The organism is Prosthecobacter sp. (assembly GCF_044222565.1).
Lineage (GTDB): Bacteria > Verrucomicrobiota > Verrucomicrobiia > Verrucomicrobiales > Verrucomicrobiaceae > Prosthecobacter.
Genome location: NZ_JBGANA010000019.1, coordinates 1 through 115,343, shown reverse-complemented (window position 1 = coordinate 115,343; position 115,343 = coordinate 1). Strand labels below are relative to the sequence as shown.

76 protein-coding genes and 1 pseudogene (1 of these 77 running past the window's edge) are annotated in these 115,343 nt (G+C 60.6%); 46 read left to right on the top strand and 31 right to left on the bottom strand.

Going from position 1 to position 115,343, the window contains the following annotated elements:
- Both ACILSR_RS23905 and ACILSR_RS23900 read right to left on the bottom strand, forming a co-directional pair.
- A protein-coding gene (locus ACILSR_RS23905; protein ID WP_395752325.1) for a response regulator crosses the window boundary here: on the bottom strand, positions 1-533 show its 5' portion. Its footprint begins 130 nt before the window's first position; only the first 533 of its 663 coding nucleotides appear in the window; it begins with the start codon at positions 531-533; the stop codon falls past the left edge of the window.
- Positions 534-2,588, bottom strand: a complete 2,055-nt coding sequence (locus ACILSR_RS23900; RefSeq protein WP_395752324.1) for a sensor histidine kinase — start codon at positions 2,586-2,588, stop codon at positions 534-536.
- 140 nt (positions 2,589-2,728) lie between these two features.
- Here ACILSR_RS23900 and ACILSR_RS23895 point away from each other — a divergent pair, with 140 nt between their 5' ends.
- From ACILSR_RS23895 to ACILSR_RS23855, 9 genes are all read left to right on the top strand, one after another.
- Positions 2,729-3,598, top strand: a complete 870-nt coding sequence (locus tag ACILSR_RS23895) for a BPL-N domain-containing protein (RefSeq protein WP_395752323.1) — start codon at positions 2,729-2,731, stop codon at positions 3,596-3,598.
- Positions 3,595-4,428 carry an NlpC/P60 family protein gene (locus ACILSR_RS23890; protein WP_395752322.1) on the top strand — a complete coding sequence of 278 codons (834 nt, stop codon included), beginning with the start codon at positions 3,595-3,597 and terminating at the stop codon, positions 4,426-4,428. The genes ACILSR_RS23895 and ACILSR_RS23890 overlap by 4 nt, the downstream gene beginning before the upstream one ends.
- A 17-nt stretch (positions 4,429-4,445) precedes the next feature.
- On the top strand, positions 4,446-5,354 hold the full coding sequence (locus ACILSR_RS23885) for a hypothetical protein (protein WP_395752321.1): 909 nt from the start codon (positions 4,446-4,448) through the stop codon (positions 5,352-5,354).
- Positions 5,355-5,856: 502 nt separating this feature from the next.
- Positions 5,857-11,343, top strand: coding sequence for a beta strand repeat-containing protein (locus ACILSR_RS23880; protein WP_395752320.1), 5,487 nt, complete (start codon positions 5,857-5,859; stop codon positions 11,341-11,343).
- A 125-nt stretch (positions 11,344-11,468) separates the two neighbouring features.
- Positions 11,469-13,295: a phosphoenolpyruvate carboxykinase (GTP) gene (locus ACILSR_RS23875; protein ID WP_395752319.1), complete on the top strand. Its 1,827-nt coding sequence runs from the start codon at positions 11,469-11,471 to the stop codon at positions 13,293-13,295.
- Positions 13,296-13,669: 374 nt separating this feature from the next.
- Positions 13,670-14,470 (top strand): HpcH/HpaI aldolase/citrate lyase family protein, encoded by an 801-nt coding sequence (locus ACILSR_RS23870; RefSeq protein WP_395752318.1) that lies wholly within the window; start codon positions 13,670-13,672, stop codon positions 14,468-14,470.
- A gap of 200 nt (positions 14,471-14,670) precedes the next feature.
- A complete protein-coding gene (locus ACILSR_RS23865) occupies positions 14,671-16,470 on the top strand; it encodes a DUF4838 domain-containing protein (protein ID WP_395752317.1) in 1,800 nt (599 codons plus the stop codon).
- Between the two features lie 353 nt (positions 16,471-16,823).
- Positions 16,824-17,960 (top strand): AAA family ATPase, encoded by a 1,137-nt coding sequence (locus ACILSR_RS23860; RefSeq protein ID WP_395752316.1) that lies wholly within the window; start codon positions 16,824-16,826, stop codon positions 17,958-17,960.
- Between the two features lie 834 nt (positions 17,961-18,794).
- The gene (locus tag ACILSR_RS23855) at positions 18,795-20,051 is read left to right on the top strand and encodes a hypothetical protein (protein WP_395752315.1); all 1,257 of its coding nucleotides are present in this window, start codon (positions 18,795-18,797) and stop codon (positions 20,049-20,051) included.
- A gap of 642 nt (positions 20,052-20,693) precedes the next feature.
- Here the strand turns inward: ACILSR_RS23855 and ACILSR_RS23850 are convergent.
- The 3 genes from ACILSR_RS23850 to ACILSR_RS23840 all read right to left on the bottom strand — a co-directional run bounded on the left by ACILSR_RS23850 (position 20,694) and on the right by ACILSR_RS23840 (position 25,426).
- Positions 20,694-22,067, bottom strand: coding sequence for a hypothetical protein (locus tag ACILSR_RS23850; protein ID WP_395752314.1), 1,374 nt, complete (start codon positions 22,065-22,067; stop codon positions 20,694-20,696).
- Positions 22,068-22,076: 9 nt separating this feature from the next.
- Positions 22,077-23,249, bottom strand: coding sequence for a GDSL-type esterase/lipase family protein (locus tag ACILSR_RS23845; RefSeq protein WP_395752313.1), 1,173 nt, complete (start codon positions 23,247-23,249; stop codon positions 22,077-22,079).
- 338 nt (positions 23,250-23,587) lie between these two features.
- On the bottom strand, positions 23,588-25,426 hold the full coding sequence (locus ACILSR_RS23840) for a hypothetical protein (RefSeq protein ID WP_395752312.1): 1,839 nt from the start codon (positions 25,424-25,426) through the stop codon (positions 23,588-23,590).
- A gap of 277 nt (positions 25,427-25,703) precedes the next feature.
- On the opposite strand from ACILSR_RS23840, the gene ACILSR_RS23835 reads away from it, so the two are divergent.
- Together ACILSR_RS23835 and ACILSR_RS23830 are read left to right on the top strand one after the other, a co-directional pair.
- Entirely contained in the window at positions 25,704-28,058 is a 2,355-nt protein-coding gene (locus ACILSR_RS23835) for a neutral/alkaline non-lysosomal ceramidase N-terminal domain-containing protein (protein ID WP_395752311.1), read from the top strand.
- A gap of 582 nt (positions 28,059-28,640) precedes the next feature.
- The gene (locus ACILSR_RS23830; protein ID WP_395752310.1) at positions 28,641-29,060 is read left to right on the top strand and encodes a hypothetical protein; all 420 of its coding nucleotides are present in this window, start codon (positions 28,641-28,643) and stop codon (positions 29,058-29,060) included.
- Positions 29,061-29,064: 4 nt separating this feature from the next.
- Here ACILSR_RS23830 and ACILSR_RS23825 read toward each other — a convergent pair whose 3' ends face one another.
- Complete coding sequence (locus tag ACILSR_RS23825; protein ID WP_395752309.1) at positions 29,065-30,327, bottom strand: NPCBM/NEW2 domain-containing protein; 1,263 nt, start codon at positions 30,325-30,327, stop codon at positions 29,065-29,067.
- A gap of 56 nt (positions 30,328-30,383) precedes the next feature.
- On the opposite strand from ACILSR_RS23825, the gene ACILSR_RS23820 reads away from it, so the two are divergent.
- The 8 genes from ACILSR_RS23820 (at position 30,384) to ACILSR_RS23785 (ending at position 44,855) form a co-directional block, all read left to right on the top strand.
- Entirely contained in the window at positions 30,384-32,597 is a 2,214-nt protein-coding gene (locus tag ACILSR_RS23820) for a DUF1553 domain-containing protein (RefSeq protein WP_395752308.1), read from the top strand.
- A gap of 3 nt (positions 32,598-32,600) precedes the next feature.
- The gene (locus ACILSR_RS23815; protein WP_395752307.1) at positions 32,601-34,811 is read left to right on the top strand and encodes a serine protease; all 2,211 of its coding nucleotides are present in this window, start codon (positions 32,601-32,603) and stop codon (positions 34,809-34,811) included.
- On the top strand, positions 34,811-37,096 hold the full coding sequence (locus ACILSR_RS23810) for a c-type cytochrome domain-containing protein (protein WP_395752306.1): 2,286 nt from the start codon (positions 34,811-34,813) through the stop codon (positions 37,094-37,096). Before ACILSR_RS23815 ends, ACILSR_RS23810 begins: the two co-directional genes overlap by 1 nt.
- 49 nt (positions 37,097-37,145) lie before the next feature.
- Entirely contained in the window at positions 37,146-38,570 is a 1,425-nt protein-coding gene (locus ACILSR_RS23805; protein ID WP_395752305.1) for a DUF1501 domain-containing protein, read from the top strand.
- Between the two features lie 57 nt (positions 38,571-38,627).
- Positions 38,628-40,052, top strand: coding sequence for a DUF1501 domain-containing protein (locus tag ACILSR_RS23800; RefSeq protein ID WP_395752304.1), 1,425 nt, complete (start codon positions 38,628-38,630; stop codon positions 40,050-40,052).
- A gap of 34 nt (positions 40,053-40,086) precedes the next feature.
- Positions 40,087-41,460 carry a hypothetical protein gene (locus tag ACILSR_RS23795; protein ID WP_395752303.1) on the top strand — a complete coding sequence of 458 codons (1,374 nt, stop codon included), beginning with the start codon at positions 40,087-40,089 and terminating at the stop codon, positions 41,458-41,460.
- A 79-nt stretch (positions 41,461-41,539) separates the two neighbouring features.
- Positions 41,540-42,385, top strand: coding sequence for a M15 family metallopeptidase (locus ACILSR_RS23790; protein WP_395752302.1), 846 nt, complete (start codon positions 41,540-41,542; stop codon positions 42,383-42,385).
- A 4-nt stretch (positions 42,386-42,389) separates the two neighbouring features.
- Positions 42,390-44,855, top strand: a complete 2,466-nt coding sequence (locus tag ACILSR_RS23785) for a PVC-type heme-binding CxxCH protein (protein ID WP_395752301.1) — start codon at positions 42,390-42,392, stop codon at positions 44,853-44,855.
- A gap of 6 nt (positions 44,856-44,861) precedes the next feature.
- Here the strand turns inward: ACILSR_RS23785 and ACILSR_RS23780 are convergent, their stop codons facing one another.
- A complete protein-coding gene (locus tag ACILSR_RS23780) occupies positions 44,862-45,251 on the bottom strand; it encodes a hypothetical protein (protein ID WP_395752300.1) in 390 nt (129 codons plus the stop codon).
- Between the two features lie 121 nt (positions 45,252-45,372).
- Here ACILSR_RS23780 and ACILSR_RS23775 point away from each other — a divergent pair, with 121 nt between their 5' ends.
- The 4 genes from ACILSR_RS23775 to ACILSR_RS23760 are packed head-to-tail and all read left to right on the top strand — an operon-like array spanning position 45,373 to position 50,735.
- A complete protein-coding gene (locus ACILSR_RS23775) occupies positions 45,373-46,560 on the top strand; it encodes an FG-GAP repeat domain-containing protein (RefSeq protein WP_395752299.1) in 1,188 nt (395 codons plus the stop codon).
- 43 nt (positions 46,561-46,603) lie between these two features.
- Positions 46,604-47,326, top strand: coding sequence for a HEAT repeat domain-containing protein (locus ACILSR_RS23770; protein WP_395752298.1), 723 nt, complete (start codon positions 46,604-46,606; stop codon positions 47,324-47,326).
- A gap of 41 nt (positions 47,327-47,367) precedes the next feature.
- Positions 47,368-49,308 (top strand): CehA/McbA family metallohydrolase, encoded by a 1,941-nt coding sequence (locus tag ACILSR_RS23765; RefSeq protein ID WP_395752297.1) that lies wholly within the window; start codon positions 47,368-47,370, stop codon positions 49,306-49,308.
- An 11-nt stretch (positions 49,309-49,319) separates the two neighbouring features.
- Positions 49,320-50,735: a neutral/alkaline non-lysosomal ceramidase N-terminal domain-containing protein gene (locus ACILSR_RS23760; RefSeq protein ID WP_395752296.1), complete on the top strand. Its 1,416-nt coding sequence runs from the start codon at positions 49,320-49,322 to the stop codon at positions 50,733-50,735.
- A 6-nt stretch (positions 50,736-50,741) separates the two neighbouring features.
- Here ACILSR_RS23760 and ACILSR_RS23755 read toward each other — a convergent pair whose 3' ends face one another.
- Both ACILSR_RS23755 and ACILSR_RS23750 read right to left on the bottom strand, forming a co-directional pair.
- Positions 50,742-52,181: a sensor histidine kinase gene (locus tag ACILSR_RS23755; RefSeq protein WP_395752295.1), complete on the bottom strand. Its 1,440-nt coding sequence runs from the start codon at positions 52,179-52,181 to the stop codon at positions 50,742-50,744.
- 6 nt (positions 52,182-52,187) lie between these two features.
- Positions 52,188-52,898, bottom strand: coding sequence for a response regulator transcription factor (locus tag ACILSR_RS23750; protein ID WP_395752294.1), 711 nt, complete (start codon positions 52,896-52,898; stop codon positions 52,188-52,190).
- 8 nt (positions 52,899-52,906) lie between these two features.
- On the opposite strand from ACILSR_RS23750, the pseudogene ACILSR_RS23745 reads away from it, so the two are divergent.
- The 8 genes and pseudogenes from ACILSR_RS23745 to ACILSR_RS23710 all read left to right on the top strand — a co-directional run.
- Positions 52,907-54,925 (top strand): annotated as a pseudogene (locus ACILSR_RS23745) (YHYH protein); the annotation flags it as partial.
- A 546-nt stretch (positions 54,926-55,471) separates the two neighbouring features.
- The gene (locus ACILSR_RS23740) at positions 55,472-56,155 is read left to right on the top strand and encodes a hypothetical protein (protein ID WP_395752359.1); all 684 of its coding nucleotides are present in this window, start codon (positions 55,472-55,474) and stop codon (positions 56,153-56,155) included.
- Positions 56,152-57,519, top strand: a complete 1,368-nt coding sequence (locus ACILSR_RS23735) for a sulfatase-like hydrolase/transferase (protein ID WP_395752293.1) — start codon at positions 56,152-56,154, stop codon at positions 57,517-57,519. The genes ACILSR_RS23740 and ACILSR_RS23735 overlap by 4 nt, the downstream gene beginning before the upstream one ends.
- 27 nt (positions 57,520-57,546) lie before the next feature.
- The gene (locus ACILSR_RS23730; protein WP_395752292.1) at positions 57,547-58,779 is read left to right on the top strand and encodes a glycoside hydrolase family 2 TIM barrel-domain containing protein; all 1,233 of its coding nucleotides are present in this window, start codon (positions 57,547-57,549) and stop codon (positions 58,777-58,779) included.
- Positions 58,780-58,923: 144 nt separating this feature from the next.
- Positions 58,924-60,084: an alpha-hydroxy-acid oxidizing protein gene (locus ACILSR_RS23725; protein WP_395752291.1), complete on the top strand. Its 1,161-nt coding sequence runs from the start codon at positions 58,924-58,926 to the stop codon at positions 60,082-60,084.
- Between the two features lie 5 nt (positions 60,085-60,089).
- Positions 60,090-61,148, top strand: a complete 1,059-nt coding sequence (gene truD, locus ACILSR_RS23720) for a tRNA pseudouridine(13) synthase TruD (RefSeq protein WP_395752358.1) — start codon at positions 60,090-60,092, stop codon at positions 61,146-61,148.
- A gap of 57 nt (positions 61,149-61,205) precedes the next feature.
- Entirely contained in the window at positions 61,206-62,657 is a 1,452-nt protein-coding gene (locus ACILSR_RS23715) for a metallophosphoesterase family protein (protein WP_395752290.1), read from the top strand.
- A gap of 57 nt (positions 62,658-62,714) precedes the next feature.
- Positions 62,715-63,575 (top strand): hypothetical protein, encoded by an 861-nt coding sequence (locus ACILSR_RS23710; RefSeq protein ID WP_395752289.1) that lies wholly within the window; start codon positions 62,715-62,717, stop codon positions 63,573-63,575.
- Between the two features lie 176 nt (positions 63,576-63,751).
- Here ACILSR_RS23710 and ACILSR_RS23705 read toward each other — a convergent pair whose 3' ends face one another.
- The 3 genes from ACILSR_RS23705 to ACILSR_RS23695 are packed head-to-tail and all read right to left on the bottom strand — an operon-like array spanning position 63,752 to position 72,422.
- The gene (locus tag ACILSR_RS23705) at positions 63,752-65,482 is read right to left on the bottom strand and encodes a hypothetical protein (RefSeq protein ID WP_395752288.1); all 1,731 of its coding nucleotides are present in this window, start codon (positions 65,480-65,482) and stop codon (positions 63,752-63,754) included.
- Positions 65,479-66,465, bottom strand: a complete 987-nt coding sequence (locus ACILSR_RS23700) for a HEAT repeat domain-containing protein (RefSeq protein ID WP_395752287.1) — start codon at positions 66,463-66,465, stop codon at positions 65,479-65,481. Before ACILSR_RS23700 ends, ACILSR_RS23705 begins: the two co-directional genes overlap by 4 nt.
- Positions 66,466-66,485: 20 nt before the next feature.
- Entirely contained in the window at positions 66,486-72,422 is a 5,937-nt protein-coding gene (locus ACILSR_RS23695) for a choice-of-anchor D domain-containing protein (RefSeq protein WP_395752286.1), read from the bottom strand.
- Between the two features lie 333 nt (positions 72,423-72,755).
- On the opposite strand from ACILSR_RS23695, the gene ACILSR_RS23690 reads away from it, so the two are divergent.
- Positions 72,756-74,357 carry an efflux RND transporter periplasmic adaptor subunit gene (locus ACILSR_RS23690; RefSeq protein WP_395752285.1) on the top strand — a complete coding sequence of 534 codons (1,602 nt, stop codon included), beginning with the start codon at positions 72,756-72,758 and terminating at the stop codon, positions 74,355-74,357.
- Complete coding sequence (locus ACILSR_RS23685) at positions 74,354-77,461, top strand: efflux RND transporter permease subunit (protein ID WP_395752284.1); 3,108 nt, start codon at positions 74,354-74,356, stop codon at positions 77,459-77,461. The genes ACILSR_RS23690 and ACILSR_RS23685 overlap by 4 nt, the downstream gene beginning before the upstream one ends.
- Here the strand turns inward: ACILSR_RS23685 and ACILSR_RS23680 are convergent.
- Together ACILSR_RS23680 and ACILSR_RS23675 are read right to left on the bottom strand one after the other, a co-directional pair.
- A complete protein-coding gene (locus ACILSR_RS23680; protein WP_395752283.1) occupies positions 77,416-78,030 on the bottom strand; it encodes a carbohydrate-binding family 9-like protein in 615 nt (204 codons plus the stop codon). The genes ACILSR_RS23685 and ACILSR_RS23680 overlap by 46 nt on opposite strands.
- Positions 78,027-78,872: a hypothetical protein gene (locus ACILSR_RS23675; RefSeq protein ID WP_395752282.1), complete on the bottom strand. Its 846-nt coding sequence runs from the start codon at positions 78,870-78,872 to the stop codon at positions 78,027-78,029. The genes ACILSR_RS23680 and ACILSR_RS23675 overlap by 4 nt, the downstream gene beginning before the upstream one ends.
- Positions 78,873-78,972: 100 nt before the next feature.
- Between ACILSR_RS23675 and ACILSR_RS23670 the strand changes: the two genes are divergently transcribed.
- Positions 78,973-80,394 (top strand): FAD-dependent oxidoreductase, encoded by a 1,422-nt coding sequence (locus ACILSR_RS23670; RefSeq protein ID WP_395752281.1) that lies wholly within the window; start codon positions 78,973-78,975, stop codon positions 80,392-80,394.
- On the opposite strand, the gene ACILSR_RS23665 is transcribed toward ACILSR_RS23670, so the two are convergent.
- The 4 genes from ACILSR_RS23665 to ACILSR_RS23650 all read right to left on the bottom strand — a co-directional run bounded on the left by ACILSR_RS23665 (position 80,395) and on the right by ACILSR_RS23650 (position 85,119).
- Positions 80,395-80,703 (bottom strand): ribonuclease III domain-containing protein, encoded by a 309-nt coding sequence (locus tag ACILSR_RS23665; protein ID WP_395752280.1) that lies wholly within the window; start codon positions 80,701-80,703, stop codon positions 80,395-80,397. It abuts the gene before it with no gap.
- A gap of 45 nt (positions 80,704-80,748) precedes the next feature.
- Positions 80,749-83,616: a M56 family metallopeptidase gene (locus ACILSR_RS23660; RefSeq protein ID WP_395752279.1), complete on the bottom strand. Its 2,868-nt coding sequence runs from the start codon at positions 83,614-83,616 to the stop codon at positions 80,749-80,751.
- 5 nt (positions 83,617-83,621) lie between these two features.
- Complete coding sequence (locus tag ACILSR_RS23655) at positions 83,622-84,002, bottom strand: BlaI/MecI/CopY family transcriptional regulator (protein ID WP_395752278.1); 381 nt, start codon at positions 84,000-84,002, stop codon at positions 83,622-83,624.
- A gap of 94 nt (positions 84,003-84,096) precedes the next feature.
- On the bottom strand, positions 84,097-85,119 hold the full coding sequence (locus ACILSR_RS23650; protein WP_395752277.1) for a hypothetical protein: 1,023 nt from the start codon (positions 85,117-85,119) through the stop codon (positions 84,097-84,099).
- Positions 85,120-85,254: 135 nt separating this feature from the next.
- Here ACILSR_RS23650 and gap point away from each other — a divergent pair, with 135 nt between their 5' ends.
- From gap to rarD, 3 genes are all read left to right on the top strand, one after another.
- Positions 85,255-86,304, top strand: coding sequence for a type I glyceraldehyde-3-phosphate dehydrogenase (gene gap / locus ACILSR_RS23645; protein WP_395752276.1), 1,050 nt, complete (start codon positions 85,255-85,257; stop codon positions 86,302-86,304).
- Between the two features lie 118 nt (positions 86,305-86,422).
- Complete coding sequence (locus ACILSR_RS23640) at positions 86,423-87,604, top strand: MDR family MFS transporter (RefSeq protein WP_395752275.1); 1,182 nt, start codon at positions 86,423-86,425, stop codon at positions 87,602-87,604.
- A complete protein-coding gene (gene rarD, locus ACILSR_RS23635; RefSeq protein WP_395752274.1) occupies positions 87,594-88,484 on the top strand; it encodes an EamA family transporter RarD in 891 nt (296 codons plus the stop codon). The genes ACILSR_RS23640 and rarD overlap by 11 nt, the downstream gene beginning before the upstream one ends.
- A gap of 5 nt (positions 88,485-88,489) precedes the next feature.
- On the opposite strand, the gene ACILSR_RS23630 is transcribed toward rarD, so the two are convergent.
- Positions 88,490-89,413, bottom strand: a complete 924-nt coding sequence (locus ACILSR_RS23630) for a D-alanine--D-alanine ligase (protein ID WP_395752273.1) — start codon at positions 89,411-89,413, stop codon at positions 88,490-88,492.
- Between the two features lie 87 nt (positions 89,414-89,500).
- Between ACILSR_RS23630 and ACILSR_RS23625 the strand changes: the two genes are divergently transcribed.
- On the top strand, positions 89,501-91,060 hold the full coding sequence (locus ACILSR_RS23625) for an amidohydrolase family protein (protein WP_395752272.1): 1,560 nt from the start codon (positions 89,501-89,503) through the stop codon (positions 91,058-91,060).
- A gap of 1 nt (position 91,061) precedes the next feature.
- Here ACILSR_RS23625 and ACILSR_RS23620 read toward each other — a convergent pair whose 3' ends face one another.
- The gene (locus tag ACILSR_RS23620; protein ID WP_395752271.1) at positions 91,062-93,047 is read right to left on the bottom strand and encodes an LTA synthase family protein; all 1,986 of its coding nucleotides are present in this window, start codon (positions 93,045-93,047) and stop codon (positions 91,062-91,064) included.
- Between the two features lie 158 nt (positions 93,048-93,205).
- On the opposite strand from ACILSR_RS23620, the gene ACILSR_RS23615 reads away from it, so the two are divergent.
- From ACILSR_RS23615 to ACILSR_RS23590, 6 genes are all read left to right on the top strand, one after another.
- On the top strand, positions 93,206-93,880 hold the full coding sequence (locus tag ACILSR_RS23615) for a response regulator transcription factor (RefSeq protein ID WP_395752270.1): 675 nt from the start codon (positions 93,206-93,208) through the stop codon (positions 93,878-93,880).
- The gene (locus tag ACILSR_RS23610) at positions 93,877-94,947 is read left to right on the top strand and encodes a sensor histidine kinase (RefSeq protein WP_395752269.1); all 1,071 of its coding nucleotides are present in this window, start codon (positions 93,877-93,879) and stop codon (positions 94,945-94,947) included. Before ACILSR_RS23615 ends, ACILSR_RS23610 begins: the two co-directional genes overlap by 4 nt.
- Before the next feature lie 66 nt (positions 94,948-95,013).
- Positions 95,014-96,336, top strand: coding sequence for a TolC family protein (locus ACILSR_RS23605; protein ID WP_395752268.1), 1,323 nt, complete (start codon positions 95,014-95,016; stop codon positions 96,334-96,336).
- 19 nt (positions 96,337-96,355) lie between these two features.
- The gene (locus ACILSR_RS23600) at positions 96,356-97,336 is read left to right on the top strand and encodes a hypothetical protein (RefSeq protein ID WP_395752267.1); all 981 of its coding nucleotides are present in this window, start codon (positions 96,356-96,358) and stop codon (positions 97,334-97,336) included.
- A gap of 4 nt (positions 97,337-97,340) precedes the next feature.
- The gene (locus ACILSR_RS23595) at positions 97,341-100,418 is read left to right on the top strand and encodes an efflux RND transporter permease subunit (protein ID WP_395752266.1); all 3,078 of its coding nucleotides are present in this window, start codon (positions 97,341-97,343) and stop codon (positions 100,416-100,418) included.
- Between the two features lie 33 nt (positions 100,419-100,451).
- Positions 100,452-100,715 (top strand): hypothetical protein, encoded by a 264-nt coding sequence (locus ACILSR_RS23590; RefSeq protein ID WP_395752265.1) that lies wholly within the window; start codon positions 100,452-100,454, stop codon positions 100,713-100,715.
- On the opposite strand, the gene ACILSR_RS23585 is transcribed toward ACILSR_RS23590, so the two are convergent.
- From ACILSR_RS23585 to ACILSR_RS23565, 5 genes are all read right to left on the bottom strand, one after another.
- Entirely contained in the window at positions 100,716-101,735 is a 1,020-nt protein-coding gene (locus ACILSR_RS23585; RefSeq protein ID WP_395752264.1) for a glycosyltransferase family 9 protein, read from the bottom strand.
- A complete protein-coding gene (locus tag ACILSR_RS23580) occupies positions 101,732-102,454 on the bottom strand; it encodes a metallophosphoesterase family protein (RefSeq protein WP_395752263.1) in 723 nt (240 codons plus the stop codon). The genes ACILSR_RS23585 and ACILSR_RS23580 overlap by 4 nt, the downstream gene beginning before the upstream one ends.
- A gap of 65 nt (positions 102,455-102,519) precedes the next feature.
- The gene (locus ACILSR_RS23575) at positions 102,520-103,233 is read right to left on the bottom strand and encodes a metallophosphoesterase family protein (protein WP_395752262.1); all 714 of its coding nucleotides are present in this window, start codon (positions 103,231-103,233) and stop codon (positions 102,520-102,522) included.
- A gap of 245 nt (positions 103,234-103,478) precedes the next feature.
- Positions 103,479-103,940: a dihydrofolate reductase gene (locus tag ACILSR_RS23570; protein WP_395752261.1), complete on the bottom strand. Its 462-nt coding sequence runs from the start codon at positions 103,938-103,940 to the stop codon at positions 103,479-103,481.
- Positions 103,941-103,949: 9 nt separating this feature from the next.
- Positions 103,950-105,308: an MBL fold metallo-hydrolase gene (locus ACILSR_RS23565; protein WP_395752260.1), complete on the bottom strand. Its 1,359-nt coding sequence runs from the start codon at positions 105,306-105,308 to the stop codon at positions 103,950-103,952.
- A gap of 140 nt (positions 105,309-105,448) precedes the next feature.
- On the opposite strand from ACILSR_RS23565, the gene ACILSR_RS23560 reads away from it, so the two are divergent.
- Positions 105,449-106,345 (top strand): SHD1 domain-containing protein, encoded by an 897-nt coding sequence (locus ACILSR_RS23560; protein ID WP_395752259.1) that lies wholly within the window; start codon positions 105,449-105,451, stop codon positions 106,343-106,345.
- Positions 106,346-106,349: 4 nt separating this feature from the next.
- On the opposite strand, the gene ACILSR_RS23555 is transcribed toward ACILSR_RS23560, so the two are convergent.
- The 6 genes from ACILSR_RS23555 to ACILSR_RS23530 form a co-directional block, all read right to left on the bottom strand.
- Positions 106,350-107,558, bottom strand: coding sequence for a CHASE2 domain-containing protein (locus ACILSR_RS23555; protein WP_395752258.1), 1,209 nt, complete (start codon positions 107,556-107,558; stop codon positions 106,350-106,352).
- A gap of 30 nt (positions 107,559-107,588) precedes the next feature.
- On the bottom strand, positions 107,589-110,114 hold the full coding sequence (locus ACILSR_RS23550; protein WP_395752357.1) for an ATP-dependent Clp protease ATP-binding subunit: 2,526 nt from the start codon (positions 110,112-110,114) through the stop codon (positions 107,589-107,591).
- Entirely contained in the window at positions 110,107-111,231 is a 1,125-nt protein-coding gene (locus ACILSR_RS23545) for a protein arginine kinase (RefSeq protein ID WP_395752257.1), read from the bottom strand. Before ACILSR_RS23545 ends, ACILSR_RS23550 begins: the two co-directional genes overlap by 8 nt.
- Positions 111,232-111,307: 76 nt before the next feature.
- A complete protein-coding gene (locus ACILSR_RS23540) occupies positions 111,308-111,877 on the bottom strand; it encodes a UvrB/UvrC motif-containing protein (RefSeq protein WP_395752256.1) in 570 nt (189 codons plus the stop codon).
- 82 nt (positions 111,878-111,959) lie between these two features.
- Positions 111,960-112,574: an HAD-IA family hydrolase gene (locus ACILSR_RS23535; RefSeq protein WP_395752255.1), complete on the bottom strand. Its 615-nt coding sequence runs from the start codon at positions 112,572-112,574 to the stop codon at positions 111,960-111,962.
- 36 nt (positions 112,575-112,610) lie between these two features.
- On the bottom strand, positions 112,611-113,474 hold the full coding sequence (locus ACILSR_RS23530) for a platelet-activating factor acetylhydrolase IB subunit (protein ID WP_395752254.1): 864 nt from the start codon (positions 113,472-113,474) through the stop codon (positions 112,611-112,613).
- Between the two features lie 214 nt (positions 113,475-113,688).
- Here ACILSR_RS23530 and fdhA point away from each other — a divergent pair, with 214 nt between their 5' ends.
- On the top strand, positions 113,689-114,885 hold the full coding sequence (fdhA, locus tag ACILSR_RS23525; RefSeq protein WP_395752253.1) for a formaldehyde dehydrogenase, glutathione-independent: 1,197 nt from the start codon (positions 113,689-113,691) through the stop codon (positions 114,883-114,885).
- The last annotated feature ends 458 nt before the right edge of the window (positions 114,886-115,343 follow it).

The following is a 115,343-nucleotide window of genomic DNA, read 5'->3' as shown; positions in this document are numbered from 1 at the left end:
TTCGCCGTCAGTCCTTCCACCAGCAGCTTCAGCAGATCATGCTCCCTTGGTGACAGAGACACCGGCTGCGCCGCCGGTTTCGTCAGCTTCGCCAGCATCTTCACCACGCTCGCCGCCACTTTGGGAGACATTGGCGAGCCTCCCTGCGACGCTTCCAGAATCGCCTCCACCACCGTCTCCGCGCGCGATGTCTTCACCAGATATCCGCTCGCTCCCGCGCTGATCGCACGGCTGATCTTCTCCTCGTCTTCAAACACCGTCAGAATCACAATACGGCATTCTGGCGCCAGCTTGTGCACATCCGCGATGATCTCCAGTCCGCTGCGTCCCGGCAGCCCCACGTCCATCAGCAGCACATCCGGCTTTTGTCCTTCACTGGCGCTCTTCAGCGCTGCCAGCATCGTTTCAGCATTCGCAAAGGCCGGCGCCACCGCCAGCCCGCGCTCGGGCGTGCATAGCCGCTGCAGTGAGCGGCGGAAGGTGTCATGGTCTTCCACGATCCAGGTCTGAATCAGCGTTTCAGGTTTCATCATTCAAGCGGCAGGTTTGCGCCAGCGGTGCCCTCGTGGCAGGTCGAGCGTGATGGACGTGCCACTACCATGTACGGATTGGATTTGCAATCGCGCCTGCATCATCGCCGCCCGCTCCCGTAGGTTGCTCAGGCCGTGCCCGCTTCCAGACTGCGCCGTATCAAAGCCCTTCCCATTGTCTGTCACCTCGATCCGCAGCCCCTGCGCCGTCGGCGTCAGGTGAAACCTCACCCTCGTCGCCTGCGCATGTTTGGAAATGTTGTGCAGCACCTCCTTGCAAAAGAGGTACAGCTCACGCCGCGTCTCGATGTCCGGCTCCAGCGTCAACGGCGCGGCAGGCAGAGCGCAGTCCAGCGTGTGATTTCGCAGCAGCCGCTCCGTCAGCCGGTGCAGCACATCCATCCAGTCATTCTCCGTCCCGGAGCGCTTCGTGCTGATCAGGTCCACCATGTCCCGCATCGAGTCCGCCGTCTCCGCCGCCACCCGTTCGATCTCGCTGATGTCCGCCCGCATGTCCTCCGGGCTGGCGCCAGGTTGTCCCGCAAAGGAGCAGATCAGCGTGATGCTCCCCAGGTTCGATCCGATCTCATCGTGCAAATCCCGCGCCAGCTTGTCATGCAGTCGCTGCGCATCACGCTTCCGCTGCCTCCTCTGCCGCCACAGCAGCAGCCCGCTCAGCAGCGAGATCCCGCCCACGCTCCCCACGCTGCCGTTCACCAGCAGGTGCTGCGTGTGCTCCACCACCGCTTCGCGCCGGGCCTTCAGCTCGCTCCGTTCCCTTTCATAATGCTGCCTCGTTTCCAGCTGCGCAAACCACTCCGGCAGCGTCAGCAGGCGTCCGCCTTCAGTCAGTCCATCATTGAGTGCCGCGGTGTTCCACGCAGCTCCTTCCTCTCCTGTCAGCACATCACTTGCCGTGAAGGTGCCGCTCGGCGCGATGTTTCTGCCTTCTTGAAACACCTGCACCTCCGCCAGCGCAAACACATAGTCGCTCTTGCGATACCACAGCTGCGTGGCCGTGATTCGCAGAAACTTCACCCGTGCCCGATGCGCCGGAATGCACACCAGGTTCATCCCCGGAGGTGGCAGCAGCTTGTCCGTGATCTCCTGGATCATCACCGCATCGCTGAAGTCCTCCTTCGTTGCTCCTTCCACTTTGTACCTCACCGGAAATCCATAGTCAAACCACAGCGGCACATCCTTCCGCCGCACCGGCACCAGCCGCACCTCATCGATCGGCGTTATCTCCGGCAGCGTTAGCGTCACCGTCTTCTCTTCATCCGCCGTCGCAGCCACCGCGCTGTGATAGCCGTTCGTGCCACCCGCCTGCGGCGCCACCGGCAGCCCCAGCGGCGTCACCATGTCGATCAAATTCGCCCGCGTCCATGCGCGCGGTGCATTGCGTGAGCTCGAGCTCGTCACCGTCGCCTCCAGCGCCAGGTTGCGCGTGCCCGCCAGCACCAGCATCTCCGCCATCGCCAGGATCTCCGGCCCGTCCACGGACCACGGCTCAGTCGCTGTAAAACGCACCCGCTTCACCCGTTGCGCTTCAAAGCGCGCCACCACCGGAAAGCACCCAGGATTCGGAAAATCCTCCGCCGTTTTGTCCATCACCACCTTGGCCCGGTTTTGTTCGTCGAAGATCTCCAGCTTGAAGCGCACCGGAAAGCCATATCCCGCCACCACCGCATTCGCCCCTTTCGCCAGCGGTGGCACCAGCACCACGCTGTCCGCCGCGGCCGCCTCCTTCAGCGTCAGTTCCATCCAGCGCACATCCTCATCCGTCGTGTATCCTGTTTTCAATCCAACGCGCAGACTGCTGTTGATCAGCATCAGCTCCGGCAGCGTTCCCAGCTTCTGCCCGTCCGCCGCGATTTTTTCATCCAGCGCCTTCAGCTCGCCCCAAGACCAAAACGCCAGCCGCTCCACCCATTTCGAATCCGCCCCTTTCGCAGGCAGCGCCGCACAGAGCCATGCCAAAACCAAAAGCACCCGCGTGCCCATGCGGCAATGCCGCACGCATCTGTCTTCATCGTGGCTTCCGGTCTTCTCGTGCATCCAGCCTCCAACCTTCCTCCTCATTGCTCTTTCGTCATTCGTCATTTTCTCACCTCACCTATTTTGGCGAGATTTGGCCGCATGACGCCACCGTCCTTTGGCTCACCGTCTCCTGCATCCATCTCCACCTGCCCTTTCTCATGAAATCGCTCCACCCTCTGCTGCTTCCGTTCATGCTGGTCGCCCTCGTCTCCCCGGTGTTCGCTCAGGACAAGGAGAAGACGGAAAAGACGCCAAAGACCACGGCGCCCAAATTTGTCATCCCGGCGGACGCCAACGGCATGAAAAGCATCATCGCTGCTCCGGAGAAGATCCGCCCCATCAAGGTCGGCATCTACCGCGGCCCGGGCGCTCCTCAGGGCGGCGGAGACAATGTTGCCAATGTGCTCAAGCCTTTCCCTCAGGCACAGGTCGTGATCCTCAGTGAGAAGGACGTCGCCACCCTCAATCTCAGTGCTTATGACGTCCTCGTGTTTCCCGGCGGCTCCGGCGGCGGCCAGTCCAAAGGCATCGGCGAGGCCGGCCTGAAAAACGTGCGCGACTTCGTCAGAAACGGTGGCGGCTACGTCGGTATTTGCGGTGGCGCTTATCTCGCCTGTTCGAACTTCAGCTGGGGCCTCGGCATCCTCAATGCAGGCACCGTCTCCAGCAAATGGATGCGCGGTCAGGCCATGCTTGATCTCGAAGTCGCTCCTGCCGGCACCGAACTCCTCGGCGATGTGAAGGCTCCCTTCAAAGTCCGCTACCACAATGGCCCCATCCTCAAGCCCGGCGATCGCACAGACATTCCTCCTTACACCGTCGTTTCCACCTTCAAAACGGAAGTCGCAAACAACGGCACCCCCGCAGGTGTGCAGGTCGATTCACCTGCGCACACCATCAGCACCTACGGCAAAGGCCGCGTCTTCATCTCCAGCCCTCATCCGGAAAACACCCCCGGCCTCGAAAACCTCATCCCTCGCGGCATCTTCTGGGCAGCCGGTGAAAAATCTTCAAACCCAATTCCATGATCTCCCGCCTGCTGATTTGTCTGCTGCTTCTCGGCGGTGCCGCGTTCGCGCAAAACAACGCCTACAAGTCCCCTTACACGGTCAATTTTTCCTTCAAGGAGCAGGACCTCATTCCAGATCTCCTCAAAGGCCCTCGCTCCAACCCCAAAGACTACGCCAGCGTACCTTTTGGCGATTGGTACAATCCCTCCAACGAAAAGCGCTGGTCCCACTACGGCCCCGCCGCCAAGCACTTCAGCGCGCCCACCGGCCTCTCGTCAAAAAGCCCCCAGTGGTCGCGCGAGCGCGTCATCGCCGCAGGCATGCGCTTCATCGGTTACTCCTATCAGCACCATCACGTTCCGGACTGGGACCCGCCCGCCGAATGGCCCCGCAGCAAGGAGCAGACCACACCCGTCGGCAAAGGCCTCGATTGCAGCAACTTCACCGCCTTCTGCTACAATCTCGCTCTCGGCATCAAGCCCGGCGGCGAGGTCAAAGGCCAGTCCGAAATGACAGAGGCCGATGGCCCCGGCCCCAATCGCACCATTCCCGTGAAGCGCATCGAGCTGCCAAAGACCTATGAAGACTTTGCGCGCACTCTGCAGACCGGCGATCTCCTCTACATCAAGAACACCAAGGGCACACTCTCCCACGTGGTCCTCTGGGTCGGCAAAATCGGCAAATCGCCCGATGGCACCCCGCTCATCCTCGACAGCACCGGTTCTGGCGCACACGATTCAAACGGCACGGAAATCCCGAACGGCATCCACCTCCGTCCCTTCAAGCGCAACACCTGGTACTTCACCCAGGCCAGCCACGTCCTGCGCATCATCCCCGCGGATTCATAAGATCGCATGAGACGAAGATGAGGCTCCTCCTTGCCATCCTCACCGCCCTTGCCTTCGGCAGCGTTCACGCGGCCGAGTCCACTCCGGATTCCAGCATCTTCGGCAGGCACAATTTCATCGAGTACGTTCCCGGCGATCTTCCCCTCATCATTTCTGTTCCACACGGCGGGCGCTTGAAGCCCGCCGAAATCCCCGATCGCACCAGCGGCGTCGTGGACATCGACGCCAACACCCACGAACTCGCGCGCGCCATCGCCTCCGTCATTCACGCCGAGACCGGCCGCCACACCCATCTCATCATCTGCCGCCTCCACCGCAGCAAGCTCGATGCCAATCGCGAGCTCGCCGAAGCCGCTCAGGACAGCCCCCTCGCTCAGCAGGCCTGGACCGAGCACCACGACTTCATCGCTCAGGCCTGCGATGCCGCGGTAAAGCAGTTCGGCGTCGCCTTCCTCATCGATCTCCATGGCCACGGCCATGCCGATGCCCGCGTCGAGCTCGGCTATCGCCACGACTCGCTCGATCTCGCCGACTGCGACGAGGCGCTCAATCAGCCCACGTACATCAATGCCGGCAGCCTCCGCTGGATCGCTCAGCGCAGCTCCCTGAGCTATTCCGAGCTCCTGCGCGGTCCTCAAAGCTTCGGCGCCTTGCTTGAAACCGCCGGCTTCCCCGCCACTCCCAGCCCTCGCATGCCCGTTCCCACCCAACCCTTCTTCCGCGGTGGCTACACCATTCAGCGCCACTGCAGTGCGGAGCGCAATGTCACCGGTCTTCAGATCGAGGCCAATCGCCCCCGCCTCCGAGATACTGAGGAGAATCGCCTCCTCTTCTCCCGCGCCTTGGTGCAGGTCCTGCGCACCTACTTCCCCATGCATCTCGGCATTCGGCTGGATGAGCCAAAACCCGTGCTCGAAGCGCAGTGATAACCGGTTCGCGAACCTCATGTCTGCGTCGCGCAGAGCACCTGAATCAGGACGGTCTGACTGCCTGAAAACGAATCGCTTCTCAGGTCTTTTCCAGCCTCGCTTAGTGGGTGGAGACGAGCATTTTCGTGGCATCCGCCGCAGCTTTCCTAATGCTTGTGCGCATTACGTTTTCTCTCGTGGCTCACCTATTCTGGCGAGGCCGCTCTGGCATGGCCGATGCTAATTAATTCGGCCGAATGGCATCGCTAATTGAAGAGCCTCAACGCTCCTCAGCATACCGCTGCCACAAAAAATCCCCCACGCCCAAATCCCCCCCCGCACGCATTCAGCTTCGTCGATCCCCGGCGATGAAGCCGATGCCGATTGAGTCATGAATAAATTCTCTTTGCCGCGCACGAATTCGGATTCGCCCGTCCACGTTCACCTGCTTGACCGCTCAGCCTGCCTCGGTTCACATGCAGTTTCCGCGCTCAGGCGCTTTCTTCCTCAGGTCCTTGTTATGTTGGCCCTCCACGGTGGCCAGTCCTTTGCCACCTCCACCTGGGTGGGAAACACCAGCGCGGACTGGGGCACGGCGGCGAACTGGGGCGGGACCCTCCCCACGCTTGCCGGAGACAGCTTTGTCTTCGGTGCTGCGGGAACAGGCGGTACCACCTTGAACAATTCTCTCACCGGCCAGGTGATCGGCAATGGCACCTCCACCCCGAACCTCACCTTCAATGCAGGCGCGTCTGCGTTCACGTTGAACGGTAATGCGGTCACGGTCGGCTCGACCTTGAATGTGGCGTTTGTAAACAACAGCTCCAATCTTCAGACCATCAATCTTGCGCTCAATTTGGCTCAGGATTTTGTGATTGCCGGCGGCGCCAGCATCACGCTCGGTGGAAACATCGGCCAGGGCGGGACAGCAGGCGCGCGTACCATCAGCAACAATCTCACCGCCGGAACTCTCACCATCGGCGGCTCCATCAACATGACGTCCTCCAGCACGGCTCGCACCTGGACTCTGAGCGGCAGCAGCAGCTCCAGCACCATCATCACCGGTGCCATCCAGAACGGCAGCACGGGCATCGGCTCGCTGGTCCTCTACACCACCAACAGCTCCGGCGGTGCCACCCTCTCTGGTGCCAATACCTACACCGGCAGCACCACCGTCAGTTTCGGCACCTTGGGTCTCGATTTCAGCGCCGCTGCCATCTCCGACAACATCATCAACAACACTGCCAATTCTTCAGCACTCGTCATGGGCGGCGGCACTGTAAGCATCACCGGAAAATCCGGAGCCACCAATACTCAGCGCTTCAATGGCACCTCCTTTAGCGGTGGTCGCGTCAGCGGCCTGCGCGTCACTCAAAATGGCGCATCCAGCGTCAGTGTCACACTCGGTGCCATCACCCGCTCCACCGGCAGCAGTGTTGACTTCACCCTTCCCACCACGGGCTCCATCACCACCACCACCACCGCGGCAGCCATCGGTTCAAACAATATCCTCGCGCTCGGTTCCGTCGCCTTCGGCACTGTGGGCGGCACCACCTGGGCCACCAACACTTCCGGCTCCATCGGCGCGCTCGCCGCAGGCTCTTATCAGACCGCCTTCACCTCCGCCACCGGAGACACGGACGTTACCGCCAGCATGAGTCCTGCCGCCTTCACCACCAATACCCTCCGTTTCAATGCCGCAACCACCACGCTCACCCTCAGCAGTTCGGCCAATAGTGTCGTGACCTCAGGTGGCATCCTCGTCACCGCTGCCGGTGCCGGTTCCTCCATCGCAGGCGGCGGTGCTTCCGTCGGCCTCACCGTCGGAAGTGGCAAAGAACTCGTCATCTTCAATAACACCACCGGCACCTCGGGCTTCACCATCAGTGCTCCCATCATCGACAACGCCACCAGTGCTCTCACCGTTTCCGGCCCTGGCATCACCAAGCTCACAGGTGCCAACACCTATGCCGGCACCACCAGCATCACGGGCGGTGTTCTGGATGTCGGCACCATCTCCGGAACATCGGGAGTTTCCCTTGGCAGCGGCGGCATCATTTTGGGGGACGGCGGCGTCCTTCAGGGCAACGGCACATTCACCCGTGGTTTCAGCAACGCCCCCACCGTCTCAGGCAATGACTTCACCGGCCTCGAAGGCGGGTTTGCCGCGCGGGGTGGTACTCTGACGCTCAACTTCGGCGGCGGTGCAGCCGCTTTTACCCTCGGCATCTCCAGCACCAACTACCGCTTTGGCAACAACTTCATCTTTGGTTCCGCTACCGCGGACTCCCCCGTCATCTTGGTCAATCCCCTCAGCCTGAACGGCGCCACCAATGGCCTCGGCCGCACCTTCACCGTCAATTCCGGCGTCGGCGGAGATTACGCCGAGCTGCAGGGCGTGCTCAGCAGCTCTGCCGGAGCTCTCATCAAGGCCGGCTCCGGCCTTCTCGTTTTGTCCGCTGCAAATACCTACAGCGGTTCCACCACCATCAATGCCGGCACCTTGCAGCTTGGCATTATCGGTACCAATGGCGGCACCACAGGCTCTCTCGACTCCACCAGCGCCATCATCAACAATGGCACCCTCGCATTCAACCGCACCGACTCAGGGCTCACCATCAGCGCCGTGATCTCCGGCACCGGCGCCGTCAATCAAATCGGCACTGGCACCACCATCCTCTCCAATTCCAACAGCTACACCGGAGTCACCACCATAAGCGCCGGCACCTTGCAGCTCGGCACCGGTGCCGGCGGCAGTACAGCAGGCTCCATCGCCAGCAGCAGCAGCATCGTTAACAATGGCACCCTCGCCTTCAACCGCAGCAACTCCTCAACTCTCGGCGTCGTCATTTCCGGCACCGGCGCGGTCAACGTCATCGGCTCGGGCACGATCATCCTGAGCAATGCCAGCAGCTATACCGGCGTCACCACCATCAGCGCCGGCACACTTCAGCTCGGCTCTGGCACAGGGGGGGGCACCTCCGGCTCCATCAACAATTCCAGCAGCGTCGTCAACAACAGCATCCTCACCTTCAACCGCAGCAACTCCACCTCCCCCGGTTATGTCATCAGCGGCACGGGCGCGGTCAACATCATCGGCACCGGCACCATCACCTTCGTCGGGACAAACACCTACACCGGCCTGACCACCATCAGCGCAGGCGTCCTGCAGCTCGGCAGCGCCGGCTCCACCGGCTCCATCGATGGAACCAGCGGCATCACCAACAATGCCACCCTCGCCTTCAACCGCAGCAACACCTTCACCATGGCCGCCGCCATCACCGGCACCGGCGTCGTGAATCAAATCGGAGGAGGAATCACCAATCTCAGCGGTGCCAACACTTACAGTGGGGGTACCAACGTGAACACCGGCACGCTCACCTTCCTTAACACAAGCGCGAAGCCAGCCACCGGCACCACCACCGTCGCAGCCGGCGCCACCCTCGGCCTCGGCGTCGCCACCTCCGGCAGCTTCTTCACCTCGGCGGATTTGGACAGCCTCTTTGCGGGCACCATGACCAATGTCTCCATCAGCTCCACCTCCAATGTCGGCATCGACACCACCGCCGGAAACTTCACCTACGCCACCAGTGTTTCCGGCACTCGTGGCCTCACCAAGCTCGGTGCCAATACCCTCACTCTCACCGGTTCGAACACCTACACCGGTGTCACCACAATCAGCGGCGGTGTCCTCGATGTCGGCACCATCAGCAGCGGCGCTCTGTCTGCCAGCGGTCTTGTCTTTGCCAATGACGGCATCCTGCAGGGAAATGGCAGCTTCACCCGCAACTTCAGCGGCTCTGCCACTGCGGCTGCCGGTCAGATCGCTGGCCCTAGCGGCGGCTTCGCTGCCAGAGGCGGCACTCTCACAGTCAATTTTGGCGGGGCAGGGGCCACCATCACCATCAGCAACGGCAGCGTCCGCTTCGGTGCCAATTTTGACTTCGGCTCCCCCACTGCCGACAGCAAAGTCATCGTCGTCAATCCCCTCGATCTTAATACCCTCAGCCGCACCTTCACCGTCACCTCCGGCCTCGGCGGCGACTCCGCCGAACTCCAGGGCGTCATCAGCAGTTCTAGCGCCACCGACGGCATCATTAAAGCTGGCACCGGCTTGCTCATCCTCTCCGCCACCAATTCCTACACCGGAGCCACCGTCATCAGTGCCGGCACTCTCCAGCTCGGCAGCGGCACCGGCGGCGGCGCAGCGGGGGCCATCAATTCCACCAGCGGCGTCACCAACAACGGCGCGCTCACCTACAATCGCAGCGGCTCCACTTCGCCCGCTTACGCCATCACCGGCACAGGTGTTGTCAATCAGATCGGCAATGGCACCACCACCCTCAGCGGTGCCAATAATTACAGCGGCGGCACCAATGTGAATGCCGGCGGCCTAACCTTCCTCAACACGAACGCCAAACCCACCACCGGCAGTGTCACGGTGGCTGCAGGCGCCACCCTCGGCCTCGGTGTCGCCACCTCGGGTTCTTTCTTCAGCTCTGCGGATGTGGACAGCCTGTTTGCCGGCACCATGGTCAACGTCACCAACAGCGCCACCTCCAATGTCGGCATCGACACCAGCGCGGGAAATTTCATCTACGCCTCCAGCATCTCCGGCACGCGCGGCCTCACCAAGCTCGGTGCCAACATCCTCACCCTCACAGGCACAAACACCTACACCGGTACCACCACCATCAGTGGCGGCGTTCTCGATGTCGGCACCATCAGCAGCGGCGCTCTCGCCGCCAGCGGCATCGTCTTCACCAATGACGGCATCCTCCAGGGAAATGGCACCCTCACTCGCAACTTCGCCGGCAACTCCTCCAATACCGCCGCCGCGGGCCAGATCTCCGGCACCAGTGGTGGCTTCGCCGCGCGCGGCGGCACGCTCACCATCAATTTCGGCGGCTCCGGCGCCTCCGTCTTGCTGAGCAACAGCAACTTCCGTTTCGGCACCAACTTCGACTTCGGCTCCGCCACCGCGGACAGCAAGGTCATCGTCGTCAATCCCCTCGACCTCAATACCGTCAACCGCACCTTCACCGTCACCGCTGGCGTCGGTGGAGACTCCGCCGAGCTCCAGGGAGCCATCACCGGCGGCGCATTCGGCATCACCAAGGCAGGCAATGGACTCCTCATCCTCTCCGGCGCCAGCACCTATACCGCTGCCACCACCATTTCTGGCGGCACATTGCAGCTCGGCAATGGCGGTGCCACCGGCAGCCTCTCCAGCAGTACTTCCGTGGTAAACAACGCCACCCTCGCCTTCAACCGCAGCAACGCCATGTCCTTCTCAAACATCATCAGCGGCACCGGCAGTGTCGCTCAGATCGGCTCCGGCTCCACCACGCTCAGCGCTGCAAACACCTACAGTGGCGGCACCTCCGTGACCTCCGGCTCGCTCATCGTTGCCAATGCCTCCGGCTCCGCCACCGGCACCGGCTCCGTCACCATCGCCACCGGTGCCACTCTCAGCGGCTCCGGCTCCATCTCTCCTGCAGGCTCCAGCAGTGTGATCGTCGGCGGAACAGTCTCTCCCGGCGCTCCAGGCACTGCAGGCACGCTCACCTTCACTCCGGTGGATGGGGATGTGACCATGCAGGCCGGCAGCTCCATCACCTTTGAGCTCACCGCCAATCACACCAACGACAAAGTTGTTTTCGCCGCATCAGGCGCCGGTGCGCTCGATCTCTCCGCCATGTCCGCAAACAGCATCAGCGTCACCTTCGCAGGCGGCTACACCCCCTCTCTGAATGATTCTTTCGATCTGCTCGACTGGTCCGCTCTGTCCGGCTCCGGCATCGTCGGCCTCACCGCCAGCCTCTTGAACCTCAGCACCGCCGGCTTTGACTCATCCTGGACCTGGGACACCACCCAGTTCACCACCACCGGCGTCGTCACCGTCGTCACCGCCGTTCCCGAGCCATCCCGCCTCCTCTTTCTCGCCTGCGGTTTCATCGGCATCGTTGGCCGCCGTCGGCGCGCTGCTCCGGTTCTTCATGGATAATTCGGGCTTTGGCCCGTCCCGATAAGATCTCCCACGCTCTGTTTTCACCAAAATAAGCGAAGCTTATACAGTGGACTTTTGGCACGAATTCCGCCTCAGTCAGGTGTCCATAAATCTGTTCTCTTATGACACCTATCCCATCATCAAAACCTCTCAGCAAAAACATTCACCTTCAGCGCTGGGTCGGAAAGATGGCAGCCCTTTGCAAGCCCGACCGCATCCACTGGGTTGACGGTTCCAAGGCCGAATACGACCGCCTCTGCAATGAAATGGTCGAAGCTGGCACTTTCATCCGCTTGAATCAAAAAACCTGGCCCGGCTGCTTCTACGCCAAGTCAGACCCCAGCGACGTCGCCCGCGTCGAGGAGCGCACCTTCATCTGCAGCAATTCCAAGGACGGCGCCGGCCCCACCAACAACTGGGTCAACCCCTTCGAAATGAAGGAGAAACTCCGCAAGCTTTTCAATGGCTGCATGCGCGGTCGCACGATGTACGTCCTCGCCTACAGCATGGGCCCCATCGACTCGCCCATGTCCCAGATCGGTGTCCAGCTCACCGACTCCCCTTACGTCGTGGTCAACATGCGCATCATGGCGCGCATCGGCAAAAAGGTCTTCGAGAAAATCGACACCTCAAAGAAGCGCGTCGTCCCCTGCATGCACACCGTCGGCGCGCCTCTCAAAAAAGGCCAGAAGGATGTCCCCTGGCCCTGCAACAAGGAGAAATACATCGTCCACTTCCCCGAATCGCGCGAGATCTGGAGCTACGGCTCCGGCTACGGCGGCAATGCCCTCCTCGGCAAAAAATGCTTCGCCCTCCGCATCGCCTCCGCCATGGCTCGCGATGAAGGCTGGATGGCCGAGCACATGCTCATCCTCGGCGTCGAAGATCCCAAAGGCAAAAAGACCTACGTCGCCGCCGCCTTCCCCAGCGCCTGCGGAAAAACAAACTTCGCCATGCTCATTCCGCCGAAGCATTTCGCGGACAAAGGCTGGAAAGTCTGGACCGTTGGCGATGACATCGCCTGGATCAAACCCGGGGCCGATGGCCGTCTCCACGCCATCAATCCCGAGGCCGGCTTCTTCGGTGTCGCTCCCGGCACCAGCGACAAGACCAATCCCAACGCGATGGCCTCGCTGCGGAAAAACACCATCTTCACCAATGTCGCTCTCACTCCAGACGGCGGCGTCTGGTGGGAAGGCATGACCGATACACCTCCTGCGCAATGCACCGACTGGCAGGGCAACATGTGGACGCCTGAAATCGCCAAAGAAAAAGGCACCAAGGCCGCCCACGCAAACTCACGCTTCACCGCCCCCGCCTCCCAGTGCCCCACCATTGATCCCGACTGGGAAAAGCCCGAAGGCGTGCCCATCAGCGCCATCATCTTCGGCGGCCGTCGCGCCACCACCATGCCCCTCGTTTATCAGGCCTTCAATTGGAGCGGCGGTGTTTACACCGGCGCCACCATGGGCAGCGAGATGACCGCCGCCGCCGCAGGCACCATCGGCAAAGTACGCCGCGATCCCATGGCCATGCTCCCCTTCTGCGGCTACAACATGGGCGACTACTTCCGCCACTGGATCTCCATGCAACGCACTCTCAGCGAGACCCCGCGCATCTTTCACGTGAACTGGTTCCGCAAAGACGCCAACGGCAAATTCCTCTGGCCCGGCTTCAGCGAAAACATGCGCGTCCTCAAATGGATCGTCGATCGTGCCAACGGCCACGGCAAATCCAAGGAAACCCCCGTCGGCTGGGTCCCCAGCTACGCCGACATCGACTGGAAAGGCCTCGACTTCCCCAAAGAAAAATTCGAAGAACTCCAGCACTTCGACCGCGCCGCCTGGCGCGCCGAGATCCTCTCCCACGAAGAACTCTTCCTCGACCTCAAGAGCCACCTCCCCAAAGAGCTCATCTACGAACGCGAGCTCCTCATCTGCCGCATGTAGGGCACAGTACCCATCTCGCTCCGCGAGATGCATGCAGCGTCTCTACAAGGTCAAAAACGTCATCTCGCTTTCCGAAGTGATGCGGGCACTCCTGCCCGCACCGACCGCCTCCCCACGCATCTCACACGCTCACAGTGTGCGCGAGCCCAGCGCCGCGCCACCGCTTTCGCGTCGTAAGCAACACCCGCGTGCCTCAGCGTGAAGTGGTCCGCACATTCCATGTGCGGCGCCTTGGCGTGCTCGCGCTCCAGCACCGCCCCCTCCGGCCAATTTGCAATTCTCAGTTTTCAGTTCCCAGTTTACAATCCCCACCCGCGGACCACCCGCGCCCTGCCCCCTTGCGTGAGCCGCATCACTTCATACCAGCATCCACCATGCCCACCGCTCCCTACTCCCCCACCGCATCCAAGCCCGCCCACCTCCTCAAGGAAAAAATGATGAAGGGCCACACCGTCTTCGGCATGCTCGTCCAGCACGCCGTCGTCCCTGCCATCGTTGACTTCATCCCCGATGACACCCTCGACTTTGTCATCGTCACCGCCGAGCACAACGCTCTCGACATCGCCGACTTCATGCCCCTCCGCTACGCCCTCGCCGCCAAAGGCATCGCCTGCCTCGCCCGCACCCACAGCCGAGATCCCGACGACGTCGCCAAAGTCTGCGACTCCTTCGACGGCGTCGTCATCCCCTACGCCGAAGACATCGATCTCATCAAACGCCTCGCCGCCGCCGCCGTCTATCGCCCCCTCAAAGGCGTCGCCCTCGAAAAAGCCATCAAGGAAAACAAATGGCCCAGCGATAAAACCCGCGACTACATCGAGCAAAAATGCGCGGACACCCTCTTCGTTCCCATGATCGAATCCGTCCTCGCATTGCAAAACTTGGACGCCATCTGCGCCATCCCCGGCGTCAGCGCCCTCTTCATCGGCCCCAACGACATGACCACCAACATGGGCATCCCAAACGAGTACGACCACCCCGACTTCATCGCCGCTGTCCAAAAAGTCATCGATGCCGCCGACAAGCGCCACATCCCCGCCGGCTCCTGGTTCGGCAAAACCGAGCAGCAGCTCCGCGCCATCAAACAAGGCGCCCGCTTCATCTGCCACTCCAACGACAGCTCCCTCCTCAAAGACGCCCTCACCCAAGTCTTCGGCGCGCTGCGCAAAGGCTGAATCCGGCCAAGCCAAGGCTGACGCATGAACAGAGGTAGAACATCTGGCTGTTATGAGTCCGGTGTCCTTTTTGTCCTTTTTGTCCTCCGGATGGGTGCCTCGCCTTCGTATGCCGCTTCATGCGCAACCCCTGTGCAAAGACCTGAACACGGTCCGGTACGCCAAAATTCGCCTCGGCATCACCGTATCCTCATCTTCCCATGCGTCTTCTCGGTTTCCTTCTCTGCCTCTTCGCTGTTACCGCGCCCGCGGCTGAAGTCATCCTCGGCGCGCGCCACGTCATTCATCATGCCGCCGATGCTCCTGAGACCGCCAAACAAGCCGCGCTCGAGCTTCAGCAGGTCATTCAGCAGGCCACCGGCAAGACCTTGGTCATCACCACAGATCCCGCTCTCGCTCCTGCACTGCGCATCGTTTCAGACAGCACCCTCCCGCATGATGGTTTCGAGATTCGGCTGGAAGGCGACGACATCATCATCGCAGGAAACGACGACCTCGCCCCCGCCAAGCCGGACGCGTGGTTTGTTCCCAGCCATGGCACCTACTTCGGTGCCATGGAATTCCTCGAGCGCTTCGCCGGTGCCCGCTGGCTGCTCCCCGGAGATCTCGGCCTCGATGTCCCTCATGTCCAAAGCATCCGCGTCACCCTCGCACAGCCCTTGAAAGGAGCGCCAGCCTTTGCCACCCGTGCCCTCGCCGCTGTCGGCGAGACCGACCCTCGAAATCCGCGCCTCCCGCCCACAGCTCCCTCGCTCTGGCTCCGCCATCACCGCCTCACCAACGGCTTTCATCCCTTCACCACCGCCTATGGCCACTCCTGGGACGACTACCTGCGCCCCGATGACTTCGCCGCGCATCCCGAGTGGAAACCATCCAGCGGCAGCTTCGAGCGCAAAGGCAAGGTCACTTTCTTTTGCACCACCGCGCCCGGCCTCGTGGACCTCTTCGCCAAACGCGTGATCGAATCCATCGACCGCAATCCAAAGCGCGAGATGACCAGCATCTCGCCCACGGACGGCGGCGGATTTTGCACCTGCGAGCGCTGCGCAAAGCTCGTTTCCAAAGACCCGCACGGAAAGCCCGGTCACGCGCTCGCCATCCTCACTTTTTACAACGAAGTCGCCCGCATCATCGGGCGCGAGCGCCCCGGCCATCGCCTCGGCGGCTTCGTCTATTACAACTACCAGTATCCTCCCGATGAGACTCTCAAGATGCCCGACAACATGAGCCTCTGCTGGGCTCCTCTGAACTACTACGGCTACGGCCTCCTCAAGCCAGCTTACCGCGCCGAGTTCCCAGACATCATGAAACGCTGGAGCAGCTCCACCGGCCATCTCTGCTATCACAACTACTCCACCTGGATGCGCAGCTACCATGGCGCACCACTGCCGCCTTCCCTCAGCATCTTGGAGCTGGAGCTCCCCACGGCGGCCAAATACAAGGCCTGGGGAGCGCGTATGGTCGGTGCCAATGCGTGGGGCGTTCATGCTCCCATCAATTACCTTCTCGCCCGGCAGATGTGGGACGCCAAAGTCAACTTCAGCGCTGCCCTCGACGAGTGGCTGCAGCGCGCCTACGGCCCCGGCTGGCGTCACATGCGCCTCATGTATCAGGAACTTGACGCCAAAATGCTCGCACACAAACAAGCTCAACCGCTCGCCTACAAAGGCAGCCAGTATGAGGTAAACGAAGACGTCATGCAGTCCGTTTACGCACCGCTGTTTCCTCAGATCGAGCAGCATTACCTCGCCGCACAGGCTGAATGCGCCACCGACCACCAGCGCGCCCGTCTCGCCATGTTTGGCGACAATCTCACGCAGCTTCACTTCGCGCTGCGCAAGGCCTCACTCATCAGCGGAGAATTGAAGTCCGTCTTCCACCGCGATGACGCAGCCTTCGCCGACTTCATGCGCGCCATGGAATCCTCCTCCAGCCTCTATCGAGATCCCGCCGGCCTCGATCACGGCCCCATCTGGAAAGGCGAATACCGCGCCCCTTGAAGGTCTGCCGTTCCTTCGCACCGCCTCGTAAACTGCAGAATCACCTTGGCGATAGCATTTAAATGATAGTGTGGTCGCCCCAAGGGGGAAAACATCCACGGAGTTCACGAAAGAGACGTCAGCAAAGTGGTCCGCTCAGTCCTCTGAGCGGATATCGCCGTCACAAAACGCTTGTATTACCACACTGGAGGCTGTGCGGCCCAAGAGATGCACCAGCCCCGATGGGGCCTTAACCCGAGTCCCATTCACCACCCGCACAGAACCTTCCAAAGCGGGTCTCCAATCCCACTTTCCACACGCGGCCAAAGCACAGCGCCACTGGACATCCCGCCCACCCCGTTCCCATTCCCCCCATGCTCCACTCCCTCCGCCTCTCCGGCTACCGCTCCCTGCGCGATCTCCGTCTCCGCCTCGGCCGCGTCACAGTCATTCGCGGAGCCAATGGCGTCGGTAAAACAAACATCTACCGCTCCCTCCGCCTCCTCTCCGCACTCGCCCGTGGCGACTTCACCGAAGCCGTTGCTACAGAAGGCGGCATGCGCAGCCTCCTCTGGGCCGGAAACAAAGAGCACGCCCGCCTCACCACCTTCTCCGCCGAAGTCATTTCCGCCGCCTTCACCTACGAGTTTGAGTGCGGCCTCCGCCCCGCCGCCCCTGGCGATCTCACCGCCTTCAAGCTCGACCCCGACATCAAGCTCGAAGCCCTCCGCAACGGCAAAAAACTCCTCGCCAAACGCACCCGCTGTCAGGTTCGCCTCGCCGACTCCAAAGGCACCATGCACACCCTCGCCGAGCCCATCGGCTCCCCAGAGTCCATGCTCGCCCTCATCCGCGACCTCGAAAGCTACCCCTCGCTCCTCCACGCACGCCTCACCCTTGAGCGCTGGCGCTTCTACCACGCCATGCGCACCGACCCCGACGCCCCAGCGCGTCGGCCAGTTCGCGGCTGCTGGTCCCCCGTCCTCGCCGAGGACGCCTCCAATCTCCCCTCCGTCATCCAGACCATCAACGAATCAAACCAAGGCATGGTATTTCATGCTGCCTTGCAGCAGGCCTTCCCCGGCTCCCGCCTCCACATCGAGTGCGGCGACTGGTTCCACCTCGCCTGGCAGGCCCACGATCTTCCCCGCACCCTCGCCGGTCACGAGCTCTCAGACGGCACCCTCCAGTTCATCACCCTCGCCGCCGTTCTCTGCAGCCCCCGCCCACCCCCGCTCCTCGTCCTCAACGAGCCCGAAACCAGCCTCAACGATTCCGTCTTCCCCGCCCTCGCCGATCTCGTCCTCGCCGCCTCAGAGCACTCCCAGATCCTCATCATCTCCCACTCCCAGCCCCTCTGCACTGCCCTCGCCACCCTCTGCAAAGTCCGCGTCCAAGAACTCACCATGCGCCACGGAGACACCCGCCTCCTCGGCCAGGAATACTCCCGCGCCTGCTACATCTTCGACGACGATGACGATGAAAGTGAGCAGCCACACGCTGCACCATAAACCCAACGCCCCTGATACCGTCCAAATGCTCGCGAGGGCAACTCAATGAGCGCCTAAAGGCACCGCGTGAGCACCCCAAGGAGCGCCGAAATGCACGCGTGAGCAACCCAAGGAGCGGCACTTGCCAAGTGCCGTCACCCAGCGCGCCGCGTCCTCCCTCTTAAGGCACCTCGCCCCTCCGGCCACCGCCACACCGTCAGTGCTTGAAAACATCGCGCAAGGCATTCAGGAGACACCGCATTTCGCGCCAGCGTTTTGGAGTGCGCCGGCCCTCCGGCGCTTTCGAATGTCTCGTGGCCCGCGCAAAGGTCCAAGTCTCTTGAGCACACCCAATCGCTGATGCCCCCATTCTGACGCCGCCTCCAGGCACAGCATTCAAGTCCTAAAACACCCACCGCCCCCGAACGGCGCACCCGTGGAGTGGTCCGCACTCTCCGAGTGCGGCATCTGGGCCTCCGCCCTCACAAAAAAACCCTGTGAATCCCTCCACCTCTCTTCCCAGCGCCAGCCCATCGTTCCGCAAAACATCAACACCGCCACCACATCACCCCTCCCAATCCGGAAAATGTTTCTACCCCGAATCTTTCTACCTCCACTCGCCATCAGCCACCCAGCACCCTCACCACCTCAAGCCCCCCTCACAGTCAAGCAACCGCCAGACCCCATAGTATCACGAAATACCACGATATTTTAGTCCATTCCATCCTCCGTTAAATCAGCAAAACGCGATCCTCGCCCCCTTCCGTACTGGGAGCGCCGGCTTCCAGCCGGCCTCGCCGCTGCTCCACAACTCGCAAGCACCCCCATTCCCCCCACGTACTCTCCCGCACACACATGAAACGCCACCTTCTCGCCCTTTTCCTCCTCCTTTTCCCCGCGCTCCTCCCTCTCCACGCTCGCGCCGAACCCACCCCCGCCATCACCGGCGAGACCGAGCACTTCCTCTACCGCATGCCTTCCAGCGATGCCCCCTACATCGACACCCAGCGGGACAACAAAGCCTTCGCCTTCAAAGGCACCCGTATCCTCCTCTCCGAGGACAACGGCGCCACCTGGCCCCACACCGCCGAATTCCCCGATGCCGAAAACATCACCTTCAGCGTCATCCTCAAAAACGGCAGCATCCTCTTCGCCACCCGCCAGCACCTCTTCCTCTCCACCGACAACCTGAAAACCCATCGCGAGATCACCGTCAAAAAATCTGACGGCACCGACTACCTCCCCCACACCCCCGTCAGGCCCGATCAACCCGGCTGGTACTTCCACTCCCTCGATGGCGAGCACTGCTTCGAAGTAGGAGGCAAAGAAATGCTCGTCTGGGGAAATTACTGCAACGTCATCGGCGGCCCCGTCCCCGTAAACATCTACTACTCCACAGACGCCGGCCAGACCGTCAAACTCGCCTACTCCTTCGGCCAGAATCCCAAGTTCCAGCAAAAAGACGCCCCACCCACCGCCCCCCTCCTTGGCGATTCGAATAACACCCTCATCGCCCGCCACGTCCACAACGTCACCTACAATCCCGCCGAGAACGCCTTCTACGCCGTCACCGGAGACATCGACCGCGGCCACGGCAACGAATGCCACTGGCTCCGCGGCACCTACAATGGCACTGCCGACAGCTGGGACTGGAAACTCCTCATCTCCGTCAATTCCAACTCCCGCTTCAAATGCGGCGGCCTCAATTTCCTCGGCGACAAACTCTACTGGATCGCCGACGCCAACGGCCCCGCCCTCGCCAACCGCCACGACCGCGGCATCTTCGTCACTTCCCCCCAGGACATCACAGACGTCTCCAAGCACACACTCCTCTTCAATCCCATGTTTGAATCCGCCAACATGATCCTGCAGGACGGCGTCTTCGTCGCCACCCACTGCGCCCCCGCATCCACTTACAAATGCGGCATCATCTGGTCCCCCGACATGGGCAAAACCTGGGCCCAGTACGACCTCAGTGAATTCGGCCCCCGCAGCGGCTGCCGCATCAACAAAAAGAACACCGACGGCTGGTTCCGCATGGACCTCCGCAAAGGCTGGATCGACCGCGCCGAAGTCCTCTTCCTCAAACCCAAGCCCCCCGCAAATAACTAAGGCCTGGAGCGCGGGCCTCCGAGCCCGCAGCACTCCGCTCATGCACAGCGCTCCCGCGTCACCCAGCGCCGTATTGTAGTACCGGCTTCAACCGGAATCCGACCACCGGCTTAGCCGAAATCCGGCCAGCGCCCTCAGACCGACTTATTGAGACTTGCATCATAGGGTGACAACATTCTTCCAAGATCAGGTCATTCCATCCACACGCGGTCTTGCTCTAATCTCCCGGAGGGAGCAGAGAAAATAGCCGGTGGTGAAGCGAGGCTCGCCGAGCGAAAACCACCGGACCCGCGGATGATGATCACAGTGCTCAAGTTCGCATGCCGGAGGTATGCGAGAAGCTTTCAGCCACCCAGCGTTCACGAGCAGCAAGCCCATCATCCTCTAGGCCTTTGCTCAAGCGAAGTAAAATCGGTTAAGAATTGGCATCCTGCATTCCAACGCTCAAGACCCGCCAATCAACGCGCCAGCGCCTTGTACTGCGGTGGCAGAGATGCACGGCGCTAGCCTGCATCGCCGACACCGCTTTCGCGGGGTGAATCGCACACTTCGTCCTCACATTGCCGCCAGCGCTGGTGGTATCGCGCCTGCCTCGCAAGACTGGCAAAATCACCACGCCGCATTCTCGATGTCGAAACACCATCACTTCCCGATCTTCAGCAACTGCCCCTCTTCAAGAGTCACCGTTCCATCCACACCATCCAACGTGTAATCGACCTTCAATTGCTTCTCGATGCCGTTGGCAGGATCGCCAAAATTCTCAGCAGTGGCTGCAACGCTCAGCGAATCTTCGATCCAGTCCGCCACCTTTTGCGTCACGTTGACCACGGCGTTGCTGGCCAGATCACCATACACCGCGTTCCGGATCACCAAACGCGGTGACTTGGCATTCGCTTCGCGTTTCACAGGCTTGAGCTCCAGGAAAGGGTTCCCAATCAGCAGAATGCCTGAGACAATGTCGCCGGGCACATGATCTCCCGGCGCATGTTCGATTTCATGGGCCTGCTTGCACGGAAGGTACGCTTTGCCCAGGTACTCTCCGGCACGCAGCCGCTCATAGATAAGGTCATCAAAACCCACGCCGCCGCTGCGCACTTGGGCGACTGCCGCCTGCCCCAGATGATTGCCGAAAACCCAGCTCAGCCCGCAGTTGGGGCCGTTGTTGTCATGCGCAGTCTTGTTCCAGTTGGCGGCGAAGCACCCATGGCTGATGGTGATGAGAGATCCCGTTTTCATCTCGGCAATCTCATGCGCAAAGAGATCCTCGTCGTCCAGCGCGTGGCCTGTTTCATCCGAGTGCAGCGCCACGCAGGTGAGCGAGTAGCTGTGCTTTTGGAAAGCCTCCAGCGCAGCCTTGTGCGTGCATTCTTTCCCCTCCAGCAGCGTCACATTCTCTGGCGCTGAAAACCGCGCGCCACCGCGCCGCTTAAACCATTCGCCTGTCCCCGGCCATTCCTCAGAGGGAACCTCCGTGCTGAAAAGCAGCGTGCGCAGTTCCGGCACCACTCTGCCGGTGTAGTAGTCGTGCGTCTTTGCAAAGAACCGCCGCAGCGCGGGTATGTCATCATCCTGCGCTTTCTCACTTGCGCGGATGTTGGCGACCCAGATCTTCAACTGCGGTGTGCCCTTGTAGGCGTCGTCCACGCCGTCCTTGTTGTTGTCCACGAACTCAAGATCGAAGTCCTCATAGTAGAGCGGATTGGGATTCGGATGCTCATGCATGAAGAACGCGTGCATCGGCATCGCCCCAATGAGGACCACCCCAGAGACGCCACTCTCCTTGTGCAAGCTCTTGATGGCCGCACGCACTTCCTGCGGAGTCTGCCAGTCGCGCACGATGAGCCTCACCTTCACCGGAAAGCGCGCCTCCACATCCGCCATGTAAGTGCTAAGCGGCTCGGCGAGCGCCTTATGCGTTGGTTCCCGCAGCAGGATCGCGATGCGTTCCGGTTCCGCTGCAAGCAAGCTCGACGCTACGAGCATCAGGTTGATGACGATAACGATGAATTTTTTCATAGGTCTTGTTCACTCCGAGGCTCCTGCCGCACCGACCGCCCAGACGCGGACCTTGGCGTTCGATCCTTGGGGAACCTTGCTGCCAGCGAAATCAATGCGCACACGGTGCTGTCCTGGTGACAAATCCTCCGCCAGCGGCAATCGGTTGGGGCTCTTTTTCAAAGGCTGCGGGTTGCCTCCATCGATGGAGAAAGTGGCAAAACGTTCCGCGTCCTCAACAATGTCGTATCCCACAAAGAGCAGCCTGCCCGCGAAACTAAACTCGATCCCGCCATCAGTCGCAGCCGGGCTTTCCCACTTGGTGCCGTCCGGGGTCTGGGTCCAGCCGCTGTTTTGAGTGGGCTTCAAGTCGGCGCCTTGGGCATAGCGACAGTTGGCAAAAAGGTCCGTGATCATCGGCGGAGGAAGATTCTCACGGCTCACTGACGCGCTGGTGGCTGCTGGCGGATTGCGATTCACGTCATTGAGCAGAGCGATCAAAAGCTCCGAAGCGAGAATGTGTCCCGTATCATTCGGATGCACCACATCGGCATACATCACCTCCCATTTGGTGCGTCCGCTGTAAATCTCCGGCCACCACGCATCGCGAAAGCTGACCATCGGCAGATCATAATGCCGGCCAAGCATGTGCTGACTCTCCTGCGCGTTTTCTCCCTTCCTCTGCATGAAGAACATCTGGACGACGGCCGGCTGCTGCGGCTCGCGCAGGATCTGCCGCAGCACGCCCTCATAGCTGCCCCAGAACATCGGCACCGGATGGTTGTCGTTCACCGCATACTCCACAATGACAAGGTCAGGCTTCTTGCTCAGCACATCCCTTTGCACCCGCATGGCACCGTAGAGCGAGTTCGTGCCGCCAATGCCTGCATTGACAAAGCGCACTTTCGCCTTGGGAAAGGTTTGCGTGAACCAATCCGCCACCCTCGCGATGTAGCGATTTTTCGGGTCCTTCGTCTGCAAGCCCCCTGCGGTGATCGATCCACCAATCGCCGCCACACAAATCTCCTCCCCTCGCCGAGCCTTCGCCATGACCGCCGCCAACCGGCTCATGTCCCCATGAGAAACCATGCCACGCTCCCTGATCGAAGGAGTGGTCACAGGTGCCTCCGCATGGACATCGGCATCAGGTTGGAACGAGATAGACGCAAGAATGGCGAGCCAGAGGCACGGAAAGCTTTTCATCGGAGAGAAGGGGAGTGCTAAAACCAAGTCCCCACATGCGCCACCCAGCCTCCAAATCAAGAGACCAGCATCCAATATTTCCGCATTTAATTAGTGCCTTATGAGTGTCCGATCGGTGGTTAAAACACTGCGCTTCAGCCTGCCTCCTGCCATTATCGGCGGAATAATCGCCTGGATTCAGCCCATTCCATTGCTCTCCATTCCCTTGCCAAAAACAAGGCCTCCGCAACTCCAGACCGTTGCCCTCCGCGGTGCATATATTCGCTTCGTTACGCCAACGATGATTCGATTCAACCAGGCAAATGGAATCCACCTTTGAATGCCATCTTGGAGCCAGGCTACGGTGCCAGCGCCGGCAGCTTCATCTCCAGCAGCCTCGCCCTCACTTTCCCCCGCAGCTTTGACCACTGCCCGGCATCCCAATACTCATCCGGCTCTTCCCCCATCTCCAAAACAGACGCCACCTGCATCGCCGCAAAATTCCTCACCTGAATTTTAAGAAAGCGAAACGCCGCACACGGCCCATCGTACTTTTTGCCATTCGTGGTTCGATTCCTGACTTCGTCGTCATCCAGAAAAGCAGCCAAAAACGCCAGCCGCAGGTCTCGACATAGCTCCTCATTATCATTACAGCCATAGCTCATCGAGTTCATCATCTCCATCCTCAGTCCTACCGTCGATCGTTTGGCGGCTTTGAGGCAGTCACTCCAAGCGCGCACATCCGAAACTTCTTTGACCACATACGTAAATGCCGCCTCAGGACAGGTCCAGTAGCGGCCATTTGCCTCCCTCGGCAGCTTGCGCAAAATCGGCAGCAGCAGTTCCAGTGTCGCAGCCTCGTCCAGCGTGGCGAGACCTTGCAGCGCGCAGTGCTTTTGTGTCAGTGAGCCATGTTTGGCAAACTCCCCCAGCGTGCTCACTCGCACATCCTTGGGAAGCGCCGCCTCCGCGATCACTCCCACAAGATGATTGGGATGAAGATCCTCAGGCGCGTGCTGCGTGAATTCGGTGCACAGAGGCGCCAGACGCTCAGGATATTTCGCCGCCAGAATCCGCAGGGGAGTCTCATTCACAGATTGGATGCGTTTGTCCTTGTATTCAAAGACGGCCGAGGCCAGCCCGTCTGCTTCGTTCACACCCTCAACACTTTTGAGCGATCCACGCAATCCCTTGAGAAGATCCTCTGCCAGCTGGCCCAGCCGCATCGGGCATTCGATGGGCCTGGCTCGTGCTCCCATGCTAAAAATCGTGCGCGCGGTGAATCGCCGGTCATTCGTCAGAAGTTCCAGCTCTGGAATGGCCGCATAGCCTCGCATCACAATCTGCCGCGCCGGTTCATGTTTCGACTCCACCTCCCCGCACGGGTTTTCCCAGATGCTGTAAAAAGCGCTTGAGCCTGGAGTCCTCGACCATCTCACCAGCAGATCCTCGACCGAGCCAGCCTTGGCAGACTTTGCTTCCACGGCCAGATCAAGCCTCTCATAGATCTCCTTCGGCGAGCCCACATACCCGTCCCTGCCCAAGACCGGGAAATCCATCAAACACGACTTCAGACGGTCACGCGCCAACTTCCACTCCATCCTGCCTTCACGGGCAGCATTCAGGAAATGAATGAAGATGGCCTCACCCAGTTGCTCCTTTTGATAATCCACATCAAAGGCCATCTCCGGTGCCCAGCGCGCCAGTCCGCCACAATAGCTCTTCCAGAGCGACTGGGCTGTTTCATTTTCACCTCTGGCACCCAGTTGAATCGCCGTAATGAAACTGTCGGAGCCCTTAAATGAAGCAAGATACCCTCCCAGCCTGGGTTTGGGTTCCTCGAGCGAAAACGTGCGGATCAAAGGCTCCGTTTTCTTGGCCACCTCGACCTCCGTCGTTTCCCATCCCCGCATCACCACCACCTGTCCTCCGGCCTTCTTCTCCAGCAAAAACGCGGGGGCGTAAAAAGCTGGGTCACGGCTGTTGGAGCCCTTGCCTGCCGTGGTCCAGCTATGCGTATGCACCAAAACAAGCGACGCATCCCCTGGCGGCTCCGGCAGTTGGTATTTCCGCATCAACGGCACCAGCCTTTCAAGATCCAAGGCCTGCCTCTCCTCCTTCTCCGCAGCCCATGCCCCCGCACCACTGAAGATCAGCAGACACAACACATCGGCCAGGCCGAATCCTTTGAAACGCATGCTCACAAAAAACATCCTCTCCGCCAGCCCCCAAAATGTCAATGCATTGATAGTGGCCCATCCCCTTTTCAAAAACAATGCCCCCTCATCTCGTCCAGCATCCCCACACCACCTCAGACCCCAAATCCGGCCTCTGAAATTTTTCTGCCCATAATTTTTCTGCCCTCACCCCATCGCAAACCAAGAACAGAGAACAGAGAACAGAGAACAGAGAACAGAGAACCAATCCCCCCTCCAGCAAGTCCCCGCCTCGCCCTCACGTAGTCTCCGCACACACATGAACCGGCACCTCCTCCTCTTCCTCCTGCTGCTGCTCCTCTCCCTCCCATCCCTCGCCGCAGACACAAAGATCACCCACCCCGCCGGTGCCGCCTCCATAGACATCACCCCCGACTACCCGGTCCGCCTCAGCGGCTACGGCAACCGCCGCGCGCCCAACACCGGCGTCTCCCAGCACATCTTCGCCAAAGCCCTCGCCCTCGGCAGTGACACCGACGACGAAGGCCCCGCCATCCTCGTCACCGTGGACAACGTCGGCGTCCCCGCCTCCATGCGCGCCGAAGTCCTGCGTCGTCTCCAAGCAGACACCAAAGCCACCGACGCCCGCTTTGCCATCTGCTCCAGCCACACCCATTGCGCACCCATGCTCATCGGCGTGCTCCCCAATCTCTTCGGCATGGACATCCCAGCGGAGCACCTTCCCGCCATCGAGCGCTACACCCGCGAACTCACCGACCACATCGAAAAAGCCGCCCGCGCCGCCCTCGCAAATAGAAAGCCCTCCACCCTCGCCTGGGGCATCGGCAAAGTCGGCTTCGCCGCCAACCGCCGCCTCTTCCAGCTCAAGCCCATCGACCACGACCTCCCCGTCCTCCGCGTCACCGGCACCGACGGCAAAGTCCGCGCCATCTTCACCAGCTACGCCTGCCATTGCACCACCATCGGCATCGATGAAATCCACGGCGACTGGGCCGGCGTCGCTCAGGAAGCCCTCCAGCGCGAATTCCCCGGAGCCATCGCCCTTACCGCCCTCGGCTGCGGTGCCGATCAAAACCCCAATCCCCGCCGCACCATGGAACTCGTCAAACAATACGGCGAAGACCTCGGAGCCGAAGCCAAGCGCATCGCCACCAGCGACCTCAAACCCCTATCCGCACCTCTGTCCTGCGAAGCCAAACAAATCGACCTCGCCTTCGACACCCTCCCCACCCGCGAAGAATGGCAGACCCTCGCCGCTTCCAAAACCCCTGCCATTTCATACCACGCCAAAAAGAATCTCGCCCGCCTCGATCGCGGCGAAAAAATCCCCACCCATCTACCCTACCTCGTCCAACGCTGGAGCTTCGGCGACGACATGGCCATGGTCTTCCTCCCCGGCGAAATCACCGTGGACTACTCCCTCCGCATCAAACGCGAATACGACCGCACCCGCATGTGGGTCAACGGCTACTCCAACGACGTTCCCTGCTACGTCCCCTCCCGCCGCGTCCTCGAAGAAGGCGGCTACGAAGGTGCCGGTGCCATGGTCTACTACGACCGCCCTACCAAGTTCGCCCCCGATGTCGAAGACCGCATCATGACCGCCGTGCAAACCGTGATGCCCAAAGAATTCCTCTCCTCAAAACCCCAGCCTCTCGAATCACCCGCCGCAATCGCTTACCCAGATCACTCCGATCTCCTCACCGTCCGCGGCCGCCCCGTCCAAACCGCCGCCGACTGGGCCGAGCGCGTCACCGACATCAAAAACAACATGCAGCAAGTCATGGGCCCCCTCCACGACACCTCCCGCTGGACCCCGCTCAACATCCAAATCATCTCCGAAGAGAAAACAGAAAAGTACCTCCGCCGCAAAATCCACTTCACCCCCGAACTCGGCGATCACGTCCCCGCATGGCTCCTCATCCCCCATGACGCATCCAAAGCACCCGCCATGCTCTGCCTCCATCAAACCACGAACATCGGCAAAGACGAACCCGCTGGCCTCGGCGGCAAGCCCTCCCTCCACTACGCCCACGAACTCGCCGAACGCGGCTACATCTGCCTCGTCCCCGACTACCCCTCCTTCGGCGAATACCCCTACGACTTCAAAACCCAGGGCGCACACCGCGCCAGCGGCTCCATGAAAGCCATCTGGAACAACCTGCGTGCCGTCGATCTCCTCCAATCATTGCCCCGGGTAAACAAAGACCGCATCGGCGTCATCGGCCACTCCCTCGGCGGCCACAACTCCCTCTTCACCGCCGTCTTCGACGACCGCATCAAAGCCGTCGTCACCAGCTGCGGCTTCACCCCCTTCCACGACTACTACGGCGGCAAAGTCGCCGGCTGGACCAGCGACCGCTACATGCCCCGCATCCGCGACGTCTACGAAAACAACGCCGACAAAATCCCCTTCGACTTCTACGAAATCCTCGCCGCCATCGCCCCCCGCGCCGTCCTCTCCAACTCACCCCTCCACGACTCCAACTTCGACATCACCGGCGTCCGCAAAGCCTTCACCAAAGCAGGAGAAATCTACACCCTCCTCAAAGCCGAAAACAACCTCACCCTCCTCACCCCCGACGCCCCCCACGACTTCCCCGAAGCCGAACGCCAAGCCGCCTACCAGTGGCTCGATCAAAAGCTAAAATAATGTCAGGCAGGAACGGCACTCAATTTAGCAACTACCTGCGCTGATGGCCGGAATGGGGTGATGCCGCATTAGACAAGTAGAACGGGCAATCCTGCCCGTGTCGAGCGCGCCGCTTCCAGAAGCAAGCGCCTTCGCCCCATGTCCCAAAGGTAGGGCTGGCTGTCCCCAGCCAGCCGCCGTCGGAGCCCATCACTTCCGAGCGAGAGGCAGCGTGTTAAGTGAAATGAGCTCCGCGGGATGCCATCGACGAACTTCGACTTATCGTTCCTCTCGACTCTGCATCTCCGTGACCAGCCACCGCACTCTTCCCCCAATACTCTCCGCAACACACCAGCCCCAAGGGGCTGCGTAATACAGCCCAGGGATGCCGAGCCTTGGCGAGTGCTTCCCTGGGCGATCGCATCAGGACCAGGAAGCAAACCCATCACTCCGTCGCACCCAGCGCTTACCAGCAGCGTCTTCAGCCAGCTCCGCTGCATCCACGCGCCGCAATCACATATCACTCCAATCCGCCGCCCCCTCTTTCTCCATCGACTCCCATTTTCAACTCTGATACCCTCCGTCCCTCACTCCTCCCACATCATGAACATAAAGCGCCTCCTCATCAGCATCATCGTTGTCTTCGTGGCCCTCTCCATCACCGACATCCTCATCCACGGCCTCTGGCTCTCACCCCTCTACGGTGCCACAAAAGAGCTCTGGCGTCCTGAAGCCGAGATGAGCAGCGGCAAATACATGGGCTGGCTCCACGCCGGCCACCTCCTCGCTGCCATCACCTTCACCACTCTCTGGGCTGTCGGCTTCGCCCAAAACGCCAAAGCCACTTGCGCCATCAAATACGGCCTCTTCATGGCCCTCTACGGCCAGACCCACACACTCATCAGCTACGCCGTCCAGCCCTTCACCCTCGAGATCGTTTGGAAATGGATCATCAGCGCCTGCGCCCAAGGCATTCTCCTCGCCCTGATCCTCTTCAAGGTGTACAAACCGAGAGCCGCATAACGCATCACTTCTTGATGAGCGTCGGCTCCGCCCAGATCGCATAATTGCTCTTCCCATCCAGCCCCCGCGAAGTCAGCCCCAGCTGCAACTCCGTCACCCCGCTCACATCACACTCCATCAGCTTCGCATTGTCCGTCCCATTCAGAGTCACACTCGTCAGCACCTTCCCATCCCCGCTCACCGTAAACTCCACCCGCCCCTTTTCGCCGAGTTCCGGATGCAGCCCCGCCAGCACCCTGAACCGCCCATAAACATCCTTCGGCAGCAAAAAAGTCAGCGGCTTCCCCATCCCCGCACTGACCCCATTTTGGAACTCCTTTTTGCTGAATCCGACACACAACTCCAGCGGAACCGCCTTGTTTCCGCCCGCCAAAATCACCCCGCTTCGCGCATGCCCCCAGTTCGGCGCGCTGAAAAACTGCGCCTGCGGATAGTACAAACTCGCTGCCTCTAAAGGAAAGAAAGCACCTATCGGCACCTCTTTGAGCATCTCCTGCTCTTCAGCGGCAAAACGCTGCATCCCGAGGCACAGAATGGTATAAACCGCATCCGCCACCACCTTGGCGTCCATCTCCGCGGCCCGCAGCTGATGCCTCACCACCGCCTCCTGGTCCCCAGCATACAGCGCCTGCATGATCGGCACCGTCGTGGTCCGCGCATTGATGATCTCCTCATGCACCCGGTGCATGAGCCTCCATGCAGCTTCATTCACCGTCGTGCCAAGCAGTGCAGGTTTATACCCTTCAATGCTCACCGTGAAATCCCCGTTCTCAATCGGCCCATGCATCAGCTGATCCTTCATCACCTCACTCGGCGGCAGAAACTGCTGCAATAGGGTGAACATGTTGTCTCCCGGCACCGTGTGCGAAGGACTGCCGTAATCTTCGATCTGATGACACACCGTCCCCATGTAGCGCGCTGCGTCTCCCTGCCTCCCCTCGCGCCACGCTGCCACCGCCTTCTCCATGAAGTAACGCATCGCCTCAAGATATTCAGGCTGCTGCGTCGGCAGGTGCAGGATCTTCAGGTAGACCTCATTCGGCACTGACTCCATCTTGGCATACTTTGCGTTTTCCTTGTCCGTAAAAACGTTGTCCGGAATCATGCAGTAGTTGTCTCCAAGCTGCTTCAATTCACCACCCAGTGCCTCCTTTTGCCACATCGGCAGCACCTCCAGCGCCCCACGTGTAATGGCATGATGCGGCTGTCCCCATCCAAAAAGGAGCGATGGAACCGCAAAGACGAAAAATGTAACAAAATGCTTCATGATGATACTAAAGTCACCCCGTGCGAAAAAGGCTAGGCGCAAACCGTAGGTTTGATGTGATCCAAAAGAAAGCCCTTCTCAAAGCATGCCTGTTTTTGCAGCTCGCTGCCACGACCTTCGCGGCAGAGCCTTCCCGTGCACTCAGCTTTGTGAATGACATCCAGCCCATCCTCACCAAGTCCGGCTGCAACGCTGGCGTGTGTCACGCCAAGGCCATTACCGGTCAGCGCGGCTTCCGCCTCAGTGTTCTCGGTTTCGAGCCAGAAGAAGACTACGAGGCCATTGTCAAACAGGGTAAGGGCCGTCGCGTTTTCCCACCCGCCCCGGAGGAAAGCCTTCTCATCACCAAAGGTGCCGCCATCGTGCCCCACACCGGCGGCAAGCACCTCGAGCCAGGCTCAGAAGATTACAAGACCCTCGTGCGCTGGATCGCCGAAGGCATGAACTACACCCACAAGGACGAGGCAAAGCTCAGCGGCATTTCCGTGGAACCAGCGCGCACCACGATGAAAATCAAAACCACGCAGCAGCTCAAGGTCACCGCACGCTACTCCGACGGCACCAGCCGCGATGTCACCCGCCAGGCTCTGTTCGAGGCCAACGACCGCGCCATGGCCGAGGCCGGCGAGCAGGGCCTTGTAAAAACCTTCGACCTTCCCGGGAATGTGGCCGTCATGGTCCGCTATGGTGGCCTCGTTTCCGTTTGCAGCGTCTCCGTTCCACTTGGTGCACCTGTTGACTCCCTCCCGCCGGTGAAGAACTTCATCGACCAGCACGTCTTCGCCAACCTGAAGCAGATCGGCGTTCCTCCTTCGCCGATCTGCGATGACTCCACCTTCCTCCGCCGCGTCTCCCTCGACATCGGCGGCCGCCTTCCCACTGAAGCAGAGACCAAAGCCTTCCTCGCCAGCCACGAACCCGACAAGCGTGACCGCGCCATTGAAGCCCTGCTCAACAGCCCGGACTACGCCGACTACTTTGCCAACAAGTGGACCGCCCTTCTCAAAAACACCCGCTCAGAAGCCGCCGACATCACCTCAAATTTCGCCTTTCATGCCTGGATGCGCGACAGCCTGCTCGCGAATACCAAATACGACCAGATCGTGCGTCAGATCCTCGCCTCCACCGGCACCATTGTCTCCAATCCGCCGGTGGCTTGGTATAAGCGCGTTAAAGAACCCACGACGCAGCTTGAGGATGTTGCGCAGCTTTTCCTCGGCGTGCGCATGCAGTGCGCGCAATGTCACCATCATCCCTTTGAGCGCTGGACCCAGGCCGAGTATTACCACCTCGCCGCCTTTTTCAGCCAGATTGGCCGCAAACCTACCGCCATTGCTGGAGAAGACCTCATTTTCCACAAGCGCGGCATCGCCCAGACCGAGCATCGTAAAACCCGAGTCATGCTCAAGCCGGCCGGTCTCGGCGAACCCGAGCTCGACATCGCCCCCGACGACGATCCCCGCCTCGCGCTGGTCGACTGGATGAGCAAGAAGGACAACCCCTTCTTCGCCAAGTCTCTCGTGAACCGCTACTGGAAGCACTTCTTCAAACGCGGCCTTGTGGAACCCGAGGACGATCTGCGCGACACCAACCCGCCCACCAACCCGGAACTCTTTGACGCCCTGGCCAAAAGTTTCACGGACAGCGGTTACGACCTCAAGGCACTCGTGCGCACCATGGTGCAGAGCCACGCCTATCAGCTTAGCTCCATTCCAAACCAGCACAACGGCATCGACCTTCAGGCCTACTCCCATTATTACCCGAAACGCATGACCGCCGAAGTCATGCTCGACAGCATCGACATGGTCACCGGCGCCAAGTCCGACTTTGCCGACCTGCCCGCCGGCACACGCGCCATTTCACTGCCGGACAACAGCTACAACCGTGCTTCGCCATTCCTGAAGGTCTTCGGCCGTCCCGAAGGTGCCAGTGTTTGTGAATGCGAGCGCGTGCAGTCCGCCAGCCTCGCGCAGAGCCTGCACCTCATGAATGCCTCCGATGTGAAGGCCAAGCTCACCGCCAGCGGTGGTCGCGCTGAAACCTTGAGCAAGGCCGAGATGCCCGAGCCCAAGCGCATCCGCGAGCTGTACCTCGCCGCGTTCTCCCGCGAACCCACCGCCGATGAAGTGCATATCAGTGAATCTTACGTCCTCAAGCCGCGCAACGATGCAACAGGCAAACCGCTCGATTCCCAGCGCGCCAGACGCAACGGCTACGAAGACCTCCTCTGGGCGCTGCTGAACACCAAAGAGTTCCTCTACAATCACTGATTTATGTTTGCGAAATACACCCTCATCCTGACTGCCGGTGCCTTGATGGCTTCCTCAGCCCTTGCTCAGCAGGTTACGCTGCCGCTTCCGCGTCTGCTCACGGTCATGCCCATGGGCGGCCAGGCAGGCACGACGGTCGAGGTCACCATCACCGGGGAGAATACGGAGGATATCAGTGCGCTGATGTTCTCCAATCCCAAGATTACCGCGCAGCCGGTCGCTGGCACGGAAAACAAGTTCAAGGTCAGCATCGCAGCAGATACGCCGGTGGGCGTTTATGACGCCCGTGTGATGTCCCGGCTTGGAGTCTCCTCGACACGCGCTTTCTCCGTGAACAAGCTGCCGGAGGTGGTGCGCAGCAAGCCAAACAACTCGGTGGAGACAGCCATGGCCCTGCCGGTGGGAACCATCTGCAATGCGACGATGACGAAACGGGCGGTGGATTTCTATGCATTCCAAGGCACGAAAGGGAAACGAGTGGCAGTGGACTGCGCTGCGACGGGGATCGACTCCCGGCTGACTCCGGTGGTCATTCTGGCAGACGCCAAGGGCGGCGATCTCAAAGTGAACCGCACGGGAGGCGTGATCGACTTCATTCCGCCTGCCGATGGCACCTACTTGATCAAGGTCAGCGACCTGACCTATCAGGGTGGCGACCGTTTGTTCTACCGACTTGCCCTCCAGGAAGTTCCTGGCAACGGCCCTGCGCCGCGCCAGCCGCAAACACAGACCGTCAGCGCGATGTCCTGGCCACCATCCGGCCTGGCCGAGAGCGCGAGGACGAATGAAGCGGAGCCGAACAACAAACCTGCCGAAGCGCAGAAAATCTCCCTTCCTTGCGACATTGCAGGCGCGTTCTTCCCAGCGGCAGACGTGGATACCTTCCAGTTCACGGCCAAAAAAGGCGAGACTTGGTGGGTTGAGGTGGGCTCAGAGCGGCTTGGTTTGAACACGGATCCGTTTGTCCTGGTGCAGCAGGTGAAGGAAACGAATGGCAAAGAGACGCTGGTCGATGTGGCTGAGCTTTATGACATCGCTCCTCCGATGAAGGTGACGAGCAACGGCTATTCGTATGATGGCCCGCCTTATGATGCCGGATCGCCGGATGTGAACGGCAAGTTTGAGGTCAAGGAAGACGGCACCTACCGCCTGCAGGTGCGCGACCTCTTTGGCGGCACCCGAAGCGACGCGAACAACATCTACCGCCTCATCGTGCGTCAGGCTGCGCCAGATTTCTCCCTCGCCGCCTGGGCCGTTCACATGACGCTGCGCAATGGCGACCGCGCAGCACTCTCAAAACCGATGGCTCTGCGTGCTGGCGAGACGCGTGCCTTTGAAGTTGTGGTGCAGCGCCGCGATGGCTTTGATGGAGAGATTGAGATCGGCATGGAAAATTTGCCGCCGGGCGTGAGCGCCGCGGGATTGAAGATCGCCAAGGGCAAGCCCTACGGCCACCTCATTCTCACAGCATCCAGCGATGCCAAGCGCGGCTTCTCCCTTGGCAAAGTTTTTGGAAAATCCACGATCAATGGCGCTGTCGTGACGCACCCGGTGCATCTGGCCAGCATGGAGTGGCCTGTCAAAGATGCGAAGGGCGAGATCCCAGCGCCACGTCTCATGGCTGACGTTCCGGTTTCTGTGAGCGAGTCCGAACAGGCACCGCTGACCATCGCACCTGCCGAGAGCAAGGTTTTCGAAGCCAAGGCGGGCGAGACGCTCAAAATCCCGCTCAAGCTGACCTGGCGCAATGATTTCAACGGCACGTCGATCAAGGTGAAGGCCTATGGCGATGGCTTCAGCGCCATCAAGGAGTTCGACATTCCACTCAAGGCAGCCACGTTCGACGCCGTGCTGGATCTTGCGGCATTGAAGATCGCGCCGGGAGACTACACCTTCGCCTTCCAGAGCCTGGGCATCTGCAAATATCGCTACAATCCCGCTGCCGTGCCACTGGCCGAAGCTGAGCAGAAGAAGGCAGAGCAGACTGCCATCGCAGCGGCCGCGGAGGCCAAAAAAATCGCGGCCACGGATGCCGAGGCTGCGAAGAAGGCCGCTGAAAAACAAAAGCAGGCGGATGCCGCGATGGCCGCCGCCACCAACCGCATGAAGGCCGTGACCACCGCGGCGTCCCCCACCGACACGGTGGAGATTCTGATTTCGGAACCCATTCGTGTTTCTGTAAAACCCGCAGCAGCCACCACCGCCAGCAAGTGATGAAGCCCTTTCCGCTCATTGCCCTTCTTTGCGCGTCGCTTCCAGCAGTGGCTGCCGATCTCGATTACTTTCGGGATGTTTATCCTTTTCTGAAGGCGAACTGCATCTCCTGCCATAACAAGACGACGACGAAGGCGGACCTTAACATGGAGACGCCGGAACTCATGATCAAGGGCGGCGAAAGCGGCCCCGCGATCATCCCCGGAAAGGGTGCCGAAAGTCTGATCGTGACGGCGTCACTTCATCAGAAGGACATGGAGATGCCGCCGCCGAACAACAAGTCAGGCGCGGTGAACCTGATCCCGGAACAGATTGCCACCTTGAAGCTGTGGATTGATCAGGGTGCAAAAGGCTCTGTCATGGAAGAGCGTGCCGTGGTGCTTCAGGCGTTTTCCGCCAGCATCGATCCCATCTACTGCGTGGCGATGACGAAGGACGGCCGCTATGTGGCCTGCGGTCGGTCCAACCATATCGACGTCTATGACCTGGCCACACGCCAGTTCGTCACTTACATCAGTGATCCTGCAGAGAAGAATGGCGCATCACATCGCGCCTTGGTGCAGTCTCTTGCGTTCAGCCCAGACGGCACACGTCTGGCCAGCGGCAGCTTCCGGGAGGTGAAAATTTGGAAACTGGCGGAAACCAAGCCGGCGGCAAGCACCGCAAAGTCTGCCTCGTCTCCTGCGGGTGCGGATCTTCTCAAAAAGATCGCCACCACAGGCAAGGTGACCGTGCTGAGCAGTGCGCTGTCTGCCGATGGCAAGCAGGCCGTCACCGGCTGTGATGACGGTTCCGTGCGCGTGTGGGATGTGGCTGCCGTGAAGCCGGTCATCGAACTGCGCGGCAGTGTGGCGGCTGCCAGGAAAATGGCGGAGCTGGAGTGGACCATCGCCTCGCAGACTCTGGAGCAGGCTTTCCAAAAGAGCGAAGTCGCGCGCATCGAAGCGCAGGACAAGGCGCTCGACGTTTTGCTGGGCAAGGCCAAGGAGGCAATCGTGGCCATGAGCAAGGTGCTGCCGGAAAAGCACAAAGCCGTGCCACCGACCACTGAGGCCAAGGCCGCGGCGCAAAAGGCCGTCGATGAAGTGGCCGCAAAGATCAAAGCCGTTCCTGCAGGCAAGCCCGACGCCGCTTTGGAAAAGCAGCTCAAAGATGCGCAGGAAAAGTTCATCACCGCAAACATGACGGAAGTCTCCGCGCTTGCGGCCGTCAACGCCGCGCAGAGCAACGTGAAGGATGCCGAGGACGATGTGAAACGCATCTCCGATTCCAAAGCCGTCAATGCCAAGGCCATCGCCGCGGCAAACGCGGCGAGTGCTGCCGCGAAGACCTTGCAGGACAAGGCGACGGCTGATCTTGCCGCGGCGAAACTCGAACAGACCAAGGGCGGCGCAAAACCCATTGCGGTTTCTTTCTCCGCCGATTCACTGCGGGTGGCCTCACTGTTTGACGATGGCACGCTGCGCGTGTGGGCCGCGGCCACGGGCATGCCAGTCGAGGAGAGTTCTGGGAAGACCGCCGCCATCACGACGATCACCTCCACGTCAGACGGCACGTTCACCGCCACCAAGGCCATCACCCAGACGGTGGGCAGCCCGCCACGCTGGGCATTGGAGCGAAAAATTGATCAAAAGGGTCTTTTTGCCGACCGTGTGAACGCCGTGCGCTTCAGCCCGGACGGCAAAGTACTCGCCACCGGTGGCGGCGAACTCTCGCGCAGCGGGGACATCATCTTCTTCGACGCAGCCACCGGCAAGGTAACGCAATCCTGGAAGGAAAAGCACACGGACACCGTGCTGTGCCTTGATTACTCCCCGGATGGAAAACGCCTCGCATCAGGTGGTGCGGACAAGATCGCCCGCGTGACGGACGTCGCCACCGGCAAGCAGGTGAATCTTTTTGAAGGGCACACACATCACGTCATGGGGGTGGCATTCCGCAGCGACGGCCGGGTGCTGGCCACCGCTGGCGCGGAAGGCACCGTGGTGACCTGGGACATGATCATCGGTGAACGGAAGCGAAAGATCGAAGGCTGGACCAAGGAGGTGACCTCCCTGCAGTTCATCGGTGCCACCAATCAAATTGTCACCTCCGCGGGTGACAACCGCATACGCATCGTGACCGATGATGGCACGGAAGTGCGCGCCATGGCCAATCTGCCCGATTACATGCAGGCCGCAGTCTGTGCGCCCAATGGCAGCGCCATTATAGGCGGTGGTGAAGACAGCATGCTGCGCATCTGGGACGGCGCTGGAAAGGAACTGGCGGTGTTTGGAGGGAAGTAGCCGTTCGGGGAGGAATTTCGACTCATCATTGACCGCGTGACCTCCTCCTATGTCCTCCCTCATTCAGCCTCCATCCCGCATCCGGTGCGCCGGTCCTCTGTCAAGGCGTGGCTTCATGCAGTTTGGCCTGTCCGGAATGGTGGCATTGAGCTGGCCTGACCTGCTCAGGCTCCGGGCGGAGAATGCGGCGAAGTCCAAAGCAGAGCGCAAGGCCATCATCATGGTCTGGCTGCCTGGCGGGCAGTCCCACCTGGACACGTATGATCCGAAGCCTGACTCCAGCAGCGAATACCGCGGGCCGTTCAAGACGATTCCGACGAAGGTGCCTGGAATGCACTTTACGGAGCTGATGCCCTTGCAGGCAAAGATCGCGGACAAATTCACCGTGCTGCGCTCGATGAACCAGACTGCGGGCGGCCATCCTGCTGGAACACTGCAGATGCTCTCGGGAGACCCCGACACCCGCGACAAACCGGCACCGCGCCTGCCAGACTGGATGTCGGTGGCGCATTACCTGAGGTCCAAGGAAGCTCCCCGAGCTGCGGCCCTGCCCAATTACGTCAGCGTGAATCCGATCAACTCAACCTACTGTGGCCCGGCGTATCTGGGCGAAGCTTATGCGGCGTTTGCGGTGAGTGAAGATCCGAATCGTCCCCGCTTTGAGGTGCCAAACATCGGTCTGGCAGATGAGGCGGAATCCCGGCGGCTGAGCGACCGAATCGCACTCCGCCGCAGCCTCGACAAGATGGAGCGTGCGTTTGACCGGCAGGGGGAGCTCCACGCACTGGATCAGTTTGAGTCCCAGGCGATGTCCCTGCTCACGAATTCACAAACCCGCGATGCCTTTGACCTGAGCAAAGAAGATGCGCGGACGCGGGATCGTTATGGACGCAACCGCTGGGGGCAGCAGCTGCTGCTCGCGCGCCGTCTGGTGGAGGCGGGTGTGGAAATCATCACCAGCAGCCTGCATGGCCCGCTCTGCGGACGCACGCAGGTCTGGGACGACCACGCGGTGGACCATCACATCTTTGAGGCGCTGCGGTTCCGGATGGGAAATTATGACCAGGCGGTATCCTCGCTGATCGAAGATATTTATGCGCGTGGTCTGGACAAACGGGTGCTCGTGGTCGTCACGGGGGAGTTTGGCCGCACGCCGAAAATCACCTTTGACCGCAGCACGGGCGCGGGGGACGCCAGCGGACCTGCGGGGACGCTGCAGCCGGGACGCGACCACTGGCCGAGGGCTTTTTCCAATATCTGGGCCGGCGGTGGAATCCAGACCGGGACGGCCATCGGCGCCACGGACAAACGAGGCGAAGACGTGATCGAACGGCCCTGCAGTGCCGGGGATTTTCTTGCCACGATTTACCACCATCTGGGCATCGATGCCTCCAAAGTGACGATCGAGGATTTCAACGGCCGGCCCAGGCCCATTGTCGATCACGGACGTCCGATCTCAGAACTGATCGCGTGAGTTTTGTCCAAGCATTACCAGATAAACACAAGCAACGCCGAGCGTATTTTTAAGAGCATGTCATCCATCATTCAGTCTCCATCCCTTGTTCGTTGTGCCGGTCCGCTGTCGCGCCGTGGATTCATGCAGTTTGGCCTGTCGGGAATGGCGACTCTGAGCTGGCCGGGGCTGCTCAAGCTGCGCGCGGAGAATGCGGCGAAGCCGAAGGGTGAGCGCAAATCAATCATCATGGTCTGGCTGCCGGGCGGGCAGTCGCACATTGACACTTACGATCCGAAGCCGGAGGCCAGCAGCGAGTACCGCGGTCCGTTCAAGACGATCAGCACCAAGGTGCCCGGTACGATATTCACGGAGATGCTGCCGATGAACGCTAAGATTGCAGACAAGTTTACGATTGTGCGATCCATGCATCAATCCGCAGGCGGGCACCCGGCGGGGACCATGCAGATGTTTTCCGGTGACAGCGACACGCGCGACAAGCCGAAGCCGAGACTGCCGGACTGGATGTCCGTGGCGCATTACCTGCGTGCCAAGGACGGTGGACGTTCCAATCCGCTGCCCAATTACATCGGCGTGCCTGCAGCCTCGCCCGAGTATTCCAGCCCGGCGTATCTTGGGGACGCGTATGCACCCTTTGCGGTGAGCGATGATCCGAACCGCCCGAGCTTCCAGGTGCCGAACATCGGCCTCTCCGATGATTCGGAAACCCGCCGTCTCAGCGACCGCATCGCGCTGAGGAAAAGCTTGGACAAGATGGAGCGGGCGTTTGACCGCGAGGGCGAGCTTGGAGCGCTGGATGAATTTGAAGCGCAGGCGGCCACGCTGCTGACAAACCCGCATACCCGCGATGCTTTTGACCTGAGCAAGGAAGATCCCGCCATTCGGGACCGCTACGGGCGCAACCGCTGGGGGCAGCAGCTTCTGCTGGCACGCCGCCTGGTTGAATCTGGCGTGGAAATCGTGACCAGCAGCCTGAGCGGCCCGCTGTGCGGACGGGTGAACAACTGGGATGACCATGCGGTAAACCAGCACCAGTTTGAAGCGCTGCGTTTCCGCATGCCTACCTATGATCGTGCGGTGTCCGCGCTCATCGAGGACATCTATGCGCGCGGGCTGGACAAGCGTGTGCTGGTGGTCGTGACCGGAGAATTTGGCCGTACGCCGAAGATCAGCTTTGACCGCAGCACCGGCGCTGGTGATGCCAGCGGACCCACCGGAACGCTGCAGCCAGGCCGTGACCACTGGCCGCGGGCCTTCACCAATGTGTGGGCGGGTGGTGGCATCCAGACAGGCGGCGTCATTGGCGCCAGCGACAAACGCGGTGAAGACGTGGTGGAGCGGCCTTGCAACGCCAGCGACTTCCTTGCCACGATTTATCATCACCTTGGCATCGACTATTCCAAGGTGACCATTGATGACCTGAATGGCCGCCCTGTGCACATTGTGGAAAATGGCAGACCCATTGCGGAGCTGATCGCGTGATGATTTGTGCTGTTTAAGAGCGTAGAAGAGTGCCATGCAACTTCGGCCAGCCCTTCTTCTTGGTTTGTACCTGGTCCTTTCCAGCGCGCCCGCGCAGGAGATCAAGGACGGACAGTTTTCCGTGGTATCGAATCTCAAGGCGGGGGTGGCGAAGGTGGACATCACGCCGCCTGATGCTTCGGCGATCAAGATTGTCGGGCATGTGCGGCAGGTCACTGGTGTGCGGGATCCGCTGCGTGCCGGGGTTTTGATTCTGGATGACGGCGAGACCAAGGCTGCGATCGTGACGATGGACACCATCGGAGCATGGGACGACATGGTGAGGGATGCGCGCGCGCGGATCGAGGCCGAGGCGGGCGTGCCGGCCGCGAACATTCTCATCGCCGCTTCACACAACCATTCGGCCCCGGGCTACCTCGAGAACATGAGATGGGCGGCGGTTTTGATCAACAAGCTCGGAGCGGCCGCCAAGGAGGCTGCCGCAGGCATGAAGACGGCAAGCCTAGGTTATGGGGAAGATCGCATCAGTTTCGGCATCAACCGCCGCAAGACCTACGATGGCCGTGCGGTGGTGAGCCTGAACCCCGAGGGACCGAACGACCCGCGAGTGAAGGTGCTGCGCTTCGATGATGGCGCCACGCTCACGCCTATGGCTGTGATCATGCATGCGGTCTGCCATCCTTGTTTTTTCACGTGGGGTGACAAAGGCACGCAGCCTTATCCGAAGGGGTATCCAAAACTGAGCGCGGACTTTCCGGGCGAGGCGCAGACATTTGTGGAGATGTGCTACGCGCAAAAAACGAGCGCCCTCTTCATGCAAGGCTGCGCTGGAGACATCCGACCGAACCTGCCGGGTTACCCCTACCGCTGTGCTGATGAGGCGGACATTCAGTGGGCGGGGCGGGATCTCGGCGGTGCTGTGGCGCGTGCGGCGTCTTTCAGTGTGACGCGGGAGCAGTTGCGCAAACGCGAGACTTTTTATCCGATTCGTGTGGCCAGCGAGGTGGTGGAGCTTCCTGGCAAAGAGCAGCCGGTGCGTGCGGAACTGATGGCGATGAAGATCGGCCCGTTTCTGCTGCTGACCATGCCAGGGGAACCGATGGTGGAGTATGGGTTCAAGCTGGAGAAAGCCATCGCGAACCGGGCCACGCCCATCATCGTCGGCTACGCCAACGGAAACATCGGATACATTGCCACCGAGGAATCCCACAAGGTGGGTGGGTATGAGCCGAATTTGTCGAAGCTGAAGCCTGAGGCTGAGCCGATCATTTTGCAGAAGCTTGGCGAACTGGCGGACCGGGTCGTTGGAGATGTGTTTGCGAGTTTTTCGAAGCACCCCAAAGATCTGCTGAAAAGGGAAGCCGAGGAGAAGGCCCGGCTGCAGCCAGCGGCCTCCACCCGACCCTGAACCCTCGCATTTCAATGGATCATTTGCCCTTCAGGTCCTGTGTGGAGAGATGGAGGCGAGAAAAACCTGCCAAACAATCATGAGCAACGACGAAGCAGCACGACGCGCCTACTGGACCGAACAAATGGAGCAAGGCTATGCTATCGTGCAGAAGCTTATCGAGTTTCCAGTGAATGAGTGTGGTGAGCGTTTTGCCTCGATCCCCGATGCTGCGGCTGCCGCGGGTGTGGAGATGCTGTTCTCCACCAGCAAGATTGCTGGCGATCTCGAGCGGGTGTACTTTCTGCGCGAAAGTCTGGTGCGTGATGTTGTCACCATCGGGCGCGAGATGAATGAACGCGGCTGGGTGCTGAAGATCGAGGACGGCTTTCGATCGCTGGACATGCAGCGGCAACTGGTGCGCAAGCCCTCGGTGTTCGACACGGTTTTGAAGAAATGCATCTGGGAGCTCGGCGGGGAGATCCCAAGCACGGAGATGATGTTCCGGCGCGCCATCGTGCTGACGGCGAACATGCCCAAGATTGGGGCGCACATGTCGGGATCGGCCATCGACATTTCGGTCTTCCGGCGTGACGATGGGAGCGAGGTGTGGCGTGGTTATCCGTATCTCGAAATGAGTGAGTGCACGCCCATGCGGTCGCCATTTGTGGCACCTGAGATTGTGGCGACTCGACTGGAGATTGCCGCGATGATGGAGAAGCATGGATTCATTCATTTCCCGTTCGAGTTCTGGCACTTTGATAAGGATGACGCCGGGATGCACATTCTCACCGGAAACCCAGCGCCCTGCCGCTTTGGTCCGGTGAACTGGGATCCGCGGACCAATGAGGTGACGCCTGTGCCTGATCCGCTCGCTTTGCTCAATCCGCTGCCGGTCATCGAAAAAGAAATCGCCGCGGCTCTGGAACGTGCCCGAAACACCTGATCTCATGAAACCACTCCCTCTCCTTTTTTTGCTGCCAGCCATGGCAGCGCTGGGCGCAACGCCGACCAAAGCGCCTGTGGTGCCAGACCAACTGCCGCCGCAGATCGAAACATTGCAGCCTGGCGTCAAACTCACCCTGCTGGCCGAGCATCCTGACCTGGTCACGCCGACGGGCATCGCGGTGGACAAGAACGGGAACATCTATTCCATCTCCTGCCACACGCACTTTCGTCCGGATGATTATGACGGGCCGGTGCATGATGAGGTGGTGGTCTTCGATGCGAACGGCAAAAACCGCCGGGTGTTTTACAACAAGACAGACGCGACGATGCATGTGGAGATCGGCCCGGACGGGTGGGTCTATCTCGCAGAGCGGGACCGTGTGCTCCGCGTGAAGGACAGCAATGGTGATGGTGTGGGCGATGTGGAGGAGAATCTGGCCACGCTTGATTCGGTGGCGGATTATCCGCACAACGGTCTCAGCGGCATGGCCTGGCATCCGGACGGAGGGCTGGTGTTTTCGCTCGGGGAGAACTTTGGCAAGGACTGGACGCTGACGGCCAAGGATGGCAGCAAGGTGAGCGGGCGGGGCGAGGGCGGTGTGTTTCGCTGCACGGCGGATGGCTCGCAGATGCGCCGGATTGCCCGGGGGTTCTGGAATCCGTTTGGGCTGCTGGTGCGCAAAGGTGGAGAGATCTTCGCGGCGGAGAATGATCCCGGAAGCCGTCCGCCGTGCCGGCTTTTGTATGTCGTGGAAGGAGCGGACTATGGCTTCCAGTGGGTGTATGGCAGCGCGCCGGTGCACCCGTTTGTGGGCATGAATGGCGAGCTGCGCGGCACGCTGGGCATGGTGCATCCCTGTGGAGAAGGACCTTGCGCGATCGTGGATCTGGGGGGCGGAGTACTGATTCCGAGCTGGAGCGATCACAGTGTCGATTACTACCCGCTGACGCGGAAAGGGGCGGGTTATAACTCAGAGCGCATTCCGCTGGTCAAGGGCAGCGACTTCTTTCGACCGACGTGCATGGCCGTGGGACCTGATGGCGCGTTTTATCTCAATGACTGGGTGTTCAGCTCGTATCCCATCCACAAGCGTGGGCGGCTTTGGAAGCTGGAGATCGATGCAGCGAAAGCGCCGTGGGTGAAGGAGAAGTCCGATCCGCCGAATGATGACGCACGACTGGCTGAGGAGCTGCGAAGCGGCAAAGCCAAGTCTGAAACCAACAAGCTGCTTCAGTTTGCACGAGGCACGGACGCGTACCTCGCGGATGCGGCTCTGACCGCCCTGGCGCGTGAGGAATGGACGGCTGAGAAGGTGAAGCAGTTGAAGCCGCAGGACAGGCTGCAGGTCTTCGTGGCACTGCGGCGGCGTGATTTAAACGACGACCAGTGGGTAAGGGCGTTTTTTGGGGACAGCGATCCCGAAATGCGCTTCGAATGCCTGCGCTGGATTGCGGATGGGGTGCTGACGAAGTTCACACCGCAGGTGGAAGCTCTGCTTGCCGATCCGACACTGGACTACCGCTTGTTTGAGGCTGTGCTGGCCACCTGGAACACGCTGCGCGGTGATCCGGGCGCGGGAGTGACGAATGCTGAGGTGCTGGTGGAACGAATCATTAATCCAAAGACGCCAGCCCGGCTCAGGGGCTACGCGCTGAGACTGGCGCCGGCAACGCACAAGCAGATCACGGTGCCGCTGCTGCGTGAACTTTTTGCCATGGGAGATGAGGTCCTGTCCCAGGAAGCGGTGCGCACTCTGGCGGCGCGTAATGCCGATGACGCACGCGCAGTGCTGGCGGAGATCGCCGCGGATGAGTCGCAGAAGTCCGGGGTACGGGCTGACGCCATTGAGGGGCTTGCCAGTTCTACCAAGGCCGAGGAACAGGCGCTGCTGGTGAAGCTAGCGGCGGGCAAGGAGGGCAGTTTGCGCGATGAGGCGCGAAGGGCGCTGCGCTACACCGACAAGGACAGCTGGTTTAAGATGAGCACGGCGCGCCCTGTTTTTGAAGACACGGATGCCTGGCTGAAGATTTTGGATGCGCTGCCTGGAAAGGCGGATGTGGAAGCGGGACGGCGGATCTTTTTCCATTCCAAGGTTGGTTTGTGCGCCACCTGCCACCGACACAGTGGCCGGGGCAATGTGGTGGGGCCGGATCTTAGCCTCGTCTCGAAGCAGGGGGATCGCGCCGCGATATTGCGTTCGATCCTTGAGCCGAGCCGCGAAGTCGCGCCGCAGTATTACCCTTCACAGGTCAAGCTGAAGGATGGGAGCGAGTTCACCGGCATCATGCTGCGCTCCTCTAACACCGAAGTGTTTCGTGACCTGACTGGAAAGGAGCGTTCGTTTCCTCAGACGGACATCGTCAAGAGGACGGAGCTGAAAACATCGCTTATGCCGCAGGGGCTTCCTGTTTCCCTGACAGATGTGGAGCTGCGCGATTTGCTGGCGTTTTTGACGGGTGCTCCGTGATGCAGTTTATTGAGCCCGATTGATCTGAGCCATTTTTCGCACGCGCTTGAGGGCTTCCTGAAGGGCCGCCTCCGCTTTGTCCAGATGCTCGGACTCGGCTCCGGCCTTTGCGGCTTCCAGTTCGGTCTTGGCAGTGGCAACATATTCGAGCGCCGCATTGACGTTGGTGCCTTTGTTCTTCTTCACTTCATTGAGGCGAGCCTCCGTGTTGGAGAGGACGCTGAGAATGTTTGGAATGGAAGTCTTGCGCTTTTTGCCCGCGCCCTCCTCCTTTTTATTGAGCAAGCCTATGGCGTGCTCCAGATGATTGCGGGCCTCCTGGACGGGAGTGTCGGCCAAAAGCGGTGCGGAGAAACAAAGAAGCACCGTCAGAGGGATGAAGAGCTGTGTTTTCATAGGCAGCGAGAACCAAGGGGCATTTTAGTGTGATCCCAGCGGCCTCTACAAGCTATTTGAACGCATCCACGCCAGCGCAAAAAGGTGCGATTTGCCCTGCGTTTGTACGTTCAGAACCGGCATGCGTCCGATATTCACCCTCTGTCTTTTTTGTTATGCAGCCTCACTGAAAGCTGATGAGGCTGTCATTCTCGCGCCTGGTGCACCGTGGAAGCGGCACACGATCGACAAGTCATCGCGTGGTGCGGACGGGGTGAAACTGGGGGACTGGAACAAGGACGGGCTGCAAGACATCGTCACCGGCTGGGAGGAGGGTGGTGTGGTGAAAATCTACGTCAATCCTGGGGCCGCCAAAGCGCGGGAGCCATGGGAGCAGATCACCGTGGGAGAGGTGAAGAATGTGGAGGAGGCGTTCTTTGCGGATCTGGATGGAGATGGAGAACTTGAGGTGGTGAGCGGTACGGAGGGCAAGACTTGCACGCTCTACTGGCACAGGCAGGTGAATGGGAAATGGACCACGCAGGCCTTTCCAGAGGCGACGGGAAACCAGATGTGGATGCAGGCGGCGGCGGTGGATCTCGACGGGCAGTTTGGGCCTGATCTGCTGGTGGCCTCGAAAAACAAGGGGGCGGCCGTGAGCTGGATGCAGGCGCCACAGAAGGCGGATGATCTGCAGGCGTGGACATTGCACAAGCTGCGTGACTCAGGCTGGGTGATGTCAGTCACGCCGCAGGACATGGACGGCGATGGAGATGCGGATGCGGTGATCAGTGACCGCAAAGGGGAGCGCACGGGAGTCTTCTGGCTGGAAAATCCCGGCGCGTCTGCAAACCGGGAACATGCGGCGTGGAGGGAGCATGCTGTCGGCGGCTTGGGCAAGCAGGTGATGTTTGCCGACCTTGGGGATGTGAATGGAGATGGTCTGCTGGATGTGGCGGTGGCGGCGAAGCCGGTGGAGATCGTGCTCTGCCTGCGCAAAGCTGACGGTGGCTGGCAGGAGCGTGTGGTGAAACTGGATGGCACCAACCTCGGTGACGCCAAGGCGGTGAAAATCGCGGATGTGAATGGCGACAAGCTGCCGGACCTGCTGTTCACCTGTGAAAACGCCAAAGGCCAGCTTGAGGGCATTGTGTGGCTGGAGCAGCAGCGTGAGGGGGCATGGAAGCAGCACACACTGGGCGGGCCCGAGGGCCTTAAGTACGACCTCATGCAGACGCTGGATCTGGATGGCGATGGAGATCTGGACGTGATCACCTGCGAGGAGCGCGATCAGCTGGGTGTGTTCTGGTATGAGAACCCGCGGCTGTAAAAGTCAGGTTGTTCTCTAATGAAAGTGCCGACTCGCGCGTTTCATGGGTGTGAATCGCAACCATCTCATCGCTGCATTGCTGTTTATCTTCGTGCCATGCCTGGTGCTCAAATGGAACTGGAGCCCAAGTCCTGCATTTGCGAGCATTCTTGCCAAGGTGCGGCATGAGTGCGATCCGGACAATCCGGATGCGGACTACTACCTCAGGCAGGGAAGCATGCCGACGGAGCGGAACCGGGAGGCCATCATCGAGGAGTGTCGCAGGAAGGGAGGTGAGCTGCTGCCGGAGGTGCAAAGGCAGATCGCACAGGAGAAGGACTATGAGGTGCGGGGCATGCTGACTGTCATTGCCGCGGCTTTGGGAGACAATGAAGCAGTCGAGAAGGCGGCGCGGGAAATGGCGTGGTCAGATTATCCGGCGGTACGGATCAGTGCTGCGAAAACTCTGAGGCGCCTGAAGGACCGACGCACGATCGAGTGGTTTGTGACCGCGATGCAGGACGATCACTTTGTGGTGAACGGCGCGTGCGGCACCCTGCGGGAGCAGTTTTACCCTGTGCGGAGCATTGCCCAGGTGGCATTGAGAGACATGATGGGCAGTCGTTATCCAGGAGATGACCAGGTGCAAAAAATGAGCCGAGCGCAGAACGGTGGTTCGATGATTGAAACCGCCGAGGAGCGTGAGATCTACCTCAAGGAGGTGCAGCGCAAATATGAAGAGGAAGCCGGCGTGCGCTCGAATGGCATGGAGAAAAAGCAGCGCTAAGAGGCGCGAGAGAACGGGCTTCCAGTTCGTAGTAAGCGCCCATGTTTTCACACCGCCTTCTGCTGATGCTGTGCATCGCCCACGCTTCCTTCGCGTTTGCGCAGGAGACAGTCCTGGAGAGCAGGCGTCTGCACCTTGGGAGGCAGGGGGACTACGAATGGGATGAGTACCAGAACCGTCCGGTGGATGCAGAGCGGCTGGAGCTGCGATTTCAGGCCAAGGTGAACGTGGCGGAGCAAACGCTGCGCATCTGGCAGCGGGATGTGAAGCTGACAAGGCCGGTGCTGCTGAACGGACGCAAGCTGGGAATGCTCACCACGGCGGAAACCGCGCAAGAGTGTGTTCTGGCAGTGCCGGCGGGGACTTTAAGGGACGGGGAGAATGTTCTGCTGATCGAGGCACCCGCCAGCCTGGATGACATCGAGGCCGGGCCGGTGGTGTTGATCGCAAAACCTGTGGTGGAGGCGGTGAGTGGAGCGCGTATTGAGGTCACGGTGCTGGCTGCTCCTGATGGAATTCCCACGCCGTGCCGGATCACTCTGACAAAAAGGGACGGAACGCTGCAGCCGCTGCGTGCGGAGCCCGCTGGAGCCGTGGCGGCTCGAACTGGCGTGGTGTATGCGAAAGATGGTCACGCACTGATCTCCGTGCCACCAGGAGATTACGTGCTGCATGCGGGACGAGGATTTGAGTGGAGCGTTGAAAAAGAGGCGGTTTCATTGAAAGCGGGGGATTCAAGGGAAGTGCGGATGAGTCTGAAACGAGAGGTGGACACGCACGGGTGGATCGCGGCGGACAGCCATATCCATACCCTGACCTACAGCGGGCATGGAGACGCGAAGATCGAGGAGCGCATGCTCACCATCGCTGGCGAAGGGATCGAACTGGCGATCTCGACGGATCACAATCATCACACCGATTATGCGCCCGCCGCGGAGAGTGCGGGTGTGGCGGAGCACTTCACTCCGGTGACTGGCAATGAGGTGACCACGAAGCATGGGCACTTCAATGCGTTTCCGATTCAGGCGGAAGCCAAGGTGGTGGATGCCAGTGAAGAGGACTGGGCGAAGCTCATGCCGGCCATTCGCGCCACACCAGGTGTGAAAGTGATCACGCTGAATCATCCACGGGATCTGCACAGCGGATTTGTGCCATTCGGCGCAGTGCAGTTCAATGCCAAAACGGGAAAGCACCGCCATGCGGAGGCGCTGGACATCGATGCCATTGAGGTGGTGACATCAGCGGCGATGCAGTCTGACATTCATCTGCTTTACCGCGACTGGTTCGCTCTGCTCAACCGCGGGCACCGCATTGCAGCGGTGGCATCGAGCGACAGTCATGACGTGAACCGTTTCATCCTGGGCCAGGGAAGAACTTATGTGGCTGCCAATGACGCCAATCCTGCCAAGCTGGATCTGAATGAAGTCTGGCGCAGCTATCAGCGAGGAAAGCTGCTCGTGAGCCTGGGGCTGATGTGCACGATGAAAGTGGATGAGCGGTTCAGCATCGGCGACCTCGCCACAGGCCTGGGCGAAAGCATCAAGGTCGAGATCGTGGTCAGTGGTCCTTCATGGGTGAAAGCGGACCGCGTGGAGCTTTTTTCCAATGGGGTTCTCATCCGCAAAGAGGCGTTAAAAGACGATCATCGAGCGGGAGAAAAGGCAAAGATCACCTGGGAAATGCCTCGGCCGGCACACGATGTGCATTTGGTGGCCATCGCCACAGGTCCTGGAGTATCGGAAGCTTTCTGGGAGATTCCACGACCGTATCAGGCTGCGAGCAAGACATTCAAGCCACGGGTCATCGGCTCGACCAATCCTATCTGGATCGATGCCGACGGAGACGGCCATTTTCAGTCTGCCTACGCCATCGCTCAGTCGCTCTACCAGCGCTTCGGCGCAGACCCGGAGAAGCTGAAGGAGGCGCTCAAGCAATACGACGAGAGTGTCGCCATCCAAGTTGAATCCCTGCAACCCCATTGAAATCCATTGTCATGAAACATCTGCTGCTTGCCCTTTGCCTTGCCCCTTTCGCTGCCTTTGCAGCGCCGACAGCCAGCCTCCGAGCCGGAGCGGCCGCGGTGGACATCACGCCCACGGAGTTTCCCATGAACATGCCGGGTGGCTTCAGCGCCAATCCCGCGGGCAAGGCGCATGATGCGTTTCATGCACGTGCGCTGGTGCTGGATGATGGCAAGACGACGGTGGCGATGGTGGTGGTGGATGTGCTGGGTGCGGGACCGGACGTGCTGAATGAGGCTAAGGCCATCGCGGCAGAAAAGACGGGCATGAAGCCGGACAAGATGCTCATCAGCTCCACTCATACGCACAGCGGGCCTTCGGTGAATACGCGCAGCGAGATCGGTGCGCGATACTACAAACGGTTTGTCGAGGGAATCGCCGAGTCGATCATCAAGGCGCATGAAGCACTGCAGCCTGCTTTGATCGGTGTGGCGTCCCATCCCCTGCCGGACGAGGTCTTTAACCGCCGCTGGTATCTGAAACCCGGCAAGATGCCGCTCAATCCGTTTGGGCGCATGGACACGGTGAAGATGAATCCAGGAACTGACCCGAACACGATTGATCATCCTGCCGGACCTACGGATCCTGACATTACCATTCTTTCCGTGCAGGACGCGAAACGGAAGCCTGTCGCGGTATATGCGAACTATTCGCTCCACTACGTGGGTGGCGCTCCGGAAGGGGAGATGTCGGCGGATTATTTTGGGGAGTTTGCGCGTGTGATGCCTTCGAGGGTGCGTGGGGGAGAGAACTTTGTGGCGATGATGTCGAACGGCACTTCAGGCGACATCAACAACATTCCCTTTGGTGTGACGCGGCCGCCCCGCGAGCCGTTTGAACAGATCCGGATCGTGGCGCAGAAAGCGGCGGATACGGCGTGGTTTGCCCACCGGAAGATCGAGAAGCATCGTGGCGATGTGACGCTGGGCATGCTGCAGCGTGAGGTGACACTGAAATATCGGAGGCCCACGGAGCAGGATGTGGCGGAAGCGAAGGCGGTGCTGGCGGTGAAGGACAAGGACGCCATCGAAAAGCTGCCGCGCCTGGCGAAGAACTATGCAGGCAGCGTGGTGGCCGCGGCAGAGCGGAAAGAGGATACAATCACGGTGCCTCTGCAGGCCATTCGGATCGGCGACTTTGTGGTGTGCGGCATTCCGTTTGAGACTTTTGTCGAAATTGGGCTGGACCTGAAGAAGCGCAGCCTGTTTGCCCAGACAATGGTTGTGGGCCTGGCAAACGGCCGCCACGGCTATCTGCCCACTCTGGAGCAGCACAAGCTGGGCGGCTACGAGACATGGCTGGGAACAAACCAGGTGCAGGAGGACACGAGCGTCATTCTCACCAACCATCTGCTGGAGATGATGGCGGAGCTGAAGAAGGCGGAGTGAGTGCGGCTAGGCCGATGGAATGGAGATCTCGATCTCCATTCCGGCAGGTTCACGCAATCTTGCCGTGACGGTGCCACGACAGGCTTCAACACAGCGCTTGGTGATTGCCAGTCCGAGGCCGCTGCCGCCGGTGGTGCGCCGGCGTGCGGACTCCGGGCGGTAGAACGGCTCAAACAGTCGTGGAAGGGATTCCGGAGGCACGCCCGGCCCCTGATCGGCAATGCGGATGCGGGTGTTTCCATCCTGCTGCTCCGCGTGGATGTGAATGGGACCGTATTCGCCCGCATAGCGAACGGCATTGCGCAGCACGTTGCCGATGGCGCGGTCCAGCGCGCCATGCAGTGAATGCAACTGCATCTCCGCAGGGACGTGGAGCTGGACATTTGCATCAGACGCTTCGCGGGCGATGACGGCGAGGATCAGTTCATGCAAACGGATGTCCTCCGCGGTTTCACGGTCTGGCAATGTCTCGGCCTTGGAGAAGGCGAGCACTTCTTCGACCAGACGCGCCATGTGCTGGAGTTCCGCATCGAGTTTTGAAAGGTAGCCAGCCTGCTCTGGCGTGCTGCGCTGCTCCACCACGCCAAGGGCCATCTGCATGCGGGCGATCGGCGAGCAGAGTTCGTGTGCGACATCCGCCGTGATGCGGCGCTGCTCCGCGACATATTCGCCAAGCTGGGCGGCCATGGCGTTGACGGAGGATGAGAGCTCCCCCAGTTCATCATTGCGGCCGCGTGTGACACGCTCTCCAAAATTCCCCTGGGCGATGCGGCCAGCGGCATGATTGAGGCGTCCGATGAATCCGGTGATGCCGCGGACGAAGGGCATCCAGACCAGGGCGGAGAGCAGCAGTGCTGCTCCAGCGAGGCCATACCAAGGCCAGGCATCAAAGAAGAGGCCGCCACCGGTGATTGTGTTGGAAACCATGAGCAGAGTCAGCGGGCGGTTGTCACTCTCCTGGGTGAGATCGAGATGAATGCCCGCCCAATAGTGAGCGGGATCTCCCGCCCGAAGGAGGAAGCGCGGTTTTGGAGGCGCATCTGAGGGACGTCTTCTGCCTGTGCCGGGGAGAGGACGCCGCGGTGGCGGGTGGTCCCCAGGGCCGCGTTTGTCGATTAGTTTTGGCACGACTCCCGGGGGAACCTGAACGGCTGTGCCCATGACCTGCGCGCCACTGCTGCTGAAAAGAGCGAAGGTGACGTCGTGCTGCACTTCATATCTTTTCAAGGCTTCCGGCCATTCCTTCTCTGGCAGGCTGGAAAGTTCAAAGGTGACGTTGTCGCCAATCGCAGCGATCCGTTCGCCCGCCTCGCCTGAGAGCATCCAGTCCAGGCTCATGCGGAACTGCATGCTGAGAAAGCCGAAGAGGAGCAGCGCCAGCGCCAGAAGATTGACACCGAACCAGAGCAGAATCTTCAGATAAAGAGGGAGGCGTGGACGGGACATGGGCGGTCAGCGGCTGGGGGTGACGAGCTGGTAGCCGAAGCCGCGCACCGTCTTGATGAACTGCGGATTTTTGGGGTCGTCCCCGAGCTTGCGCCGGAGCATGGAGATATGCATGTCAATGGCGCGGTCAAACACGTCCCACTCTCGGTCGGCCACGTCTTCGATGAGCTGCTCACGTGTGCGCACACGGCCGTGAGCCCTGGCGAGGGAAAGCAGCAGACCGAACTCCGCCGGAGTAAGATCGAGGGGAACGTCTCCCAGCACCACTGCGTGTGAATCCACATTGATGCGCAGGGGGCCGACGACGATTTCCTTCATGGGACTCTGTGGCGTGTTTTCCGCCACCCATCCGGAGCGGCGCAGCACGGCGCGCAGGCGGGCGAGAAGCTCGCGGGATGAAAAGGTTTTGGGCAGGTAGTCGTCAGCGCCGAGCTCGAGGCCGACGATGCGGTCCACCTCCTCGCCCCGGCCGGTGAGCATCATGACGGGGACCTTGGACTTGGTGCGAATGCGCCGGAGGACCTCGAAGCCATCGCAGCCCGGCATCATGACATCGAGGATGATCGCATTCCAAGGTTCGCTGGTGGCGCGCTCGGCGCCGCTGTTTCCTTCGTGCTCGCATTCGACCTCAAAACCCATCGGCTTCAGGTAGTCCGCCACGAGCTGTGAAAGCTCGGTGTCGTCGTCGATTACGAGGATGCGCGTGGTGGCTGGCATGAGGAAGTATGAACTTTCGCGAGCGAATTCGCGAGTTTCTTTACGGATTGCTGACAATTCGATGCGTGTTTGCTGATGATCGGCTGACACCGTCGTTGCAATCTAGGACCATGAAAACACCCACGTCTCTCTGTTTGTTCATCGGGCTGCTCACGAGCACGGCTGCTTTCGGGCATGTCTGGAAGTCCGGAGATGCAGCCGAAAAGGAAGGGCTGCGGCAGCACATTCTAGAAGATTGGATGCAGCAGCAAAAGAGCGCCACAGACCCAGTTCCAGCGCAAAACCGGACCGCGAATGTGCGCGTGGCCGCCAGTGGCTCCTCGCTCCAGCTTGCCGCTGCCGCTGTGGCCAATGCGGCGAACGCACCGGGAGCGGCCAAAGCATTCATGAGCTTTCCGAAGCTGGAACTGAAATGGGACCAGGACTTTCTCCATGTGGGTTCCAACGGCTGGCCGGAGCACAACATGATGGTGGGGATCACGGCGTGGCAGCAGCAGGTGCCGCTGCCGCAGGCTTACTTTGGCGACAATGCCTGGCGCATTCCGCTCAAGCCTGTGCCGGCAAAAACACCCGCCATTGTGGAAGGGCATTTTTTGCGTGGAGCTATTGCGCTGGCGGTAAACGGCATCCCGATTTTCAATCCGCAGAACAATCGCGGGGAGGTTTCGTATGAAATCGGTGAGCTGGACCAATGGGGCGGCCATTGCGGACGAGCGGACGACTACCATTACCACATTGCGCCGCTGCATCTGCAGACGGTGGTGGGGAAGGGAATGCCGATCGCATACGCGCTGGACGGATATCCGATCTATGGACTCACCGAACCGGATGGATCGCCCGTGGGCAAGCTGGACGAGTGCCATGGCCACGAGGATGCGAAAGTGGGCTACCACTACCATGCCTCCACCAAGCGTCCGTATCTGCAGAGCGCCTTTCATGGAGAAGTCGTGGAAGCCGAAGGGCAGGTAGATCCACAGCCACGTGCGCAGCCGGTGCGGCCAGACACGCCGCCGCTGCGCGGGGCGGAGATCACCGGCTTTGAGAGCACCGGGTCCAACAGCTATAAGCTGAGCTATCAGGTGGGCAGTGAGAAGCGCTGGATTTCCTACAGCATCAACAGCGACGGCACCTATCCCTTTGAGTTTAACAACGGGCGTGAGGGCACGGTGAAGGAGGTTTACACCAGCCGTGGCGGTGGAGGCAGAGGTGCTGGCGGCGGCGGAAAAGGCAAGGGCAAGGGAATGCCGCGTGAAGCAGGTGGCCCGGGCAAGGGCATGAAACCCGATGACAATCCGCCACCGGCGCCGGGAGATTCTCCACGCCTACAGCCTGCCCGTGCCACTGGCAGCCTGATGGATGTGAATGGCGACGGAGTGGTGACAGCGCAGGAGTTTGCCGACAATGTGAAGCGTGACTTTGCCGCGAGCCGAAGCGGCGGCACCCTGGCAGCCGCGATGACAAAAGCCCGCGGCGAATTTACCGAACTGGACCGAAACGGCGATGGCAAGCTGGATGCGAGCGAACTGCCGACAGCATCAGCAGCACCTGCTTTACAGCAGCCGGAGAGGCGTGGTGGCGCACCGCAGACGATCAAGGCAAACGGCTTTGTTTTGACCAGCCCCGAGGTGGAAGATGGTGGCAATCTGCCCATGGATTACACCGGAGACGGCAGTGGAGCCACACTGCCGCTGGAATGGCGCGGTGCTCCAGCCGGAACGAAGAGCTATGCGCTGATCATGGACCACCTGGCACCGGGCAATGAGATGAAAAGCTACTGGGTGATGTGGGACATCCCCGCCAGCACGACGAGCCTGCCCAAGAATGCCAAAGGTGTGGGCAAGCTCGGAGTGGGCTTCAAAGGCCAGCCTGGATATGAGCCGCCCCATTCGCAAGGGCCGGGGGCCAAGACCTATGTGCTGCATGTGTACTCGCTCTCCGCTGAGCCCAAAGTGGCGACATCCTCGGGCGTGACACGCGAGGCCCTGCTGGCGGCCATGGAGGGGAAGATTCTCGCTCAGGCAGATCTTAGCGTGGTGTACACGCGAGGCGGTGTGGCTCAAAACCCGGGGCCGGGTGCTCCGCCCAGCGGAGCGCAGCCTCCTGCCCAGCCGATGGCACCACCCAGTGGTGGCGGGACACAAGGCGGCCAGCGCAAGCCGTGGATGCAGATGCATGGCACCGAGTTGGACACCAACAGTGATGGCGTGGTGACGCTGGAAGAAACGCTGGCCGACATGAAGACCGCAGCTTCGAAATACGACGCCGACAAGAGCGGCGTCATCACGCCCGCAGAGATCGATGCCGCAGGAGATGTGCGGCAGGGCGCCGCCTTTGCGGGCTTTATCTACAGGCATGCCTTTGAGCTGGATGCCAATCAGGACAGCCAGCTCACCACTGCGGAACTGGAGAAAGCAGCGAAGTATATTTTTGACACAGCGGATGCTGACCGAGATGGCCGACTGAGCACTGCGGAGGTGCAGTCCTCCCCGAATGCACCGCTGAACAATCCGCAGCAGCGTGGCACCGACCAACCGCCACCCGCACCCACAGCAGCGACGCCACCAGCAGCTGAGATGAAGGCAGCCGGAAGTGCCGAGCCCAAAAAGGGCCCGGGTGCAGGAGGTGGCAAAAAGAAGAAAGGCGGCGGCCCGCCGGGGCTCATCAAGCCGAGCATCGCCGACACGATGAAACTGAACGTGTACGCGGACAATTGGTTCATGCTCTACGTGAACGGGCGCCTTGTGGCGGTGGATCCCATTCAGTTCACACCGCACAATGTGGTCAGCGTAGATTTTCTGCCGGAGTATCCGATGACGATAGCGGTGCTGGCCAAGGACAACGCGGATCCCAAAACCGGACTCGAATACGGCAGCAGCGTCGGAGACGGTGGCTTCATTCTGAAATTTGCAGACGGCACGGTGACGAACGCCACATGGAAGGCCAAGAGCTTCTTTCACGGGCCGGTCAATGGTGACACTGCCAACCCGCAAGTCCGCCAGGAGCCGCTGCCTGCCAACTGGTGGGCCGTGGACTTCGACGACAGTTCATGGAAGCACGCGAAGGAATACACCGTCGAAGAGGTGGACCCCAAGCAGCCCTATTTTGAGAACGATTTCGAAGGGGCCAAATTCATATGGTCCGACGACCTCGCGCTGGATAACACAATCATCTTCCGCACCAAGGTGGAAAAGCCCGGCTGGCAGCCGCGCTGGAACACGAAGCCTGACCTGGATGTGACTGGAGCACCTCTGAAATGAAAACACTACTTACTCTAAGCCTTGCGCTGCTGGCTGGCAGCGCCTCGGCCAAAGCGCCCAACATCCTTTTCATCCTGGCGGATGACCAGTCGTGGAGCGGTACCTCGGTGCGGATGATGCCCGATGAGCCGGGCAGTGCGGGGCGGGAGTTTCACACTCCCAATTTGGAAAAGCTCGCCGCGCAGGGCATGGTGTTCTCGCAGGCTTATGCAGCGCACTGCAAATGTGAGTGCTCGCGTGCCTCCATCCAGATGGGGCGCACGACGAGCTCGCTGAATGCCACAGACAAAAGCTCACGCAACTGGAACGCACCCGTCTCCGACTCGCTGGTCAACACGCTGAAGAAGGCTGACGGCAGCTATCGTGCAGCCCACTTCGGCAAATGGCAGTGGTTTCATACTCCGGAGTCCATGGGGTATGATGCCAGCGACGGCATCACCATGAACGAAGATGGAGACTCGACAGATCCGGAAGATCCGAAGCAGTCTTTTGGCATCACGCGGCGAGCGCGCACATTCATGGAGAAGCAGGTGAAAGAGGGGCATCCCTTTTTCCTGCAGCTTTCCTATTATGCCGTGCACCAAACGCCGCAGGCGCTGGCCGCAACGCTGAAGAAATACGAAGGGATACCAAATCCAGCCAAAGGCGGGAAAGGCGACCGAGCTATGATGGCCGCGATGACGGAGGACCTCGACACGTGCGTGGGCGCGGTTTTGAAAAAGCTCGATGACCTGGGCATCGCGGAAAACACCCTCGTCATTTATACCTCGGACAACGGAGGGCGCACTGGTCTGCTCAACGGCGGAAAAGGAGATTTGGGAGAAGGGGGAATCCGCGAGCCGATGATCATTCGCTGCCCAGGGGCGAAGGGTGGTATGAACTGCGCTACGCCGATCATCAGCTACGATCTGATGGCGACCGTGCTGGATTTTGCTGCGCCCGGTTTTCCTCTGCCGAAGGGGGTGGAGGGCGGAAGCTGGAAGCCGCTGCTGCTGAGCGGGGGAAAGGAGCCGGTAAGGCGGCCGATCGACCGTTTTGTCTGGCACCAGGTGGTGGAGGTGGAGCACCCGATGTCCGCGATCCGAAAAGGCGACTACAAGCTGCTCTATTTCTGGGACAGCAAGGAAGGGCTCCTTTTTGACCTGGTGAATGATCTGGGCGAGACGCGAGATTTGGCAAAGCAAAACCCTCAGATGACCGAAAAACTGCAGGCTGAGCTCAAGGCACACCTGCGTGCAGGGTTGGGGGAGCAGGTCTTCGCGGCTCTGGAGCGTGGCGAGTTTCCCCAAGGCAGAGGGCCCAAACCGGGCAAGGGCATGGGCCCTGGAGGCAAAAAGAAAGATGGCATGAAAAAGGGAAAGTGATCTGGTAGCGCAGGTCCCTTCCTAAACATGCACCCTGTCATCGCGCTGCTGCTCGTATTGTCCACTCTGTCTGTCTGTGCCGCTCCGCTGCCTGTGACGGTGGATGTGAAGAATGGAATGCTGCGCGGAGGGAAGCCTTATTTTGTCAAAGGCGCAGGAGGTGAGACACACCTCGACATTCTGGCGGCTCGCGGGGGCAATTCACTGCGCACCTGGAGCACCGATGATCTGGAGAAGACATTGAAAGAGGCAGAGAAACTGGGGCTGACGGTGAGCGCTGGAATTTGGCTGGAGCCTGAGTGCTCATGGTTTTCGTATGCCAAGCCGGAGCACTGTGCCAGGCAGCAGGAGCGCGTGAGGCAGCAGGTGCTGAAGTTTCGCGAGCATGCCTCGCTGCTGGCGTGGGGACTGGGGAACGAGGTGGAAGGTGACGGCGCGCAGGCTGCTTTCTGGCAGCAGCTGGAAAAACTGGCGCTGATGGTGAAGGAGATCGATCCGGCGCATCCGACCTTCACGGCCGTGGCAGGCATGACAGAGCAGAAAGCAAAAGGGATGAACGAACATGCGCCCCACCTGGACTATGTCGGTGTGAACACCTATGGCGGCCTGTTTACCCTCCGAGAGCAGCTGGCGAAGATAGGCTGGTCACGGCCCTGGATGATTACGGAATGGGGACCGCAGGGTTTCTGGGAGAGACCGAAGAGCAAATCCGGTGCTCCCCTGGAGCAAACCAGCACGCAGAAGGCGGAGATGATGCGGCGTGGCTATGATGAAGTCATCGCGCAGGGTGGCGCGTGCCTGGGGAGCTACGCCTTTGTGTGGGGCTGGAAATATGAGGCCACGGCGACTTGGTTTGGCCTGCTCACATATGACGGGGAAACGACCGGGGCGGTGGATGCGCTGGAAGAAAAATGGAGCGGAAAGGCGCCACGGAATCGTGCGCCCGTGATCCAGCCTCTGAAGGAAGCTCCGGTGGAGGCAGTGGCTGCGGGCACAGGATTCAAGGTTCGTGCACAGGCCTCAGACGCTGAAGGGGATGCTCTCGTCTGGCGCTGGGCCGTGCTGCCTGAAAAAAGCGGCCACGATGCCGGAAAGCGCTCGCGGATGCCCGCTGCGGTCGAAGGTGCGATCGCCTCGACCGAGGGAGATCAAGCTCAGGTGGTGGCCCCGAAGCAACCCGGCAAGTACCGGCTGCACGTCTGGATCAGCGATGGCAATGGCCATGCAGCCACGGCGAATTCGCCGTTTGAGGTCAAGTAAAACAGCTCCCCTTGGGTGGCTGGACGATGTGCATTCCGGTATTTGCAGTGTGGGTGTTGGAAGCTTGTAAATCCGGCGTTTACTGGCGATGAAGCAGGCGGATCATCCACCGTTTCCTTTTTCTCCGCGATACCACCACGTCCTATGGCTGAAGTCTTCAATTCCAACTACCCCTCCATCGAACACCTTCGCGAAAGGGCGCGCCAGCGTGTGCCGCGCTTTGCCTTTGAGTATTTGGAGGGTGGCTGCTTTTCAAACATCAACCTGCAGCGCAACACGGACGAAATCCGTGAGGTGCAGCTGCGTCCCTGGTACCTGCGAGACTATCCAGGTTCCGATCTGAAGACGGAGCTTTTCGGAACGACGTATGATGCGCCCTTTGGCGTGTCGCCCATCGGGCTGCAGGGCCTGATCTGGCCGAAGGCGACCGAGATCCTGGCGAAGGCTGCACACCAGCACAACATCCCCTTTACACTGAGTACGGTGGGCACTGCGAGCATCGAAACGGTGGCTGAGCTTACGCAGGGAAAGGCGTGGTTTCAGCTTTATCATCCGGCGGAGGATGCGCTGCGCGACAAACTCCTGGATCGCGCGCGTGACGCTGGATTTCCCGTGCTGGTCATTCTCGCAGACACGCCCACATTTGCGTATCGGCCAAAGGAAATCCGCAATGGGCTTTCGATCCCGCCGCGCATGTCGGTGCGCAATGTGATCCAGATGATGCTGCATCCTACGTGGTCTTTCAGCCAGCTGGCGGCGGGGGCACCGGAGTTTAAGACGATGAAGCCCTATCTGCCGAAGGGGCTGAACATGAAGCACCTTGGCCTTTTTATGAACAAGACATTTTCAGGGCGACTGAACCCTGCCAAGATCAAAGCCATTCGTGAACGGTGGAAGGGCAAACTGGTGGTGAAGGGGGTGGTGACTGAGGAGGATGCGGAAACGGCGCTCGGGCTCGGGGTGGATGGAATCATCGTTTCCAACCACGGAGGTCGTCAGCTGGATGCAGGGCAGTCCACGATCAAACCGCTCACGGAGCTGGCGAAGAAGTTTGGCCAACGCACGACCGTCATGATCGACAGCGGGTTGCGAGCGGGGCCGGATGTTGCCTGCGCGATCGCCAGCGGGGCGAAGTTTGCCTTCATGGGAAGGTCCTTCATGTATGGCGTGGCGGCGCTTGGCAAAGATGGGGGCGATCACACGATGACGATGCTGAAGCGCCAGCTCAAGCAGGTGATGGAGCAGGTGGGGTGTGAGCGTGTGGCGGATCTGCCGAAACATCTGGTAAGCGGTCCGCAGTCGTGAAGACGATGCCGGACTCGAACGATCTTCCTTTTCTGCACGGCGGGCCGCTCGGCCGGGCGCGCTTCAAGGTGCAGCCGGAAGATTTTGTGGTGGAGGAACAGCTGGGGTTTGAGCCTTCGGGAGATGGCGAGCATTGCCTCCTGTGGGTGGAAAAGCGCGATCTGGACAGCAACGCGGCTGCGGCGCGGCTGGCGGATGCGCTGGGGATGAGGCGGCGTTTGGTGAGTCATTGCGGATTGAAGGACAGGCATGCGGTGACGAGACAGTGGTTTAGCCTGCACATGCCGGGGCAGGCCTCTCCCGAGGCAGCGGCGCTGGAGTCCGAAGGACTGCGTGTGCTGCACATCACCCGAAACCTGCGCAAGCTGCGGCGCGGCATTCATCGGGGCAACCGCTTTAGCATACGGCTGCGCGGTCCGGAGTTTGAGGCGGCCGAGGCGGCTCGGCGCTGGCGGAAGATTGCGGAGCAGGGAGCGCCAAATTTTTTCGGTGGGCAGCGTTTTGGCAACGATGGGCAAAACGTGGCGAAGGCACTGGCGATGTTTCGGGGCGAGTTCACGCCGGGGGATCGGTTGCTGCGCGGACTTCTCCTTTCCGCGGCGCGCAGTCATTTGTTTAATGCCGTGGTGGCGGCGCGAATGGCGGGTGGGACATGGGACAGGCCGCTGGACGGAGAGGTCTTTGGCTTCGCCGACAATGGAACCCTTTTGCTGCCGGAAAATCAGCGCGGCGACGAGGTGTCGCGATTTGAACAAGGCATCGTCGAGCTCACCGGACCGCTGTGGGGAAGTGGGGAACTGCAAAGCGTGGGGGAGGTGCGGAAACTCGAACAGGAACTGCTGGCCGGATTTTCTGATCTCACTGCGGGATTGGAGGCGTTCGGTCTTCGACAGGAACGCCGTGTGATGAGGCTGCGGCCGCTGCATCCGGAGCTGGAGGTGATGGAAAACGGCGATCTGAAATTTCGGTTTGATCTTCCCAAAGGGACCTATGCCACGACGGTCCTGCGGGAGCTGGCGGAACTGGATGAATCTGGTGCCCCACAGGTCTTGACGAAACACTGACAAATTCCCAGGCGAGTCCTGATGCGACATTGACGTTGCAGTTCATAGTGGACTGCCATGAAGCATTTACCCCTGCTCTGCGCCTTGGTTGTCGTCGCCCTCATGGTGGCGGCGTCCGGTCAAAATGAACCCAAACCCGCCAAAGGTGAACGGGGTGGGGGCAAAGGTGCCGGTCCTGGCGGGCAGGTGGAGCCCGCCGTGGTGCCGCCTTATCTCTTCAATGTCTGGCTTTGCCGGCCAGGCGCAGACTCCGTGACGCTGAGTGTGCTGGCGTGGGAGGAGATGGAGGTTTTCATTTCATATGGAGTGAATGCAGCAGCACTCACTCAGCGCACGGAGGTGAGGAAATTGCGAGCGGGAGAACCGCAAACGATGCTGCTGGGGGGCTTGAAGGCGGATACCGCTTATTCCTATCAAATGACCTATCGCGTCGGTGGTGGTGAAGCTGCACGCGATGAGGCGCGCAGTTTTCATACACAGCGTGCTCCATCATCCACCTTCACATTTACCACTCAGGCGGACTCGCACCTGGACGTCAGCACGGATGTGCGGGTGTACCAGCAGACGCTGGCGAACATGCTGGCGGACAAGCCGGACTTCATGATCGATCTCGGTGACACGACGATGGTGGACAAGTTCGGCAATTTTTACACGCGGGCGGAATCGCAATACAAAGGGCAGCGCTATTACATGGGCCGCATCGCCCATACCGTGCCGGTGCTGCTGGCACTGGGAAATCACGATGGCGAACAGGGATCAAGGCTGACGGGCGAGCCGGACTCCATGCCTCTTTGGTCCATCGGCATGAGGAAGAAGTATTTTCCAAATCCGGAGCCGGGAGGGATTTACACGGGAAATGCGTCGCCAGAAGAAGGTGCTGGCATGCTGGAGGATTACTATGCTTTTGAATGGGGCAGTGCGCTGTTTGTGGTGCTGGATCCCTTTTGGTTCACACGAGAACGCAAACGCGAGGACAACTGGAGCATGACGCTCGGGGAAGCGCAGTACCGCTGGCTGGCGAAGACGCTGCAGACGAGCAAAGCGCCCTTTAAGTTTGTGTTTCTGCACCATCTCGTGGGCGGACTGGGCAAAGATGTGCGCGGGGGAGTGAAACCTGCGCCCTATATGGAATGGGGCGGCAAAAACGCTGATGGCAGCGAGGGCTTCAAGCAACACCGCTCTGGCTGGGAGATGCCCGTTCATCAGCTGCTGGTGAAGAATGGTGTGAGCGTCGTCTTTCACGGTCACGACCACCTTTTTGCGAAGGAAGAGCTCGACGGGGTGATCTACCAGGAAGTGCCGCAACCCGGGCACCCGAGCGGCGGCACGCGCAGTGCGGAAGAATATGGCTACACGGGCGCCATCCTCGGGAGCTCGGGGCACGTTCGTGTGACGGTGGGGCCGGATGAAGCAATAGTGGACTATGTGAGATCGATCGTGCCTGGTGTAACAAGAGACGAGATTCCCAATGCCACCGTGGAGCATCATTACAGCCTGAAGCGGCGGTAGTGCGAGAATGGTCGCAATGAACGGGCGCGAGTGCGCGTAGCTGGTGAACCCACCATCATGAATACCTGCCGCTCTCTCATCATCTGCCTGCTTCTCGCACTTTCGTATGGTGGAACGCTGGCTGCGGACGGCCAGCAGCCGGTGAAGGGCCAGAGGATCTTCTACACAGGGCACAGCTTTCACATGTTTGTGCCGGCCATGATCGAGGAGATGGTCAAGACGATGGACCTTCAAGGTCACAAGCTGGCGGGAAAACAGGGGATCGGTGGTTCACGGGTGATTCAGCACTGGCAGCTGGCGGACGACAAAAACATGGCGAAGCAGGCGCTCATGCGCGGAGACGTGGATGTCTTCACCATGGCGGCGCATTTGCAGATCCCGGACGAAGGCATCACGAATTTTGTGCAGCTCGGTCTGGAGCATAATCCCAGCATGCGCTTTCTGGTGCAAGGTTCGTGGTATCCCTTCGACCTTCCTGCACCGGAACCGGGAAAGCCGGACCCGCGCATCAAGGACAATGCGCAGCGCGACGGCATGAAAATCGCCGATTTGCAGGCTGCCGTGGATGGCTGGCGCACTCAACTGGAGGCTCAGGTCGCGGGACTCAATCAGAAGCATGGCAAGACTTGTGTATTCATCGTTCCGGTGGGCGATGCGGTGGTGAAGCTGCGGGCCATGGTGGTGGCTGGGGAGTTTCCGGGAATAACCAAACAATCGGCGCTGTTTCGCGATCCCATCGGCCATGGGCAGGGGCATGTGATGGCTCTGGCAGCTTACTGCAACTTTGCGGCGATCTATCGCATCAGTCCTGTTGGTCATAACGCACCCGAGCGCAGCATCTCGCCTGAGCAGCATGCGATTCTGCAAAAGATCGCGTGGGATACTGTCTCGAATTATCCGCCAGCGGGGGTGAAGTAATCTCGCGCGGAGGTGCTGACCCCACACCACGCTGCAGGTCAAATCTACTCCGGGCACCACCTGACGAGCGACGGAACATCGGTGAGCATTATGGAAACAGCCGCAACGCGACTCGGGCAGGCACGTGTTTTTTACCGCGTGATCCTCCCGGTGGTCAGCGAATAGGAGACGCTGATCTAAGGCTGTGTGTAGATGATCTTCACACGGCCGAAACGGCGGGCGGCGTTCAGCGTCGTGTCTTCGATGACCACAAGTTCCCAGGTTTCGTCGATGCTGGTGATGACGGGAGTGCCGGCTGCGTCGGTCCAGCCTCCGGTGCCGGTGGCAAGAAGCGTGTCACAGAACTGGGCGCTGTAGGTGAGGCCGCTGCTGGAGGCAGCCTTGCGACGGAGAAAGGTGATGCTCAGGCGCCTGCTGGGGGAGGAAAGGAGGGACACCGCCGGCGGACTGCCGCTGTAAGTGTCTGTGATCATGAAAGAGGAGTTGGCGGCAGCCGGATTCAGGCTGAAGGCGTATTCGAGAAGGTTGCTGAGGCCGTCGCCATCTTCATCCTGATCAGGACCGAACTTGCCGGAGGGAAACAACTGAGTGCTGGCCCAGACGGGATACCCCGCAGTGCCGGTGATGATGATCTGGCTGTCAGCTCCGTCCGGAAACGAAGTTTCGGAGACGCCGGGGATGTTCGAAATACTGTCGGGCGCAAGGCTTGCATCCAGGAGCCGGACTCGGAGATCGTAGGTGCCGGCAGCGAGACCGTAGGGAACGACTGCGTTTACGGTGCAGGCCCCGTTCAAAGCATCCCCGCTCGTGAGGTTGCCCGTGGAAAACAAGGCGATGGTCGCAGGCGTTGGAAGCTGGGAGGAGACCAGCTCGATGCTGCCAGACGAGAATCCGGAGAGATTGTCCGTGAGCGTGAGCTGGAAGGTGATGACGCGGCCGGACTCTGCGACGCTGCCGCCGTCGATGCTCGTGGCCGAGGCGGTGAAGGTGGTGAGAACGGGCGGAGCGATGTCCACGAGGCCGGTGTTTGTGACGGTGACCACGGGCGCTGAAGCAAGCGGAAGCGCGAAGTCGTCGCTGACGGTGTCGGCACCGTAGGACCAGCGTGCATCGCGTGAGCCGTTGCTGGCAAAAACGACCGCTTTCCAGCCTGCCGGCGGAACGAAACGCGGAAGCGTGAAGGGAAGCTGATAACTGCCACTGGCGGCGGTGCCGGAGATGCGCTCGGCATCGGTGAGCGGTAGTTCGAGGAAGCGTGTCTCATCCTCGTCATTCAGACCGGTGGGATAGATGAGGCGCACGCGCATGGAAACGGGGCTGACACTGCTGCTTGCGGTGAGATTGAGGGTCAGGCTGGCGGCGGCATTCGTCACGTTTGCAGAGGCGGGCGAGAAACTCAGGCTGTTGACTCCAAAGGTGGTGGGGGAGGGGACAAGAATGAGTGTGAAGGCGCCGGTGGCCACGCTGAAGCCGTCGTCATAGCCGGAAACAGAGATTTTGTAACTGGTGCCGGCGACGGCGAAAAAGGTGAGGGATGACCAGTGCTCCTGTTCCCCGGCCTGCGAGGCATCGTCATTGAAGCCCAGCTGAGTCAGCGTACCAACGCTGCTGCCGGTAAAAATTCCCAGCACGGTGTCGGTGCCGAGGGCAACGGCGGACGAGGCGCTCACCCAGCCTGATGCGGGAGCTGTCCACTCATACCAGACGGAACTGCCGGCGATGCCTCCATACGTCGTCTCTCCTGCTTCCAGTGTGGCCTCGGTATTGTCTCCAGGGATCGAAAGAGACGCCCCGCTGCCGAGATTGGTACGACTGGCGAAGCTGTCGTTCGTGGGAGGCACCGCATGCATGCTGCCAGCAGCCAGCACGCAGAGCAGGAGCAAAACAAAAAGCGAGCGGAGGGTCATTGCGTGGCGGAGGATTGCATGGCACCAAGGGCTGCGGCGGCGGCCTGCGCAAGCCCGGGGTCGGTGGAGGTCGCATTTTTTTGCAGCCAGTCGCGGGCCTCCGTGCTGGTGACCGACTGAATGATGTTGAGAAAGGACTGCCGCAGTTCGGGATTGGTGACACCGAGGACCTGAAGGGAGTCCGCAACGGCCTGGAGGGAGTCGCTGGTGCCGATCTTGCCGAGGGATGCGGCGGCGTTTTGCATGATGGGCACCTCGCCGCTGGTGCGCAGCAGCGTGCTGAGTGCAGCGGTGGCGCCAGGATTGGTGATGGAGCCGAGGGCTGCGAGAATGTTTGCGCTCTGTCCGCCTGAGGACTCAGGCTCGTGATACATTTCACCGAGAAACTGCACGGTGTTCGAATCTGCGGCCCGAGAGATGGTGGCGACGACGGCATCGCGGACCTGGGGATCCAGCGGGAGGGCGAGGGTGGAGGCCAGTGTCTCGAGCGGCTGGCCTGGCGGCAGCGCATTGAGAGCCTGGAGCAATTGTGCGCGCACCGCGGGCTCACTCGCGGACTGCACGGCAGCAAAGAGAGTCTGGACAGCCTCGCCGGTGCCGATGCGGGCCAGGGCATCCGCGAGAATACCCCGCTCCGCATTGCTGTGGACCGCCTGCAATGCGTCGCCGAGCAATCGTTCGAAGCCGGGGCCGAGTGAGGCGAGTTTCTCTACCATGGCCAGCCTGCGGCCCATGCTGGGATCAGCGGCAGCGAGGGCCACATCGGCCAGCACCTCTGTTTTGGTCTGCTCAGCCGGCTTTTGCACGACCGTATTTGAATTCTGAACTGGAGCGGTGGCGGCCCCGGTCTGCGAAGGCGGGTCTTTTTTCTGAACGCCGGCGCTTGGTTCCGGTGCCGGCTGTCGCGTGGCAAAAAAAAGCAGCGCCGCGGCCAGGACCACGACGCTGGAAGCTGAGGCGATGATAAGGCGGCGGCGGTTCATGCTTCAAATACGCGAGCGCGTCACGGCGTGGTGGTGCCAGTGAGGTTGATGACGTACGCGCCCTCGTCGGGGTCGGTGTTTTGAAGCGTGAGCTTTGCGGCAAACGTAGAACCCGCGGCGGTGGGAAGGAATTTCACCCTCCACACGCCGGTGCCACCTGCCGGGATGCTGGCGGGAGGCGCCTGCACGGTGGTGAAGGCGATGCTGCCCGTCGGGGTGGAATTGACTGTCCAGTAGGCAGCGATGAGCAGCGCATCCGTGCCGGTGTTGCTGATGATGATGTCCTTGGTGACCGCCACATTGACGGCTGTGCTAAAGGCTAGCGATCCGCCGCTGGCGATGTCGGTGCCGCCTGCACTGACGCCAACTTCAGGAGGAGTAGCGCTGGCAACTGCCGCAGCGGTGAGGTTGATCTTATAGACGCCCTCGTCGGCATCGGAGTTGGTCATGGTGAGGGTCCAATTGTCCGCGGTGGAGACGAGGACAGGGCGGTAAACCACATTGATGGTGGCGGAGGCTCCCGGAGCGAGCGTCGAGACCAGGTTCGTGATGTAGAAGGGGGGAACGGAGGTCGTGGGATAGCTGCCTGATGCAGGTGATGTGCCCCAGCCGGTGATGGCCAGTGTGGCTGCACCGGTGTTGCTGACCGTGAAGCTCTTCGTGACGGTGCTGCCCAGCGTGACCGCACTGCCGAAGTCGATGGTGCCATTGATCGGCAGGTCCGCGCTGTTGTAGCTGACGCTGATCTCGCTGTCGGTCGCCAGCGAAGCTCCGGTGAGCGTGAAGCCATACGGGTTCTCGTCAGGGTCGTTGTTGTTGATGTTGAAGGAAGAGCTGTAATTCGTGGAGAGCGCACCAGGCTTGAAGGTGACACGCACGGTGGTGCTGCCAGCCGGGACGACGGTGCTGGAGCCGGAGATGATCTGCCAGGAGAAGGCAGGGGTGTTGGTGGAGCCCGTCGGTGTGATCGCGGCGATCACATTGCTGATGGTGAGGTTTGAGGCACCTGTGTTTTTGATGACGAGGTCCTTCGTGGCGGTGGTTCCGCGGGCGATGGTGCCGAAGTCCAGGGTGCTGTTGCGTGCCTGCTCGGCGGTGCCGATGAACACGGAAATGTCCGGTGCGGCAGTGGATGCGGTGGCGGAGCCTGTCAGCACAATGCTGTAAGGGTTTTCATTGCTGTCGTTGTTGTTGAAGCGCAGGATCATGCTGTGCGAGCCGGCGCTGGTCGGAGCGTAGTTCACCGTGAGGGTGGCGGTGGAGCCTGCAGCCACCGTGGCGGGCAGAGTTCCGGAGAACTGGAAGGGATTCACCGTGCTGGTGCCCGCCGGATAATAGGCGAGCGAGACACCGGCGATGGTGGAGACAGCCGGTGATGAGAAGGTGACATTCGTGCCGGAGATGGAAACGATGGAGGTGCCCGAAGCGAACGGACCGACCACTGTCATGCCCGCGGAAAGATTGGCGGAGCTGACCACGGTGGCCACGGTGCTGCCAAGCGTGGTGTTGGTGGTGACGTTTGTAGCGGCGGCGGTGAGATAGAATCCGTAGCCGCTGAGATTCAGCGCTGCATTGCCGGTGTTGGCGATGACGAACTGCTTGGAGACCACCGTACCCGTGGTGGTGGCTCCATAGGCGAGAGTGCCATTCAGCGGAACGTCCACGCCACCCACCGAAACTCCAATCTCCGGTGCGAGCACAACGGCCGAGCCGGTCAAAGTGATGACGTAGGGGTTCTCGTTGCTGTCGTTGTTATTGAAACGCAGAAGCATGCTGTGCGTTCCCGCGGCCGAAGGTGCGTAGTTGACGGTGATGGTGGTGCTGGCCCCGGCGGCGACCGAGGTGGGGAGGGTGCCGACGAACTGGAACGGATTCAGCGTGTTGGTGCCCGCTGGGTAGAAGCTGAGAGAGACGCCGGCGAGTGTCGATGTCGCGGCAGTGGACAAGGTCACCGTGCTGCCGGAAACCGCCGTGACCGTGGAACCTGCGGCGAACGGGCCAAGAACGACCATGCCTGCGCTCAGGCCGTTGGTGCTCGCCAGCGTCACCGAGGTGCTGCCGGCTGTCGTCGTTCCGGTTGAAGTTACCGGCGTGGCTGGAATCCCAAAGCTCCAGCCGCTGAGGTTGAGCGCGGCATTGCCCGTGTTGCTGATGACGAACTGCTTGGAGACAGGAGTGCCCACGTTGGTGCTGCCATACGCAACGGTGCCAGCAAGCGGCACGTCCGCGCCCGCAACACTCACGCCGATTTCGGGTGCCGCAGTGTTGACCGTGGCGGAGCCAGTCAGCGTGATGTTGAAGGGATTTTCGTCGCTGTCGTTGTTGGTGAACCGCAGGTTCATGCTGTGATTGCCGACCGCAGTGGGCGAGTAGTTCACGGTGACCGTGGCGGTGCCGCCGGCCGCCACGCTGGAGGGCAGGGTGCCGGAGAAGACGAAGGGGTTCACCGTGTTGGTTCCCGCCGGGTAGACGCTGAACGTGGTGCTGGTCAGCGTCGAAGTCGCCGCAGCGGAGAAAGTCACCACATTACCGGAGATCGAGGAGATCGTGGTGCCAACCGGGAACGGACCGGTGATGACCATGCCCGCTGCCAGATTGCTGACGCTGGTGAGCGTTGCTGTGGGAGAGCCGAGAGTTGTGGCGCCGGTGACCGTGGCCACGGGAGAGACTGGCTGCACAAAGCTCCAGCCGCTGAGGCTCAGAGCGGCGGTGCCGATGTTGCTGATGACGAACTGCTTCGAGACTGGCACGCCGATGAAGGTGCCGCCGTAGGCAAAGCCGGTATTCACCGGGATGTCCACCCCTTCCACCGCCACAGCGACTTCGGGCGTGGGGGCGATTCCGGTCGCGGAACCTGTGACGGTAAACAGATAGGGGTTTTCGCTGAGGTCATTGTTGCTGAAGCGCACGATCATGGAGTGACTTCCGGCGCTCAGTGGCGCGTAAGTGACGGTGAAAGTGGCGCTGGCGCCCGCGGCCACGTTGGTGGGCAGCGTGCCGGTAAACTGGAAGGGATTGACCGCCGGCACGCCCGGCTGGAAGTAGGTGAGGACGGAATTGGATGCCGTCGAGCTGGCCGCCGCTGAGAAGGTGACGCTGGTGCCAGAGATTGAAACTACGGAGGTGCCTGTCGGGAACGGACCGCTCACCGTCATTCCTGCAACGAGCGCGCTGGCACTGCTCACGGTGGCCACATTGCTGCCGAGTGTGGTGGTGGTGGGGACGGCGGTGGTCGTGCCGCTGGGTTGCTGAAAGAGCCAGCTGCTCAAAGTCAGCGCCGCGTTGCCCGTGTTGTTGATGGTGAACTGCTTGCTGACCGGCGTGCCCGAGGCGGTGGTGCCAAATGAGGCCACGCCGCTTCCGGTCGGCACGTCCACACCCGCCAGAGAGACATCGATTTCAGGCGCGGTGACCGTGCCCACGGCGGTGCCCGAGACATTGATGGTGTAGGGGCTTTCATCGGGGTCGTTGCTGGTCAGCTGCACGGTGGCGTTGTAGGTGCCTGCCACCGTTGGGGAGAAGTTCAACCATGTGCTGTAGCTCGATCCTGGAGCGATGGACACCGGCGGAGTGACCCACGCACTGAAAGGCTGCGGCGTGCCCGTCGTGGTGCCAACCGGCTGCGTCACCGTCGCACCGGTAATGGTCAGCGTGGCGGTGCCCGTATTGTAAAGGGTCAGCGACTTCTGCACCATCGTGCCGGAGTTCGATGTGCCAAACGCGAAGCTGCCATTGTTCCCCACCGAGCCGCCGTTCACGGTGACATCGATGTCCGGAACCGGGCTCGTGCTGGCAGAACCCGTTCCGGTCAGATTGATTCGATAAGGATTTTCATCCGGATCCGTGCTGGAGATGACCAGCGTTGATTTGTAAACCGCGTCTGCGACGGTGGGCTTGAAGATCATCACCAGCGAGCCCGACTGACCCGCAGGCAGCACCGGAGAAGGCGTGCCGCCAAAGTAGAAGTACATCGGCGTCGTGCTGCTCAGCAGCGGCTGCACTGCCGAGGTGGAAAAACCCGTCAGGCGCAGTTCGCCCGTGCCGGTGTTCGACACCAGGAACGTGCGCAGCGCCGTCATGCCCACCGGCAGGCCGCCCCAGTCCACCGTGGAATCCATGGCCACATTGGCCCCATTCAGCGTCACCGCGATGTCGCCCGGATTGGGGTTTGCATCGCTATGGCCGGTCAACGTTAACGTGTAGGGGTTTTCGTCGGCATCATTGTTATAAACCTTCAGCGTCGCCGTGTGATCTCCCGCCTGCAGCGGCAGGTAGGTCACCTTCACGGTCGCACTGGCTCCGGCCGCGAGTGAAGCAGGCAGCGCCGAGTCAAAGCGGAAGGCATTCACTGTCGCGTTCGGCCCGCCCACATAGTAATAGAGAACCGCGTTGCTGATGGCCACCGTCGCCGGGCTGGAGAAGGTGACCGTGTTGCCAGAGACTGCGGTGATCGAAGTGCCGGACACGAACGGTCCCGAGACACCCATGCCAGCCGCCAGCACCGCGCCGTTAGCAACCGTCGCCGTCGTGCTGCCTACCGTGGTGGTGGTCGCGGTCGAAACCATCACGGGCGGCGGGATCGAAAGCTGCCAGCTCGTCAGATTCAGCGTTGCGGTGCCGGAGTTGGTGAACACAAAATCTTTCGAGATGCCCACGCCCGTGACGTTGTTGCCATAGGCCACCGTGCTGTTCGTCGCCACATCCGTGCCTGCGACCTTCAGGCCGATTTCTCCCTGCACGGGGTCCTGCGAGACAGTACCGGTGAAATTGAGGACCGTCGGGTTTTCATCGCTGTCATTGTTGTAGAGCGTGAGCTTGGCCGCATAGTTTCCCGCCACGAGATTAAAGAGCGAAATTTGGAATGTCGCCTGCCCGCCTGCGGGCACCGAGGTTGGGATGGTTGAGTTGTAGATGGAGAAGGCCATCGGTACCGTCGTTGCGGTGGTGTTTGAGCCGGCAGCCGTGCTCGTCGTGCTCACGGGAATCAGGCTGTTGCTGGTGATCTTGAGCTCGCCTGTGCCGGTGTTGGCGATGGTGATCGTCTTGTTCAGGCGCGTGTTTTGGATGGTGGAGCCCACATTGATGGTGCCATTGTTGGCCACAGTGGTTGCGCCGTCACGGATTTCAATTTCCGACGGCGGCAGCGGACCGGAGGACACGCCCTGCAGCGGGATGTCATAGAAAATTTCATCGCCGTCATTGCTGACCACCGTCAGTTTGCCTGAGTAGGTGCCCGCCACGTTTGACTGGAATGCGATACGGAAAGTCGTCTGACGCCCGGCTTCCACCGATGGCGCGGGCGAGGTGACGACGCGAAACGGAAACGACGCCCCGGCCGGAAGTGTGCTGGTGAGGCTCAGACGCAGTCCGTAAACGATGAGGGTCGCGTTTCCGGCGTTCCCCACAGAGAAATCCTTGTTCACCGTGCCACCGGGAGCCGCAGTGCCAAAATCCACCGTCGTGCCTGCGGGCAAATCCGCGCCACCGAGGCCCAGTGAGATGTCCGGCTGCTGAATCGAAGGAGCGCTGACTGTGAAATTAACAGTATAGCCACCCAGCGTGCCATAGACCGCTGGGAACACGCTCAGGTAATGAGTCCCGGCTGGCAGCAGCTGCTGACAGCGGAAGTTTGGCGCACCTGCGCTATCGTTGTCAGTGACAATGCTCGTGGCCGCGCCCTTCGCGCCTCCCAGCCAGAGCGTTCCGACCACATCCGTCGTGCCACCCGAAGACACCGTCACCACTGTGGGCGTCGTAAGGGTGAATTTGAAAAAGTCCACGTCGCCCGCCTTCTCCAAAGTGCCTGTCTTTACCGATGGCAAAGTCACAGCAGCCGCAGTGGCCGTTGTGTTGCCATAGTCATCAGACGTCGTGTTTTGCGCACGCAAGCCCAGGCAGGCAAGGAGCGATGCCGTAAACGTCAAAAGACGGAAATAACGGGGTCGGATGGTGTGCATGATGAGGCGCGCGGTTAGGTTGGGAAGGCATCAGCCGCTAAAGGTGGAAGGAAGGGCTGGATCAGGAATTTGCGTATGTTGCCAAAAAAGCGGCAGCCGGGGCAAGCAAAAAAAAGCCCCCCTATCTCCGGTTTGAAAGAACCGCCTAAGGCCAGTTCCAGCGCTCCAAATGCCTCCGCCCGTGGAAATCACCGAACAATGGCACGAAGACCAGTTTTGCGGAAATCAACGCAATCCGTCGCAGGCAGGATCGGGGGGCGTGATCCTCCCCCTCCTGAGCACTTGTGCGATTTTCTTCGTTGTAGCTGCGGGGCCTGTCAGCATCATGGACCTGTGAAGCGGACAATTCTTATCATCGGCCTCGTGGCTGCAGCGAGCGGCTGGTTTGCGGGCCTGCATTACGGTGCCTCGTCAAAGCATGCTGGTGAAAGCGGCCGCAAGATCCTTTTCTACCAGAGTCCCATGCACCCCTGGGTGAAGTCCGAGCAGCCGGGGCAATGTACCGTCTGCGGCATGGCCTTGGTGCCGGTGTATGAAGGAGGGGCAGGTTTTGACAATGCGGTCTCGGACATTGTCATGCTGCCGCCCGGAAGTCCGAATGTGGTCGGTGTGCGGACGGCGGAGGCGAAAGTGCTGCCGCTGACCCGGACGCTGCGCATTTCGGGGATGATCGGCGAGGATGAATCGAGGCACGGAATCATCAGCGCTCCGGTGGAGGGGCGCATCGACGGCCTTTCGATGAATCACGAAGGCCAGCAGGTGACGCGTCGGCAGCCACTGGCCACCATCTTCAGCCGCACGCTGCTCAAGGCGGCAGACGCGTACAAAGCCATGCTGCCGCAGGGCGAGCAGGCGGCAGAACCGATCAAGCGCACCCTGGAGCAATACGGCCTCGTGTGGGAGCAGATCAAAACCATCCCTCAGCGCCAGCCGGGCGACATTTACTTTGGTGTGCTTTCCCCGCTCTCCGGAGTCATCGTGAAAAGTTATGTACACGAGGGGCAGCAGGTGAAGGAGGGGGAGCGGCTGTTTGAGATTGCTGATTTCACGCGCATGTGGTTCACAGCCATGGTGGCAGAGCAGGATCTGCCGTTTCTCAAAGTGGGGCAGATCACCAAGCTCAATGCCACTTCGCTGCCGGGCGAAACGATGACGGCACGCATCTCCTTCATCAGTCCCAATATGGATGGCATGAGCCGCTCCGCCATGGTTCGGGTGGTTCTTGAGAATCCGGAGCGAAGAATCAAGAACAACTCCTTTGCCCAGGGGGTGGTGGAAATAGAAGCTCCTGAAGTGTTGGCTGTTCCGCGCAGCGCAGTGCTCTGGCCAGGCAATGAGCCGCGGGTGTATGTCGTGAAGGAGGCCGGTTCCTACCAGCAACGCCGGGTGAAGCTGGGACGCATTGGGGACAGTCACTATGAGGTGCTCGATGGACTGAAGGCTGGTGAACAGGTCGTGGTCAGTGGTGGAATGCTCATCGACAGCCAGGCGCAGCTGGATGCCATGGCACGCCCTGCCGAGGCGGAAATGCAATCCATGCCTCAAGCTGGAAATCATGCCGCGTGGATGGATTATATGAAAGCGGCGGCTGTGGTCAGCGCTGCGCTTGCGGCTGATGATCTGCCTGCGGTCACTGCGGCTCTGGGCAATGTGCCGCCCGCACCGGAGGGGCTCATCAAATCAGCCGCGCCTGCCAGTGGGAATGACCTCAAGGCTTTGCGCAAAGTTTTCCTGCCGTGGAGCCAGGAGATTGCTGCGCAAGCGCTCCAAATGAAATCGCTGATGCCAGAGCTGCGCGTGTTTCGCTGCGCCATGACCGGCAAGCTTTGGGATGGCGCACCTGCAAGTGCGGCGTGGATTCAGCTCGGCGGCGAGCCGCGCAATCCCTACTGGGGAGCTGAGATGCTGGAGTGCGGAATGGAAGTGAAGCCATGATTGATGCTCTGATAACCTGGTCGGTGCGAAATCGCTTCGTGGTGGTCTGCGCCACGCTTTGCGTCATCGCCTTTGGCATCAAGGCGCTGCGCGAGACCGCGGTGGATGCCATTCCAGACCTCAGCGAGCGGCAGGTCATCGTGTTTGCGGACTGGATGGGGCGCAGCCCGCAGGAGGTGGAGGATCAGGTCACGCATCCTTTGTCCGTGAATCTTCAGGGGATTGCGGGTGTGAAGACCGTGCGTGCTACCAGCATGTTTGGGTTCTCGCTCGTGACGGTCATCTTTGAGGATGCGGTGGAGTCTTTCGTGGCACGTCAGCGCATTTCCGAGCGCCTTGATCTGCTGGAACTGCCAGCCGGGGTGAAGGCCAAGCTGGGACCTGATGCCACGGGGCTGGGCTGGGTGTATCAATATTACCTCGACGTAGATCCTGCGGCCGGGCACACCTATGATCTGGGTGAGCTGCGCTCCTTGCAGGACTACCACATTCGCTATCAACTCAACAGTGTGGCGGGAGTGGCTGAGGTGGGCAGCGTGGGCGGCTTTGTGCGGCAGTATCAGATCGAGGTGGATTCGCAGGAAATGCGCGCTGCCGGAGTGTCGCTGAACATGGTCATGATGGCCGTTGGTCGCTCCAACCTGAACGTGGGTGGCAAGACCATCGAGGAAAACGGCATGGAGTTCGTCGTGCGCGGCATCGGTTTGATCAAGAGCGCGGAGGATCTCGAGAAGATCGTGCTCATGGAAAAGGGCGGCACGCCGGTCTATCTCAAGGATGTGGCCCGCATCGAAATCGGGGGCGACTTCCGCCGCGGCACCCTCGACTCAAACGGGCACGAGATTGTCGGCGGCATGGTCGTCATGCACAACGGTGCCAACGCGCGCGAGGTCATCGGCCGGGTGAAGGCCAAGATCGCTCAGATAGCTCCCAGCCTGCCGCCGGGTGTCAGCATCAAGGCCTTTTATGACCGCAGCGAATTGATCGACCGCACCATCGACACTCTAAGAACAGCACTGACGGAGGAGATCATTCTCGTCATCCTCGCGCACATCATCTTCCTGTTTCATTTTCGCAGCATCCTGATCGTCACTCTGCCACTGCCGATCAGTCTTTTGATTTCATTCATCCTCATGAAGGAGTGCGGGTTCAGCTCGAATCTCATGAGTCTCTCCGGTATCGCCATTGCGATTGGTGTGCTGGTGGATGCGGCCATCGTCATCACTGAAAATGTCATCCGCAAATGCGAGCAGGCTGGAGGGCACAGCACCGAAGTCATTCTGGGAGCCGCGAAGCAGGTCGGCCGCCCGATTGTCTTTGCCATGGGCATCATCATTCTAGCCTTTGTGCCTGTGTTTGCGCTCAGCGGGCAGGAGGGGAAACTTTTTCATCCACTGGCATACGCGAAGACGTGCGCGCTGCTCGGTGCCACGCTTCTTGCTGTGACGCTGGTGCCTGTGCTGTGCACGCTGCTGGTGCGCGGGCCGTTTCACGCGGAGGATCGCAACGTGGTCATGCGCTTTCTTCTGCGGCTCTACGATCCCGCGTTGAATTATGCGCTGCATCATCGCAAAGCGGTGCTCGGGATTGCAGCGGTAATCTTGGCGGCTGCGCTGGCCTTGGTGCCGCGCATGGGGAGCGAGTTCATGCCGCCGCTGAATGAGGGCAGCCTCATGCTCATGCCCAGCTTTGTGCCCGCCACTTCGCTGAGTGAAGTGAAGCGCGCCATGGCGTGGCAGGACCAGGTATTGGCGGGCTTTCCTGAAGTGCGCAGCGCCGTGGGCAAACTGGGAAGGGCCGACACCGCCACGGATCCCGCGCCCACGGAAATGATCGAAACGACGATCATGCTCAAGCCTGAGAACGAGTGGCGCGCAGGCATGACGAAGGACAAACTTGTGGCTGAAATGATGCAGGCGCTGCGGAATGTGCCTGGCAGTGTACCAGGGTTTCTGCAGCCCATCGAAGGCCGCGTGCTCATGATCTCCACGGGCATTCGTTCGCAGCTTGGGGTGAAAATCTTTGGCAACGATCTCGGGATACTGCAGCAGGCAGCGCAGGAGGTGCAGCGCATCGTCCAGATGGTGCCAGGAGCCACAGGAGTCACGCCCAGCCGGATCATCGGCAAACCTTATCTCAATATTGAGGTCGATCGAGAGGCCACCGCACGCATGGGAATGAATGCGCAGGATGTGCTGGAAGTCGTCGAGGCCGGACTCGGTGGTGCCACGGTGACCACCGTGATCGAAGGCCGCCAGCGCGTGCCGGTGCAGGTGCGGCTCCAACGCAGCGAGCGCGAGGACATCACGCGGCTCAGGGACGTGCTCGTCACGGCGCCGAATGGCAGAGTCATCCCGCTGGGCCAGCTTGCCAGTATCAATCGCATGGAAGGGCCGAATGAAATCGCCAGCGAGAACGGCCGGCTGCGTTCTTTTGTGCAGGCCAATGTGAGCGGGCGTGATCTGGCCGGTTTTGTGGAGGAAGTAAAGGCGCGACTGCAGAGCGAGATCGCACCGCGTCTCGCCGCGCAAGGCATGACGCTGGACTACAGCGGAGAATACGAGCAGCAGCTGCATGCGGCGCGCACGCTGAAGGTCATCGTGCCGGCGGTGCTGCTCATCATCTTCCTGCTGCTGTATCAGCTGTATGGCGCTGTGCGTGACGCCGCTCATGTGCTGCTGGCGGTGCCCTTCGCGCTCAGTGGCGGTGTGTTTCTCCAGTATGCCCTCGGGCAGAATTTCAGCGTGGCGGTGTGGGTGGGCTACATTGCACTGCTGGGCACGGCGGTGCAGACGGCGGTGGTGATGGTGGTATATCTCGAGGAAGCTGTCGTCCGTGCAAAGCCAAAGTCGCGCGCCGAGCTTATTGCCGCGGTCAAAGAGGGCGCACGGCTGCGGCTGCGCCCGAAGATTATGACAGTGGCCACCATCATCGCCAGCCTGCTGCCAATCATGTGGAGCCATCGCGCTGGCAGTGAGGTGATGCAGCCGCTCGCCACGCCGATCATTGGCGGCATGGTGAGCAGCCTGATTCACATTCTGATCGTCACTCCTGTGATCTATCTCTGGCTTAAAGACAGCACGCCAAACGAAGCAGGCACGTGAAAATCGGGCCTCTCGGTCTGCGGATTGACCCAGGGCATCCAGCCGGAATGCACGGTGCCATCGGCACGGTGATGGAACTCGGCCCGGTAGAGGCCGGTGATGATTTCGGATGAGCCGGATTTGAAAACGTTCAAGGCGCGCAGTGTGTCGAGTGGCAGGCTGCCGGTGACGGTGTAGCGGCCGCCTTCGATTTTGGCGTCGATCTGCAGGCCATCGCACTGCCAGTCCCAGTTCATATCGCGGTAAAATCTCGCCTCGTAGGCCAGCACATCTCCCCGTGGTGACATCTCGAGGCAGTAGTAAGGTTTGAGGCCAAGATCGGGGGCGAAGAAGATTTCCACGCGGTCGGAGCCGAGGACGCGGTCTTTTGGAGTGGGGCCGTCGGGGAGGACGATGTCCTCATCCACGCAGTGAAAGCGGAAGTGAAGATGCGTCTCATCCCAGAGCGCGCGGAACTCGGTGAGCGGGGCGTGGCGCTGTTCCCATGGAAGGGTGAAGTCGGTGAGCACTTCCGCGGCAGACCAGTCGAGGGAGGGGGAGGATGTAAAGCGGATGTTGTAATGTTTCATAGCTGCTGCGGAAGATTGCGCGCCATGTCTTGCAGCCGTGCCCATTGCTCGCCACTCGGCTTGAGGATGATGAGATCAATGGGTTGCACGTAGCCCGCGACATCCAGCACAAAGTTTTTCGGCATGGCATCGCTGATGACGATTTCCCGGCTGGCATGAATCCATGCTCCTTCATAGGCCTTCAGCCAGCCTTGCTGCCACATATAGGCGTCGATTTCCGGCAGGGTGGGTTCGGGACGCTCCGGCCTGACCCGATACCATGGCTGGCTGGTGACGATACGCGCCGCAGGCTCATTGGGGTAGCGCAGCCAGCCTTCGACGAGCCAGTCGTCATCGAAAAATTCGTTCGACCATGCGAGGCGTTGAAGATACTCCGGCAGGCCTCCTTCCGCGCCGAATTCGCCCGGCTGGGTGATCTTGATCACACGGCCCGATGAGGAATCAAAGAAGGCATCGTGCTCTGCACCGTTGCGGTGTTCGAGAGCGGCGGTTGCGAGGATGAAGACTGAGCTTTCGAGTTCTGGGAAAACTCCAAGGCCGTCAGGGAAGGATTCCGTCGTGTCGGCTTCGGCCCGTGAGCGCGCACTCCCGCCAGGGCCTGATCCAGCGGCACGGCTGCGGAGGCGGCCAAGCGCTCGGCCAGGGTCCCGATCTTGATGTTCGGAGGCGTGCTGCTCATGGAGCGGAATTTGCCCTGAAGCACGGCTTTGCGCAATGGATTTGATGAAGACAGGAACCGGGGCGGCATGTGGCGGGACGGCAGTCTGCTGCACAAGCTCCGGGGCCGCCGCCGGGGCTGGGGAGGAAGAGAAAAACGAGAGCCAGCGGCGAATCCAAGACACGGCGCTGAAAATGGGCCTGCTGCCAAACAACGCAAGTGTGCGTGCCACTGCGGAAAGAAATGCTGTCCAAAGCCGTCCTGCTGAAGACTTGTTTCTTACCATGAGCACACCGCCGACCTCACCTGAATTCAAACGCCGATCCTTTCTTCGCGCCGCCTTTTCTGGAGCGCTCGTCACGCCGGGGGTGATGAATGCCGCGGAGGTGGAGAAGGTTATTGCCGGGAAGTTTCATGAACCGGCGCAGGATCTGCCACTGGGGGAGGATGCGGATGTGATCGTGTGCGGTGCGGGGCCGGCGGGCATCGCGGCGGCGATCACGGCGGCCCGTGCCGGGGCGAAGGTGCGGGTGTTTGAATGGCGTGGCTGTCTTGGTGGCGTCTGGACTGCGGGGCTGTTGGGCTATCTGCTGGATTTTGACAAGCCGGGATTCAATCAGGAACTTCTCAAGCGATTGGACGAGCGCGAGATGCGGCGTGGCACCAGCAAGGGTAGCGTGGTCTATGAGCCGGAGGGGATGAAGCTGCTGCTGGAGGAAATGTTCGTGGAGGCGGGCATCAAGTTCCAACTCCACACGCGCGTCTGCGCGGCCTATCGCGAAGGAAAGCGGCTGACGACGATTGTGACGGAGTCAAAATCCGGGCGGCAGGCGTGGAAGGCGCCGGTGTTCATCGACACGACGGGCGATGGCGATCTCGGTGCGCTGGCAGGATGCTCTTTCGAATACGGAGAGGCGGATTCATGCCCCTGCCAGCCCATGTCGCTGAATGCGCTGCTGGTGTGCAAAGATGCGAAGGCGCTTGAGGCGTTCATCCACAAATCAGATCCCTCCAAGGCGGACGGTCTCTCCAAGGAGGCCTTTCTGGCGGAGATCAAACGCACGGATCATTTCCCCTCGTATGCCAGGCCGACGCTGTGGCAGGTGCGGGACAATCTGCTGCTGGTGATGATGAATCACCAGTACGGCGTTCCTTGCTTTGATGCCGCGAAGATCACCGAGGCGACGGTGATGGCGCGCGCTGAAATGAACAAGATCGTGAATGGTTTGCGCAAGCTCGGCGGCCCGTGGGAGGGGCTGCAAATCGCCGCGACGGCGGAGCAGATCGGCGTTCGCGACGGACGGCGCATTGCGGGACGCTACAAGGTGAGCAAGGAAGATGTGGTCGCTGGTGCCCGCTCTGACGATGCGGTAGTGCGGTCGACCTTCAGCGTGGACATTCATGCACTGAGCGCGGACATGAACAAGAAGTCCGCCTACACCAATGCGGGCTTTAAAGTGAAGCCGTATGACATTCCGCTGCGTGCCCTGATCGCGAAAGATGTCGATGGCCTGATGATGGCCGGCCGCAACATCAGCGGCGATTTCATCGCGCATGCGAGCTACCGCGTGACGGGCAACTCCGTGGCAATGGGCGAGGCAGCCGGAGTGACTGCGGCGCTGGCTGCCACTTCCAAGCGTCTGCCGCATGATGTGCCATGGAACGAGGCCTTGGCGAAGCTCAAGGCGTTGGGACAGCGGGCATAGTTATTTGCCGGTCCGCTTGCGCTTGGCCTCCTGCTTGAGGAAGAGAGGCTCCAAGGTGTCACGAATCCAGGCGAAGGCGGCTTCCAGGCCTTCGCGCTGATAGACCACTCCGATGTCCGCTTCCACGGCGGTGGGATTGCCAGTACAGGAGAGGAACTGATTGCAGGTGAAGCGCGTCTTCATTTCGGCATCCACTTTGCCGTGCTGCTTCAGGATAAAACTGCGGACGTAGAGCTCCAGCACGGCATCGCCAATCCAGGCGTTTTCGCGCAGGCGCTGGGTGAGATCGAGATCAGGAGTGGATGCCATGAGCGTGGCATCCAGAGCGAGCATTGAACCAAGTTCAACCGGTGATCATCTGGCCGTGGCCGACTTCGCTGCGCCTGACAGCCCTCTGAAATAGGCGCTTACCCAAGTATGCTGCAGCCGGTTTGCCTTCACGGAGACGGTGTTCTTCTCCTTGTCATAGGTCACTGTGATCTTGGCGGCTTCCGGCGCTTTTGGCGTATCGTCGTCGCCGAGGACGGTGCTGATATCCTTGAGGATGGTTTCGACACTGGCCTGTGTCTGTGGCAGGGCGTAGGATTTTTCGACCAATGGTGGATCATCGGAAGGGCGGACGAACCAGCGGTTTTTATCGAGCACCAGCATCAGGCCGTTTGCACGGCAAAGGGTTTCCAGCAGCTCAAAGGGGCTGCTGCGGATGCTGAAGGTGACCAGCCTTTGGTTGATGGGATTGTCATCAGGCAGAGCGAAGAAATTGATCTTGGCATCGGTGGCGAGAAAACGCAGCACATCGCCGAGCACCGCCTTGGCGAAGTCATACTGCTGTGGCGGCACCTTGCGGAGCTCGGCTGCTTTTTGTTCGGCAGCGTTCTCGCCTGCGATGGCAGACGCCTCTACAGCCACTAAGGATGACGTTGTCGTAGATGCGGGAAGATTGATCTCCGTTTCGTGGGGGCCTGAGGTGGTGAGCTTTCCAGTGTGCAGATCAACGACAGCAGATGAAGCCGATGAGGTGCTGCTGTGTTTTTTGCCCGTGCCCATGAGGATGGTGAACGGACCGTGGATGGTGAGCTGACGAGACTTGCGGTCCAAGACGAGTTCCTGTGCTTGGATGGACATGCCTGCCACCTTGCACCTGGCGTCTCCCACGGCGGTTTGTGTTTCGGCCCTGGCGTCAGTAGTAATTTTCTCCGCTGTGATGGAGAGTTCATCTGACTTGTCCGGGACTGGCGATCTGGATGCGGGCTTTTGGGCGGATGTATTGAGGTAGTTCAGATCAAGCAATCGCGACCTGGCGGCTTCCTCCGCACTCCCGAAATAGACGCCGCCGAAAGGAGCATGCGTCTTTGCGTCGTAAAACGAGATGTGTGGGAGCCCCTCCGCGGGAAGCCGGTGGCGCAGGATCACGCTTCCACGGCCACGCTTCACGGGAATATTCTGCATGGCATTGAAGGGTGGGGATTTGCCGTCGGTGGTGGAGGTAAAGTACAAGCCTGCCACTGCCTCATCGGTGCTGGCGAGTTCGTAATCAAAGCCCACGGTGAGCATGTCCTCCGAACGTGAGGTGGAAGTGATGACTATGGAGTCGCCAGGACGAAAAGCAGATTTCCCGACGTTGAATTCACTGCCATTCAGGGCATTGACTGGAAGCCCTCCTTTCTCGGGCTGGATCACATGTGGGGTGATGATGTAGAGCAGTGGAAGCCTGCCCTGGGGCTTGCCGTTTTCCCATCCGGCGATCACGCAGGAATTCCCGTCCTCTATTTCATGGCTGCCGCGGTATACCCGGCTGCGCGCGGTGGGATAGTCGCCCTTGAACTCGGAAACTACTGCACCGGTGGCGGGATCAATGAGGTCAGAGTCCGTAATGTCGATGTCCAGCCTGACCTGTGTGCCATGCAGGGCAGGGGTGAACTTGCAAACCAGGCCAATCGGCAGGTATCCGCCTTTGAAAGGGGTGTTGACAATGCTTTTCACCACGAGCTCGTTTTTGTCTTTGGTGACCATGCGCGGGTAGGAGGTGGTCGTGGCATTTTCGTCTTTGAGCATCTCACGCAGTTGCACCGCCAGCTTGTCCGAGGACAGCTCTTCAAAGATGAAGGAGAGCGTTTCTTCGGCCGGAAGTTTGCCGCCAAAATTCCAGTCAGTGGGTTTCTTGAACTCAATGATTCTCATTTCGATGGCGATCAGCGGAGCCTTTTCTGCGGGTGTTGCCTGCTGAGCCCGAGTGGCGCCAAAGAAAGTCATGAGCGCGATGCAAACGGACATCACTGCCTGCATGGCCGGGTGCTGCTTTCGATGAGCGGCGATGGATTGAATGCGGGAACGCAAGGCGAAGCCGCGCTGAAAGATGCCTACGAAGCCGAGACTGAAGCCGCGCGGACAAAAGGCGGTTTCGACTTTAAGGAGGGCATGGCCGTAGGCGATACGGCGGTCGTTCGGAGCATCGTGCAGCACCTGGGAATCACACGCGGCTTCGCGGTCGGCGCGAATTTTGAAGAAGGCGATCCAGAGCAGAGGATTGAACCAATGCAGCGCCATCAGCACGCACATGAGGGCATTGAGAGGGAGATCGCCGCGCTTGAGATGCATCAGCTCATGCCTCAGGACGAGCCGCGCCTCCTCGGGGGTGAATTCGCGGTCAAACTCCGCAGGCAGCAGCAGTGTGGGACGCAGCAAACCGGTGACAGCGGGACTGCTGATGCTGGATGCGATCAGCACGCGCGGCACATGGCGCAGCCGCATGTCGCGGGCGATCTGCGAAAGCGTGGCGAGAAGTTCTTCACTGGCGGGATGGCGGCTCTTCTTGAACCTGCGCAGGGTGAGAATGAAAGAGACGCCCCCAAAGGTGAGCATGACCGAGGAGACGCAGATCCACGCAAACTGAAAAATGCGCTGCCAGTTGATGGGATCAGGCTGTGGCGCAGGGCTCACGAAATCTACCGGGGCGGACTGCACCACCGGCAGCGGGCCTGGCATGGGGTTGATATGCTCCGGCTGAGGCGAAGCCTGGAAAACGTGCTCAATGCTCCAGCGGCTCTGCGGCAGCACAGGCATGAGGAGAACGACGAGCACCGGCAGCCAGAGCGCGTAACGCATTCGGGCACCCAGATGGCGATGCAGTGCCGCCTGAATGAGCAGGATTGTGAGGGTGAGAAGTGACGCACGCAGGCCGGCGGCCAGCAGCCAGTCAAAGAAGTGGGCAAAGGTATTCATGCGATTCAGGAGTTGAGGTTCTGGTCGAGGAGTTTTTTGAGTTCCTTCACCTCTTCAGCAGTGAGCTTGCTGTTTTGAGCGAAGTGGACGAGCAGCGGCTTGGCGGCACCGCCGAAGATGCGCTGCATGAAGGACTCGCTCTCTGCCCGCACGCAGGCCTCGCGCTTCACGGCGGGAAGGAAGGTGCGGGTGCCGCTGGTGTTCTCAGCGGTCTTGAGTGCTCCCTTTTCGACCAGGCGGGTGAGCAGGGTACGGACGGTGTTTTCCGCCCAGTTCATGGTAGGGCGCAGGGCCTTGGTCACTTCGGAGGCGGTCTTCGGGGAGGACTCCCACAGGGCCTCCATGACGGCCCATTCAGAGTCGGAGATGTCGGGTGCGGCTGGCATATTTAATGGAATAAAAGTATTTCACTACATTTGTGGTGATAAAGCAACTACAAATGTAGTGATCCTGGTTTGCCGTGTCCTTTGATGTGTCGCTTTAGAACGGGCTCAACACATAGCCGTCGTCTTCAAACGAAAGCTTGAGGCCGGAAAGCTCCGCGATGTAGCGAAGCGTCTCATGGATGGAGATGCTGTGGAGCCAGAGACTGATGGGAGGGCCGGATGTGTCAGGCTTCACGGTTATGGAAGTTTCGCGGTGGTCGGGATTGAGCTCACGCGATTTGATGCGGACGAATTGGAGGGCTTCATCGAGAGTTGCGCCCGAAAATTCCACCGTCTGTAAAACCGGCGAGGCGGCGGGTGCGCTCGGCACGGACGCATCCGTCTCAAAGTCAGTGATCATGACCGCGGCCGTGTCGTAGCGAAGCCTTGCGTTGGAGATTTCAGCGCAATAACGCAGGGCTTCGCTCATGGGAATGTCACTCAAATCCAGCGAAACCATCGGGCGTTTGATGCCTTCCCGAAGATGCAGGACAAAATTGAAGGGAATGTCGATGATGTGCTCTTCGCCAATATCAAGGCAGCCTCGGCTCATTCGGAGGTACTCCACAGCTTCTTCAAGGCTGGCGTCTTGAAAACTGACGTTCGGCCGAATCACTTTTTCCAAACGCTGCTGGAGGGATGACGCCTTTCGGCCATCAGAGGTGCGCATGTCTTCCGGCTCGCGGATGGCCACCGCATGCCGCTCCACCGTGTATTTTAAATTAACCAGACTGGTGATGTGCCGCAATGCCTCGGCCAGGGGAACGTCACGGAGTGGCACATCGGGGGAGGCGGGAAGCTCCCTCTCACCTCCGGCGATGATGACGATGTTGCCCCCCTTGATCCCGGATTCGGTGGTTGAGGCGTCGTATTCTCGACTCTTGACCCGCAGGTATTCGACGACTGCTTCAAGAGAGAGGCCTGCTGTGGGATATTCTGGCAAGATGATCGTGTTCAGCTTCTCAGCGAGCGATGCGTGTTCCGGTTCGGCCTGCGAGGTGGGCTTTCCATGCCAGAACCACCAAGCAGGCAGTGCAATGCCTGCAACCAACAAGACCCCGGCGGCGAACCTATTCATAGGAACAGACTATCGCCGTTCCTGTAGCCAGGGGAAGCCCATTCCGGCGCGAATCCTGCTGCCTCAGCGGTTGACACCCTCCCCCCCCGGCGGTAATCCTGACTCCCCTCAAAATCCAAACTACCTCTAACTAACATGGTCAAAATCGGCATCAATGGTTTCGGGCGCATCGGCCGCCTCGTATTTCGCGCAATCTGTGACCAGGGCCTCCTGGGCAAGGAAATCGACGTCGTCGCCGTGAACGACCTCGTGCCTGCTGACAATCTGGCCTACCTCGTCAAGTACGACTCCACTCAGGGCAAGGCCCGTGAGAACGTCTCCTCCAAGAAGTCCAGCCCTGACGCTGCTGCAGACGACATCCTCGTGGTCGATGGCCATGAGATTAAGTGCCTCGCCGTGCGCGCAGGTCCTTCGGCGCTCCCTTGGAAAGAGCTTGGCGTGGACATCGTCATCGAGTCCACCGGTTTGTTCACCGAGCGCAGCAAGGCCCAGGGCCACATCGACGCCGGCGCCAAGAAGGTCATCATCTCCGCTCCTGGCAAGGATGAAGACATCACCGTCGTCATGGGTGTCAACCATGAGAAGTATGACGCCGCCAATCACCACGTCGTTTCCAATGCAAGCTGCACCACGAACTGCCTGGCGCCGATCGTGCACGTGCTGCTGAAGGAAGGATTTGGCGTGGCCGAAGGCCTCATGACCACCATCCACTCCTACACCGCTACGCAGAAGACGGTGGACGGCCCGAGCGCCAAGGATTGGAAAGGTGGCCGCAGCGCCGCCATCAACATCATCCCTTCCGGCACCGGTGCCGCCAAGGCCGTGGGTCTCGCGATCCCGGAAGTGAAGGGCAAGCTGACCGGCATGTCCTTCCGCGTGCCGACGCCGACGGTTTCCGTGGTCGATCTCACCGTGAAGACGGAGAAGGAAACCAGCTACAAGGAAATCTCCGCCGCCATGAAGAAGGCCAGCGAAACTTACCTCAAGGGCATCCTGAACTGGACCGCCGACGAAGTGGTGAGCACCGACTTCATGCACGACCAGCACAGCTCCATCTTTGACGCCGGTTCCGGCATCGAGCTGAACAGCAAGTTCTTCAAGCTGGTGAGCTGGTACGACAACGAGTGGGGTTACTCCAACCGAGTCGTCGATCTCGTGAAATACATTGTGAGCAAAGGCCTGTAATCCCTAACGAACACAGACAACCTTTAAAGCCTTCGACGGGCCGGCTCACCTGAGCCGGCCCGTTTTGCGTTTCTGCTCATCACCCTATTCCCATGCCTCTCTTTTTCAGTCTCCAACCATGTCCCTCTTTTCTCAAATCCGTCTCCTGCCCAGACCCTTCTGGGTTCTCGTAGGCGCGACTTTCGTCAACCGGTTCGGCGTCTTCGTCGTGCCGTTCCTGGCACTCTTTATCACGCGGAATGGCAACACGGCCACGCAGGCCGGGTTCGCGGTGGCCGCGTATTCTGTGGGCGGTTTTGTCGCTGCCTGGATGGGCGGCTGGATGGCCGACCGCCTCGGCCGGAACGTCACCATGGCCGTGTCGTCGCTTGCCGGTGCGGTCTGCATGATGGCCATGTCTCAGGCGGTGGACTGGCGGGCACTGGCGGCTCTGGCCTTCCTTACCGGAGCGATCACTGAAGCGGGGCAACCTGCCAGTGCTGCGCTCGTACAAGACATCGTGCCGCCCGAGCACCGCATCATCGCCTATTCGGTGCAGCGTTTCGCCGTCAACCTGGCATGGTCGCTGGGGCCGGCGACGGCGGGGTTTCTCATTGATGGTTCCGAAGGCTCATTCTTCTGGCTGTTTGCAGTCGATGCAGCCACGTCCGTCGTGTTTGGCATCATTGCCTGGCGTTTCCTCCCCAGAGGGCGGCGTACGGCACGCGAGCACGCGGGCTGGGGGCGTGCGTGGATGTCTATCCGAGACAATCATGCATTCCTGGCTTTGTTTGGCGCTTGCATCTGCACTGCGTGGATCTTCCGGCAGACGAACACCACTTTTCCCCTGCATTTTGAGCGGAGTGCTCTGCCGCTGCACCTCTGCGGGCTCGTGCTCGCTTTGAATGGCGTGATGATCTGCTTGTTTGAAGTGCCGCTGGCGAATGGTTTGCGCACATGGCCGGTCAAACGAGTGCTCGCGCTGGGTTATGTTCTGATGGGGGCCAGTTTCCTTGTCTTTCTTGCCAGCGGCTCTCTCGGGGCATTTGTGTTGATGATGATTGTGTTCACCTTCGGGGAGATGTCCGCGTTTTCACGGCAGCAGGCCTACTCGGCGAGTCTTTCGCCCGAAGACATGCGCGGCCGTTACGTAGGCTTCCAAAATTTGGCGTGGTGTACGGGAAATACGGCCAGCTCCGCACTCGGCATGATGCTCTATGATCACCACTCCACGGTGCTTTGGGTGCTGAATGCCACGCTCGGCATCGCAGCAGCGCTGCTCATTCTCTACACCCGTAAAACTTCGTCTCATGAATCCTGAAAAACCACCCGCCAATGCAGTGCTGAGCGCTGTGGTCGCCTTTGGCTTCTGGGGCGTGCTGCCGGTGTATTGGAAGCAGCTCGGCCACCTCGGCAGCGATGTAGCCCTGGCGCAGCGTGTTGTGTGGACCATGGCCGTCGTGCTGCCTGTGCTGATGCTGAGCGGCGAGTGGGTGGGATTTCTGCGCTCGGTGCGGGACATGCGTCTGTTCAAGGCGCACGCGTGGTCCGCGTTCCTGCTGGCCATCAACTGGGGCGTCTTCGTCTGGGCGGCCCAGCACGGGCGCATTCTCGATTGCAGCCTCGGCTATTTCATCAATCCTCTGCTCAATGTCCTCATCGGCAATCGCATGCTGGGCGAGAAATTGTCGCGCCTGCAGAAACTCAGCATCGCCTCGGCCGCCTGCGGGGTGGTGACCCAGCTGGTGCTGGTGGGCAGGTTCCCGTGGATCGGCCTGCTGCTGGCAGGGAGCTTTGCGCTCTATGGCCTGGCACGGCGTCGATCGCCGTTGGGATCACTTCCCGGCCTTGCCATGGAGACCGTCGTCGGCGTTCCTGTGGCGGCGGCCTATCTGCTTTGGGCGCAGCACAGTGGCGCGCACATCTGGGGCACCGCTTCGTCGCACGACGTGCTGCTCATCACCGGCCTCGGCATCATCACCACGATTCCCCTGCTGGGCTTCGCGCATGCGGCACGGCAGCTTCCATTCGCGCTGCTCGGCGTGCTGCAGTTCCTCGCTCCCACCGGCCAGTTCCTGGTGGGAGCTCTGATGTACCATGAGCCGATCGGCACCGGGGCTCTGGTGTCGTTTGGCCTGATCTGGCTCGGGGTGCTGCTGTTTTGCAGCGACCTGTCGATGAGAAAACCCGGCAAGGCCTGAGCAACTCAAGGCCGTGCGGCAATCGACAGTTCGATGATCTTCGCGCAAAGATCCGGGAACTCGATTCCCACCGCCTTCGCGGCCTTGGGAAGCAGGCTGCTGCTCGTCATGCCGGGAATGGTGTTCACCTCGAGCACGAAGGGGGCCTGATCGCTGTCGCGCAGCATCACGTCCACACGGCCATAGACCTCCGTGCCGCAGGAAATAAAGGCTGCCTTGGCGGCCTCCTGCACAGCCTTGGTCACTTCGGGGCTGAGCGCTGCGGGGCAGTTGTAGTTCGTTTTGCCGGTGCCTCCCATCCAGGGGTACTTGTTGTTGATGTCGTAAAAGCCTTCCACAGGCTCGATGTGAATGATGGGCAGCACCTGGTCGCCGAGCACACCAACGGTCAGCTCTTTGCCGGCCACGTAGTCTTCGATGAGCGTGTCATTTCCGAATTTTTTCGCGTCTTCAATGGCGGCTTCAAACTCAGCCTGCGTGTGGCAGATGTGCACGCCGACGCTGGAGCCTTCCCGCGGCGGCTTCACCACCAGCGGAAGGGAAATCTTCAGGGCCTCGCTGCCATCCAGCGGATAGGTCTGGGAGCGCGGAGTCGGAACGCCGGCGGAAATGAAGCGCTCTTTGCTCAGCAGTTTGTCAAAGGCGATGCGGCTGCTCTCCACTCCGGCGCCCGTGTACGGAATGCCGCGCCGCTCCAGAATCGCCTGGATCTGACCGTCCTCGCCAAAGGTGCCGTGAATCAGGTTCATGGCGACGAACACATCTCCGGGCACTTCGAAGTCCGGGCCGGTGACGTCCACTTCGATGACTTCCGCGCCTTTGCTGCGCAGCGCCTCGGCCACGCTTTCGGCGGTTTTGAGCGAAACTTTGCGTTCGGAGCCGGGGCCGCCCATCAGGAGGGCGATTTTCTTGTTCGTCAGATCGATCATAATGCGCAGATATGGAATGCGGAGGCCGGATTGGCAAAAGGAATCCTGGCAATGTCCGTGCCATCCGCCACGTCTTTCCCTCACATCATGAAATCCGGTTTCCTTTTCGCCCTTCTGCTTGCCAGTTCCGCCTGCGCGGCCGAGTTCGATCTGCTCATCACCAACGCACAGATCGCGGATGGCAGTGGCGCCCCGCTGGTCCACGGCAGCATTGCGGTCAAAAGCGGCCGCGTCGTGGCCGTGGGCCAGGTCACAGGCTCGGCGGATGCGGTGATCGATGCCGGTGGCAAAGTCGCCGCCCCGGGCTTCATCGATGTGCACACCCACTCGGAGGACATCTGCCTCATCCCGGCGGCGGAAAATTTTCTGCGCATGGGCGTCACCACCATCATCACCGGAAACTGCGGCCACTCGCGCACGGATGTGGGGAAGTTCTTTGAGGAGATTGAAGAGTCAAAAGTCGCCCTCAATGTGGCCACGCTGATCGGGCATGGCTCCGTACGTGAGCAGGGCATGGGAGGCAGCTTCATCCGGGCGCCGAGCGGCGAGCAACTCGCCACGATGAAGGCGCTCGTCGATCAGGCGATGAAGGACGGCGCCGTCGGCCTGAGCACCGGCCTGATTTACGTCCCCGGTTCTTTTGCCAAGACAGACGAACTCATCGCGCTGGCGAAAGTGGCGGCGGCGCACGACGGCATCTACGTCAGCCACATGCGCTATGAGACGGTGCGCATTTTTGAAGCGCTGGACGAAATCATCCGCATTGCCAGGGAGGCCAAAGTCCGTGCCGAAGTCTCGCACATCAAGCTCTCAGGTCCCACCGCCTGGGGAAAAGCGCAGGAGGTGCTCACCGTGCTCGACAAAGCGCGTGCCGCCGGCTTGAAGATCACACACGACCAATACGCCTACACCGCATCCAGCACTGGGCTGCGCCAGACTTTGCCGGACGCCGCCCTCGAAGGCGAGCACGAGGACTTCGTCGCGCGGATTTCTGATCCAAAGCAGAAGGCCGCCATCATCGCCAAGATGGCCGAGATGCGCGCGCGCCAGGGGCGCAAGGACTACAGCTATGCGGTGATCGCTCGTTGCAGGGCCGACTCCTCGCTCAACGGCAAGACCATTCCTGAAGCGGCGAAGATGCGGCGAGGATCAGACGCGCTGGATGATCAGATCGAAGTGATTCTCGACATCGAAAAGCAGGGCGGAGCCAGCGCCATCTTTCACGGGATGACCGAGGAGGATCTGCAGATTTTCTTGGAGCACCCCCTCACCATGGTCGCCAGTGATGGCGGGCCACGTCGTTTCGGAGAAGACGTGCCGCACCCGCGCAGCTATGGCAACAATGCGCGGGTGCTCGGGCGTTATGTGCGTGAACTGAAGCTGCTCACTCTGCCCGAGGCCATTCGCCGGATGACCTCACTGCCTGCACAGACTTTTCATCTCAAAGATCGCGGAATGCTCAAGGCGGGCGCCCATGCGGATATCGTGATTTTCGACCCGGAAAAAGTCAGCGATCCCTCCACCTTCAGCGACCCCCATCATTACGCGGAGGGGTTCACTCATGTAATCGTGAACGGCGGCGTCACGATTCGCGACAGCGCGTTCACGGAGATGCGCAGCGGAGGCCCGCTGCGCATGGGGCAGTAGCTTACGGTGTGCTGGTGTCAGCTCCCAGGTGTCCATTGCGAAAGAGCCACGACGCTGCCTGATAGAGCGAGATGGTGTCATCCAGCCGGGATTGCAGCGAGTCCGATTTTTCCGGCGTGATCGTTCCCGCTTTAAGATCGACCTTGCCCAGCGTGAATTCCTGCTTGGGTTTGAGCATGGCAAAATCTCCCTGCGTGATGTAGGCGATCTTTTGGTAGTTTGAGACATAGATGCGCTCCTTGTCCGGCGTGTAGCCTGGAGAGAATACATCCTGGCCAAAAGTGCGCGTCGTATAGCTCCAGTTCATCAGGCCAAACAGCGTCGGCACCATGTCGATCTGGCTGCACAGGCGGTCATACGATCGCGGCTGGATGAGCTGCGGATTCCAGATGATGCAGGGGATGTGGTACTTGGTCACGTCCAGCTCCATCCTGCCAGCACTGCCGTGGCAGTGATCCGCCACCACAATAAAAATCGTATTGGCAAACCAGGGCTTGGACTTCGCCTTTTCCAAAAAGTCGCCGATGCACCAGTCCGTGTATTTCACGGCTGCCTCGCGGGAACCCTGCGGCATGTCGATGCGGTTTTCTGGAAAGGTGAAGGGGCGGTGATTGGACACCGTCATGACGTGCATGAAGAAAGGCTTGTTCGCCGAATGATTGGTGTCCGCCTCCTGCATAGCCCAGCGGAAAAGGTCCTCGTCCGCCACGCCCCAGGCATTTTGGAAAGTGATCTCGCTCTTGGGCTTCGTGCCGCGATCGATCACTCGGTAGTTGTTGCGCGAGAAGTAGGTGCGCATGTTGTCAAACATGGCGTCTCCGCCATACACGTAGCTCACATCATAACCACGGCTGCGGCAGACGGAGCCGGAGGTGAAGAGATTCGTGTTCAGCGGCCGCCAGACGATGGACTGGCCTGGAGTGGGAGGCACACTCAGCGTCAGCGCCTCCAGGCCGCGCACGGTGCGCGTGCCCGTGGCGTAAAGATTGGTAAAAAGGATGCCCTCATCCGCCAGCCGGTCCAGATTTGGCGTGAGGTAGGACTTCATCTTGAAGTTCACCTTGAAGTGGCTCATGAAGGCCGCGCTCAGGCTCTCCACGGAGACGAAGACGATGTTGTGCCGTTTCTCGGGTCCGTCGTGTTTGATCACGCGGCGCAAATCGCGTAGGTCGGCGCTGGCGGGCGGTGTGTCTGCAAGGATGAGAAGTTCCTTCGCACGGGCCAGGGCCTTGTCCGTGTCCTGCTTGAGATAGAAGCGCTCGAAGTCGATCTCGCTTTCCCAGAACGCAGCGCAGAAGGCATAGGGCCCGTCTTTGGCCAGCTCACGGTTGAATTCATTGCTGAAGCGCGGGAGCTGCGACTGCGAAAAAAGATTGGAGATGCCCACCACCAAAACGGCGATTCCGAGCACGGGCACGATTCGTAGCCTCCATGCCCCGTCTCCGGCACACACCCAGTTCACGCCACCGAGCCTCCACGCCACCCACACCACACCCGCGCCCGCCAGAGCCAGCCCCGCATAGATCAGCGGCATGGGGTAAGACTGCTGGATGTTGTCGATCACCTCCTGGGTGAAGACGAGATAATCCACTGCGATGAAATTAAACCGCACCTGAAACTCATCCCAGAAGAACCACTCGGCCACGCCGATGAAGATGAACACCACCGAGTAAAGCAGCAGCAGAAACGCCACCACCCAGCGTGCGGAAGGACTGCGCCACAGCGCCGCTGGCAGCAGCAGCGTGAGCAAAAACCACGGCACCACCGCATAGCTGGCCGCCAGCAGATCGTACCACAGCCCCATGCCGAATGACCCGACCAGCGAGGCATCCAAAGCAATGTCGTGCCGCCCTTGAATCATGAGCGCCACACGGGTGGCGAACGCTATGACGAGAAACATGCCGGCGATCAAAACGGCACCGCGTGCGATGGCGGATCGTGGCGCCAGTCGTTGTGGAATGGCGGATGGTTGGGGGTTGGAAATCATGGTCGGACGCTGTGCACGATAGCTAACGAATGGCTGTTGCAACGCCGAGCACGGATTTGAATTTGAAGACAAAGGGCGTCCGGCAGCTCAGCGTAGGACCGGAGCCTATATGACAACTTCCTCATTTGCCGCCATCGCCGGACGCTCTTTCTTGAGGCATGCAAATCCTGATTGTCGAAGATGATCCCAAGACCGCCGCACTGCTCGCCAGCGCGCTTCGGCAGGAGGAGTTCGAGATCACTCATGTGGCGGACGGAGAGAGCGGCCTGCAGCACGCTCTGGAAGGGAAATTTGATGCCCTGGTGGTGGACATCATGCTTCCACGCCGGGATGGTCTCAGCCTTGTGCGCGAACTGCGGCAGCAGGGACGCACCACGCCTGTGCTCATGCTTTCCGCCCGCGGCGAGGTGGAGCAGCGTGTGGAGGGGCTGAACGCGGGAGCGGATGACTATCTGCCAAAGCCCTTTGCCATGTCAGAGCTTCTCGCACGGCTGCGCTCACTGCTGCGGCGGAATGTGGTGCTCAAGCCCGCGGTGCTGGCGCTCGCGGACCTCACCTACGACACCGGCACACGCGAGACGCGTCGTGCGGGCAAGCGCATCGACCTTTCCTCGCGCGAGAGCCTGCTGCTGGAGTGCCTGCTGCGCGCCGAAGGGCGCGTCGTCAGCCGCCGGGACATCATCGTCAGCGTCTGGGAGTATGATTTTGACCCCGGCACCAATCTCGTGGACGTCTATGTCCGTCGTCTCCGCGAGAAAATTGATCGCGACCACACGCCCGTCCTCATCCAAACCGTGCGTGGCCTCGGGTACGCGATACGTCTTCAGCCATGACCCTTCGCCGCCGCATTTTGTTTTACTACGCCGCCACGCTCAGCGTGTCTCTCGTCATCGTGGCGTTCTGGAGCTGGTTTGAATTTACCGAGCAAAAGGAGGTGGCGCTGCGCGGTGGCGTGGAGGCGGCATCAAAACACAACCCCTTGGTGGAAACGGTCGAGATCATCCTGCTCGGCGGTCTGCCTGCGCTGCTGCTGGGCATCATCGGCGGCAGCCTGCTCATGCGGCGCGCCCTGCGGCCCATTGAGGAGCTCACCGAGGTGCTGGAGAAGACCACCACGTCCAACCTCGCCGAACCTGTGGCGCGCAGCGGCAATGGAGACGAAATCGACCGCATGTCCGCCGTGTTTAATGGCATGAAAGAGCGCCTCGGCGCGTCCTTCACGCAAACGCGCGAGTTCACCCTGCATGCCTCGCATGAGCTCAAAACACCGCTCACCATTCTCCATGGCACCCTGGAACAAATGATGGCGGACAGCGGCACGCCTGCGGCGCACCGTGAGCGCATCGCCTCCATGCTGGAGGAGGTGCAGCGCCTCTCAGGCATCGTGGGTCAGTTGGCCTTCCTCGCAAAGGCGGACGCAGGCCTGCTGGAAACCGCGCACGGTCCCGTGGCCCTGCATGAACTCGTGCGCGATCTCGTCGAAGACGTCACGCTTCTCTCCGCCGCGCAAAACATCTCCATCACCCTTGATGAGTGCCAGCCCGTCCAAGTGAGCGGAGACCGCATGCGCCTGCGTCAGCTGCTGCTCATTCTGGGCGACAATGCCGTGAAGCATAACCACAAAAACGGCAGCATTGCTATGGCTGTGCGTCGTGACGAGGACCAGGCTGTCTTCCTCATCACCAATACCGGCCCGGTTCTTCCTCCGGAACTGCGGTCCCGAGTCTTCGAACGCTTCCTCCGTGGCGATCCCTCGCACAGCAGCACCGTCGAGGGCAGCGGCCTGGGCCTCAGCATCGCCGAATCCATCGCCAGATCGCATCATGGCACCCTGATTTTCGAGGTGCTGGAGGACGGTCGCACTCGGCTGACTTTGCGCCTGCCCACGGGTCCGAAATGACCCCGCTTAATGACAGCATCTTCACTCGTGATTGACCCTCCTGGCCGCATCATCGCTCCTGTTCCTATGAAACGAGTCCTGTTCCTGGTTTCCCTCTCGGCTGTGCTGGCGTCCTGCGCCCGTTATCAGGCGCGTCCGCTCTCGGCGGAGGCCAGCTCGGCGGCCTTTGCGGGGCGTTCGTTCAATGATCCGGGCCTGCATCAGTTTCTCATGGAGCAGAAGGCAGCTCAAGGCCCATGGGAGGTCAACCGTTTGGCACTTGCCGCCGCTTACTTCCATCCTGACGTCACCGTGGCACGCGCTGAGGCAGACGAACTGACGGCCGCCATCAAGACAGCCAAGCAGCGGCCCAATCCCGTCTTCACCTTCGGTCCGCAGTACGCCAGCTTTCACCGCAACAATCTAACACCATGGTTTCTCGCTGGAAACGTCTTCTATCAGATCGAAACCGCGGGCAAGCGCACCCGCCGCACCGAGCAGGCGATGGCCGCCGCCGAGGCCGCCAAATGGCGCGTGTCTTCCCGCGCCTGGGCCGCACGCTCACGTGTGCGCATGGCCATGCTGGAGCTGCACAGCGCCCGTGAAAACATCCGCCTGCTGGAGACGGAGCAGAGGCTGCATGATGAGGCCATCAAAAAACTCACCGCGCAAATGGAGGCGGGAGATGTGTCACCCTTCGAGCTGACCCAGGCGCGCCTGGCACTGAACCGCACCCGCCTTTCATTGCAGGATGCCCAACGCCTCGCCGCCACTGGCGAGGCAAAGCTCGCCGCTGCGGTGGGTGTGCCCCTTTCAGCTTTGAAAAGCATCAGCCTGGATTTTTCCAGCTTCACACGTCTTCCGGCCCAGAGCACCAGCAGCAGCCGGCGTCTGGCGCTCACGCAGCGGGCCGATCTGATGGCGTTGCTGGCGGACTATGCCGCGGCAGAGTCCTCGCTTCGCCTGGAATACGCCAGGCAGTATCCCGATGTGCGCCTCGGCCCCGGCTTCGACTACAACCAAGGTCAAAACCGCTGGCAGCTCGGCGTGAGCCTCGAACTGCCCGTCAATGGCAACCGCGGCCCCATCGCACAGGCAGAAGCAAAACGTAAGTCCGCCGAGGCGCGCTTTCTCGCGCAGCAGGACACAATCCAAGGAGAGCTGAACATCGCGCTGGCTGCGTACGAAGCTTCGCGCAAAAAGGCCGCTACGGCCGCCACGCTCTCGCAGGAAGCCGGTGCTGCTGCCGGCACGACGAAGCGCATGGTCGAGGCCGGCGAGCTTTCACCTCTGGAGCTCACGCGCCGTCAGATCGAGGCCAGCACGGCAAATCTGGCCCGCATCACCGCAGAGATCGAGGCGCAGACCGCCGCCGGTGCGCTGGAAGATGCCATGCAGGCCCGCCTTTGATTTTTAAGTCACGCTCACCATGAAAACATTCGCTCCTCTGGCTCTCCTCTTCGCAGTGAGTTCGCTCCATGCCGCCGACTCAGGCGGTGCCGCTCCCGCCGCCGTGACCAAGGAGGGGGACCTCGTGGTCGTCACGCTGAAGGCCGATGCCGAGGAGAAGCTTCGCCTGAAAGTGGTGCCGGTGGAGAAGAAGCTTGTGCCCGGCTCGCGCCTGTTTTCGGGCGAGGTCGTTTATCCTCTTGCGGGAGAAGGCAGCGGTGTTGCTCCGGTTCTTGGAGGCACTTTGGATGAAGTGCTGCGTCTCGCCGATCTCCAGGCCGCGGCGGATGGCCGCATCCTTCAGGCCAAGGTGCAAATCGACGCGGCAAAAATCGCCGTCGAGCGTGCTCAGAAAGTGCTCAATGCGGAGGCTGGCAGTGTGCGCTCGGTCGATGAGGCCAAGACCGCCCTTTCTCTTGCCGAAGGCACCCTGGCCACGGCGAAGGCCCAGCGCGACATCCTCGGCGCCCCAGTGGGCAAGCCGGGCGGCAGCAAACGCGCCTGGGTGCGCGTGGCCATCTACAGCGGCGAGATCAATCTGCTGGATGCCAGGGCCCCGGCGAGCGTTCGCACGCTGGGCGCCGGGGCGAAGAGCGTGAGTGCAGATCCCGTGGCCGGTCCGCCCACCGCCAATGCTTTGACCAGTACGGTGGACTGGTATTACCAGCTGCCGGCGGACAGCACCCTGCGCGCCGGGGAGCGAGTTGCTGTCGAAATTTCCACTCCGGGCAGCCAGGAGGAACAGGCGGTCATTCCTTTCAATGCGGTGCTGTATGACATCCATGGCGGCCAGTGGGTCTATGCTCAGACAGCGGAGCATAGCTATACGAGGAAGCGCGTTCAGGTGGCCCGCGTGGCTGGCGCGGAGGCCGTGCTCGCCAGCGGTCCCCCTATCGGCACCAAAATTGTGACGGATGGCTCGGCCGAGCTTTTTGGCACGGAATTCATGACTGGGAAATAACGCCATGCTGAACTCCATCGTCACCTGGGCGCTGAACATGCGCGTGCTCGTTGTCGCCGCCGCGCTGGCGCTGCTGTTCGTCGGCATCAATGCCACGAGAAATGCTCCGCTGGATGTGTTCCCCGAATTCGCACCGCCTTTGGTCGAGGTGCAGACGGAAGCGCCGGGCCTTTCCACGGAGGAGGTCGATGCGCTCGTCACAGTGCCTTTGGAAAACTCGCTCAACGGCCTGCCGTTCCTCAAAACCCTGCGCTCAAAATCAGTGCTCGGGTTGTCCTCGGTGGTGATGATCTTCGACACCGGCACGGACATCCTCAAAGCGCGCCAGTTGGTGCAGGAGCGTCTGAACCTCGCGCAGAATCGGCTGCCCGCTGTGGTGAAGCCACCCGTGCTCATGTCCCCCTACTCATCTCTCAGCCGCGTACTCAAAGTCGGCCTCACGTCAAAGACGCTGTCGCAGATGGAGCTGAGCGAACTCTCCCGCTGGACCATCCGCCCACGTCTTATGTCCGTGCGTGGTGTGGCCAATGTCGCCATCTGGGGCCAGCGCGACAAACAGTTCCAGGTCCTCGTCGATCCCCAGCGCCTACGCGCCGCTGGTGTGACGCTGGATGCCATCACCAAAGCCGCTGGCGATGCCGCCGTGATCAGCTCCGGCGGATTCATCGATACGCCGAATCAGCGCCTGAGCGTGGCGCAGCTGGCGTTGATCGTTACGCCGGAGGATCTGGCCCGAACCGTGGTGGACTTTCGCAACGGCGCACCCATTCGCCTCGGCGACGTGGCCGAAGTGAAAATCGGCAATCCCGCGCCGATTGGCGATGGCGTCATCAATGACGGCCCCGGCATCCTCCTCATCGTGGAAAAGCAGCCGTGGGGAAACACGCTCGATGTCACGCAGGGTGTCGAGAAAATGCTCGAAGAGCTGAAGCCCGCCTTGCCCGGTGTGGAGGTGGACAGCACCATTTTCCGGCCCGCCACCTTCATCCAGCTATCCATGGATCACCTCACCGAGGCGCTGTGGCTTGGCTGTCTCCTGGTGGTCGTGGTGCTCGCACTTTTCCTTGGCGACTGGCGCACCACCATCATCAGCCTCACCGCCATTCCTCTGTCACTGGCCGTGGCGCTGCTCTTCCTCGCCTGGCGTGGCGAGACGATCAATACCATGATCCTCGCGGGCCTCATCATTGCATTGGGAGAGGTCGTGGATGACGCGATCATCGATGTGGAAAACATCCTGCGCCGCCTGCGGCAGAATGCGGTGCTCGCAGAGCCGAAGTCGAAGCTGCGTGTGGTTCTCGAGGCCTCGCTGGAGGTGCGCAGCGCCGTGGTGTACGCCAGCGTCATCATTGTGCTGGTCTTCATTCCCGTGTTTTTCCTGCCCGGTCTGGCAGGCACCTTTTTCAAACCGCTCGCTCTGTCCTACATCCTAGCCATCAGCGCCTCGCTCGTGGTGGCGCTGACAGTTACACCTGCGCTGAGTATGATGCTGCTGAAAATCAAAACAGGGCAGCATCAGGATGCCTTCTTCGCCCGTGGACTCAAGGCCGCCTACCGTGCCGTGCTGCCCGCCTTTGCGCGCAGTCCCTGGCTGGCACTGCTGGTCATCACAGGAGCCTTCGCTTTCACCGGATTCATCTGGCACACCCAGCTCAAGGAAGAATTCTTGCCCAACTTCAAGGAGCGCGACTTCCTCATGCACTGGCTGGAAAAACCGAATACCTCCGTCGAGGCCAGCACGCGCATCACTATCGCCGCCAGCAAGGACCTGCGCGCCATTCCCGGTGTGCGCAATCTGGGAGCGCACATTGGCCGTGCGGAAGTCGCCGACGAAGTCGTGGGCCCAGACTTCACCGAACTGTGGATCAGCCTCGCACCCGACGTCGATTACGATGAGACCATTCACAAAGCGCAGGCTGTGGTGGATGGCTACCCTGGCCTCACGCGCGATCTGCTCACCTTCCTGCGCGAACGCGTGAAGGAAGTCCTCACCGGTGCCAGCGCCAGCATCGTCGTGCGCATTTTCGGCTCAGACCTAGATGTGCTGCGCGATCGCGCAGCAGCCGTCGGCGCCACATTAAAGGACGTTCCCGGTGTCAGCGCCTTGAAGGTCGAGTCTCTCACCCTCGTGCCACAAATCACCGTCAAGCTGCGCCCCGAATCCGCTGCGTTGCATGGTCTCACTGCCGGCAAAGTGCGCCAGGCCGTGACCACGCTCATCAGCGGCAGAAAAGTCGGCGAGGTCTATCAGGACCAGCGCGTGCATGATGTCACCGTCTGGAGCCTGCCCGCCGTCCGCGCCGACTACACCACGTTGCGTGATCTCCTCATCGAAACACCCGCCGGCGGTCACGTGCGTCTCGCCGATGTGGCCGATCTCGCCATCGTGCCCACACCAAACGCTATCAAGCGCGAAGGCGCTTCACGCCGCATCGATGTCACCTGCAACGTCTCCGGCCGCGCTCTGGGAGAAGTGGCAAAAGAGATCGAGGAGCGTGTCGGCAAGGTCCAGTTCCCTGCGGGCTATCATCCCGAAATCCTCGGCGAATGGGCCGAACGCCAGTCCGCACAGAGCCGCCTGGGCTGGCTCGCCCTCGCATCCTTTGCGGGCATTCTCGCGCTGCTGCTGGCCGACTTCCAATCACCGCGTTTGGTGCTGCTCGTCGCGCTCACTCTGCCCTTTGCGCTCATCGGCGGTGTCATGGCGGCATGGCTCGGCGGTGGGGTGCTCTCGCTTGGGTCGCTGGTCGGTTTTGTCACCGTGCTCGGCATCGCCGCGCGCAATGGCATCCTGCTCGTCAGTCATTACCGGCATTTGCAGACGGAGGAAGGCCGCGCCTTTGGTCTTGATCTTGTTCTGGAAGGCAGCGCCGAGCGCCTCGTGCCTATCCTTATGACTGCATCCACCGCCGCGCTGGCTCTGCTGCCGCTGGTGCTCAAAGGCAATGTGCCCGGCAACGAAATCGAGCGCCCCATGGCCCTCGTGATCCTGGGCGGCCTTGTCACCAGCACGCTGCTGAATCTGTTTCTCCTCCCCGCCTTGTATGCCCGGTTTGGCAAAGTGAAGATCACATCAGCGTGAATATTCGGCCAAGTTGTTCGTTCACTCGTCGTCATGAAAATCATCCTCGCCCTGCTCTTCACCATCAGTCTTGCCAACGCTGCCGACACCAAAGCCCCAGAAGGCATCCCCGCTTCCTACCCGCTCAAGACCTGCGCTGTCTCCGGCGAAGCCTTCGGCGGAGAAATGGGCAAGCCTGTCAAAGTCACCCACGAGGGCACGGACGTGTATCTCTGCTGCAAGTCCTGCATGAAGGACTTCAAGGCCGACCCAGCCAAGTATGTGAAAATGGTCAAAGACGCCGCTGCGAAGAAGTAATCAGCCCAGTCTCTTGCTCACCCATTGGCCGATGTCGCGTGCATCTTGATCCTGCACGCCGACGTCGCGCTGGCATTCCTCGGCGCTGAACTCCGTCCGGGGGGCAATACGTCCGGCCTTCCACACGTTCACGGCCGACGGATACGGTCCCACCTTGCGCGGGTCGCTCCAGGTGTGAATGCCGAGCGTCTGCGGATTCACCGCCGCCGCGATGTGCATGGGCCCGCTGTCCACACTGATGCAAAACCGGGCTTGTCGCATGAGCCAGATCAGTTCGGCCAGAGAGGTGCGGTTGCTCCAATCGTGAATGTGGCCGCCCGCGGGCCGTGTTGCATCTGCAGTCATGCCCACCAGAACCACCGGATGCGGAGCCAGCGCATCGCACAGAGCCTGCAATGCGGAGTTCGAAAGAGACTTCCCTTCGCCACGTGACCATGGATGCACCGCGATGAAACCCGGCAGCGAGTCTGGCCAGCCAGCGGGGGCCTTCCCCGGCGTGAGTTCAAAGGTGATGTCCTCCGGTTCAATGCGAATTCCGAAAGCACGCGGCATTTCCAGATACCGGTCCACGGCATGTGCCCCGGCATCCACTGGAACGGTGTGGTTGTAAAAGAAGCGGGAGCCTTCACGCGCATCCGAAAGCCCGATGACCATTTTGGAACCACGCCAGCTGCTGACCACGCCGCTGCGCAGCAGTCCCTGAAAATCGAGCACGATCTCCGGCTCCTCACGCGGCAGAGTCATCCAGGTGCGCCGCCAGTTCCAGAATCGAAGCAGGCCGGAAGGTCCGCGGAAAGTTTTGCGGGGGAAGGGGATCACCTCGTCGATTAGAGAGCTGCCCTGCAGAATGGGCGTCCATTCGGTGTTGGCCAGCCAGCGGATTTTCAGCCAGGGATTCGCTGCACGCAGCACCTTCACCGCCGGCAACGTGTGCACAATGTCCCCGAGCGAGCTCGGTTTGACGATGAGCGCGGAGCGGAAGTCGCGCAGGCTGGGAAGCTGGCGCGTGGCGGCGCTCATTTGCCCAGGGCCAGACGGTCGGCCAGCAGCGAGGGCAGGCCGGCGGCACGGATCTTCGATTGGGCGGTTTCGATGTCGTATTCCAGCCGGCGGATCGAAATGGTCTGCGCCTGTGCATCGTAGATGGCGTAGGCGGCGCGCCAGTCACCGTCGCGGGGCTGGCCCACGCTGCCGACATTGACGAAGTACTTCACACCGCGCTGCAGCAGCACATCGGTGCCACGGGCGGCACGCACGGCGTCATCCTTTTCAAAGATGCGCGGCACATGCGTGTGGCCGTAAAAGCACACTTGGGTGAACTGGTAGCTGAAGCTCGCCATCGCATCAAAGCGGTTGGTCACGTAGCCCCAGTTGCCGGGAGAATCGAGCGTGGCATGCACGATGGTGAAGTCGCGCACCTGGCGCACTAGTTTCAGCTCCCGCAGCCATACGCGCTGTTCTTCGCTGAGCTGTTCACGCGTCCAGAGCAGGGCATTCTGGGCCAGGGGGTTCAGCTCTTCGAGGGAGCTTTCGCTGGCGGCGCCTTCGTCATGGTTGCCACGCACCACCGGGCAGCCCAGGTCCTGCACAGTTTGCAGGCACTCGACCGGGTTGGCGGCATAGCCCACGATGTCTCCCAGGCACACATAATTCGAACAACCCTGTTCCTGAGCGTCCCACAGGACAGTCTGCAGGGCTTCGAGGTTTGCGTGGATGTCTCCGAATATGGCGAATTTCATCGTCTAAGGTTGGCGGCGATTCGCCTACCTTCGGGACATGGGCAGGGAAATCAAGCATTTCGGCATCAGAAAGATCCCCTGCCCAAGGAAGGCGGGAGTCCCGCGGCACGAATTTTGGCCCGCGTGGTCCCGATATCGTATGCCACGCGGCGGATCGAGAGGGTCTGCGCCTCCGTGTCGTGGATGGCATAGGCGGCCCTCCAGTCGCCATCACGCGGCTGCCCTGTGCTGCCGACATTGACAAAATACTGCACGCCACGCCTTAGGACGATATCCTCGGTGGTCACGTCGCAGACGGCGCCGCATTTTTCAAAGATGCGCGGCACATGCGTATGGCCGTAGAAGCAGACTTGCGTGGTCTGGTAGCTGAAACTGGCCGTCGCATCGAAGCAGTTGGTCACGTAGCCCCAGTTGCCCGGGGAATCGAGGGTGGCATGCACAAGGGTGAACTCGCGCACCCGGCGCACCAGTTTGAGCCCCAGCAGCCACACGCGCTGTTCTTCGCTGAGCTGCTCACGCGTCCACAGCAGGGCTTTCTGGGCCAGGGGGTTCAGTTCTTCGAGGGGGCTTTCGCTGGCGGCGCCTTCGTCATGGTTGCCGCGCACCACCGGGCAGCCCAAATCCCGCACGATTTTCAGGCAAGCTACCGGATCTGCGGCATAGCCGACAATGTCCCCCAGGCAGGCAAATTGGTCGCACCCCTGGCTCCTCGCGTCACTCAAAACACTCTCCAGCGCCTCAAGATTGGCGTGAATGTCCGAGAAAAGGGCCATTTTCATCGTCCAGGGAGTGTGCATACGCAGGCCCGGGGCGCTTGTTGCCGGAAAAGCAAACGGGGCGGATCACCCGATCCGCCCCGTCGCTTGATAGAGAGTCCAACAGCCAGAAGGAACCACTATTTGAAAGTTTTGACTGAGCCGTCTCCGGCTCGCTGTCTGGTGGTATGCTTCCACAAATCAAAAACGATGCGTCAGGTGCTCGTAAATGAGTTGTAAGGCGGTTGTAAACTGGCGTTTAGCGCGGGCTAAGCTCGTTCGTAATACCTAAATTCCAACCCTTCCGACTGATCAACGATTTCCTTCAAGGCAAACAGATGCTCAAAGGGGGGGAGCAGGACGTCTCCTTCGTAAGGTTCGGTAATCCAGGTGAGGTACAGCCCGTCACACTGCGGCAGCAGTTCTTCAAAGACGCGTGCTCCTCCGATCACAAAGACAGTCTCAGCTCCATCGATCACCTGCGGCAGTTCTGCGGCGCTGCGAATGACCGTCACACCTTCGCGCGGGGCCATCGTGTGGCTCAGCACAATGTTCTGCCGGCCTGGCAGCGGCCTGCCGATGGAGTCAAACGTGGCACGCCCCATTAGAATGGGGTGGCCGAGCGTCGTACGTTTGAAAAACTTCAGGTCCTCCGGGAAATGCCACGGCAGCTTTCCCTCGCGCCCGATGACGCGGTTGCTGGACATGGCGACGATGGCGATCAGGCGCATGACGACAACTTACCAGAGATCGATTGGCTGATGCGGCTCCGGCCGGATGATTTCGGTGCCTGGGATGGTTTCGCGGAAGCGGTTGGTGAACCACATCTGCGCAGGTTCCTCGCCATGGACGAGCAGCAGCTTCTTTGGCTTCACCTTCTCGATGTATTCGGCGATCTGCTCGCGCGAGGCATGGGCGCTGAGGTCAAAGCTTTCGATCCTCGCCCGCAGTTCCACGGCGGGGAGGTCTTTGGCCAGCTTGATCTTCGTGCCGGGCGTGGCATTGCGGATCTTGTAGCCGGGAGACTCAGGATCGGTGTAGCCCACAAAGCAGATGGTGTTGCGCGGATTATCGAGGAACTTCTGCGCGAAGATGTTTGAAACCGTGTGCTCCGTCATCATGCCGCTGGAGAGCGCGTAGAGCGTGCGCGGGCTGGAGACGAGCTCCTGGCGCTTTTTGTTCTTTCGCGGCACCAGCATCTTCATGTCCTCCAGCAGGCGGAAGCCGGGGTAGCTACGGCGGCTTCGGGAGGCGTAGTGATCATACAGGACGGTGATCTTGGTGCTCAGACCGCCGATGTAGAGCGGCATTTCGGGAATGAGGCCCTCTTGATGCAGCTCGTGCAGCATCATCATGACCTCCTGCGTTTTGCCCAGGGCAAAGACGGGGATCATCACCGCGCCACCGGCCTCATGCGTGTCACGGATCACTCCGGCGAGGCGTTCCTTTTCGCTTTTGCGGGAGAAACCCTCCGGGCGGGCATAATCACCACGCGTCGTCTCAGTGATCATCACATCAATTCCGCTGGTGGGGAAGTCAGCGGCACGGCAGATCGTCTGCGCCTCAAAATTCACGTCGCCCGTGTAGAACAGCGTGTTGCTCCCTTCACGCACCAGCACGCCGGTGGATCCGAGGATGTGACCGGCGTCAAACATCGTGGCTTCCAAATTGGTGTCCGGGATCTCAAACGGGCGGTCAATGTCACGGTAGATCCACTGGGAGCGGATCTCATCCAGCTCGCGATGGGTGAACAGCGGATACTCAGTGATGCTCTCCTCTTCCCGCTGCTTCGTCATCACGTTGACAGAATTGTGCAGCATGGCCGAGGCCAGCTCGCCGGTGATCTCCGTCATCAGCACCGGGGTGTTCGGCTGCTTGCGCTGCAGCACGGGCATCGATCCAATGTGATCGTGGTGCGAGTGCGTGATGATTACCGCGTTGGCCGACTTGTGCGGCAGAGGTCCGAAATCCGGCAGAGCGTCGAAGCCCGCACGTTTCGGGTGCATGCCGGCATCCAGCACGACGCGATGATCCCCGGCTTCGAGGAGATAAGAATTGGCGCCGATCTCACGTCGGCGTGTCAGGTTGCGAAAACGCATGCGGTATTTTTTGGGGGAGGGGGGAGCTGACACTAGGGGGCGGCCAGTGTTCCACAAGGGCTATTTGGCTCATGTGCCCGAATGGTTCGGCACTTGTTATCTGGTTGCCGTTCAGCGGTTTTGTTCCATTTTTAGGGATCATGCGCATCCACCCGCCTCGACTGCTGCTGAAATCCTTGAGCGTCCTTTGTATTGGCATGGCCGGTGTGCCGCTCCCCGCTGCGGAGCGTGTCTGGAAAGATGCGGGAGGTCAGCATGAGATCCGGGCTGAACTGGTCAGCCAAAAGGGCGGCGTCGTGCTGCTCAAACGCGAGAACGGTTTAATCATCACGGTGCCGTTGGCCACTTTGAGTCGCGAGGACCAGGAATTTCTCGCCGCAGGTCGCCCGCCAGAGGCTGCCGCACCAAGGGAGTTCGTCTTGAGCGGCGATTTGGAGGAAATCAGGATCGAATTTCCCAAGCCCATGTTCATCGGCACTCCGCTGGTGGATTTTCCCAACATGGAGAAATTCGATCCCTCCAAGCGCATCACGCGCTTCATGGCTCTCAAGGGCACCGTGAACGTCGCCAAGGGCAAAAAAGTCACCTCCTCCGATGCGGCTCCCATCATCGGTGAGCTTGCTCTCGTCACGGACGGCGACGCCGACGGTGCGGATGGTAGCTTTGTCGAGCTCATGCCGGGCAAGCAGTGGGTGCAGATAGATCTCGGAGCCACTCACACGCTTCAGAAAATGGCGGTATGGCATTACCACAAGCAGGCAGGTGCCTATTTGGACGTGATCATTCAGGCCTCGAATGACCCGGAGTTCAAACAGGGGGTCACCACCCTGTGGAATTCCGATCATGACGACAGCTCCAACATGGGAAAAGGCAAGGACCCCACGTATGTCGAAACCAGCTTCGGCCGCATCATCGAAGGCAAAGGCGCCAAGGCCCGCTATGTCCGCCTCTGGAGCAACGGCAACACCAACAACGACATGAACCACTACTGCGAAGTTCAGGTCTTCGCCGTTCCGGAGCAGAAAGCGGCCAAGTGACGCGTTACTTCACCCGTCCTGCGACCCTCGCAAACAGCGTCGAAACTGCCAGCAGCGCCGCCGGGACCGTGGGCGGACACCAGATGAGGCTGGATTGAAATGCGACGAAGCAGACCACCAGCGCGCCGAAGATGCACAGCAGCCCGCGCACGATCGCCTTGCCACGCGGCACGCAAATGACCAGCCAAGCCCCCACCAGTCCGGCGAAACCCCAGATGATCCATTGCGCCCAGTCCGGCAGCAGCCGAAGACGTGGCAGCGCGAGCAACTGAGCAAGCGCCTGCGCGTGCAGTCGTGCCATGCTGTTTTCAGAGCCATCATCAGTGCCGATCACGATCAACTTGCCGCTTCCCAGATTGGCCTTGTCCTGAGGAGACAGCGCCTCAGCCAGTTCCGAGGTCATCAGGTTTAGCGCGTCCACTTCAGGGACAGGCTGTTTAGGGTTGACCGTGAACGCCCCGGCGGCAGAAAGAGGAACAAAGGCGCCGTTTGACAGATAAGCCCCGGCACCAGGCCCCAGCAGCAGCCTTTGGGTGGCATAGGGCGTCCGGGTGAAGCGTGTCACCGCCTGTGCCAGGACGGTGGGCAGCACCCGGTCACTTTCACTGACGGCATAAAGCACCTTGCCGGCCTCGGCTGCATCCGTGGGGACCGAAATGCCCAGCTCGGCCTGCCGCCGCATCAAATCGTCCGGCGCAGCGATCAGAGCGCCCAGGGCCGGCACAGCCCCGCTGTCTCCCCGCACCTTCTGAAAGCGCGGCAGCGAGTCCTCAAGTCCTCCCATAAAGGCCGGAGTCTCCCGACTGGCCGCCAGCTTCGCCTCCACCCCCAGCACTGTGCTTGGAAAGGGATTCAAGGCCTGTGCAGCCTCATTTGCGAATTCAGGTGAGGGCCGGCTCCAAAACAGCGTTTCAGGTATCACGACCACCGCAGGCTCGTAGGCATGCAGGCTTTTCAGCACCATCTGCCAGTCCAGCGGCCGGGGCGGCCAGCCTGCATACTCCGCCTTGTCAGCGGCACGCATCTTCACCAGCACGACTGGCGCGGCAGCCACTGCATGGTCATCTGCCGGCGCAAAACGATCACGCGCATTGGCCACCAGAAAGTCCAGGAACACCTCATCCACCTCCTGAAACCGCCCCGCGTGATGCTCGCGGTCCAGCCACCAGCCGAGGCTGGTGAGAAGGAGCACGAGAATCAGGGCACGGATCATGGCAGGCAGTGCCCGGCGGATCGCTCCCGGTTAAGGCGCAGGCGTCTCAGCCGGAACGTCAGTGGTTTCGCGTTTGTCGGCGGAGAACTTGAGGCGCTTGTGCTCGTCGTCAAAGGAGACCTTGACGATGTCGCCTTCGCGGATGTCTCCACGCAGCAGGTGCTCCGCCAGCGGATCCTCGATGTTCTTCTCCACCGCACGGCGCATCGGACGCGCGCCATACTGCGGGTCAAAGCCCTCCTTCATGAGGAACTCACGGGCGCTGTCATCGAGCGAGATGTGGATGTTCTTCTTCTTGAGGCGGGTGACCACCTTGCTGACTTCGAGATCGACGATCTTGTTGAGCTGCTCTTTTTCAAGCATGCGGAAGATCACGATGTCGTCCAGGCGGTTGAGGAACTCGGGCTTGAAGAACTTCTTCGCGGACTCGGTGATCTTTCCCTTGATGCTGGCATTGTCAGCCACGTCCTGCTGCATGGCGATGAAGCCCAGGCTGGTCTGACGCTTGATGGTTTCAGCGCCCACATTCGAGGTCAGGATGACGATGGTGTTCCGGAAGTCGATCTTGCGGCCGAAGTTGTCGGTCACCTGGCCTTCTTCGAGAATCTGCAGCAGCAGATGCATCACATCTGGGTGAGCCTTCTCCACTTCGTCAAACAGGATGACGGAGTAAGGACGACGGCGCACAGCTTCGGAAAGCTGGCCGCCTTCTTCATAACCCACGTATCCGGGAGGCGCGCCGATCAGACGGCTTGCGGTGTGCTTCTCCATGTACTCGGACATGTCGATCTGGATCAGCGCCTCAGCGGTGCCAAACATAAATTCGGCCAGGTTCTTCGCCAGGAAGGTCTTGCCGACACCGGTCGGGCCGAGGAAGAGGAAGGAGCCGATCGGGCGGCGCGGATCCTTGAGGTCCGCACGTGAGCGGCGCAGCGCCTTGCTGATGGCGATGACGGCTTCGTCCTGCCCGATGACCTTGCCCTTGAGCTCGGTTTCCATCTTGAGCAGCTTTTCAGCTTCGGCCTGCTCCATGCGCTGGAGCGGAACGCCGGTCCACTTGGACACGACAGACATGATGTCCTCTTCGGTCACATCCACGATGCGTTCCTGATTGTTGGAGCGCCAGGTTTCCAGCACATCATCGAAGCGCTTCTTGGCGTTCTTCTCGCGGTCGCGCAGGTGGGCGGCTTTCTCGAAGTCCTGTTCCTTGATGGAACCTTCCTTCTCCACGCGGATCTCTTCGATCTCAGCCTCGATCACCTTCAGCTCAGGCGGGCGGGTCATGGCGGCGATGCGGGCCTTGGAGCCAGCCTCGTCCATGATGTCGATCGCCTTGTCCGGCAGGAAGCGGGAGGGCAGGTAGCGCGAGCTGAGGTTCACCGCGGACTTCAGAGCGTCCTCGGTGTACTTGGCCTTGTGGTGCATCTCGTATTTGCCACGCAGGCCAAAGAGAATGCGGATGGCATCTTCGACGGACGGCTCCTCGACCTTCACGCTCTGGAAGCGGCGTTCGAGGGCGGAGTCCTTCTCAATGTACTTGCGGTACTCGTTCAAAGTGGTGGCGCCAACGCACTGCAGCTCGCCGCGGCTCAGCGCAGGCTTGATGATGTTGCTGGCATCCATCGCACCTTCGGCACCGCCGGCGCCCACGATGGTGTGCAGCTCGTCGATGAAGAGAATGACGTTCTTGTTGCGGCGGATTTCATCCATCACCGCCTTGATGCGCTCCTCAAACTGGCCGCGATACTTCGTGCCAGCGACCATCAATGCGAGGTCGAGGGTGATCACGCGCTTGTCGCGCAGAATTTCCGGCACGTTGCCGGCGGAGATCTCCTGGGCCAGGCCTTCCACGATGGCGGTCTTGCCCACACCGGCTTCGCCGATGAGCACCGGGTTGTTCTTCGTGCGGCGGCAGAGGATCTGGATCACGCGGGCGATCTCTTCAGAGCGGCCGATGACAGGGTCCATCTCGCCTTTGATGGCGAGTTCCGTCAGGTCGCGGCCGAAAGCTTTGAGCGCCGGGGTCTTCTCGTTCTTCTTCTTGTCGCCAGAAGGCGTGTTGCCGGTGGGACTCACAGGTTCGCTTTCTTCCTCTTCCTCGCCTTCGTTCTGGGAGGAGAAGTTGGGGTCGAGTTCCTTGAGGATCTCGCTGCGTGCCTTGTCGAGGTTCACATCGAGGTTGCGCAGCACCTGGGCGGCGACGCCTTCACCTTCGCGCAGAAGGCCCAGCAGGATGTGCTCAGTGCCCACGTAGCTGTGATTAAGCGCCTTCGCTTCCTTGGAGGCCAGGGCCAGCACCTTCTTGACCCTGGGGGTGTAGGGAATGTTGCCGACCATCTTGGTCTCAGGGCCGGAGCCAACCTGCTGCTCCACCTGCATGCGCACGGTTTCAAGGTCGAGACCGAGCTTGGTCAAAACGTTCACCGCGACCCCTTGGCCGAGTTTGATCAGGCCCAGGAGCAGATGCTCTGTGCCGACGTAGTTGTGATTAAAGCGGTCCGCCTCCTTGCGGGCAAGAGCCAGGACCTGTTGGGCGCGTGGGGTAAAATTATTCATCATTAGGGGTGGAGGGGGTGCCTCCGGGGTTGGATTGATTTGTTGGAAAACTACCCGGGCCGTCGATTGATTGCAACCGTGCACGGGTTAAATCAGCACGCATGCTGTCCCGTTCTTCGGGTGACAATTCACGCGCAGCATTAAGCTGCAAATGAGCAGGTTGAATTTCTAGCAGAAGCATGTCGATCAGGCTGCGGTCGCAGTTCCCGATGAGGTCGAGATCTGCACCCAGACGAAGCATGGATAGCAGGTTCAGTGCCTCTTTGGAGGTAAGGATATGCGCATATCTCAGGATGGCGAAGGCACGGCCGACCTGGTCTCGCAGCATTGTCTGGTGGTCCTCCTTGAGCTTGGCCCGGGCGGTCATCTCAGACCGGACCACGCCTTCGATGACCTTCTCGATCTGGGCGATGATCTCAGGCTCTGCCTCTCCGAGCGTGTGCTGGTTCGAGATCTGGAACAGATTTCCCAGCGCTTCGGTGCCCTCTCCATAGAGGCCGCGCACGGCCAGGCCGATCTTGCCGATGGCCTTGATCACCGGATTGATCTGCTCCGTCAGCACCAGCGCGGGCAGGTGCAGCATCACGGAGGCGCGCATGCCGGTGCCCAGGTTGGTGGGGCACGCGGTCAGGTAGCCCAGCTTCGGGTCAAACGCATAGGGCAGCGCTCCTTCGAGCTCCGAGTCCACCCGGTCCACGGCCTCAAAGGCGCTGCTAAGGTTCAGGCCCGGGCGGATGCCCTGAATGCGAAAATGATCCTCCTCATTGATCATGATGGAGATGCTCTGCTTGCGGTCCACCACCACGGCGCAGCCGGAAGAGCGCGCCGCATGCTCGCGGCTCACCAGATGGCGCTCCACCAGCACCTGCTTGCGGATTTTGCTCAGGTCGGTGTAGTCCTCGCTGTAGCCATCCCGCATTTCAGGCAGTTCTTCCACCACCGGCCGTGCGCGTTCCAGCAGTTCAATTCGCTGACGCTCCTGGCTGAAACCGGGGAAGGGGTAGCCGCGGAGATTGCGTGCCAGTCGCACCCGGGAGGTCATCACCACGTCGGAGTGCGGCCCCGTGCCTTTCATCCAGTCGGCGGGGTTTTTGATCAGTGTGGCGAAGCGCATCATGGGCTTACAAAATAGGACTTAATAACTGAGATACGCGTTGAATAACAAGGAAGGATGAATCCAACTTTGGCATCCCTCATTTGGATGTCTTGGGCTGGAGACTTTCAATCTCAGATTTCAATTTCGCCGCATCCTCGTAGCGTTCTTCACTCACGGCCAGGTCCAGCTCCGCACGGAGTTTGGCGATGTCTGGCAGCGGCAGCGCGGGAGGCGCGGGTGGCGGCACCGGAGCAGGGGGCGGTGGCGCTTCCTTCAAAGACGTCGTCCGCTGCCGCGGCAGCATCTGCGGAGATGGGGCGTTCGAGCTGCTCGGCCGTTTGCCCACGTGCCGGGTGCCCTTGTGCATGTTGCGCAGCAGTCCGTCCAGTCCGTCGCGGAATGCATTGTAGCATTCCGGGCAGCCCATGCGGCCGATCTTTTTCAGCTGCGATGCCGTGAAGCCGCAGGCATTGCACACGATCTCCATCGTGTCCGTTTCCGCCCGGTGAGACGGGCTGAGAAACGCCTCCGCGAGACCGAAGCCGGTCTCCTCGGTCACGCCTTTGGCCTTTGAGCAGGTTTCACACAGGTTCACCGTGGTCATCTGACCGTTGATGATCTGGGTGAGGAACACAGTGGCCTCATTCTCGCAAACGTCGCATTTCATGGAAGTAGTCGTGCATGCTTTTCATGCCACATGGGTGATACGAATGGCAGCGCGTACTGGTTATGACAGGTACTCGCGCCCGTCAACCAATGCCCTGAGCCACCAGCCATTCGTCCAGTTCCGCCTGAAACTGCGGATGTTTCGCAAAGCTGTAATGAAAGGTCCGAAATCCCAGACGTGCCGCCGTGGCGATGTTGGGGGCCAGATCATCAATGTAAAACGTTTGCGCCGGATCCAGATCCAGCTGCTCGATCGTCTTCAGGAAGATCTCCTCGCCCGGCTTCGCACAGCGCGCCGTGTGCGAATACACGCCGCCCTGGAAATGCTGAAAAATGTCAAACTCGCGCAGAAAGTAGGCTTTGTGCAGTTCGTTGGTGTTCGAGAGCAGGTGCATCGGCAGCTTCCCCGCCAGCGCGCCCAGCGTGGCGTGCATCGCCTCGTTCTGCGCAAAGATCTCGCACCAGATCGACTCCAGCTCCTCCGGCCTTCCGCGAAAGCCCGTCAGCCTTGTGCCCTGTCGGATGAACTCCGCATCATCAATGTTGCCGATCTCGTACGGGACTTTGATGTCATCGAACAACGTCAGCACCGTCTCTGCCGGATGGTCGCACTGCTGCGCCAGCCGCCGGGCGGCGATGCTGAAGTCGAAGTCGATGAGAACTTTGCCAACGTCGGAAAGAATAACAGGCTGGGGCATGGCCTTCTTATGCACGCTGGCAAAGCTCGCGCCAGATTATTTCATCAGCTCGGCCAGCTTCGGACCGATCGCATCTGCCCAGATCTGGTAGCCTGCCTTGGAGAGGTGCAGGAAGTCAGGCATGATCTCCTTGGAAAGGCTGCCATCGGGCTGGAGGAACTTGCCACCGATGTCGAGGAAGAAGACGCTTTTGCCATCGTCGAGCTTGGCGATGATGTCATTGACCTGCTTCAGCTTGTCACGGCCTGGATTCGGACTGGCTTTCTCACCGCGTGGGAAAACGGCCAGCAGGAGAATCTTCGCCTGAGGCTGCTTTTCACGCACGGTTTGGACAATGGCAGTCACCCCTTTGGCAATGCCCTCGGCAGGATCGCTGCCGGAGTTGTTGGTGCCGATCATGATCACCACCGCCTTCGGCTTGATGCCATCGAGCTCGCCATTCTTGATACGCCACAGCACGTGCTGCGTGCGGTCGCCGCCGATGCCGAAGTTGGCAGGTTCGTATTTTCCGAAAGCCGTGGGCCAGACTTCCTTGCCATTGCCAGCCCAGCCGGCGGTGATCGAGTCGCCCAGGAAGACGAGCTGCGCCTTTCCTTCCTTGGCGATGCTGACGAACTTCTCGTGCGAGGCGATGAAGCCGGGGCTGATCTTGCCGTCCTTGCCATATTTTTCAGCAGGAACATCCGGTGGTTGCGGTGGCAGAACCACCGCAGGGGCGGCAGGAACGGCAGGTGCGCCTTCGAGGCCACGACCACTTTGAGTTCCAATGATGCCGCCGACTGCAGCACCTCCCTGGGCGCCAATGACGGCACCCTTCTTGGTGCCTGGAGCCGGAGTTTGCGCCTGGGCGGCGGCAGAGATGAGAAAGAGGAGGGAGAATGCAAAGGTTGTAATTTTCATGCACGCTCATTGTGGAGAGCTGCTTATGCGGAGGCAATCCGAAAGAGCATTCGGGATGTTTCGTTTATCCGTTTCAGCGGTGCCAGCCTTTCCCGATCCCTGCACTGCGGACTGCCTGCGTTTTTCCCTCACGAGGATTGACGCGATCTGTCAGTTCTGGCTAGCATGACCGGGAATTGTCAAAATTCATTCAACCACAACCACATCTAATATTATGCCAAGCAATCAAGGCGTCGCCTACATGGGGACCGGTAAGGTAGAGGTTCAGAGCATTGACTTCCCGAAACTGGAGCTGCGTGAGCAAAGGCGCAAATGCCACCACGGCGTCATCCTCAAAGTCGTCAGCACCAACATCTGCGGCTCCGACCAGCACATGGTGCGTGGCCGTACCACCGCGCCACAGGGCCTGATCCTTGGCCACGAAATCACCGGTGAAGTCATCGAAACCGGCCGCGATGTGGAGTTCATCAAGAAAGGCGACATCGTCAGCGTGCCCTTCAACATTGCCTGCGGCCGCTGCGCCAACTGCAAAGAAGGCAAGACCGGCATCTGCCTCAACGTGAATCCTGCCCGTCCCGGTGCCGCTTACGGCTATGTGGACATGGGCGGCTGGGTTGGCGGTCAGGCCGAGTACGTCATGGTTCCCTATGCCGACTTCAACCTGCTGAAGTTCCCGGACCGCGATCAGGCCATGGCCAAGATCAAGGACCTCACCCTCCTCTCGGATATCTTCCCCACCGGCTATCATGGTGCGGTTTCCGCCGGAGTGGGCCCTGGTGCGACCGTGTATGTCGCCGGTGCCGGCCCCGTCGGTCTGGCCTGCGCTGCCTCCTGCCATCTCCTCGGCGCCGCCGTCGTCATTGTGGGTGATTTGAACAAGGAGCGTCTGGCCCAGGCCCGTCGCTTCGGCTGCGAAACTGTGGACGTCTCCAAGAGCGCCACCGTTCAGGAGCAGATCGAAAGCATCCTCGGTGTGCCGGAAGTGGACTGCGCCATCGACTGCGTCGGCTTTGAAGCCCGTGGTTGCGGCCATAACCACAGCAAGGAAGTCCCCGCCCAGGTGCTGAACAGCGTCATGGAAATCACCAAGGCAGGCGGTGCCATCGGCATCCCCGGCCTTTACGTCACGGGAGATCCCGGCGCCGTGGATGAAGCCGCCAAAGTTGGCAGCCTCTCCATCCGCATCGGTCTCGGCTGGGCCAAGAGCCACACCTTTGTCACCGGCCAGTGCCCCGTCATGAAGTACCATCGCCGCCTCATGATGGCCATCCTGCACGACAAGATCAAGATCGCCAAGGCCACCAACGTCCAGGTCATCTCCCTCAAGGGCGCTCCCAAGGGATACACCGACTTCGACAAGGGTGCCGCGCGCAAGTACGTCATTGACCCCCACGGCATGATCAAAGCCTGATCTGTTTTTGGAAGTTAGGTTGAGGAGCCCTCCCGCTGCAAAGCGGGAGGGCTTTTTCATTTCGTATTCACGAGGCATTCAGGCTCACGCCCCTGATGTTTCGCGCCTTCTTTCTGTCTCACCCGCAGGATGACTGCTTCTTCACATAGACCAGTTCTCGAAAAGATTGTCATTTTGACCGGCGAGCGCAGCGGCCCCAGTGGCAAGGCGGGAGCGCCGCCTGCTATTTGAAAATAACAGGCAAGCGACCAACGCAGCCAATGGGGCCGCTCCGCCGTCCAGGCAATGTGACAAAATTTTTGAGAGTTGGTCTAAATGTAATGCCGCTAAGCAAAAGCTGGTTGGTGCCGGAAAAAGAGCGCTGTACAAATGAACTGCATGGTTAACTAAAGGCGGATGCCTGCATCATCCACACCTGATCTTCCCCCTGGCGTCTTTGCCCACACTCTCCGAGATCG

Excerpts from the sequence above, each read along its gene's own strand:
- ACILSR_RS23900 (WP_395752324.1), bottom strand. The coding sequence starts at position 2,588 with ATGCACGAGAAGACCGGAAGCCACGATGAAGACAGATGCGTGCGGCAT.
- ACILSR_RS23895 (WP_395752323.1), top strand. The coding sequence starts at position 2,729 with ATGAAATCGCTCCACCCTCTGCTGCTTCCGTTCATGCTGGTCGCCCTC.
- ACILSR_RS23890 (WP_395752322.1), top strand. The coding sequence starts at position 3,595 with ATGATCTCCCGCCTGCTGATTTGTCTGCTGCTTCTCGGCGGTGCCGCG.
- ACILSR_RS23885 (WP_395752321.1), top strand. The coding sequence starts at position 4,446 with ATGAGGCTCCTCCTTGCCATCCTCACCGCCCTTGCCTTCGGCAGCGTT.
- ACILSR_RS23880 (WP_395752320.1), top strand. The coding sequence starts at position 5,857 with ATGTTGGCCCTCCACGGTGGCCAGTCCTTTGCCACCTCCACCTGGGTG.
- ACILSR_RS23875 (WP_395752319.1), top strand. The coding sequence starts at position 11,469 with ATGACACCTATCCCATCATCAAAACCTCTCAGCAAAAACATTCACCTT.
- ACILSR_RS23870 (WP_395752318.1), top strand. The coding sequence starts at position 13,670 with ATGCCCACCGCTCCCTACTCCCCCACCGCATCCAAGCCCGCCCACCTC.
- ACILSR_RS23865 (WP_395752317.1), top strand. The coding sequence starts at position 14,671 with ATGCGTCTTCTCGGTTTCCTTCTCTGCCTCTTCGCTGTTACCGCGCCC.
- ACILSR_RS23860 (WP_395752316.1), top strand. The coding sequence starts at position 16,824 with ATGCTCCACTCCCTCCGCCTCTCCGGCTACCGCTCCCTGCGCGATCTC.
- ACILSR_RS23855 (WP_395752315.1), top strand. The coding sequence starts at position 18,795 with ATGAAACGCCACCTTCTCGCCCTTTTCCTCCTCCTTTTCCCCGCGCTC.
- ACILSR_RS23850 (WP_395752314.1), bottom strand. The coding sequence starts at position 22,067 with ATGAAAAAATTCATCGTTATCGTCATCAACCTGATGCTCGTAGCGTCG.
- ACILSR_RS23845 (WP_395752313.1), bottom strand. The coding sequence starts at position 23,249 with ATGAAAAGCTTTCCGTGCCTCTGGCTCGCCATTCTTGCGTCTATCTCG.
- ACILSR_RS23840 (WP_395752312.1), bottom strand. The coding sequence starts at position 25,426 with ATGCGTTTCAAAGGATTCGGCCTGGCCGATGTGTTGTGTCTGCTGATC.
- ACILSR_RS23835 (WP_395752311.1), top strand. The coding sequence starts at position 25,704 with ATGAACCGGCACCTCCTCCTCTTCCTCCTGCTGCTGCTCCTCTCCCTC.
- ACILSR_RS23830 (WP_395752310.1), top strand. The coding sequence starts at position 28,641 with ATGAACATAAAGCGCCTCCTCATCAGCATCATCGTTGTCTTCGTGGCC.
- ACILSR_RS23825 (WP_395752309.1), bottom strand. The coding sequence starts at position 30,327 with ATGAAGCATTTTGTTACATTTTTCGTCTTTGCGGTTCCATCGCTCCTT.
- ACILSR_RS23815 (WP_395752307.1), top strand. The coding sequence starts at position 32,601 with ATGTTTGCGAAATACACCCTCATCCTGACTGCCGGTGCCTTGATGGCT.
- ACILSR_RS23810 (WP_395752306.1), top strand. The coding sequence starts at position 34,811 with ATGAAGCCCTTTCCGCTCATTGCCCTTCTTTGCGCGTCGCTTCCAGCA.
- ACILSR_RS23805 (WP_395752305.1), top strand. The coding sequence starts at position 37,146 with ATGTCCTCCCTCATTCAGCCTCCATCCCGCATCCGGTGCGCCGGTCCT.
- ACILSR_RS23800 (WP_395752304.1), top strand. The coding sequence starts at position 38,628 with ATGTCATCCATCATTCAGTCTCCATCCCTTGTTCGTTGTGCCGGTCCG.
- ACILSR_RS23795 (WP_395752303.1), top strand. The coding sequence starts at position 40,087 with ATGCAACTTCGGCCAGCCCTTCTTCTTGGTTTGTACCTGGTCCTTTCC.
- ACILSR_RS23790 (WP_395752302.1), top strand. The coding sequence starts at position 41,540 with ATGAGCAACGACGAAGCAGCACGACGCGCCTACTGGACCGAACAAATG.
- ACILSR_RS23785 (WP_395752301.1), top strand. The coding sequence starts at position 42,390 with ATGAAACCACTCCCTCTCCTTTTTTTGCTGCCAGCCATGGCAGCGCTG.
- ACILSR_RS23780 (WP_395752300.1), bottom strand. The coding sequence starts at position 45,251 with ATGAAAACACAGCTCTTCATCCCTCTGACGGTGCTTCTTTGTTTCTCC.
- ACILSR_RS23775 (WP_395752299.1), top strand. The coding sequence starts at position 45,373 with ATGCGTCCGATATTCACCCTCTGTCTTTTTTGTTATGCAGCCTCACTG.
- ACILSR_RS23770 (WP_395752298.1), top strand. The coding sequence starts at position 46,604 with ATGGGTGTGAATCGCAACCATCTCATCGCTGCATTGCTGTTTATCTTC.
- ACILSR_RS23765 (WP_395752297.1), top strand. The coding sequence starts at position 47,368 with ATGTTTTCACACCGCCTTCTGCTGATGCTGTGCATCGCCCACGCTTCC.
- ACILSR_RS23760 (WP_395752296.1), top strand. The coding sequence starts at position 49,320 with ATGAAACATCTGCTGCTTGCCCTTTGCCTTGCCCCTTTCGCTGCCTTT.
- ACILSR_RS23755 (WP_395752295.1), bottom strand. The coding sequence starts at position 52,181 with ATGTCCCGTCCACGCCTCCCTCTTTATCTGAAGATTCTGCTCTGGTTC.
- ACILSR_RS23750 (WP_395752294.1), bottom strand. The coding sequence starts at position 52,898 with ATGCCAGCCACCACGCGCATCCTCGTAATCGACGACGACACCGAGCTT.
- ACILSR_RS23740 (WP_395752359.1), top strand. The coding sequence starts at position 55,472 with ATGAAGGCAGCCGGAAGTGCCGAGCCCAAAAAGGGCCCGGGTGCAGGA.
- ACILSR_RS23735 (WP_395752293.1), top strand. The coding sequence starts at position 56,152 with ATGAAAACACTACTTACTCTAAGCCTTGCGCTGCTGGCTGGCAGCGCC.
- ACILSR_RS23730 (WP_395752292.1), top strand. The coding sequence starts at position 57,547 with ATGCACCCTGTCATCGCGCTGCTGCTCGTATTGTCCACTCTGTCTGTC.
- ACILSR_RS23725 (WP_395752291.1), top strand. The coding sequence starts at position 58,924 with ATGGCTGAAGTCTTCAATTCCAACTACCCCTCCATCGAACACCTTCGC.
- truD (WP_395752358.1), top strand. The coding sequence starts at position 60,090 with ATGCCGGACTCGAACGATCTTCCTTTTCTGCACGGCGGGCCGCTCGGC.
- ACILSR_RS23715 (WP_395752290.1), top strand. The coding sequence starts at position 61,206 with ATGAAGCATTTACCCCTGCTCTGCGCCTTGGTTGTCGTCGCCCTCATG.
- ACILSR_RS23710 (WP_395752289.1), top strand. The coding sequence starts at position 62,715 with ATGAATACCTGCCGCTCTCTCATCATCTGCCTGCTTCTCGCACTTTCG.
- ACILSR_RS23705 (WP_395752288.1), bottom strand. The coding sequence starts at position 65,482 with ATGACCCTCCGCTCGCTTTTTGTTTTGCTCCTGCTCTGCGTGCTGGCT.
- ACILSR_RS23700 (WP_395752287.1), bottom strand. The coding sequence starts at position 66,465 with ATGAACCGCCGCCGCCTTATCATCGCCTCAGCTTCCAGCGTCGTGGTC.
- ACILSR_RS23695 (WP_395752286.1), bottom strand. The coding sequence starts at position 72,422 with ATGCACACCATCCGACCCCGTTATTTCCGTCTTTTGACGTTTACGGCA.
- ACILSR_RS23685 (WP_395752284.1), top strand. The coding sequence starts at position 74,354 with ATGATTGATGCTCTGATAACCTGGTCGGTGCGAAATCGCTTCGTGGTG.
- ACILSR_RS23680 (WP_395752283.1), bottom strand. The coding sequence starts at position 78,030 with ATGAAACATTACAACATCCGCTTTACATCCTCCCCCTCCCTCGACTGG.
- ACILSR_RS23670 (WP_395752281.1), top strand. The coding sequence starts at position 78,973 with ATGAGCACACCGCCGACCTCACCTGAATTCAAACGCCGATCCTTTCTT.
- ACILSR_RS23665 (WP_395752280.1), bottom strand. The coding sequence starts at position 80,703 with ATGGCATCCACTCCTGATCTCGATCTCACCCAGCGCCTGCGCGAAAAC.
- ACILSR_RS23660 (WP_395752279.1), bottom strand. The coding sequence starts at position 83,616 with ATGAATACCTTTGCCCACTTCTTTGACTGGCTGCTGGCCGCCGGCCTG.
- ACILSR_RS23655 (WP_395752278.1), bottom strand. The coding sequence starts at position 84,002 with ATGCCAGCCGCACCCGACATCTCCGACTCTGAATGGGCCGTCATGGAG.
- ACILSR_RS23650 (WP_395752277.1), bottom strand. The coding sequence starts at position 85,119 with ATGAATAGGTTCGCCGCCGGGGTCTTGTTGGTTGCAGGCATTGCACTG.
- gap (WP_395752276.1), top strand. The coding sequence starts at position 85,255 with ATGGTCAAAATCGGCATCAATGGTTTCGGGCGCATCGGCCGCCTCGTA.
- ACILSR_RS23640 (WP_395752275.1), top strand. The coding sequence starts at position 86,423 with ATGTCCCTCTTTTCTCAAATCCGTCTCCTGCCCAGACCCTTCTGGGTT.
- rarD (WP_395752274.1), top strand. The coding sequence starts at position 87,594 with ATGAATCCTGAAAAACCACCCGCCAATGCAGTGCTGAGCGCTGTGGTC.
- ACILSR_RS23630 (WP_395752273.1), bottom strand. The coding sequence starts at position 89,413 with ATGATCGATCTGACGAACAAGAAAATCGCCCTCCTGATGGGCGGCCCC.
- ACILSR_RS23625 (WP_395752272.1), top strand. The coding sequence starts at position 89,501 with ATGAAATCCGGTTTCCTTTTCGCCCTTCTGCTTGCCAGTTCCGCCTGC.
- ACILSR_RS23620 (WP_395752271.1), bottom strand. The coding sequence starts at position 93,047 with ATGATTTCCAACCCCCAACCATCCGCCATTCCACAACGACTGGCGCCA.
- ACILSR_RS23615 (WP_395752270.1), top strand. The coding sequence starts at position 93,206 with ATGCAAATCCTGATTGTCGAAGATGATCCCAAGACCGCCGCACTGCTC.
- ACILSR_RS23610 (WP_395752269.1), top strand. The coding sequence starts at position 93,877 with ATGACCCTTCGCCGCCGCATTTTGTTTTACTACGCCGCCACGCTCAGC.
- ACILSR_RS23605 (WP_395752268.1), top strand. The coding sequence starts at position 95,014 with ATGAAACGAGTCCTGTTCCTGGTTTCCCTCTCGGCTGTGCTGGCGTCC.
- ACILSR_RS23600 (WP_395752267.1), top strand. The coding sequence starts at position 96,356 with ATGAAAACATTCGCTCCTCTGGCTCTCCTCTTCGCAGTGAGTTCGCTC.
- ACILSR_RS23595 (WP_395752266.1), top strand. The coding sequence starts at position 97,341 with ATGCTGAACTCCATCGTCACCTGGGCGCTGAACATGCGCGTGCTCGTT.
- ACILSR_RS23590 (WP_395752265.1), top strand. The coding sequence starts at position 100,452 with ATGAAAATCATCCTCGCCCTGCTCTTCACCATCAGTCTTGCCAACGCT.
- ACILSR_RS23585 (WP_395752264.1), bottom strand. The coding sequence starts at position 101,735 with ATGAGCGCCGCCACGCGCCAGCTTCCCAGCCTGCGCGACTTCCGCTCC.
- ACILSR_RS23580 (WP_395752263.1), bottom strand. The coding sequence starts at position 102,454 with ATGAAATTCGCCATATTCGGAGACATCCACGCAAACCTCGAAGCCCTG.
- ACILSR_RS23575 (WP_395752262.1), bottom strand. The coding sequence starts at position 103,233 with ATGAAAATGGCCCTTTTCTCGGACATTCACGCCAATCTTGAGGCGCTG.
- ACILSR_RS23570 (WP_395752261.1), bottom strand. The coding sequence starts at position 103,940 with ATGCGCCTGATCGCCATCGTCGCCATGTCCAGCAACCGCGTCATCGGG.
- ACILSR_RS23565 (WP_395752260.1), bottom strand. The coding sequence starts at position 105,308 with ATGCGTTTTCGCAACCTGACACGCCGACGTGAGATCGGCGCCAATTCT.
- ACILSR_RS23560 (WP_395752259.1), top strand. The coding sequence starts at position 105,449 with ATGCGCATCCACCCGCCTCGACTGCTGCTGAAATCCTTGAGCGTCCTT.
- ACILSR_RS23555 (WP_395752258.1), bottom strand. The coding sequence starts at position 107,558 with ATGATCCGTGCCCTGATTCTCGTGCTCCTTCTCACCAGCCTCGGCTGG.
- ACILSR_RS23550 (WP_395752357.1), bottom strand. The coding sequence starts at position 110,114 with ATGAATAATTTTACCCCACGCGCCCAACAGGTCCTGGCTCTTGCCCGC.
- ACILSR_RS23545 (WP_395752257.1), bottom strand. The coding sequence starts at position 111,231 with ATGATGCGCTTCGCCACACTGATCAAAAACCCCGCCGACTGGATGAAA.
- ACILSR_RS23540 (WP_395752256.1), bottom strand. The coding sequence starts at position 111,877 with ATGAAATGCGACGTTTGCGAGAATGAGGCCACTGTGTTCCTCACCCAG.
- ACILSR_RS23535 (WP_395752255.1), bottom strand. The coding sequence starts at position 112,574 with ATGCCCCAGCCTGTTATTCTTTCCGACGTTGGCAAAGTTCTCATCGAC.
- ACILSR_RS23530 (WP_395752254.1), bottom strand. The coding sequence starts at position 113,474 with ATGAAAATTACAACCTTTGCATTCTCCCTCCTCTTTCTCATCTCTGCC.
- fdhA (WP_395752253.1), top strand. The coding sequence starts at position 113,689 with ATGCCAAGCAATCAAGGCGTCGCCTACATGGGGACCGGTAAGGTAGAG.